A 115,343-nucleotide genomic window follows, 5' to 3' on the forward strand; every position below is an offset into this window, starting at 1 on the left:
CCCCAATACCCTGTCTTTGATTCCCGGCTAACGGACTCACGGTTTCCGACACGGGGTCGCAATCCTGCCGCCTCCCTGGCTTGTAAGACTTGCTTGCAAGCCTTACTCGCTTCTCCCAAGCAATCGTGCAGGGATCGCTATTGAGTCGAGAGCACGGCTCAGGCCGCCCCGCAATGAGCGCATATGACCTGCACGCAGTAGGGGATTGCACGATCACCGCTCCGGATATCGTGCCGCCGGGAGTAGACTCGTCGCTGCATGCTGGGTGATGAGGTCCCGTGCAATCGGGCTCATTTTGGTCTCCGTCGCGGTTTGCTCAGGTCAGAGCTACTTAATGGCATCCTGCAAATGTTGCACATGGGCTGGCTCGACGCATGCTGTGCATTCCGGCCCACCTGGCTGAGCCTCGCTTATCGGGCGCAGTTGCTGTACCTGATCCGAAGCGGGAAACGAATGCAAGGTGCAGCGTGCGCGAGGCAACAGCAGCTACGCGGCATGAGTCCGCTTCCCGGAGTATTACCGCCATTCGAGGTACGGACCGACCCACGCCGATCCGCCGGACGCAGCGCGAATACAAGGCGGTACAGTTCAGCGCGAAGTTAAGGGAAAACGCGGAATGTGCACCGTGAAGGTCGTGCCCCTTTTTGAGGACTCGACCTCGACAGCGAGCGCCCACCACAGTGCAGGGCTTGACGAATCGCGCCGGTTTACTGGGGGTTAATGTGGATCTCCGTCGACTCCATCTCGCCCCAGCCGTACTCCCGACGCAGCGCCAGTACGCGTTCAACGAGGGGGGCGGGCGAGCGTGTGGGGCTGTGATGCGGACGACGCGAGCGGTCGGCCAGAACCGCCGAGCCTTCGTCGCGGTGGCACTCCAGCCACTTGTAGCCGGTCTGGCGGCTGATGTTGAAGCGTCGGCACAACTCACTGAACGGCAGGCTCTGCGCGGCCGCCAGGCTGACGAATTCCTGTCTGAGGCTCATGGTGTCTTTTACGTTCCAGGGCATGGATGGATTCGGGCGTTGGGATGCCCAAAAGTGTCAACCATGTCCCCGTACACCTGTCAGCCATGTCCCCGGTCTGTACACCGCGGCAAAGAAAGTAGGTGCCGCCCCGCACAGGGGCAACGCTAATAAACCGCCGCGAAAACAAGGAAAGGCCAAAACGGCAAACCAAAACCCAAACCATCAATGCAGCGAAGCGCGAACACCACCGCTATCAATTTCCGCACCAACCAGCGGACGTTCACTAAGCAGCAGCGCATCGAGATCCACCAACTGCGAAGCCTCTTGCCCGCTACGCTGCTCGCGAAACATAACAGGCGGCACGCCAAACTGCTTGCGAAATTCGCGTCCAAGATGGGACGCATCCGAAAACCCGCAGCTAGACGCGATGTCCGCCACGGTGCGGTCCGAGCTCGTGAGGAGCCACGCAGCAGTGCGCAGGCGCAGCACATTCGCGAACGCGCGCGGGCTCTTGCCCGTTTCCGCCTTGAAGAGCCGTTCGAGCTGACGCGGCGAAAGATTCAACTTGTCGGCCAGCTCTTCGAGCGGCACGTTGCGGCCCACCTGTTGCTCCATCAGCAGAACGGCGCGCTTGACCTTCGGGTGCGTGGCGGGTTCGAGTCCGGGCGGGTGGGGCTGAGGCGCATTGCCCTTCTGCATTTCGCCCACCAGCAAGATTCGCAGCGCTTTCTGCACGGTCGCATGCTCGAAGTGGCGCAGCAAAATGGCAGCGGCGACGTCGATCGACGCGCGGCCGCCCGAACAGGTAATGCGGCGCCGGTCGATCGCGAACAGGCGGTCGGCGACGATGGCGTCGGCATTGACGTTGGGGAAGCGCTCGATGAAGTCCCAGTAGTGGAACCAGCTGACGCAAATGCGATGTCCGTCGAGCACACCGGCGCGCATGAGCGCGAACACGCCCGTGCAGATGCCGACGACCGTCGTGCTGCCGCTGGCCGCGCGGCGGATGTGCTGCAGCGTGGCTTCGCTTGCCTGGGGGCCGGAGTGCAGCAGCCCGCCGACCACCACGAGATAGTCGACCGGCTCCGCATCGGCGAACGTCTCCCAAGGCGAGACCTGGATGCCGCAACTCGCACGGACCGGCGCGAGCGTCTCGCCGATCACGCACCACGAACAGCGCACCGGCTTGCTGTAGTCGCCATCGTCGGCGGACAGCCGCAGCATGTCGACGAATCCGGAGAACGCGGTCAGCGTGAAGTTCGGCAACAACACGATGCCAAAGCGAATGCGCCCCTTCGCGGAGGCGTCGATGGGGGCGGCGATAGGCAGTGTGTCGGACATGGAAGCACCGGAAGACAGCGAACGAGGTTACAGCCAAGCTTCGCCGGTATGGCCCCCTGGCGCTTGCGGTTTTCCGCCATCGACCATCGCAAAAGCGAAATCGGCGCCCGGTGGGCCGCATGGCGCTACGGTTCCGCCGCGCTGACGCATTCGTTCTAGCAACACCGACTATGCATTTGGTCAACTGGCTGCTTGAGCCGCATGCGTCAGTGGGACATTCGTTCCACGCCGATTCCATCCACGAGGCCTCGTTTCATGCCGCGCGCCAAAACCGTCGAACTCAACCAACGCGCCTGTCACGGCGATGCCGCCGCCGCGCTCGCGCTGCTGGAGCAGAGCATGGCGCGCGGGCACGGGCGCATCGGCCTGCTTCGCTATCTGCAGGCCCGCTGCGTGGGCGCCGCGCTCGCGCGGCAGCATCACGACTACGCGCGCCAGGTGGCCGGCAACATGAGCGACGACGCACTCGCGGCGCTAGCGGCGCAGGCGCAGCGCCGTCACGGCGCCGCGGCGGCCCGCAACGGGCCGCGCGGTCCGTCACAGCACGACGGTGCGCCCGTCGTTGATGAAGACCCGCCGCTCGAGAAACGCCTTGACGGCGCGCGCGAGCGTCACGCATTCGACGTCGCGCCCGACGGCCAGTAGGCGCTCAGGGTCGAATGTATGATCGACCCGCTGCACTTCCTGCTCGATGATCGGCCCTTCGTCGAGATCGTCGGTGACGAAATGCGCGGTCGCGCCAATCAGCTTCACCCCGCGCACGTGCGCCTGGTGATAAGGGCGTGCGCCCTTGAAACCGGGCAGGAAGGAATGGTGGATGTTGATCGCGCGCCCGGCCAGCCGCTGGCTCGTCTCATCGGAGAGTATCTGCATGTAGCGCGCGAGTATCAGCAGCTCCGAACCGGTCGAGGCAAACAGGTCGAGAATGGCGTCCTCCTGTTGACGCCGCGTTTCCGGCGTGACGGGAAGATAGTGGAACGGCAGGTCGTGCTGCCGCGCGAGCGGCTCGAAATCGCGGTGATTCGAGGCAATGCCCGCAATGTCCATTTGCAGCTCGCCCATGCGCCAGCGAAACAGCAGGTCGGCAAGGCAGTGCTCGAGCTTCGAGACCATGATGAGCACTTTGGGGCGCACGCGCAGGTCGTGAATCGCCCACGTCATGTCGTGCCGGCTCGCGACGGACGCGAACTCGTCCCTCAGCCCCGCCAGGTCGAAGCGCTCGGCCGCGCCCGGCTGCAAGACCTCGTGAAAGACACAGCGCAGAAAGAAGCGCGTGCTGATGTCGTCGTCGAAAACCGTCAGCTCGTCGATATAGCCGCGATGAGCGTCGAGAAAGCTTGCGACCGCGGCGACCTGGCCGGCGGCGCTGGGGCATGCGAGCGTGAGCACATAGCGGTGCTGCGGTTCTGCGGTGGACATGCGGTTCTCCTCGTGTCGTGATGCGCCAGGTGCAACGCGTCATGCGCGGTGCGAGCCAGGCGCTGGCGTGATGGCGAAAGTAAGCCATCAATCGGCACGCGGCACATAGAATCCACACGCTGTATCGCGAGTACGAAACCGCCAACATGGACGTAGGCGCCGAACGCATTGCGCCGCACTGGCTTGCGATTCATTCGCGAGGGCGACGCGAGGTCCCCCTGAACGCTAGCGCGCGAGCGCCCACATCAGCGAAACGGAGAACGCCGCCACGACCACCGAAGCGCAGCGCTGGAACAGCGCGGGACGAACGAACGGCAGGCGCCCGCTGCGAGGCGCCGCGCCAATGGCGATCCAGGCTAGGCCGATCGGTATCAGCAGGCACGTGAAGATCGCCATGGCTTCGAGCCACGCTGCGAAACGCGCAAAGGCCGCAGGCGGAAAGATCGAGCCCGCGAACAAAATGGCCTTGGGGTTGAGCACCGTCGCGCTGAACAGCGTGCGCGCGGTGACGACGCTCGCCGCCGAGGTCTCGATCGAGTTCGCCGTGAGCCACAGGCGGATGGCGAGCCACGCAAGATAGAGGCTGCTGGCAAGGCGCAGGATCTTCGGCAGCCAGCTCAGGGACTGCGAGGCGTGCGCGAAGCAAATGCCCCAGAGGGAAATCGACACCAGATAGCCGGCCAGCTCGGCGCCGGTGAGATGCACGGAGCGTCGAAGTCCCTGCCTCAGCCCGGCGGCGGCGAGCAGGGTGTTGGTGGGCCCCGGCATGAGCAGCACGATCGCGCAGCCCGAAACCATCAGCGCGGCGGTGGAAAGGGAAAGCATGAAATGACGACCGGAAGAATGCTGCCTCGGATTATCGGAAATTCGAGCCGGGGCGCGATTAGGGCCAATGGCGGAGCGCTCCAGCGGGGTGCGCATATTTTACGGCGTAGTCGGGTGCGCGCCTGATTTGAGTTTGCCAAAGCGGCGATCCCACGAATTGGCGACACCGATCGCCTAAAGCCAGCCCCGTAATGCGCCATGCATTAAGAGCACCTGATTTTTGTGTGTGTATTGATGTGTAACAAGATGCTTCAAATTAATTCAGGAACCACCCTACAGAATTCGCGTTTCGCGCCGTTAAAGTACGCACGAGAACTCCGCCCTGGAAATTGACGGGCCGAGGAAGAATAAACAAACGCCGTTCGGGGTCGCTAGCCCGCACGCTGCGGTCGCTGACACCGTCATCCCGTTATGCCCGATTTGTCGTGGACCTTGCCCGTGGCGCGCTGGTCCTTCTGGTCTCCCACTTCGGAAAGTCCGCCTGAGGTTACGTTCGTCGATCCCATGATGCGGCGCCGTCTGAGTGCGCTTTCGCGGATGGCGCTCAAAGTGGCGGGCGACTGTGTCGACGCGCAGGCGAAAACGCGTGTTGTCTTCGCTTCGCGGCACGGCGAACTGCGCCGCACGACGGACATTCTGGGCGACATCGAGGCAAACAAGCCCGTCTCGCCGAATGCGTTCAGCCTCTCGGTGCTCAACGCGATGACGGGGCTTTTCGGGATCGTGCGCGGGGACCGCTCGCCCGCGACGGCCATTTCGGCCGGTGCGCAAACGCTGGGCTATGCGCTGCTCGAAGCCCATGCGCAGCACGCGGACGAGCCCGCGAGCCCGGTGCTGGTCGTCTATGCCGACGAGCCCGCCGACGCGCGTTACGGCCCGATCGAACAGGAGGTTCAGCACGGCGCGTTCGCATTGCTCGTTGATGCGGGCGAGGCGCACCAGGGCCAGCTCGCGTGCTCCGTCACGCAGTTCCCGCAGGGCGCGAGCGCGCAGGGGCGCAGGTTCGGCACGCAGAGCGAAGCGCTGCATCACTGCTTGAGCGGAGGCGAAAGCGCCGCGTGGGAAGGCAGTGGCGCCACCTGGCAATGGAGCTGGCATGTCGGCGCGGCTTGACTACGGCTGGCGGCTTTTCGCCACTGGCATGAGCTTCGTCGTGTTCGGCTGTTGCGGTCTGCTGTTCTCGCTGATCGTCTTTCCGCTCGCCGTGCTGTGGCCGCATCGCGCTTCGCGGCAGCGCGCAGTCACCACCATCATTCACTGGTTCTTCCGCGCGCTACTGGCGGCATTGGAGCGCGCCGGCGTCATGGAACTGGAAGTGGCGGGTGCGCACGCGCTGCGCTCGGGTGCACCCGCCATCGTCGTCGCGAACCATCCCACTTACCTCGACGTGGTGGCGCTGCTCGCGCTCACGCCATCGGCCTGTTGCGTCGTCAAGAACGCCCACTGGAGCAATCCGTGCTTCTGGGGCATCGTGCGGGCCGCCAGGTACGTGAGCAATGCCGATCCCGTTGGCTTCGTCGAGGACTGCGTGCGCCAGCTCGCGAGCGGCTACAGCATGATCATCTTTCCCGAAGGCTCGCGCAGCCCGGCGCCGAACCGGCTTCACGCGTTCTCGCGCGGCTTCGCGCATACGGCGCTGGAAGCGGGCGTGCCGATCCGTCCCGTGCTCATCCACTGCGATCCGCCGGCCTTCACGAAGCAGATGCGCTGGTACCACGTGCCGGAGCGGCCGTTTCGCATGACCGTGAACGTGCTCGCGCCCATCGGCGTCGATCCGCTCGCGCCGCGCGACATGCCTTCCGCGCTCGCCGCACGCAACGTCACGCGCGCTGTCGAGGCGCAAATCACCCAGTACCTGTTTGACTATGGATACTTTAAAACTGGAAATTAAGCGGCTCCTGATCGAGGCGCTCGATCTCGAGCATCTCACGCCCGCCGATATCGACGACGACGCGCCGCTGTTCGACACCGACGGCGTGGGACTCGATTCGATCGACGCGCTGGAGATCGGCATCGTGCTGCGCCAGCGCTATCAACTGACCATCAATGCCGACGACGAAAACGTGCGCGGCTACTTCCGGTCGATCAACACGCTCGCGGCGCTCGTCGCGGGCCACGCAAACGAAAACGAGGCACTGGAAGCCACTGCAGGGAAGGGGGATTGAATCATGAACGAAGCTGAAATTCTCGACCGTATCCGCGAGATCTTTCACGAGAACTTCGATATCGATCCGGCGCGCGTCACGCCGGAGGCGCACCTGTTCGAGGAACTGGATCTGGACAGCATCGATGCGGTCGATCTGGCCATCAAGCTCCAGGAAATGACGGGCCGGCGCATCAAGCCCGAAGAGTTCAAGCAGGTGCGCACGGTGGGCGACGTGATCGCCGCGGTCGAGTCGCTGCTCGTGACTCAGGCTTGAGGCCGTTCGTGACGGTTCTTCGCGGGCACGGCTCGGCCGAGGCTACCGCGGCAGGCGAAAGCAACGTGGCGGGCGGCCAGGCACGCAGCAAGTGGAGGTTGCTCGCCAGTCTCGCCTACCCGGTCGTGATCCTCTGCGCGTGGCGCTGGGATTCGCCGCGCTTCGTCGGCTTGCTGCTGCTCACGCTGCTCTGGATGCAGCGCGTGGCCGGCAAGGGCGCGCTCGCCGCAACGCTGCGCAAGCTCACGCCGGTGGACTGGGCCGTGGCGGTCATGCTCAACGTCGCCTCGGTGGCGATCGTCCTCACCAATAGCGAACGGCTCATGCGCCTGTATCCTTCGCTCGTCAACCTCGGGCTGCTTTTCGCCTTCGGCGCGACCCTCATGAAGGGGCCGTCGATGGTCGAGAAGTTCGCTCGCCTGACCTATGCCGATCCGCCCGCGCATATCGTGCGCTATACGCGCCGCGTCACCGAGCTCTGGTGTGGGTTTTTCGCGGTGAACGGCGCGTTTTCCGTCTGGACCGCGCTTTGCTGGACGCCCGGCGCCTGGTCGCTCTACAACGGCGCGATCGCATACGGGATCATCGGCGTGCTGCTCGCCAGCGAGTTCGCGTGGCGCAAATGGATCATGCTGCCGCGTGCAGCGCGAGGGGAGGCGGCGTGATCGCGTTGCACGAACTTCTCATGGCGACATGCCGTGAGCCGCGTAGCGTGGTTTGCGTCGATGGCGCGAATGTGACGGATTTCGCTACGTTCCGTGCGCATGCGCTGGGCATTGCGGCGCGCATGCGCACGCAGCCGGACGTGCGCTTCGTGCTATGGAGCGACGATCCGTATCTATTCGCCTGCGCTTTATTCGGACTCCTTGCGGCAGGCAAGGAACCCGTGATTCCAGCGAACGCGGCGCCGGGCTATCTCGCCGAACTGAGCGACGCGTACGACGCAGTGCTCGACGAAAACGAGCTTGCCGCGTGGTGTGCCGATACGGCTGCGGTTCACCCCGACAAACCCGCCATGGCGATCGACGCGAACGCTCCGCTCACGCTCTTCACCTCGGGCAGCAGCGGCACGCCGAAGGCCGTTCACAAGACGCTCGCGCAATTCGACGCCGAAGTGCAAACGCTCGAAGCCGCGTGGGGCGCATTGCTGGCCGATGCCGCCGTGCTCGCGAGCGTTCCGCACCACCATATCTATGGTTTGCTGTTTCGCGTGTTCTGGCCGCTGGCCGCGGGGCGGCCGTTCGATCGCGCGACGTGCGCCGATCCGGCGCAACTGCAGGCGCGCATTGCCTCGTGTTCTGCGCGGCGTGGTGGGACCGTCGTCGTCTCGACGCCCGCGCAACTCTCGCGCTGGCCCGATCTGCCTCGCTTCGCGACGCTCCTTCCACAACCGCTCGCGTTCTTCTCGTCGGGCGGCCCGCTGTCGCTCGATACCGCGCAGCGCTATGCGGCCCAGTTCGGCGCCGCACCGCTGGAGATCTACGGCAGCACGGAGACGGGCGGCATCGCCTGGCGCAGGCAAGACGAAACGCAAGCATGGACGCCCATGCCGGGCCTCGCCGTGCGCGCGGGCGCAGGCCAGCAGGGCGGCGCGCTGGAAGTGCGCTCGCCGCATCTCGGTCACGACGACTGGCATCGCACCGATGACAAGGCCGCGTTCGACGAACACGGCCGCTTCGTGCTGCAAGGGCGTCTCGACCGCGTGGTCAAGCTCGACGGCAAGCGCGTCTCGCTCAGCGAGATCGAAAGCAAACTGCTGCTGCATCCCGGCGTTGTAGAAGCGAGGACCGTGCTGCTCGCAGGGGGCTCTCGCCAGCGCATTGGTGCGCTCGTTGCGCTCACCGCAGAGGGCCGCGAAGCACTGCGCCGCGATGGCCGCGTTCTGCTGCTGAAAGCGTTGCGCCGCCACCTCGCCGCCTGGTTCGATACAGTCGTGCTGCCTCGTCACTGGCGCATCCACCGCGCGCTGCCGGTCGACGCGCGCGGCAAGGTTCAGGCGCAAGCGGTCGCCCGCGCGTTTGCCGCGCGCGAAGAAGGGTTCGAACTGCTCGCGGAGTGGGACGAGGCCGAAGGGCGCGTGTTCGAGTTGCGCGTGCCGCACACGCTCGTTCATTTCGCAGGCCACTTTCCTGGCTTGCCGATTTTGCCCGGCGTCGTGCAGGTGGACTGGGCGATCCGCCTTGCGCATGAATGGGTGCCGGGCGCGCGCACGCTCGCCTCGGTCGAGCAGCTGAAGTTCACGGCGCCGGTGCCGCCAGGCGCGCTGCTCAGGCTCACGCTTGCGCACGATGCCGCGCGCCGGCGCGTGTCGTTCGTCTGGCGTGCTGGCGGGCGCGATTGCGCGTCCGGTGTCATCGGGTACAGGGAGCCCGCATGACCTTCGCGGCCTGCATCGTCATTCCGATCTACAACCACAAGGACGCGATCGGCGGCACCGTGGCGAACCTGATCGTCCACGGGCTGCCGCTCATCGTCGTTGACGACGGCAGCGACGAAGCCACCCAGCAGGTGCTGGCGGATCTCGCGCGCCGCTACGCCGGCAAGCTCACGCTGCGGCGCCTGCCCGTAAACGGCGGCAAGGGCGCGGCGGTGATGGCCGGGCTGCGCGCCGCACGCGATGCGGGCTTTACGCACGCGCTGCAGATCGACGCCGACGGCCAGCACGACGCCGCAGACGTTCCTCGCTTTCTCGCCGCCGCGCAGGCGAATCCGCGCGCGGTCGTGATCGGCCAGCCCGTGTATGACGAGAGCGTGCCCAAAGCGCGGCTCTACGGTCGCTACCTGACGCACGTGTGGGTCTGGATCGAGACGCTCTCGTTCACGATTCGCGATTCGATGTGCGGATTCCGCCTGTATCCGCTCGACCTCGCGTGCGCGCTGATCGACAGCGTGAAGCTGCCCGGGCGCATGGATTTCGACATCGAAATTCTCGTGCGCCTGCACTGGCGGCGCGTGGCGTTCGTCTCCATTCCGACCGCCGTCACCTATGCGGCCGATGGCGTCTCGCACTTCGACGTGCTGTGGGACAACGTGCGTATCAGCCGCAGCCATACGCGGCTCGTCGCCGGCATGCTCGCGCGTTTGCCGCTGCTGCTCGCGCACAGGGTTCTGCCGAGGCGCACGGATGCGATCGACGGCGGCGCCCCCTGGTGGCGCACGGACGAGCGCGGCAGCCGCCTTGGCATGGCGCTGCTTGCCTTGAGCTGCCGCGTATTCGGGCGGCGCTTCACGACGCTCTGGCTGCACCCGATCGTCGCTTACTTCCTGGTCACCGGCCGACCCGCGCGCGACGCCTCGCGCCGCTACTTCGACCGGCTGCGGCAATGCTCGCCGGAAGGTGGGACGCCGCGCGCCGGCTGGCTCACGGCCTACCGCCACATGCTCGCGTTCGCGCAATCGGGCTTCGACAAGCTCGCCGCCTGGACGGGCCGCGTCGATGAGACCGATGTGGAGATCGACGACCCGCGCGCGCTCGACGCGCTGATCGCGAGCGGGCGCGGCGCGCTCGTGATCGGTTCACACCACGGCAATCTCGAGATGGCGCGGGCGCTCGCGGTGCGCGGCGCGCAAACGAAGGTGACGGCCATCGTCTACACGGAGCACGCGAAGCGCTTCAACAGCGTGCTGGCGCGCGCGCATCACGATTTCGCACAGCATCTCGTGCCGGTGAGCGACTTCGGGCCGCAAACGGCGCTCATGATGCAGGCGCGCATCGAGCGTGGCGAGCTGCTCGTGATCGTCGGCGACCGCACGCCGGCGCATGAATCCGGGCGCACGACCGAGGCCCTGTTTCTCGGCGAGACGGCTCCATTTGCTCAGGGCCCCTATGTATTGGCGCATGCGCTCGCGTGTCCCGTTTATCTGTTGTTCTGCCTGAAAGAGCGCACGGGCTACCGGCTCTATTTCGAGCCGTTCGCCGAGCGCATCGATCTGCCGCGGCGCGGCCGCGCCGAGCATATCGCGGCATGGGCGCAGCGCTTTGCCTCGCGCCTCGAACACTATTGCCGCAAGGCGCCTTACCAATGGTTCAACTTCTACGATTTCTGGGCGCGCCCCAGTGGGGGAGCGAATGGCCGAACATGACCTGATCGACGCCGGGGTCGGCACCGCTCCCGTGGTGATCGGCGGCCGCCGCTTGACGATCGAGGACGTCGTGGCGGTCGCGCGCGCAGGCGCTGCCGTGCGGCTCAGCGACGACCCGGCCTGGCGCGCGCGCATCGCGCGCGGCGCGGAGTTTCTTCGCCGTCATCTGGCGGCGGGCGCGACCGTGTACGGCGTCAATACGGGCTACGGCGACGCCTGTGTCGTCGATGTGCCGATGGCGCTCGTCGAGGCCCTGCCGCTGCAACTCACGCGCTATCACGGCTGCGGGATGGGCGAGCATCTCGATGAAGCGTCCACGCTCGCCGTGATCGCCGCACGCCTGAACTCGCTGGCTCATGGTCTTTCGGGCGTGCGGCCGGTGCTGCTCGAACGTCTCGCCGACCTCATCAATCATCGCGTGCTGCCGCGTATTCCCGCCGAAGGCTCGGTGGGCGCGAGCGGCGACCTCACGCCGCTTTCGTACGTCGCGGCGGCGCTGGTCGGCGAGCGCGCCGTGCAGTTTCGCGGCGCGCCGTGCGAGGCACGCGATGCGTGGAGCGCGCTCGGCCGCGAGCCGATCGTGCTCGCGCCCAAGGAAGGGCTCGCGCTGATGAACGGCACGGCGGTGATGACCGGCCTCGCCTGCCTCGCGTTCACGCGCGCGGCGCAGCTCGCGCGCCTGGCCGCACGACTCACCGCGCTCGCCACGGTGGCGCTCGACGGGCGCGCCGCGCACTTCGACGCGTTCATCTTCGAAGCCAAGCCGCACGCGGGGCAGGGCGAGGCGGCGGCCTGGATCCGCGCGGATCTCGCCGGTCGCCCGGACACGCCGGGTCACCGGCTGCAGGACCGCTATTCGATCCGCTGCGCGCCGCACGTGATCGGCGTGGCGAACGACGCACTCGTGTGGATGCGTCGCGACATCGAGAACGAACTGAACAGCGCGAACGACAATCCGCTGATCGATCCCGACGGCGAGCGCGTGCTGCACGGCGGCAACTTCTACGGTGGCCATATCGCGTTCGCCATGGACGGCCTCAAGGCGGCCGTGGCGAATCTTGCCGATCTGATGGACCGGCAACTCGCGTTGCTCGTCGACGACAAGTTCAACAACGGTCTGCCGCGCAACCTCACGGGCGCGACGAGTGCGCGCGCGCCGATCAATCACGGCTTCAAGGCCATGCAGATATCGTCGTCGGCATGGACGGCGGAGGCGCTCAAGCACACGATGCCCGCGAGCGTGTTTTCCCGCTCCACCGAAGCGCACAACCAGGACAAGGTGAGCATGGGGACGATCGCGGCGCGCGACTGTTTGCGCGTGCTGCAACTGACCGAGCAGGTCGCGGCCGCCCATGCGCTCGCCACCGTGCAGGCGGCGCGCCTGCGGCTGCGCGGCAATGTAGAGACCGTGATTCCCGAGCCGCTTGCCGCGTTCATGGAAGACGTGGCCGTGACGTCGCCATTCGTCGACGAGGACCGCGCGCTCGAGCCCGAACTGCGCGCCATGACGGAGCGAATCGCGGCAGGCCATTTCCTCGGACGGAACGCGGGGGGCAGGCCATGAGCGAATCACGCAAGGTTGCGCCGGTATTGAGCGCGAGCGCGAACGTGGAAGTGCCGTTCCACGACGTGGACGCGATGAACGTCTGCTGGCACGGCCATTATCTGAAGTACTTCGAATTTGGCCGCGCGGCGTTGCTGCGCAAGTTCGACTACGACTATCGCGAGATGCAGGTGTCGGGCTACGTGTGGCCCGTGGTCGAAGCGCATTTGAAGTACGTGCGGCCCGCCGTTTACGGGCAGCAGCTCGAGGTGTGCGCGCACCTGATCGAGTATGAAAATCGTCTGAAAATCGGCTACGAAATCTACGATCGCGATTCGCGTACGCGGCTCACCAAGGGCTATACGATCCAGGTCGCCGTGAACGCCGCCACGCAGGTACTGCAGTTCGTCTCGCCGCCTGTCGTGCTCGAAAAGCTGGAGCGCGCATGGGCGCGTTGAAACGATGCGCGACTGTCGCCGCACTGATTGCGCTTCAGTCCATGTGGCTGCCGGCGCGGGCCGCGACGGCGCCCGCAAACCTGAGCACGAGCGCGAATGTCAGCGATGCTGCACTCGTCTCGCAGATCGCCTCGCGTCCCGCAGCCAATGGCGTGCGTGCGCATTTCACGCAAACGCAGACGCTCGCCGCGATGAAAGCCCCGCTCGTCAGCACGGGCTCGCTGCTGTTCTTTCGCGAGCGCGGCGTGATCTGGCAGATCGAGACGCCATACAAGAAGACGTGGATCATGCGCGACAGCGGCGTCACCGTGATCGATGCGGCCGGTCAGCGCATCCAGAACGGCAGTGCGCAAGGCGCGCGCGGTGCGGCCGAGATCGCGAAGATGATGCGGGCGATGCTAGCCGGCGACCTGAGCGCGCTGTACACGCAGTTCGACGTAACGGCGCGTGGCACAGCTTCGCAATGGCAGATGCGCCTCGTGCCGCGCCAGCCGCAAATCGCGCAGGCGCTGCGCGGCATCGAGATGGAAGGCGGCGACTTCCTGCACGGCTTGCGCATCACCTTCGCCAACGGCGACGTCACGCAGTACGACTTTAGCGGCAGCGCGCAGGTCTCCGAACTGACGCCCGCCGACCAGAAGCTTTTCGGAACGCCATAGTGGATTCTCTCGAGCTTCGCACCGCAACGCCGTCATGGCGGCAATGGATGCTGCGCGCAGCGTGGCTGCTGCTTGCCATGAGCGCGGCGCTGTATTGTGCCTGGCGCTTCGCGGGCCCCACGCCCTTGCAGACGAACCTGCTCGCGCTCTTGCCGGCGACCGAGGCCGACCCCGTGGCGGAGGAGGCCGTGGACCAGCTCGCGGGCGCGCTGGGCAACCGCGCCGTGCTGCTCGTCACGAGCAACGATGCGGCACGCGCAAAAGCGGCGGCCACGCAACTGGGCGCGACGTTGAGCGCGAGCCATGCGTTTGCCTCGGTGACGGCGCAAGTCCCGCCGTTCGACCCGGGCCGTATCACGCGCTTCTACTTGCCGTACCGCTTCGGTATGCTAACAAACAATGACCGCACGATCGCTGCCGGGAGCACCGAAACGCTGCGCGGCGCGCTCGCCGAACGCCTTTACGGATTGCCGGACGCGGGCCTCGCGACCTCGCTCGCCGACGATCCCTTCGGCTGGCTTCAGCATTGGCTCGCCGGCTTGCCGCTGGCGGCATCGAATTTGACCGTCGAGGACGGTTTCCTCGTTTCGCACCGTGCTAATACCACGAGTGTGCTCGTGATCGGCACGCTGCCCGGATCGGCTTACGAGTCCAACATTCAGCGCCGCGTGCTGCAAGCGGTCGCAAGCGCAGAGTCGGCGCTGAAGGCGGCGTGGCCCGACGCCACCATCGCGCGCGCAGGCGCCGTGTTCCATGCCGAAGCCGCGCGCCGCGCTTCAGAGCGCGACGTCCATGTGATCGGCATCGTTTCGGCGGTGGGCGTCGCGCTGCTCATGCTGTGGATCTTCCGCTCGCCGAGGCTGATCCTGCTGGGTTTCGTTTCGACCGCACTCGGCATCGTGTGTGCGCTCGCGGCGACGATGCTCGTCTTCGGCAAGCTGCATCTGCTCACGCTCGTGTTCGGCGCCAGCCTGATCGGAGAGGCGGTCGACTATTCGATTCAGTACTTCGTCGTCTACCTGGGCACGCGGCGCGGCTGGGATTCGCGGCGCGGCGCGCGCGAAGTGCTGCCCGCGCTGACAGTCGCGCTCAGCACGAGTCTGCTCGGCTACGCGATTCTGGCGTTCGCACCATTCCCGGCGTTGCGGCAGATCGCCTGCTTTTCCATTGTCGGTATCTTCGTTGCGTTCGCATCGGTCATCGGCTTGCTGCCGAGCCTCCTGACGCGGCCCGCGCGGCGCAGTCCCCGCACGCTCTTCGCAGTGGCCGCGGCCTCGCTCGCGACATGGCAGTCGCTGATCGGCGGCCGTCGCGCATGGGGCGTCGCGCTGGCGCTCGTGGTCGCCGCCGTGCCGGGCTGGCTGCAACTGCGCAGCGACGACGACATTCATATGCTGATCCAGCGGGAACCGGCGCTGGTCGCGCAGGAGCGCATGGTGTCGAGCGCGGTGGGGGCCGACAACAGCGCGCAGTTCTTCGTCGTGCGCGGCGCGTCGCCCGAGGCCGTGCTCGAGCGCACCGAGGCGTTGTGCGTGCGACTCGCCACGCTCACGGGTGCATACGCGCTGAGCGGCTGGCAATCGGTGACGTCGTTCGTGCCGTCCGAAGCGCGGCAGCGCGCCGATCGCGCGTGGCTCGGCGCGCACGTGTTCGCCGATCCCGCCGCCTTGCACTCGCTGCTGGGCGCAGCGGGCTTTCGCGACGACGTGGCGCAAGCGTGGCTCGATGCCTGGGCGCGCTCGGGCGCTTCCGTGCTGCATGTGGACGACTGGCTTGCCGAGCCCTGGTCGCAGCCGTTTCGGCACCTGTGGCTCGGGCGCTCGGTGAGCACGCCCGGTGCCTTCGCGGCGATCGTAGTTCCGCAGGGCGTATCCGCTGCGAACGAGCCCGCGCTGCTCGACGTCGCGCACGCGTTGCCAGGCGTGAGCTTCGTTGACAAGGCCGCGAGCGTATCGCGGCTCTTCGGCGTGTATCGGCAGGACGGCGCGATCTGGCTCGCTGGCGCGCTCACGCTCGTGCTCGCGCTGCTGATGTTCCGCTACGGCTGGCGGGCGGGCATTACGGTCGCGCTGCCCGTATGGCTCGCGATCGGCGTGACGCTCGCCGCTTTCGGTTATGCGCACATGCGCATCAATCTCTTCAACATGCTGGCGCTGATGCTCGTGCTCGGCGTGGGCGCGAACTACGCCGTCTTTCTGCGCGAAGGCGCGATGCGCGCCGCCACCGATCGCGGCGCGGTATGGACCGGTGTCCTGCTTTCCGCCGCGACCACGTTGCTCTCGTTCGGCATGCTCGGCATGAGTTCGATGCCCGCGCTCAAGAGCTTTGGCGCCACACTGTCGCTCGGCATCATGGTGTCCGTCATGCTCGCGCCGATCGGAACAAGCGGCGTGCCCGCGAATCAACGGAGAAAGGCCTGATGGCGCTCCCTGTCTATCTTCACGCGCTCGGCATGGTCAACGCGCTCGGCGACGACGTGCCTGCTATCGTCGCAGCGCTCGCGCGCGGAGAGGCGCCCGGCATGGGGCCGATCGCAACGCGCACCGGTACGGCATTCGCTGGCAGTGTGAAGGCGCCGCTCGACATCGCGCCGCCCGCATCGCTCGCCTGCTACGACTGCCGCAACAACCGGCTTCTGCTCGCCGCGCTGGCGCAGATCCGCACCGCCATCGAAGCCGCGCGCGAACGCTTCGGCGCGGGCCGTATCGGCGTCGTGCTGGGTACGAGCACGTCGGGCATCCGCGCCGTGGAAGCGACGTTCACACAGCCGGTGCAGCAAGACGCCGCTTCGAGGTTCGATTACCGCCAGATGGAGATCGGCACGGCCGCGCCGTTCGCCGCCGCCGCGCTCGACTTGCTCGGTCCCGCGTACACGATTTCCACAGCCTGCACGTCGAGCGCCAAGGCCTTCGTCGCCGCGCGCCGACTGCTGCGCGCGAACCTGTGCGATGCCGTTGTCGTGGGCGGCGTCGATTCGCTATGCGAACTGACGCTGCAAGGCTTTGCCTCGCTGGAATCGACGAGCCCCGTGCGCACCAATCCGATGAGCGCGCAGCGGCGCGGCATCAACATCGGCGAGGGCGCTGCGGTCTTCCTGATGAGCCGCGAGGAAGGGCCGGTCGTGCTCGCGGGCGCGGGCGAATCGAGCGATGCCCACCATATTTCGGCCCCCGATCCCCAGGGCGTGGGCGGCGAACTCGCATTGCGCGGTGCGCTCGCCGACGCGGGCATTGGCGCTTCGGCGATCGGCTATGTCAACCTGCACGCCACCGCGACGATCAAGAACGATCTGATGGAAGCGCAACTCATGGCGCGTGTCTTTCCCGACGGCGTCGCCGCGAGCGGTACGAAGCCGCTCACGGGGCATACGCTCGGTGCGGCGGGTGCGAGCGAGCTGGGCCTGGCGTGGCTCACGCTCGCTCGTGACGACGTCGCGCTGCCGCGCCATCTGTGGGATGGAGAAGCCGACCCGGCGCTGCCCCCGCTCGACCTGGTCGAAGACGCGCGGTATTTGCCGCGCAACGGCGTGCGCCAATACGTGATGAGCAACTCATTCGCGTTCGGCGGCAGCAATGTTTCACTCATACTCGGACGATGATCGAGGCCATGAATCAGCCGCTCTCTCAATCGACAGGCGAGGTCGCGTCCACCTTTCCCCCCATCGAAGCGATCATCCCGCACCGCGGCACCATGTTGTTGCTCGACTCGATTGCCGTCTGCAGCGACGCGTCGCTCACGGCACTGGCGAGCGTGCGTGCCGACGCGTGGTACGCCGACGCCCAGGGCGCGATGCCAGCGTGGATCGGCATTGAACTCATGGCGCAGGCGATCGCGGCCCATGTGGGCCTGCTGTCGATGCGCGCCGGCAAACCCGCGCGCCCTGGCGTGCTGCTCGGCACGCGCCGCTACGAGGCGTCGTGCCCCGCGTTCGCATGCGGCACGCCGCTGCGCGTGAGCGTCAACGAACTGCTGCGCAGTGAAGAAGGCCACGGCGCTTACGGCTGCACCATCGATGAGGATGGCGAAATATTGGCCGAGGCCACCGTGAAGGTGTACCAGCCGCGCGATTTCCAGACTTTTATCGAGGAGAATTCCAGATCATGAGCCGGCGTGTTCTCGTCACCGGCGCGAGCCGCGGCATTGGTCGCGCGATCGCCTACCATCTCGCGGCCGACGGCTTTGCCGTGACCGTGCATTGCCGCACCGGCGTGAACGAAGCGCAAGCCGTCACGGCGGGCATCGCCGCGCAAGGCGGCACGGGCAGCGTGCTGCAGTTCGACGTGCGCGATCGTGCAGCGTGCCGCGCGGCGCTCGAAGCGGATGTCGCGGCGCACGGCCCGTACTACGGCATCGTCTGCTGCGCGGGCGTGACCCGCGACGCCGCGTTCCCCGCACTGACCGACGAAGACTGGGACATCGTGCTTGAAACGGGCCTCGATGCGTTCTACAACGTCGTGCATCCGCTCGTCATGCCCATGGTGCGTGCGCGCAAGGGCGGGCGCATTGTGACGGTGGCGTCGGTCTCGGGCGTGACGGGCAATCGCGGGCAGGTGAACTACAGCGCCGCAAAGGCCGGCTTGATCGGTGCGACGAAGGCGCTCGCGGTGGAACTGGCCACGCGCCATATCACCGTCAACAGCGTCGCGCCCGGGCTCGTGGATACGGGCATGCTCGACGACGTGCCGCTCGACCATGCACTCAAGGCCGTGCCGATGAATCGCGTGGGGCAGCCCGCCGAAGTGGCGGCCGTTGTGGGCTTCCTGATGTCCGATGCGGCTTCGTATGTCACGCGTCAGGTCATCGGCGTCAACGGCGGGATGGTCTGATGAAGCGCGTCGTCATTACCGGCATGGGCGGCGTGACCGCGCTCGGCGATCAATGGGATTGCATCGAAGCCGCGCTGGAGCGTGGCGTCAATGCAGTGCGGCGGGTGCACGAGTGGGACTATATCGAATCCTTGCATACGCGTCTTGCGTGCCCGTTGCCGACGTTCTCCACTCCTGAATATTACCCCCGCAAGAAGACGCGTTCGATGGGCCCCGTTTCGCTTTATGCGGTGCGTGCGAGCGAATTCGCGCTGGAGGACGCCGGCCTGCTGGACGATCCGTCGATCAAGGACGGGCGCATGGGCGTGGCCTACGGCTCCTCGTCGGGCTCGGTCGAGCCCGTTCGCGCATTCGGCAAGATGCTTGACACGGGCTCGATGAGCGACGTGACCTCGAACAGCTACGTCCAGATGATGCCGCACACCACGGCCGTGAACGTGAGTCTCTTCTGGGACCTGAAAGGGCGCATCGTGCCGACCTCGTGCGCGTGCGCTTCGGGCAGCCAGGCAATCGGCTACGCGTACGAGATGATCGCGAACGGCAAGCAGACGCTGATGCTCGCGGGCGGCGCCGAGGAACTCTCAGGGCCCGGCGTGGCCGTGTTCGACATGCTCTATGCCACGAGCACGCGCAACGGCGAGCCGCAGCTCACGCCGCGTCCATTCGATGCCGCGCGCGACGGGCTCGTGGTGGGCGAGGGCGCGGCCACGCTCGTGCTCGAGGAATACGAGCATGCACTTGCGCGCGGCGCGCGCATTCATGCGGAAGTGGTGGGCTTCGGCAGCAATTCGGACGGCGCCCATATCACGCAGCCCACGGCGGCGACGATGGCGGTGGCGATGCGCCAGGCGCTGGCCGATGCGGGACTGCCGCCCGAAGCGATCGCCTACGTGAATGCGCACGGCACGTCGACGGATCGCGGCGACATAGCCGAAAGCCACGCCACGGCCCAGACCTTCGGCGACCGCATGCCGATCAGCTCGCTCAAGAGCTATATCGGCCATACGCTAGGGGCGTGCGGCGCGATCGAAGCGTGGTGGACGATCGAGATGATGAAGCGCAAGCGCTATGCGCCCACGCTCAACCTGACCGACGTCGATCCCGCCTGCGCGCCGCTCGACTACATCATGGGCGAGGCGCGCGACATCGACGCCGAATACGTGATGAGCAACAACTTCGCGTTCGGCGGCGTGAACACATCGCTGATCTTCAGGCGTGCGCGGTGAGCATGCAGGCGTCGGTATGCGCTAATGGCTTGCGGCGTGTCGTCGTGACGGGCATGGGGATCGTCTCGTGCCTCGGCAACACGCTCGACGGCGTCGCAGCGAATCTGCGCGACGGGCGTAGCGGCATCACGCGCGTTCAGGCGTGGCGCGAGCGCGGCTTCGCGAGCCAGGTGGCGGCGGTGGCAACGGTTGCGGATGGAGTGCCGTTCGAGCGCAGGGCCGAGCGCTTCATGGGCGACACGGCGCGCTTCGCCTGTCATGCCGCGCGCAGCGCCATTGCCGACGCGCGGCTCGATGCAAACGTGCTGCGCACGCCGCGCGCGGGCGCGGTGGTGGGCTCCGGCGTCGGCACGATGTCGGCCTACGACGCGGCCATGGCGTGCGCGCATGTGCGCGGTATCGACCGCGTGCCGCCCTATACCGTGCCGCAGGCGATGAGCAGCACGACGTCGGCGAATCTCGCGCACGTGTTCGGGATGGAAGGCGTGACGTATTCGCCGTCCTCGGCCTGCACGACTTCGGCGCTCGCGCTCGGCCAGGCGATGCAGCTCATCCAGACGGGGCGCCAGGACATCGTGCTCGCGGGCGGCAGCGAAGCCTTGCACGACAACATGACGCTGATGTTCGACGCGATGGGCGCACTGTCGCGCGGCTTCAACGAGATGCCGGAACGGGCGTCGAGGCCTTATGACGCCCATCGCGACGGTTTTGTGATCGGTTCGGGTGCCGGGGTACTCGTGCTCGAGTCGCTCGCGCATGCGCAGGCGCGCAACGCGCCCATTCATGCGGAACTGACCGGCTTCGGGCATGGCACCGACGGCGCGCATATGGTCGCGCCGCAGGCGGGCGGCATTGCGCGCGCGATGCGCGCGGCGCTCGAAGAGGCCGGCTGCCGGCCGGACTACATCAATACGCACGCGCCTTCCACGCCATCGGGCGATATCGAGGAATTACTCGCACTGCGCGCCGTGTTCGGCGACGACGTGCCCGCGTTCTCGTCGACGAAAGCGCTCAGCGGCCATCCGCTCGGAGCCTGCGGCGCGCACGAAGCGATCTACACGTTGCTGATGATGCGCGATCGCTTCATCGCGGGCGCCGTGGGCATCGATACGCTCGATTCGCATGCCGCCGGGATGCCGCTCGTGCGCGAAACGCGCGCTGCGTGCATCGAGACGGCGATGTCGGTTTCATTCGGGTTCGGCGGCAGTTGCGCCAGCCTGGTGTTTCGCGCCTGGAACGAGGGCTGATGTTTCAGGCAACCTTGAAGATAATGAGGATTCAAATGAAAAAGACGTACCTCACGCTTGGCTCCGCCGCCATCGTCAGCCTGACGTTGGCCGGTTGCGGAACGCAGCGACTGACGCTGCCGATCCAGCCCGCAGCTTCCCTCTCGACGGCTAAAGCCGCGCCTGGCACGGACCCCGCCGCGAAAATCGCGGTGTATTTCGGCGCGCAGCCGCATCCGGACGTTGTGCGCAGTGTGGGCAACGCGTCGCATTCCTTGCGTGTCGCACGCGCGACCGACGGCGCCGAGGCCACCTGTAACAAGGCGCTCGCCACCGGGCTCGACAAGCTGCGGGCGGATGCCCAGAGCAGGGGCGCGAACGCGGTCATCAACGTGACCACGCGCTTTCACGGCACCGAGACCGCTTCGGCCACCGAATACACCTGCGGCGTGAGCCCGAGCGCGGCGGCCATCGCCGTCACGGGTGAGCTCGCGGTGCTGCAAGGCAATTGAGCAAACGGAGATAAGCAATGAAGAAGCTGTGGATGTTCGCCGCGCTGTGCGCGGCATTTGCGGCGTCGCACGCCCAGGCACGCAATACGGTCGAGAGCTACCCCGTGGATGCAGCGCTCAGGAGCGAGCCAGGCAAGGTCAACGACGACATCGCGCTGTACTTCGCGGGCCAGCCTCATCCGGCGGTGAAGAAAGCATTGGGCCAGTTCTCCACGAACAAGAAGACGAACGCGTTTGGCAAGACCGACGAAGTGGCGTGTCAGCACGTGTTCCTTTCGGCCGTGGCGGAGTTGCAGGAACGCGCGCGCAAGGAAGGCGGCAACGCCGTCATCAACATCAAGAGCAACTACAAGAACGAACTGCGCGCGAGTGACACGGAATTTACGTGTGGCGCTGGCGCAATGATTGCCGGCGTGGCGCTCGTCGGCGAGGTGGTGACGCTCAAGGGCGACAAGTAACCCCAAGCGGGCGGCGGGCGACCCGGCGCACACCGCCTCTACACGCGTTCACGTCGCCTTGACAGCCGCTACGTTGACCAGCGTTTCGCGCCGTTTGCCGGGCTTCGGACGATGCAGACCGAGACGCTCGAAAAGTCCGAAGTCCGCCGCGCGGCTCCACCACAGATAGGGGAGCGAAACGTTACGGTCCGCGAAGCGAAAGCCCGCGTCGCGGATCATCGCGAGGTAGCCTTCGGCGCTCTTCTGCACGTGCATCGGATGGCGGAACAGCAGACGGATCACCCAGGAGCGGATATAGGCTTCGGTCGACTCCGCGAACAGCAAGACGCCGCCCGGCTTGAGCACGCGGTAGAACTCCGCGAGCGCGCGCTCCTGCTCGACCAGGTGATGGAAAGTCTGATGGCAGAACACGATGTCCGCGCTGGCCGTGGGTAGCGGCAGGCGCGCGCAGTCGCCGTGCAGCAACTCGAACTTCGTTCCCGTGTGCGGCGAATTCTGGTGGCTGCGGGGAAAACTGCGCTCGCACGCGCGCGCAGCAAGCGCCGCCTGTTCGAGCGAAGCCTGGTGATAATCGATCCCGATGATGCGGCGCGGGCGGAAGGCCTCGGCCAGCAGCCGCAGCGACTTGCCCTGGCCGCAACCCACGTCGACGATTTCGGGCGCGTCGGGCAGCGGCACGTCGATCAGGCGCGTGAGGTCGTTGATCGCCACGCGCAGCACGTGATGTTCCCACGTATGGGTGCGCAGAAACCAGATGCCGAATGCCGTTTCCGGCACGAACGGCGGCACGCAATTTGATTCGGAAACCGACATATTTTTTACCCGATGCGAGTGCAGTCGTGGACGAGAATCGGCATTGTAAATGCAAGGGCGCCGCGAGGGGTGTCAGAATCACGTTCTCACGCAGCGCCGTACGCTTGCATTGAACCTACAGCGCGTAACAAAACGTAACGGGGCGTTCGGACGCACAGAAAGGATAGAACCTATGGAACAGAGCCTCGCAGAAGCAGTGACAGCCCCTTCCACGCGGCGCGAAGACGTCGATGTGGCGATCATCGGCGCCGGCCCGTCGGGCGCCGTTGCTGCGGCCCTTTTGCGCAAGGCCGGACGATCGGTGCTCGTGCTCGAGCGCCAGCACTTCCCGCGCTTTTCGATTGGCGAGAGCCTGCTGCCGCAAAGCATGGCGTACCTGGAAGAAGCCGGCATGTTGCAGGCGGTGGTGGAGGCCGGCTTTCAATACAAGAATGGGGCGCACTTCGTGTGGCGCGATCAGGCCTCGACGTACGACTTCCGCGACAAGCATTCGGCGGGCTGGGGCACGACGTATCAGGTGGAGCGCGCGAAGTTCGATGAACTGCTGATCGGCTGCGCCGCGCAGCAGGGCGCCGAAGTGCGCTTCGGCCACACCGTGCTCGGCATGAGCACGGGCGCGGCGCCGGTGCTGGACGTCGCCGACGAGAGCGGAGCGCAGTATCGGGTGCATGCCCGTTTCGTGCTCGATGCGAGCGGCTTCGGCCGTGTGCTGCCGCGGCTACTTAACCTGGAGGCGCCGACTGGCCTGCCGACGCGCGCCGCGATCTTCAGCCATGTGCGCGACGGGCTGCCGCTCGACGCCTTCGATCGCAACAAGATCTGCGTGGCGACGCACCCTGAGCGCCGCGATGTCTGGTTCTGGATGATCCCGCTCGCAGGCGGGCGCACGTCGGTAGGGTGCGTTGCCGAAGCGGCTTTCCTCGATGTGCCGGAAGCGGAGCGCGAGACGCGGCTGCGCGCGCTGATTCGCTCGGAACCGACGCTGAATCGGTTGATCGGCGACGCGCCGTTCCTCATGCCGGTGAACCGGATCGGCGGCTATTCGGCCAACGTGGAGCGCCTGCATGGACCGGGCTACGCGCTGCTCGGCAACGCGGGCGAGTTTCTCGACCCGGTGTTTTCATCGGGCGTCACGATCGCGCTGCGTTCGGCGCACCTGGCTGTGAAGGTGCTCGTGCGGGCGCTCGATGGCGCGCAAGTGGATTGGTACGCGGAATACGACGTGCCGTTGCGCAAGGGCATCGACGCGTTCCGCGCTTTCGTCGAGCGCTGGTACACGGGCGAGCTGCAGGACATCATTTACTACCCGCGACAGACGCCCACCATCCGGCGCATGATCAGCGCCGTGCTCGCGGGATACGCGTGGGACGAGAGCAATCCGTTTGTGGCGGACCCTGTGCGCAGGCTCAACACGCTATATGAGGCATGCAAGCCGTAAGCGCACGGCGTTGGTTTCGGGGCGACGCGTGAATTGCCTGCAGTGCGAAAGCCATCTGTCAGTCGCGATTGATAAGCAGACCGATCAGCACGCCGACACCCGCTGCAATCCCGATCGACGCCCACGGACGCTCGTGGACGAAGTCGTCAGTAATGTGCGCAGCCTGCTTGCCCTTTGTGACCACGACGACCTGCACGTCCGCTGCCTTTTTCCTGGCTTCGTGCAGTCGTTGCAGCGCCAGTTCATGCAGCTTTGGAGTCGCTTCGCTGCTGGCGCCTTCAGGCTGCGGGGGCTGATTCCCGAGATCGGCGCGCTCGGCATTGGTATCAGACATCGGTCTCTCCTTTCATTCCTGCGGTGGTTTTCAAACCATTGTTGGCCCGGCCAGCACACGGCGATAGCGCGCAACGAGCTTCTTCAAACGCGCACCAAAGTCAGCGGCCCCTGCAGGCGTGATGGCGGGGCCGGGCCGGCCACGTCAGTACGATCGACATCAGATTTTCAGCCGGGAAATCTTGGCGCCTGACAGCGACACATCGCCCATCAGTCCGGCATTGGTCATCACAATGGCTTGAACCGGAGCGCTAGCCGTTGTCGTATCGATCTGGCCATTCGCGCCGACCTTCAGCAGCGCAACCGATCCTTCGCCGCCGACTGACCAGCCTTTCGAGTTGCGGAAGGAGGTGAGCGCGTCATGCGTCATGAACAGGAAGATGACCGCCTTCGATTGCGCACCTGCCTGCAGGCCAAATGAGCCCGCCGCCGTGCTGTAGTACCCGACCGTCTTGCCGCCTACCCGCAGAGCGCCTTGACCGTATTCTCCGCCCGCGACGAAACCGGCTTTGATCACGGACGGAAATACGAGGACGCCGTTCGCCTTGCTGACGAGCTCTTTCGAGCCTTCGACCGTCGCGTACAACCGCGACAGTGTTTCATTGACCTTTGCATCGATTTCATGACGCTTCGCCGCGTTGGACTCTGCCGCGACCGCTTCATTTATCCCCGACGGGATTCTGGCCAGCGCCAGCCCCACGATCGTTAGCGTTGCGGCACCTGTCCTCAAAAAAGATCTTCTGCGCATGATCACCTCCATCAAGGGTTACGGTCGAATTCACTTCCTTTGGTAACTAGCCGGCACGCGGCCTTGCAATCAATGCGTTCGCTTTGTTGAGGGCATGACATAGTGGGACTGAACGTTATTCGATCGAGCTGATCCAGCCGGGCTCCCGATTCGTCGTCCTGCCAACAATATTTGGCAGGCTCGCGCGTTGCGCAATAGGACTTAGGTCCAATAGGCGGGTCGCAGCTGCTGGCAGAAATGCGTCGGTGCTCCTGCCGCAATCGGCTATCGCCGCGTTCGGTGGCGCGAAGGCTGGCGGCTTACTGAATTACTTCAGACGTTTGAGTGTGCGTGCGACGGGGTTTCGTGTCGGTGACCGTCTATGAATGACGAAAGGCTTTCAACGATGTGGACTCGACCCGGGACCCGATAGCAACCGCTGAGGTTGAAGAAAACCGGCAAGAGAATCTAGCCCGGTCCGCGAACACGGAGCCTCTGAGAAGTTATCAAACTGGGCCGCTCGCGCATAATCGGCGACAAACCGTCGGATGTAAGTTGCTTCGTCTCGATGCAAACAGACACGTCCGCTTCTGCCGAACGTGCCTGTCAGCCTCGAAGCAGGTCGCCCACTAGCCGGGCTGGCTGGCAGCACCCGCAGATCTCACCGCATGCCGCCACTGGCGATGATATGTTCGCCCGTCAACCACTTCGCATCGTCCGACGCGAGGAAAACCGCGATCGACGCTACGTCTTCCGGTCTACCCACGCGTCCGAGTGGCGTCTGACTGACCGCTGAGGTTTCGAAATCCGAACCGATGACCCCGGCGCTTTCTGCGCCCTCAGTCACGATTACGCCCGGATTGATCGTATTCACACGGATCTTGCGCGGCCCGAGTTCGCGCGCGAGCGCGCCGGTGATCGAATCGACTGCGCCCTTCGTGCCGCTGTAGACGGCGGTCGTAGCAGGCGTGATCGTCGAGACGACCGAGCTGACATTGATGATGCTGGCGCCCTCGCCAAGATACCTGGCGGCCGCCTGCGTGGTCAGCAGGACGCCGAGCACGTTGACGTCGAATTGCTTGCGGTATTGCGCTTCCGTGAACGCTTCGATGGGCGCGAACTCGTAGACGCCCGAGTTGTTCACGAGGATGTCGAGACGGCCATACGTTTCGATCGTCGCGTCGACGATGCCTTTTACGTCGGCTGCCTTCGACACGTCGCCGCCCACGGCAATCGCCTTGCCGCCTGCGGTGGTGATGGCGGACACAACGGCGTCCGCGCCGGTCTTGCTGCTCGCGTAGTTCACGACGACCGACGCCCCTTCGGCCGCGAGCGCCTTCGCGATGGCGGCGCCGATACCTTTCGACGCGCCGGTTACGACGGCCACCTTGCCTGTAAGCTTGCTCATGATCTTCACCTCAGTATCAATGAATCCGTTGATGGAAGCCGGCGTCGCGTCGCGCACGATGCGATCGCCAGTGTTTTCTACCAATGCGGTCATTTGTGCCGGTGCTATAACGAAGCGCTGAACGCATGGCGCGGCGCGAGTCGTCTCGCATCGAACCGCAGGATTTTTTCCTTAGCCTGGCCACGGCGAATTACGGATCACGGAGCAGAAATTCCCTCGGTGGAAATGCGGCTCCTTGTCGGCGATGACGTCTGCTTTCACGTTGCCGAAGGTGGTTTCCGGTTTGCGTTTGATGCCGTCATAGAACGCCTGCAGGATGTCTTCCTTGAAATGCGGCGGGCGAGGATGTGCGTGGGTCACCGCCTCGCGTTCTTCGGCGGAGAACTCGTGGTAGGTGAGCCCCAGCACATCCATCTCGACGCCTGCGGTCACGAGAGCGACGATCGGGTGCATATGGCGCGGAATTCCCGGCGTGGTGTGCAACGCGATCGCGGTCCAGACGAGGTCGATGTCGGCCGCCGTGATACCCCGCGCCGACAGGAAGTCGCGGGCGGCATTGGCGCCATCGACTTCGAATCGTTCAGTCGCGCTGCTGTAGCCATCAACAAGTCCCACGTCATGAAACATCGCGCCCGCGTACAGCAGTTCCGGATCGAACTTCAGCCCGCGGCGGTTTCCCTCCAGAGCACCGAACAGGAACACCCGGCTCGAATGATGAAACAGCAGCGAGCTTGAAGTGTCGCGCACGAACTCGGTAATTTCCCGTGCAAGTTGACTGTCGGGCACTTTCACATCCTGAATGAACTGTGACATCGAGCTTTCTCCTTCAAGGTTCGAATGGGTAAGACGCTAGCGCGTTGCTGCCGGTCCACCGAGCTTCGCCAGGGCTTCGCGAATGCCCGCGCCGTATTCCGGGTCGGCTTTCGCACAGTTGGCAATGTGGCGGTCCTGGATATGCGCGTGGACACCGACGATCTGGCGGGCGGTGTTGTCGAACAGCACCTGCTGCTGTTCTTTGCTCATCAGACGGAACAGATCGCCGGGTTGCGCGAAGTGATCCTCGTCCACGCGGTGATCCCAATGCGCCGCATCGCCTTCTATTCGCAGCGCCGGCTCATGCAGGCCGGGCTGAACTTCCCACTCGTGGACACTGTTCGGGTAATAGGACGGCGTGCCGCCGAGGTTGCCGTCGGTGCGCATCGCGCCGTCGCGGTGATAACTGTGAACGGGGCACTTCGGCGCGTTGACGGGGATGTGATTGAAGTTCACGCCGAGCCGATACCGTTGCGTATCGCCATAGGAGAACAGGCGCGCCTGAAGCATCTTGTCGGGCGAGAAGCCGATTCCGGGGACCACGTTCGCCGGCGAGAACGCCGCCTGTTCGACCTCGGCGAAGTAGTTATCGGGGTTGCGGTTCAGTTCGAGAGCGCCGACTTCGATCAGCGGAAAATCGCCCTTTGGCCAGACCTTGGTGAGATCGAACGGGTTGAACGGCAGCGACTTTGCCTGTTCGTCATTCATCACCTGGACATGGAGCGTCCAGCGGGGAAACTCGCCGCGCTCGATGCTCTCGAAAAGATCGCGGCCATGCGTCTCGCGGTCCTTCCCCACGAGGTTTTCGGCTTCGGCGTCGGTGAGGTTCGCGATGCCTTGCTGGGTGCGCAGGTGAAACTTTACCCACGTCCGCTGGTTCTCCGCATCGACAAAGCTGAACGTGTGGCTGCCAAAGCCGTGCATGTGGCGATAGCTGCGCGGAATGCCTCGATCGCTCATGACGATCGTGACCTGGTGCAACGCCTCCGGCAGGAGCGACCAGAAGTCCCAGTTGCTGTTGGCGTTGCGCAATCCCGTACGCGGGTCGCGCTTGATTGCGTGGTTCAGATCGGGAAAGCGCAACGGGTCGCGGAAAAAGAACACAGGCGTGTTGTTGCCCACGATGTCCCAGTTTCCTTCTTCCGTGTAGAACTTCACCGCGAAGCCACGGATGTCGCGTTCGGCGTCGGCGGCGCCACGCTCTCCGGCCACGGTCGAGAACCGCAGGAATACCGGCGTCGTCTTGCCGACCTCGGAAAACAACTTCGCTTTCGTGTAGCGCGTGATGTCATGCGTGACCGTGAACACGCCGTGCGCGCCCGATCCTTTGGCGTGCATGCGCCGCTCGGGAATAACTTCGCGGTCGAAGTGCGCGAGTTTCTCGATCAGCCAGATGTCCTGCAAGAGCGCCGGACCACGCGGTCCAGCCGTTTCGATGTTCAGATTGTCGACAACGGGCGCACCCGTTGCGTGACCAAGACGCTCAGACGTATCGCGATTTGTCATGCGACGACTCCAGGAGGGATGGGCAATGCAGGCGCAGCGCCGTAGCGTTTCGCGAAGGCGCGCGAGCGAAGCGCTACGGACAATCAGCGTGCTATTTCTGCGGGCGTCACGAAGCGACGTGTTTCGTAACGTTGGTCACTCGATCAGCGGGTGATGAGCGGCCGGAGACATCGATTTTTCGATGTGGAGACAGCGTACCTGTTTGGGGCAGGGCCGATCTTGGACAAAACAACGATTCGATGGATAAAGCGCGTGCGGTGCTAGCGTGACCGGTTGTGCAGACGCCATTCCTTCGGCCCACATCCTTCGAGGCGCGAAAACACGCGTGAAAAATGGCTCTGGTCGAAAAAGCCGCAGTCTGACGCAATGGTCGCAAGGCTCGCATCCGATTCGCGCAATTGGGATTTGGCGCGTTCTATGCGGCGCTTTAGCAGCCACTGATGCGGCGTACTTCCGGTGGTTTGCTTGAATGCCTCACTGAAGTGGCTCGTGGAGAAACCGCACTGGCGCGCGAGGTCGATGATCGACGGATTGCCGTGCAGGTGAGCGGCGAAAAAATCCTCAATGCGCCGCATCTGCCAGGGCGCGAGGCTGGCGCGGCGCGTGCGGATCGATGGATCGGCTTTGCCGTAGCGGGTGATGACATGCTCGCAAAAAGCGAGGGCGATGTAATCGACAAATAGCGAACTCGTCAGATCGGGCTGCTGGAGAACGGCCTGTAGCGTGTGCGCAAGACGAAACAGCACCGGGTCGCTTGCACCGAGAGTCGCCTGTACCAGCCCGCCGATGCGCCGCCGCCCTTTCTGATCGGTGAATTCTTCGATCGCGCTCTGGGCGAGAAAGAGCCGCATCGTATCGAACGGCATGTCGAGGCGACGCGTGGGCGCCGAGCGCAGGTCGAGCAGATAGCAGGCACCGGGCCTGCACGACGTTGAAGCATCGAGATTGCCGCTTGAACCGCGTATGCCCGGATCAGGGCTCGAAATGAGTGGCATCTGGAAGACGAACGCTTCCTCCGGTTGCGGCGTCAACGAGCGTCCCGGTTGCGGCCGCATGTTGGTGAGCCGCGTGAACGAGATTGGCTGCCCCTGCGAAAAGACTTCAGCTCGCACGGTGGGCGCTTCCCGCAGTAGAAACCGTTTGGCGAGGGTGTCGTCTGGAGAAGCCTGCCCAGGGTTACTAGAACTCCGGTGGTTCATTCGTCGCGCCTGTGAGTGCCCCCGTGCAAGCGTTGATGCCGTTGCCTGGCGGCTGGATCAAATGAAAGCAGGCCTAATCTAGCGCAGTTTGGTGACTGCCGCGCGACCGATGACTCCGCGCACAACAATGGTGCGCGCTGGGCATTCGAGATCCCACAATGTGCGCAATCGAGGATGGCGCTATAACTGCCGTTTGAATGTCACGGATAGGCAGGCTGCGAACGACGGTTCCTGGAGTAGCGAGCTTGCAAAAGCGGACGGTCAGGAGCAGCCGATGGACCGGTCACTGCTTTGTTTGGGCTTCTGTGGCCTTCTTCCGAAGTTGGGTCATTAGGGACGTCAATTCAGCCGCGCCAAGCTCTTGAACTGTTTTTTGCAAGTCGGTGCTCGCTTGCACCTCGGCCTTTGCCTCTTCTGATTGGCCCTTGCAGTTTGTGAGCCACACCTCCTTTGCCTTAGCCAGGTCGGAGGATGCTCCCGCTTCTTCCAGTACTTCACGCGTCTTCTTATACGGTGGTGTTGGATTAGATATGTAATAAGGCTGTGTTACTAACATCGGCACAAACTTGAACGGATTTTCGACAACTGCAGGCTTGTATGCCCACAAACTCTGCCTCATCGACAAATTCGCGGCGATCCACGGTGTCACGCCCATATCATCCGCGTCGTTGATATGGGCCCTTACAAGGCTGGATGTGAGCAGCGCTGCTACAACGTTTGGGTAGCCCATGTAGGCAGCGGCCGCTAGAGGAGACTGCTTGCCTTTTTCTTTCGCAAGAAGTCCATCGGTCGCCCCCGCCGCTACATACTGGCGGACTTCCTCGGCTGCCTTTGCTTCGGCGGCGATCATATCGTCGACTTTGCCGCTCGTTTCTCCCAGAACGTATATGCGGTCGGCCAGCGAGTTGAGCACGGCCGCAGGATCGCGTTGCGCATCTGCGGCGGTCGCAGCGCACGAAATCAATGTTGAAACCAGCAACACGGCAGCATGTACGGGTAAAACTTTGGCAAGGTTATTCATGATTTTTATTGACCGTACTTTTGACAAATTATTGAACAACAATGGTAGCTCGAGTACTGACCTCAACTTGTCATATGCTCGCAAATCTGAATGTTCGCTGCGACACGGATTTTGGCGCGTTGGCGCGCGATTCGTAGCCATCGCCCAATGGCCGAAAGTGGCCGCCCCCCGGCCTGACGCCATAGCGCGGCGATCACCCCAAGCGCGCTCCCGTGAAGGAGGCACGATCCGCCCCACCGATCCTACGACATTCAGCCCCAGCGGATCGCTCACAACACTGTGGAATGACCGTGCCGCTGCGCGGAAACCGTAAGCCGTGCACAATCACCCTATGCAAGCCCCCGACCTCGAACGCCTCGTCATGCTCACCATGCCCTTCGGCAAATACAAAGGGCGACTCATTGCCGACCTGCCTGGGCATTACCTCAATTGGTTCGCCCGCGAAGGGTTCCCGCGAAACGAACTCGGCAGATTGCTCACGCTGATGCACGAGATCGACCATAACGGCCTGCGGGGTTTGATCGATCCGTTGCGCAAACGCGGATAACGCCAGTCAGGCGCCATGAAACGTCGCGCTCGTTTGGACGATGTCGCGAACGCTTAACTTCGCATCCTTTTTGCCGTAATCACGGACTAAGCGGCGGTCTTGCCAACGCCGTGAGTTCCATTTGCCAGTCAGAACGCGAGCGGGGCCACTCATTGACAAAACGCAGCAGGCCCAGGGTTTGCCCCGATTAAAATATGCAAGATGCATTCCGTAATACAGGATTCCCACCCGGAGGCCAGCCTTTTGCACATGAAACCGCTAACGTTTGCGCAGAGATTATGGAGAGGGGCCACACCCACGCCTCGCCCAAGCACGGCTGAAGAGAACATTCGACGCGAAGACCGCAGGCTCGCTTTCCTTGGCAATGGTGGCCGCGTGACGGTGGCGGCTTTTGTCTGCATCCTCGCAGCATGCGGAAATAACGTTTCCGATTCGGATATCCAGTTCATCACGGCTGGCATGCCGCCGCAGTTCGAGGCGCTCCGCATGTACGGCGCGGTCCCCCATCACGACGGCTCGATCGGCACGTCCTCTCATGGACTCCAACAGGGCTGCGAAGCGACCATACGCGAGCCCGGCGGTCCTTTTCGCGAGTCCGTGATTCTGGATAGCCAGTCGGCCGAATACTTCGAACTCGAAGTTTCCCGCACGCCAGACGGATGGTCCGTCACGACGGACGGCCTCGCCGCACCGAGCGGCAATTCCGTGGGGCTTCGCACCCAGTTCACGAACTGTCTTGCCGCAATCAAGGACAAGTACCGGGCAGAACCGGACAAGGTCAAGTGAGCCTTGAAATCCAGGCTCCTCGTAACGTGCTCAGCGCGCAAACCCGCTCATAGCGCCACGCGCGTGCACTAACGCAGTTCGGACTCCGACGGTTCCAGCACACTGCGCAGTTTGCCGAGGAGCCAGTTGATCAACGCGTTGTTGTGCCGGTAATGATTCCACGTGGGTATCTGACGCGCACCGAGAATGCGTTTGAACTCATAGGACGTCGCGCCCAGCTCGATTTGCGCATAGCCTTCACGAATGCCGAAATCCACCGTGCGAATGAACATGGCGAAGTACAAGCCGTAGTCAAGGCTCCTTGCGTAATCCAGCCCTATGTAGCGGTTGACCAGGTGGCGCCCTTTGCCGATCAACTGCGTGAACCCGATCAGCTCGTCTCCCAGGAAGAACAGCAAATAATGGCTGAGGCTGCGGGTATTGGCGAAATATTCCGGCGTCAGCTTTTCGAATTTCAACTCGGCTTTTTGCCAGGTGTTCAGATATAGCTGATACACCTTGTCGACCAGATGATCGGGTAAACCGGCGCACTCTTCGTAGCGGAGCGCAGCGGCTTTTTTCAGCTTGCGCTTGAGCAGATTTCTGCGGTCGCTCTTCATCGCCGCGTAGTAGTCCGGGCCGATTTCCAGCACGGGAACGGGCAGGCCTTTTGCCGCCACGAAACCCCGCAGCGGCAAGTGCTCTTCGAATCCCTTATAGGCGAGCAAACTGCCTTTTTTCGCGAGCGCCGTGCTGATGGCTGCGAGCGTCTCCTCGGAGACTTCGCCGTGAATGCGGCCCGCGTCCACGGTCGGGTGCCCGATACAGGCCAGCTTGAAGCGGATCCAGCTCAAACTGCGCTTCAGCCAGCCGTTGGGAAGCAGGGTATTGAGGCGGAAATCCATAACGAAGTAGGGAGCCACGGTGACGATCGTGCCTTCGCGGTAGACGGCGAAATAACCGAAGCTGAAATCGTCCAGCCGAGCCGTCTGGAAGGCCTCATAAAACTCGGCCCCTTCCGGCTCGTCGCGCAGGAACCCTTCTGGCGGGGTCGTCAGATCCTCGATGTGCAGCATGCGTGGCCGTCCTCTTTCTGATTGCTTGCTGGCTTGCGCCTCGCAACTTATGTAATGGGAAACGCCGACAGGGTGTGCACCTCGCGGCAATCCCGGTTGCCGGGCACCGATTGTCTGCGATCTTCAGGGCGTTGTCGAATCAGGCGGTCTGGCCGCAAGCCGCCGTGGCGGTCCTGCCTCGGCGGGTACGCAATCGAAGCTTGCGTGCGCCCGCAGCGTCGCGCGAGATCGCGCGGCGGCTATCCTTCGCGCAGAAAGCGCTATGGAATGAGCGTGGACACCTGCGCTGGCTGAACGATCTTGATGACGCCGCCCCACAGGCAAACGAGCGTGGCCTCGGCGTCCAGCGCCGGCATCGCGCCGAGCGTCACGGTCGGCGGGCCGCCGGGAATCCACGGCGACGGTGTGGCCGGCAGGCAGGGCATGGGCGTGAATACACCCAGCTTCGCGGCCGTGGCGGCGATCACAGTCGGGTTCGCTGCGCTCTGGCAGAGGCCGAACGGCGTGACGTTGGCGATGGGAATGGAGTCGGCAATCGTCGCTGCGGGCGCCCCACCAACCAACACGCGATTGACGGGGATGACATTGAGCGCGCCCGGCGCGCCGCCGAAGGAGCACTGCAGCATGGCGCCGGCACAGACTTGCGGACTGGACATGGTGAAGCTCCTTGCTGGTTGCGTGCCCGCTGCGGGTCAAGTGGACGACGGATTGACTAGCGCTTGCCACCATTGCTTCCAGCGCGCCAGCGGTTTGCCGTCGGCCGCGATCGGGCGGCCGTCGTCGGTGTAGCGCTTCGCTGCCTCCATGGGCTTACCCGCACTGAACGGCTGTCGCAGCGAGAGGCACCCATTCGGATGGAAGCGCTGCAAGACACCGTGCAACTTGCCGTTGCGGTAGTGCGCCTCCTCGAGCAGCGTGCCGTCGGGCAGCCAGGTGCGCGAAACGCCGTGCAGCGCGCCGGCCGCGTAGTGCGCTTCGCGCTGGACCTTGCCGTCGGGGAAGTAGAAGAGCGTCTTTCCGTCGAGCTTGCCGTTCACGTACTGCGCTTGCGCCGACGGGTTGCCTTCGGGATAGAAGTAGGTGGCGGGTCCGCTCAGCACACCATTCGCATAACGAAGCGTTGCGATAGCGCGTTGGTCCGATTCGATGCGCACGGGACCATGCAGTGCGCCACCGAGTGTCGCGCCTTCGATACGCGCGCCGTCGCGTTCTATCGTGAGGGGCTGGATGGTCTTCATCGTCTGCATTGTCTCAGTTGATCTGCACGATGCCGCCCTTGACCACGAGCACGCCGCCTCCGTCCACGGTCTGCTGGACGGCGCCCTTGTTCGTCACACTTTGGGCTTCGTTCGAGAGCGTGCCGTCCGACTTGTTCGTCAACGAGGTCCCGGCCTGGTTCGTGAGCGACAGGGCCGCCTGATTCGTGATCGATGCGTCGCTCTTCGCCGTGAGGTTGCCGGTGCTTTGCAGCGTCAGCGTGCCGCTCACCTTGATGGTGAGATTGCCGTCCACGGTGAGCGTCATGTTGCCCGTGATCGTCTGGTCGAGATTGCCGCCCACCGTGCGCGTTTCGTTGCCGCCCGCCTTCACGGTGCGCGCACCCTTGATATCGACGGTTTCGTCGCCGGTCTTCACGGTCGTGCTCCGGTTGCCCTGTTCGATCACCAGTTTGTCGTTGCCCTCCTTGACCGTATGCGCGCGGTCATTCTTGATCGTGCTCGTTTCGTTGTGGTCGATGGTCCATGTGGCGTCGTTGATCACTTTCGCATTCAGGTTCTTTTGTGCCTGCAGGTAAATCTCTTCGTTATCCTGCTTGTCTTCGAAGCGCAGCTCGTTGAAGCCGTTGCCGCCTTTGGATGTATTCGTCTTGATGCCGGACTGCGTCTGGTTGTCGGGAAGCGCATAGGGCGGCAGGTTCGCGCCGTTGTACACGCTCCCCGTGATGAGCGGGCGGTCCGGATCGCCGTCGATAAAGCTCACCACGACCTCGTCGCCCACGCGCGGCATGAACTGCATGCCGAACCGCTTGCTGGCCCAGGGCTGCGCCACGCGAATCCAGCAAGAACTCTGTTCATCGTTCTGGCCCTCGCGGTCCCAGTGAAACTGGACCTTCACGCGGCCATACTGATCGGTCCACACTTCCTCGCCGCGCTTGCCTACCACCGTCGCCGTTTGCGTCGGCATGAAGGGGCGCGGCGTCGTGCGCGCAGGACGCCAGGTCGTCGCGAACGGAAACGCTTCGAAGCGGTTCCGGTAGCGACTGTGATCGGCTTCGTGAATCACGCTGCGCACGACCCATTCAATATTCGCATCGCTGGATTCGTGATCTGCCAGCGTGAAGCGGCAACCCGGCGCGAGCGCGCGGCAGTCGCTTTCGCCCGCCAACATCCGCGTGGGCGCCCGCAGCGCGTCCACGCGGTGCTTGGAGCGCGTGGAGCCGTCGCCGCTATTGGCGTATCGCCCGGGGTATTCGTACACGGTGTGTCCATTCGACGCCGCCTGCGCCTGCGAATAGAGTTGCGCGGCGGGCGTCTCCCAGGCGTAATCGGAATGCGCGAAGCGGCCGGTGGCCGTCTCTTCCACGATCTCGCAGCGCAGAACCTGGGTGGTCTCGCGCGCACCGCTCGTGCCGCCCGTGTAATGCAGCGTCGCGTCGCCGGACAAACGCGTGAAGGCGTCGTTACTGTCGGCGATGACGAGCGTATGGCTGCCCGTTGCGTGCTGGAAGAAGTAGAACCAGCCTTGCTCTTCGCAAAGGCGGCTCACGAACGCGAAGTCGGACTCTGCGTACTGCACGCACCATTCGCGCGCGGCGTCGGCGCCCGTCAGCGAGAACGAATAATCGGTGATGCCGTGGCCCGCGAACACGGCCTCGATGATCGCCTGCGTGGTTTTGCCCTGAAAAATGCGGTTGTTCCGCGATAGCGTGAGCAGCCATAGCCACGAACGCAGTTCCAGCGCGAAGTGGCTGGCATCGACCGTCGAGGGCAACTGGGCGGCGCGCGTGCAGACGCCGTCGATGAGTCGCGGCGACTCGCCCCAGGCGAGCGAGAGCGTCGCGTGATTGCCCGTCATGCCGCTGGGCGCGGGCGGCGGCAATCCGCCATGCGCGTGAAGGGTCAGCGTAGCGGGCGCGTCCAGCGCCTCGCGCGCTTCGAGGCGCGCGGGAAAGAGCGTGCTGAAGGCGGAGCCGGTGAGGCTGAGGCGTGCGTCGGTGTCGGCGGAAACGGGGCGGTTCATTGGGTGGAGAGAATTCGACTCAAAGTGGGTTGAGCGCGAGCCGCGTGGCGGTCCTCGATGAGCATCGTCATTCGAGTGCCCACTGGGCGAGCGTGCCGATCAGCTCGTTCATGAGCACGTTGTCGATCTCGCGCGCGCCGCCCGCGGAGCGGCAGCGTGCGAGCACCGCATCGATGATCCGGCTGTCGAATGCGAACTGCTTGCCGGTGGCGTCGCGGTAGCGGGTGCGCAACTGTTCGAGCTTCTTTTCGATGATCGCGCGCAGCACGCTGTCGTCGAGCGCGGCATAGGGCACGGCAGTCATGCGCGCGAGGAAGGCAGGGCGGAACGCGCGCCGCAGTTCCTCGTGGAGCCGCCGCGTGAAGGCGTCGCTCGCGAGCGACGCGGCAGGCGTATTGAGGAGCAGTTCGGCGCCCACGTTGCTGGTGGCGAGGATCACGGTGTTGCGAAAGTCCACCACCAGTCCGGTGCCGTCCTCCATCACGCCCTTGTCGAAGACGTTGTAGAACGCTTCGAGCACGTCCACATGCGCCTTCTCGATCTCGTCGAGCAGCACCACACTATAAGGACGCCTACGCACTGCTTCCGTGAGCGTGCCGCCGCTCGCATGGCCCACATAGCCCGGTGGCGCACCGCGCAGCTGCGAGACGGCATGCGCTTCCTGATACGCGGCGAGGTCGATGACGATCAGATTGCGTTCGCCGCCATAGAGCGCGTCGGCGAGGGCGTAGGCCGTTTCGGTCTTGCCCACGCCGGTCGGCCCCACGAGCAGAAATACGCCGACCGGGCGCAACGGGTCGGCGAGCCCCGCGCGCCACGCCTGAATGCGCATCGCAATGCGGTCGAGCGCGGCGTCCTGCCCGACGATGCGCTGGGCGAGACGGCCCTTGAGCGTGCGCACGGCGTGGGCTTCGTCGGCGAGCATCTTGCCGACGGGAATGCCGGTCCAGCTCGCGATCACGGCGGCGATGGTCTTCGAGTCCACGCAGACAGGAACCATGGGGTCATCGTCGCGGATCGCTTCGAGCCCGCTCTCGAGGCGCGAGAGTTCGGCCGCCAGGTCTTCGCGCAAGTCGGGCGCATCGGCCGCGTCTGCGGCGTCACCCGGTTCGGCGCCTTCGGGCTCGTCGGCACCGTCACCCGGTTCGGCGCCGTCGGCCTCGTCCGCGCCGTCGCGCGGCTGGGCGTCGAGGGCCGCGAGCCGCGCGCGCAGCGCAAGGATCTCGCGCACGGTGGCCGCCTCGTCGCGCCAGCGGGCCTCCAGCTTTTCGACGAGCGCGGCATTGCGAGCATGCTCGGTCGCAAGCGTGGCGAGCCTGTGCGTATGGTCCGCGCCCATCACCATTTCGGTGCGCAGCCGCAGCAGCTCGTCGTTCAGCGCGCGCTGGCGGTGCCTGGCGGCTTCGAGCTGCGGCGGCGTGTCGTGCTGCGCGAGCGCGACGCGCGCACAGGCGGTGTCCAGCACGGCGATCGCCTTGTCGGGCAACTGGCGCGCCGAGATGTACCGGTGCGAGAGCTTCACCGCATCGACGATCGCGGCATCGTGGATGGTGACGTTGTGATGCGCTTCGAACTTCAGTGCCAGCGCGCGCAGCATGACGATGGCGGTGGGTTCGTCGGGCGCCTCGATCTGCACGAGCTGGAAGCGCCGCGCGAGCGCCGGGTCGCGTTCGAAATACTTCTTGTATTCGAGCCACGTCGTGGCCGCGATCGTGCGCAGTTCGCCCCGCGCAAGGGCGGGCTTCAGCAGGTTTGCCGCGTCGCTGCCGCCTTCCGCGCCGCCGGCGCCGATCATCGTATGGGCCTCGTCGATGAAGAGCACGACCGGCCGCGGCGAGCGGCGTGCTTCGTCGATCACCGCACGCAGACGCCGCTCGAATTCGCCTTTCAATCCCGCGCCCGCCTGCAGCAGTGCGAGATCGAGCATGCGCAGCGTGACGTCGGCGAGCGGGGGCGGCACATCCCCGGCCGCGATGCGCAGCGCGAGACCTTCGACTACGGCCGTCTTGCCCACGCCGGGCGCGCCCACGAGCAAGGGGTTGTTCTGCCGCCGACGCAACAGGATGTCCAAGGTCTGCCTGATCTCCGCATTTCGCCCGATGATCGGGTCGATGCGTCCGGCCCGCGCTTCGGCGGTCAGGTCGAGCGTGTACTGGTCGAGCAGGGCAGGCAAGGGTGCGGCCGCGTCCATGGCGGCAGCGAGTGCGGGAACGCTCGCATGGGGGGCGCCGGTGTCCGCCGGCGACGCATGAGGCGTGACAGGATCGAGCGACGCGCCAGTCTCGACTGGCGCGAGCCAGACCGTGAAGTTCGCGCGCAACGCAGCACTCGCCACGCGCAGCAGCAAGGGCGCGCCATGCACGGCGCGGGCGCGCAGCATGTCGTTTTCGAGCAGCGCGATGAGCAGCGTCGCCGCGCGCACCCGCGGTTGCTGGAGCACGACGGTCGATTGCACGAGCGCGTCCTGGAGCCATACGAGCAGTTCGGGCGCGAACGACGGCATGCCGGTGTTGCCGCGCTTGAGGCGCGCGACGGCCGCACGAATTTCGGCGGCGAGCGCGCCACGATCCACGCCGAAGTGCGGCAGCACGCACGCAAAATCGCCGCCCTCCGTTTCGGCGAGCGCGAGCAGCCAGTGCTCGACTTCGACCACGAAGTGGGTTTCACGCAAACATTGCTGCGCTGCGCGTTCGAGCGCTTCGCGCGGCTCGCGCTCGAGGCGCGCGACGAGCGTCTTGAGATCGAGCGTCACGGCGTGCTGCCGGCACGCGGGCCGGCGGTGTGCCGCAGCATGTCGGCGGGCGCAAGACGCGTCACGCGCGCGGGCGCCGATTGCGCCGCGCCGCTCCAGGCGGTCCAGCCCAGCCGCAGCGGCGCGTGCCGCGAGAGGCGCGCGCACGGCAGCTCGCCCGCCGCAAGCTGCAGTTCGAGATGCACCTGGAGTTCGGCGCCGAACCACGCGGCAGCCAGCGCGTGCAGCGCCTCGTGAGCGGGAGCGCCAGGCAGAAATGCTTCGTACTGCTCACGCCTGAGCGGGCCGAGCCGCACGCGTATGCCCTGATGCTCGTCCCAGATGCGCGTGCCCGCCACGGCATCCTTGCCGAGCCGCCGGTTGCGTCCGCCGGAGCCGATCGCCGTGCGGCTCGACGCGGGGAGCGTGCGCCAGCCGCCCGCGAACGGCGTGGAGCTCACGTGAACGCGGAAGTGATGCAGCACCATGACGTCGAAGCCCGCGAGCGAGCGGCGGCGGTTCGCGAACAGGCCTGCGCGCGCGAGCACGGCGCGCATGTCGAGCGGCTCCTGCGGAGCGGGCGGTGGCGGCGCCGCGCCTTCGGCGTTGCCCGTCAGTGCGCGCAGCACGACGTCGGCGGGGCGCTGGGCCGTTGCGGGCAGCGGCTCGGCGCTGCGGTACTTGCGCTGCGCGCGATAGAGGAGCGCCAGCAAGCGGTGCTGGAAGATGTCCAGAAACGCCGCCGCCGAACCGTCCTTGCGGCGGGCCCGGTCCTGCAGCCATTCCTGCCACGCGCCTGGCAGCGGCCCGTTCGGGCCGCCCAGCGAAAATGCGTTGACCTGCAGCTGCGGCGGGCCGGGGCGTGCATCGCGCCCGGCGAGCGCTTGCGGCGCGAACGCGAGCGAGCGGGGCAAGCTGCGCCGCAGCGGCCCGAGCGCGCTCGCCGGAAAGGCCGGCGAGAGATTGCCGCTCAGCGCCAGCGCTTCCTGCGCCGGATCGAGCCCGGTGCCGAGCGGTTGGGCGTGCGGCTGGAGCAACTCGAGCAGGCGCACCGCCTGCGCGAATTCGAACGCGTGCGGCTCATCGAACAGACGCTGCGTCAGAGAACGAGCGGGCTGCCCATCGTCGGCCGCCATGTGCGGATCTCCCGACCGTCGCGCACGAGCGAGGTCTGTACGAAACGGTTGACGCTCGCATAGAGCGAGAAGAATTGCGCCAGCACGCCCGAGAAGAGCACGGTGCTCGCGCCCACGAAGCTGGCGTCGTCGAGCTCGATGCGCACGCCGAGTCCATTGCGCCAGCCGCGCCAGCGATCGGAGCCGACGTGCGCGACGATGGGCTCGCTCGACACCGAGACGAGCCCCGCGATCTGGCGCTGCGCGGGCGCATGGGCGCCGAGATTGTGGAGCACCAGCATCTCGCGCAGCGCCTGAAGTGCCTGCGGGCCCTCCACGATCGAAGCATGGTTCAGCACGAGTTGCGAGACGAGGCGCCAGCGCGAGGTGCCGTCGAGCGTGGCCACGATCTGCGGCGTGGGCCGGTGCGCGATGCGCACGCTCGCCACCGGTCCCGGAACCTCGAACGAGAGCGCGGCGCCCGGCGCGAGCCGGTGGGCCAGATGGCGACTGGTACAGAGCAGCTCGGCGGTGAGCGTGCGCGCCGCGGGCGCGGCCGGATCGAAGCGCGTGTCGACGAAGGTCAGCATGACGTCGCTGCCCGGACGCGACGGGTGCAGCCCGCTCACGCGCCGCGCGTACCAGTAGACAGCCGACGCTGTGCCGTGCATCGAGCCGTACCACGGCGGCACGTCCGTCACGGTGCGGCCCGCCACTGCGCGCACGTTGCGCACGGCGTAGATCTCCGTGCCCGATTCGCGGTGCGCATCGGGGCTCACGCGCATCTCGCGCGCCGTGCCGTCGGGCCGCAACGGTTCCGAGGTGCGCGCGAAGAGATTGAGCGCGGGTGCGCAGCCCAGCTCGATGTCGCGCGTGTGCAGCGTGAAGCGCCCGCGTGGCGCCGCGGTGAAGCCGATCACGAGGTCGATGCGCTCGCCCGCATCCGCCGGCGGCTTGAACGGCAGGTCGAAGAACGCGAACTTCTCGGGAAACGCGAAGTATTCGACGAGCAGGCGGCACGCCGGATGCGCGCCGTCTTCGAGCGGCAGCAGCGCGTCTTCCTCGTCGAAGCCAACCGGCTGAGGCAAACCTCGTTGCGCGTGCAACGTTCCTCCCGGCGTCTGTAGCCAGGTCACGGCGCTGTGTGCGCCGAGCAGGTCGTAGAGCGCCGCGGCGGTGACGGGCGAGCCCGCGAGCCGCACGCGCAGGCGCTCGATCGGCAACGCGCCGAGTGGGTGCTGGCCGGTACTGCGCAGCGAGAGCCGCAGCGCCGATTGCAGCGTTGCACTACCCGTGAGCGCCTGGGCTTCTTCCGCGTCGAGCAGTTGCGCGTCGGCGATCGCGAGGGGCCACAGCGTCACGTCGGCGCTCGTGCGCCAGTGGATCGTCGCGCCGCTCGCGTCGACGTGCATGAGCGGCGTGTCGCGCGGCACGCGATAGCCGGCGGCGATGCTGCCTTGCGTGGCGTCGGGCTCGAACTGCACGATCGTCATCGAAGGCACCGGGCGCGACGCGTACGGGTAGAACTGCTCGAGCAGGCCGTCGGTGAGCGTGGTGTACTCGTCGTCGAGCGTGCGCTGGATGCGCGCCGTGAGCACCGCGAAGCTCTCGATCAGGCGCTCGACGTGCGGATCGGCGCTTTCCCCCGGGCCGAGTTCGAGCCGCCGCGCGATCTTCGGATAGCGCTGCGCAAAGCCTTCGCTCGCGCGGCGCAGATAACTGAGCTCGCGCTGATAGTAGTCGAGCAGCTGCGCGTCAAGCGAGTCGTTCATCGACGATTCCGATGGCCTGCGTTTCGCCGTGCTGCCCAGCGAGGTAGGTGACGACGTGCTCCACACCGTCGCTGCCGCGCAGCGTGCCCCTGATGCGCAGGCAGAGGCGCCATGGTGCGCCTTCGTCAGGTTCTATCTTCACGCGCGGGTCGCGCAGGCGCGGCTCGAACGCGCGCACGGCTTCGGCCACTTCGCGCTCGATCACGGCGCGGTCTTCGGCGCGCGCCGCGCTTTGGCCGCTCCAGTCGGGCAGGCCGTAAAGCAGCACATCGGGCGCGCGCGGCAGGCGCGGCGTGCCGCGCCGGGTGTTGAGCAGGCGCAGCAGCTCCGCACGCACCGAGGCGCGCAAGCCGGCTGCATCGAGCGTACGAGCCGCGGTTTCGTCGACGGATTCCTGCGCGTCGAAGGGCGCGTCATCGGCCAGCCGCTCGAAGAGCGGCATGGGCGCGATGGCGATAAAGGCGCGGGCGTTCGCCACAGGCGGTGCGTGTTAGTTCGCCGCCTTGACGACCTTGTTCGCGGCCATGTCCCACGTGGAGGCCGCCGTGCCTTCCTTCGAGCCGTCGTCCTTCTGCGAGGTGAGTTCCCACTTGATCTTCGTGAAGTTCAGCGAGAGCGTTTCCACGGGCTTGCCGCCCGCGCCGCCCGACACACTGACGTTGCTCAGCACCACGTTGTTGAGGGTGTAGGTGATGAACGGCATGACCTTGCCGTCGCTTTCGGCGGCATTGCGGCCCACCACGATCGTTGCGCTCGCAATGGCCTTGCCGCCGCAGCAATACTCGTTGAGCGTAGGGGTGGCGACGTCAACGAACTTCGTGACGGTGAACTCGCCGACATGAGGCTTGCCCGACGTGCGCTCGGAGTTGCTGACGTCGTTGGTCACCTGCATCGCTACGTTATGGCTGTACGACATCAACTCGATCTTGTCGGTATAGCCCTCCAAAGTGCACTCGCCTTTGATGTCGCTGCCCAGATCGAGAATGATCGAATCCATGATTTGCTGCTCCCGAAGCAGTAAAGAAGCGCGCGGGCCGCGTACGCCGCGCCGCGCGAGTCCTGGAACCAGTGACGCCTATGCGCCGCCCGGCCGTCGTCTCTTCATCGAATCGCGGTCCACGCTGCGCGAATCAGGCGGCCGCCGGCGGCGGCAGGGTAGCCACGAGCCGGATCGACGCGGTCAGCTCCTCGAGCTGGAAATGCGGCCTGAGGAACACCGTCGCGCGGTACGCGCCCGGCTTGCCCGGCACCTCGGTCACGTCCACGCGCGCCTCGCGCAATGGATATTGCGCCTTGATTTCCTGGGGGGCGTTGTCGTTCACGAGCACGTAGTCGGCGATCCACGTGTTGAGATAGCTGCGCACGTTGTCGCGCGTCATGAAGCTGCCCACCTTGTCGCGCATGATGGCCTTGATGTAGTGCGCGAAGCGCGACGCCGCGAGGATATACGGCAGCATGGCCGAAATACGTGCGTTCGCCGTGGCTTCGGGCGTGTTGTACTGGGCCGGCTTGCACGCGGTCTGGCCGCCGAAGAACACGGCGAGCCCCTCGTTCTTCTTGTGCACGAGCGCGATGAAACCGAGCGCATCGAGTTCCTTCTCGCGGCGATCGGTGATCGCGACTTCCGTGGGGCACTTCATGGCCTTGTCGCCGGAAGCGGTCTGGAAGATGTGGTCGGGCAGGTGCTCCACGGCGCCGCCGCCTTCCACGCCGCGAATCGCGGCGCACCAGCTGTATTGCGCGAACGCGTTGGTGATGCGTTGCGCGAGCGCATAGGCGGAGTTGCCCCATAGATACTTCGAGTGGTCGGTTCCGTCGACATCCTCGAAAAAGTTCATCCCCTCGACCGGATTGCTGTCCGGATGATAAGGACGCCGCATCAAAACATGCGGGAGCGTCAGCGCGACGTAGCGCGAATCTTCGCTCTTGCGGAATTCGCGCCAGCGCGCCATGTCGATCGTCTCGAAGACTTTGGACAGATCGCGCGGCACGCCCAGCTCCGTGAAGCTCGCCATGTCGAAGAGCTGCGGGTGCGCCGCCGAGATGAATGGCGCGTGCGCGGCCGCCGCCACCGAGGCGAGCTTTTCGAGCAGACTCACGTCGGGCGTCTGGCGCGTGAAGTAATAGTCGCCCACCAGCACGCTGAACGGAAAACCGCCGAAGGTGCCGTATTCCTCTTCGTAGATCTTCTTGAAGAGCGCGCTCGTATCGACGTCGATGGCCTTCTCGAGATCGTTCTGCAGATCCTGCTTCGAGGCGTTCAGAAGGCGCAGCTTCAGGCGCGTGCTCGTTTCCGAACCCTTCACCAGAAAGTGCAGACCGCGCCAGGACGACTCCAGCGCCTGCATGTCGGGATGGTGCAGCACCTCGTTGAGCTGCTCGCTGATCAGCTCGTCGATCTTGCGGATGTGATCGTTGATCATCGCCACCGTGTCGCGGCTGATGGTCATGTTCTTGTCGAGCACCTGCAAGGCGAACTCCGCGAGCAGTTCGCGCGCGTGCTGCTGCTGGTCTTCGTATTGCGCCATGCGGCCTTCGTGCACGATGCGATCGAGCAGCGTGACCGTCCCCGCCTGCGCCGTGGCGGCGGCCTGAGTGTCTGACATGATTGTCTCCTCGCGTTGGGCTCAGCTGGCCGGCGTGTCGCCGGAAGCTTCCGGGGCCGCGCCCGGAGCGGCTCCAGGATTGGCCCCCGGAGCTGGCGGCGGCAATTGCGCGGTGGGCGTGTCCTGCGGGTGCGCCGAGCGAATTTCGCTCAACCCCTTCGGGTCATGCACCACTTCCTGGAGGAGCTTGTCCAGTTCGTCGTTGCCGTCGAGTTTGGTGAGGAGGTCGCGCAGCCGCAGCCGTGCGTCGTACAGCTGCTTGAGCGGCGCGATCTGCTGGACGATGCTGACGGGATCGAAGTCGTCGATCTGATCGAACTTCAATTCGACATTGATCTTGCTGCCGTCCGCAGCGAGCGTGTTGTCGACCTGCAGCGCGACACGCGGCCCGATGGACTTCATCACGTCGTTGAAGTTGTCGCGGTCGATATCGACGAAGCGGCGCTCCGTCATCTTCGGCAACGGCTCGACGGGCTTGCCGGACAGGTCGGCGAGGATGCCCACGACGAGCGGCAGCTCGCGCTTTTCGATGGCGTTGCCCGTTTCGACGTCGTACGTGATCTGGACACGCGGCGGTCGGTTCCGTTCGAACCAGTGCTGGGTACTGTCGGCCATGGTCACCTCGGTGGCGGTGGTTCTTCTATTGCATTGTGTGATGGCGGAAGATGCGCGTTTTTCGTCAATCTGTCTTTTTCATGATCCTCTTTCTTTGAAGACAGAAATAGCTCCGCAAATCGTAAATGAACGATTTACGTTTCCATACATGGTCCTTCAGAAAATCCATAGGTAAAGCGTGCCAGCTATTCCTTACACAAGGGAATTCACGGCATCAAGATCGCGCTGATCGCCGCGTGACCTCGCCATCGTCGCGCGATTCGTGAAGATAGACGGTGAGGACTTTAGGACAGGAAACGAAAAAATTCAAAAAATATTTACGGAGCATATAGTCAATCGCTTTCAATCGTATTTACGAATTTTCGAATTGGACGATTGACAAATCGTTATTGCAATGAGGCTGTCGGCGCTTGTAGACTACGCGCAAACCGCATTGCGCGGCAAAACATGCGTCATGACTAGAATTACGAACCAGCATGGGATCTCCTGCGCGCGGGCAGGAGGCATCGCAGACAAGAGGCGACGCACACGATGGGGATAGCGCAGTGACGACCACGTTCTCGCCCGGTGCCGCATGCGCGGGCGCCGGGAAGCCGTGCGCCTGGCGGCTCGCCGGCCTGGTGCTGCTGGCGCTCGCGGGGTGCTCGTCGCTGCCCAAGGTGCAGGTGGATACCCTGGCCATTGCCGTCTCCATGCAAGCGAACCAGGACACGCCCATTGCCGTCGACGCCGTGCTCGTACGCAATCCGCAACTGCTCGACGCCTTGCTCGGTTTGCCATCGGCGAAGTGGTTCGCGCAGCGTGACCAATGGCGGCGCGATCACCCCGAGGACATCACCGTCGTGTCGTTCGAAGTCGTGCCGGGGCAGCAGATCGCGGCGGCGCCGTTTCCGTTTGGCGGCAAACGCGGCGCCGGCGTCGTGGTGTTCGCCGATTATCAGACGCCGGGTGCGCACCGCGTGAGGCTCGATACCGGTCCCGCCCACGCGCTGCTGCTGCTCGGCGACCAGGATCTGAGCGTGCAGGCCGCGCGCTGAATCACGAATCGCTTAGTGAAAGAAAGTCAATAAACATGCGCACTTCGTTTCCCGATGCGGTCTGCTGGTTCGACGGCATGCCGTTGCTGCCGCAGCATTTCCAGACACAGGCCCTGCACGCCGCGGGGCACGCGGCGCTGCTCGCCGGCGCCGCTCGCGCGCTTTACTGGGGCGTGCTCTCGCTCGAACATGACGCCGCGGGGCTCGCGCAGGGGCTCGTGCGCATCAGCGCGCTCGAAGCGATTCTGGCCGACGGTCTCGCCATTCGCCACACGCCGAGCGACCCCGTGCTCGAGATCGACGTGAGCCGCGCGTTCAGCGAGCCTGACAGGGAGGTCACGATCTATCTCGCGGTGCCGCCGCTTTATCGCGGGGGTCAGCTCGATCCTCAGGCCGGGCGATACACGCAGCGCGAAAGCCCGGACGTGCCCGATCTCGTCTCGGGCGGCGAGCCCGCCTCGATCACGACATGGTCGCCGCGCCTGCATTTGATGACCGATCTCGGGCGCCACGAATTCGATCGCTTGCCGCTCCTGCGCGTGAGGCAACAGGGCGGCGGCGTGGCGATTGCGGACTATGCGCCGCCTTGCCCGTTCGTGCGCGCCGATTCGGTGCTCGGCCAGCGCGTGATGCGCCTCGTGATGCGCGTGCGCGAAAAGTGCGTTTTCCTGGCCGGGCGTCTGCAGGCGGCGCAGCGCGCCGAAGAGCGCGACGATGCCGCGCAGATCGAGCGCCAGCTTTGTGCGCTCTGGAGCCGCCTGCCGGAAGTGGAGGCGACGCTCGTCTCCGGCATCGCGCATCCTGCCGAGCTTTATCGCGTCGTCGCGGGCATGACGGGCGCGCTCGCGGCGCTGCGCCCGGCGCGCGGCGTGCCCGTATTCGCGACGTTCGATTACATGGCGCTGCTCGCGTCGTTCGATCCGCTTCTCGCGTGGGCGGACGAAGCGCTTTCGACGATACGTCAGGGCTATCGCGTGCGCGCCTTCACGGAGGAGGGCGGCAGCTTCTGGATCGCGCCGCCGTTCGAAAGCGGCGGCAGCGTGGCGCGTGAACTGGTGATCGGTTTGCGCATGCCCCCCGACGCCGGCGAGCACGACGCCAGCGTGTGGCTCGATCATGCCGTCGTCGCGTCGCGCCCCTACATGCCGACGCTCACGCGCCAGCGCATGCGCGGCCTCGCGCGCCGGCGCCTCGCGCGCGAGGAGCGCGCCGCTTACGCCACGGGCGACGACACGACGCTCTTCGCGGTGGCCGTGGAGGACGCGTGGTTCGATCGCGCGCAGCCGTTATGCATCGAAGTCCGCACGACGGTGCCGGGGCGTGCGCCCTGGGCCGTGCAGCTTTTCACGCCGACCGGCGACGCGGCGGACGACCCTCGCAACGCGGGAGCCGACCATGCTTGACGCCGGCGACAACAGCGACGAGCGCCTGCCCCTCATGCGCGCGTTCGTCGTGGCATTCGCGTTTGCGGAGAACGCGCGCACGCGCGTGGTCGCGCAGGCCGCGAGCGCCGCGAATCCACAGACGCCCGCCGATGCGCAGCGCGAGGCCGATGCGCTCGCCACGCAGTTGCAGTCCGCCACGCGCAAGCTCGCGCGCGATGCGATGGCATGGACCGGCGCGGCCGGCGAAGCCGACGTCGCCGCGGCGCAGTACGCCTACGTCGCGCTGCTCGACGAGCTGTTGCTCTTTTCGGCGTGGACGGGCGCCAGCGCTTGGGAAACGTACCCGCTCGAAGCGCGCATCTTCAGCACGCGCGCGGCGGGCGAGCGCATTCCAGCCGCCATCGAAAGCCTGCTCGCGCGGCGCGATCCTTCGCAACGCGACCTCGCGAACGTCTACCTCGCCTGTCTCACGCTGGGGTTTCGCGGCCGCTTGCGCGGCGAGGCCGGGGCCTTGCGTCACGACCAGTTGCGTCACGCACTGTTTGCGTTCGCCATGCAGCGCGATCCCGAGCCCGACCGCCTTGGCGCTCCGCTCGAACTCGCCGCGCTCGCCCCGCGCGAGACGCGTCCGCTCACGCAGATGTTTCCGGACCGCGCGCGGCTGGCGCTGTTCGTCGGCATCGGCTTCGCCGCGCTGCTGGGGGTATCGCAACTGCTGTGGCTCTACGCGACGGCGCCCGTGCGGCCTTCGCTCACGCAGTTCGAAACGGTGTCGATGGCCGCGGGGCGTCCGGCGAACGTAGGCCATACGAGCACCTCGGGCGTCGTGCTGCCGCGCGCGCGAACGACGCGGCTGCTGCGGCCGCGGACCCCGGCCGCCGACACGCGGCCCGCAACGCAAACGTTGGATGCCGCTACGGCGCAGACCGTATCGGCAACGCCGGGCTCGAACCCGGGCGCCGCGCTCCCCGCCCGGCGCATCGTCATGGTGAGCGCGCAGGACGCCAACGAAGCCGACGCTGCCAACGAAGCCGGCGAGGCTCAGGCGCTACGCGGAGCGCGGCCATGACGACCACGCTCGTAGTTGTCCTTATCGTCCTCATCGCGCTGTTGATCGTGGGGATCGTGGCCGCGCTCGTCGTGCGCTGGGTGCGCGGGCGAGACGAACGCAGGCCGCTGCGCAATTTCACCGCCATGATCCGCACGGCGCACGCCACGATGGGCGTGCGCGATCCGTACTCGGTGCCGCGCGTGCTCGCCACGGGCACACCGGCGGCGCTCGACGCCCTGGCGAAGAGCTGGCGCCTCGCGCCCGTTGGCGAGCCCGGCTGGTTCGGCAGGATCTGGCATGACGCGGAAGGCATCCTGATTGCCGAGCCGGGCGACTCGCTCGGCGTGCGGGCCGCCGCGGAACGCCGCCGCGGCGCGACGGGCGGGCGCTTGTTGCGCGGGCTGCTGCGCAACCGGGCGGGGAGGCCGCTCGACGCACTCGTGTGGGTGATTGCGCTCGATACGCTCATCGATTACGGCGACGCTGGAGACAAGAGCGGCGGCATAAACGGCGACACAAGCGGCGGCACAAGCGGCGACATAAGCGGTGACGTGAGCGGCGAGAAACTGCGCGCGGACATCGACACGGCGCTAGAAGCCTCGCGCACGGTGCTCGCGCTGCAACGCCAGCTGGGGCAGATGCTGCCGCTCTACATCGTGGTGACGGGCTGCGACGCGCTGCCGGGCTTCGATGCGCTCTCGGCGCGGTTGCGCCGCGAGCGCATCGAGACGCCGCTTGGCTGGGCTTCGCCGTATGCGCTGCGGCGCACGTTCGAGCCCGCGTGGGTGGACGAGGCGTTCGCCGACATGAGCCGCGCGCTGGCCGCGACCGTCACCGAGATGGGCACGCTCGACGGTTCGCTGGACAGCGACGTGTTCCTGTTGCCGCGGCGCCTCGACGCCCTGCGCGAGCCGCTGCGCGAACATGTCGAGCCCACCTTGCGCGGCGGCGCCGACGGCACGGCGCCGCTCTTGCGCGGCATCTGGTGCGTGGGCGCGGTGCCGCAAGGCGGGGCGCGCGACGAGCCCGGCATGCCGCCCGCAAAAGAACCGCGCGGCGCGGCGCCGGCCTTCGCGTCGCGTCTTTGGCATGACGTGGTCATGCCGGGGCAGGGCCTTGCCATCGCGATTCCGCGCGTGCTCGCGTTGCGTATGCGGCGTTACCGCTTCGCGACCTATGCCGCCATCGCACTGGGCATTTTCTGGTGCGTGGGTCTCGGCGTGACCACCTGGCACGTGCGCAGCGATGCGCGGGTGCTCGCGGGCAGCTATGACGCGCTCGCGCTCGCGAGCGTCGCATGGCACGAAGCGGGCGCAAGCGACAACGAAGCGGCCGCGGCGCGCGCGCTGGGCAGCGCGGCCGACGCCTTCGTCCGGGTGCCGCGCTGGCAGCTCGCCACGCCGCTCATGCCGCTTTCGTATTTCGGCTTGCGGCGCAGGCTCGACGACGCGCAATACCACGTGCTGAGCGGGCTCGTGTTCACGCCGCTGCGCGCGCGCCTCGTGAGCCGTCTCGCCGACCTGAACTGCGACACGGGCCCGCAGGCATCCGCCGACGACGTCAGCCTCGCTGGGACCGCGCGGCGGCCCCAGGATCTGCCCGCGTACACGCAAGGCACGCAGCTCGTCGCGAACGCGGCGCAGACCGAGCGGCTGATCGCCAATTACAACGAGCTCGTGCTGCGCGACGCGGGCAACACCGTCATGCTGGCGCAGCTCATGCGCGGCGCGGTGGGCGTGAGCTTCTCGCCCGATCATGTGGCCGACCGCGCGGGGCTCGACGAAGCCGTGCGCGAGACGGGCGTGGAAGGCGGTCAGCTGCCGTTCGACGGCACCGAGGCACGCGCGGCGCACGCGCGCGCCAGCGTCTGCTTCGAGGAAACCTTCGACCGCTGGTTCGACGACATTTATCAGGATTCCTCGCTTACGACGAACGCTGCGCAGATCCAGGCGATGCTCGCCGATCTCAAGGCGCCCGGCGCCGTGCCGTCCACCGCGTCCCTCTCCGGGCTGGCCACGCGCATCGATACGCTCGCGACCCAGGTCGACACCGCCGACCACGGCTGGGCGGGCACCCACGGTCAGGAGCTCGTGCCCGGACTCACCGCGACTTTCGATACCGCAAAAGGCCTGCGTCTGATCGGCGCGACGCCGGTTGCCAGTGTGCTCGACCACGAGCAGAACGCGCAGAGCGCGTTCGCGGCGCGCTGGCTCGCGAGTGGCAATCTGCCGGGCGTGCTCGCATCCAGTCCCGCCACGGGGCTGCAACTCGCGCAGGATCTGCTGCCGCTGCGTGACGCGCTGCGCACGCTGCTCGGGCAGCCGTTCGTGGCGGGCGAAGGGGGCGGCAACGCGGAGATCCGCAGCGTGGACGCGGACGCGGTCCAACGCGCGCTCGCGGTTCTCCCCGCGTACAAGCAATACGCGGCCGGACCGCTCGCCCAGGCACCCGAGGCGTGGCGTGGCGCGCTGCTGGCCGCGGCGGGCAATGCGACCGTGCACAGCATGGTGGCCGCGCTCTCGGTGCCGAATCGGGCCGCGGCAACGGCGGATCCCGGCCGCGCGCGCGACATCGCGTACGCGCCGCAAACGCTGGCCGCGCCCTTCGACACGCTGCGCAAGAACGCGCTCGACCTGGTGGAAGCGTTCGATTCGCTCGGCCGGCCGGATCTCGCCCAGGCGGTCGCGCTGCGCGTGAGCGACGCCGCGCTCGACGTGCTGCGCTCGACCGATGTCCAGTTGCAATCGCTCGAACCGTTCCAGCCGATGCGCGGCGACTTCTCGGGCTGGAACGGCAGCCCGGGAGGATCGATGCGTGCGTTCGGGGCCGCAACGCCAGAGGCGCTGCAAACCTACCTCGCGGCGCAGGCGAGCGCGGTGGCGGACACCGCGGCAGGCGCGGCAAGCGCGATCGACTGGCTCACCACGCAGAACCCGCCGCTCTCGACTGCGGACGCGCGACTCGTCGCGCGCTGGAAAGCGCTCTTCGCGGATCTCGCGCAGTATCGCGCGCGCAGCCCGGCGAGCGCGCTGGTGGCCGTGCCTTCGATCATCTCCAACCAGCTCGACAAGATGGACCTCGACACGTGCAGCGCTTCGCTCGCGCAGGTAGAGGTGCCGGGATCGGGCGATATCGTCGCGAGCGCGGGTACGCGGCTCGTTTCGTCCGCGCGCGAGCGGTGCTACCGGCTCCAGATCGGCACCGGCGGCGAGGCATACGAGCAATTGCGCAGCTATTTCGAGCGCTACCTCGCGGGGCGCTTTCCGTTCTCCGCGGATGCGAACGCGCAGGCCGCCGACCTGCGGCAGACGGCGACCTTCGTCGCGCTGCTCGATGCGAAGCTTGCCGACGCGCAACGCGGCATGAGCGCCGCCGCGGCGAGCGGCGGCCCGCACGCCGGCGCGCAGCAGTTTCTCGCGAGACTCGCACGCGCGAAGCCGTGGCTCGATGCCCTGGTGGCGCGCGGCGCCGATGGTGCGCTCGTGGGCGTCGACGTGGCAGTGGACTGGCGCATCGATCGGGCCGACGAAGCCGGGGCGGACCAGGTGATCCAGTGGTCGCTCGCGAGCGGCAGCCAGACGCTTGCGTGGCCGGCGGCGGCCGGTGCGCCGCTGCGCTGGGCGCCGGGCCAGCCGGCCGCGCTGAGCTTGCGGTGGGCAAAGGACGGCCCCTGGCGGCCGATGCAGGACGCTTCGCAGCCCACGCTTTCGGTAGACGGCGAGGCGGCCACGTGGGCGGCCAACGACACATGGGCGCTGTTGCGGCTCGTGCGCTTGCATGCGGTGCCCGAAGACGGGGTGGACGGCAGCGCGGGCAACGCGCGCATGCTGCTGTCCGTGCCGGTTCGCGACCGCAATGGCGCCACGCAGACCGCGCGCATGTTCATGCGCCTCGGCATGACGGGCGCGTCCAAAACCGCGCTCTCATGGCCCGACCTGCCGTACTCGGCGCCGGGCGGCAGCCTGTACTCGCCGCCTGCAGTGACCTACGGACCCTGGCCGTCGAACCCACAGGCGGGGCGTGGATGAAGCCGGCATTCGATATCGAAGCGCTCGTTCAACCGATTCCCGGTGGCGCACCGGCCGGAGTCTCGCTGCTGCACGACCCGGCATTCGACGCCATCAAGGCGGCGCGCCGCGAGGACGATCCGGCACTGCCAGCCGGCATCTGGCAAACCACGCTCAAGGTGGCCGACTGGCCCGCCGTGGAGGCAGGTTGCCGCGAACTCCTGATACGGCGCAGCAAGGATCTCACGCTGGCGGCGTGGCTGGGCGAAAGCTGGCTGCATCGATATGGATGTGCCGCGCTGCCTGCATGCTTCGAACTGCTAAGCGAACTGTGCGAACGCTATTGGGACGACATCCACCCATTGCCTCGTGACGGCGACATGGGCTTTCGTGCCGCGCCGCTCGCATGGGTCGCGGAGCAGTTTCCCGTCCTGCTCCGCGGGCGTATCGCCTTGTGCGCGGGACCGGAAGGATCGGCGTTGACGCTCACGCGCTGGCAAGTCGCGCAGCGCGAAGCGATTGCCTTGAAGGACCGCAAGGATGTTCCGGCCGCGAGGCGGGAGGCGGCCGCGCGCGAGGCGCAGGAACTGGCGCAGGCCGCGCACGCTGCTGCGCCCGCCGAGCTGCGCGACGGGCTGCGCGCGATCGCGGCGGCCCGTGCGCCCATCGCGCAACTCGACGCCTGGTGCACGCCGCGGCTCGGCGCAGAGGCGCCGGGATTCGGCACGCTGATGGAGACGCTCGACCGGTTGGAGAGCGTGTTGCGCGAGTGGCTCACGGGGCACCCGAAGCAGGAGGAGGCGGTGATGGTTGATAGCGCAACGGTTGGGGAGCCAGCGATGATCGATCGCGCACCGCTCGAAGTGACGCCGCCCGGCGACGCAGCCGAGCCGCCCGCCGCGAGGAAGCCGAATGTGCCGCAGTCGCGCGAGGAGGCGTATCGGCTGCTGGCGGTGGTCGCGGATTATCTGATGCGCTATGAACCGCACAGCCCCGTGCCGTACATGCTCAAGCGCGCGCTCGACTGGGGCGGCAAGCCGCTGCCGGAGCTGCTGGCCGAACTCATGGCGGGAGAACGCGGCAGGGCATTGGGAACGGCATTGGGTCTGCTGCCCGAGAGTGGGCCCAAGCAGTAGGGGGGTGTTAAGGACCGCTGCTTCAGGCCCGCAACTTGCGCAGGCAATCCGTACTTTCCAATGGCATGTGCGAGTGGAGTCGTATGATGAATGACGAGCAGAGGACGAGGATCGGAACCGTGGCGGGCAAGCTAGTCCAGGAAATCATGACAACGGGCCTCACCTGGGATGAGGCCGTTGCCGTGTTCGGCCTGGCCGCGAAGGCCACCGCACAGGCTGCCGCACGCATGGGAGCCGGCACGCCGGTACAGTGCGTCACGCTGGCGCGCGTGCGCTTTGAGGACGCCTTCGCACAGGACGTTCGGGTCGTCGTTGCGGTGACCGGCGCCCCGCCGGAAGACGACTCCGCAGACACGTCGCACGCTGCGAGCGCGCACGGACGCCACGCCGCGAACGCGCATTGATCGCCAGCGCGCTTCGATCACTGTTTGCCGGGCTGCGGATGCAACCGACTCGCGTATCGCCGGCCCCGATAGCCTCGGCCCAGGTGGCTTGCGAGGCGACCATCGATACCGCCACGAGACAGGCCTCAACCGGTATGACGAAGCACCTGATATTTACGATTTTCTCCGTGGAAGATAAGGGATGCTAAATGTTCTGCAACTTCGCTGCTCGTGGCGCACGCATCCGCTTTGAAGATAGGCAGGTCGAGTAGCCTTTGCAAGCCTTCACCAAAACTTGGGATCTGCTCCCGGGGCGCGAATCACCTAATCGATACCTGGCTGGCGTGATCGGAATCCGGCGTCTCGACACGCTGCCGAGCACCACGCTGGGGTGCAGAGCGACGCTGAAGGGATGCCGTTGCGCACCACAACCGTGCCGTGCCGCGCCGACGTGCAGCGATATCGACGTCGGCGGCAGGCAAAGCGCAGTGGCATGGCACTTGCATTGTATTGCGCTAAGGCGAATCGATGGCGATTCGCTCTTCGTACTGAGCGACCTGAATACCGAATCGCCCGGCAACGGGCCTGGGCAACGGCGCCCTGCGCAACCGGTTGAGACCGGACGCGCAGGGCGCCGTTCGAGTTTTCATGGACACCCCATGCCAATCAGGGCGACTCGCATCTTTCTCTTCGGTCGGCGCACCGCGCCAGCCGTGCGCTTGAGCGCCGATCACAACGTTCGCGAACCCGCGCGATGGAACGGACAACATGGGCAATAAGTTCACCACCTTCGAATTGAGCTGCATTTGCGCGCTAACCTTAGCTGCGCTTGCGATCGCCGCCCGGACCGTGGTGCTCGTTCACCGGGAAAACGACGACGGCCCTCGCTTCCAGGAAATGCGACTTGCGCTGCACGTCGCTTTGAGCATGGTATTGGCGATGACTGTCGATGTCGGGATCGATCCGGCATTCGTGTGGCTCCAGCAAACACTCCCGCATGACGGTACGCTGGCAAATCGTGTGATTGCTGCGGTGCTTACTGGTTTGGGATGCGTTGTAGTCGTCATTGTCGTTCCATGGGGCATGGTTGCCTTCCAACGGTCGCGGCGCGATGTGTCGACAGCCCGCAGGGCCACCAGCGAATTGATCGATCGCCTCCGCGCCGGATGCAAGGAACCGGCCGTCGATGTGAGGTTCGATCGAACCTGGCATGCCGAATAGTCCGCAATAAGAAGCGGGTCGAGAATCACGGTAGCGTTGCGGTGGGCTGCCCAAAGGGCAACGTCTGCAGCGCAAGACCGAATGAGTCACAGAGCCGTTGCGGACCACACGCCGACGGGCACCGACGACGACTTCCGGGCGACAACGGCCATCGGGCGCGGCGGCCCAGCCAACGCCGGATCGCCGCCTTCTTCGCTCAGGCAGCGAAATCCGTCGACCTGGACAGATCCTTCCACGCTTCCGTCTCCTGCGCTACATAGGCATTTTTCGCAGCGATGGCAGCCAGTGTGTCGGTGCCAAGCGCAAGCCGCAACGGCGGGTTCGACGCGTCGACGAGCGTGATCAATGCGGCTGCAAGCTTCCTGGGGTCGCCGGGCTGGTTGTGGTTCATCTGCACGGCCTTGCGGCGCACCGCGCCCGAGGTCTCGTCATAATCGACGATCACTTCCGGCGCAACGGCCAGCGAAGACGCATCAAGAAAGTCGGTACGAAAATACCCCGGCTCGACAACGGTCGCTTGAATGCCCAGTGGTTTCAGCTCGGCATGCAACGCTTCGGTAATGCCTTCGACAGCGAACTTGGTAGATGAGTACACGCCAAATCCCGCCGCGGCCCGATAGCCGCCGATCGATGAAATATTGACCACGTGGCCCGAGCGATTTGCGCGCATCGTCGGCAGTACGGCGCGCGTAACGTTTAGTAATCCGAATATATTGGTGTCGTACATCCGACGGACGTCCTTGTCGGAAGATTCTTCCACCGCACCCAGCAGACCGAAGCCCGCGTTGTTGACCAGCACGTCGATGCGTCCGAATTTTTCAACCGCCGCTTGCACCGCCGCCTTTGCCTCGGCTTCATTCGCCACGTCCAGCGCAACGGGGAGCAATGCGGATGACTCGCCGAGACGCTCGGCGATGGCGCGGACATTGCGTCCGGCGGCCACGACCGCGTTGCCGTCCGCGAGCGCTGCTTCTGCAATCAATGCGCCGATGCCTCTCGATGCGCCGGTGATGAACCATACGCGCGTGAAGCCGCCTTGTTGAATGTCAGCCATGATCTCTCTCCTGGGGTGATTAGGTGATGCCATGGTACGCATGACGATTGACGCAGAATAGCCGTATATTACTGGCGTGATAATCAACCTTTATTTGCGAATCAGGGGCCCGGAAAATGAACGGAGTTCGCGCGATCACCGTTTTCGTCCGTGCCGCGGCGCTGGGAAGCCTGCGAGCCGCGGCGGTCGATCAAGGCATCTCGCCGCAGGCCGCAAGCCATGCGGTGATGCAACTGGAAAAAGAACTAGGCGTGCGGCTTTTCCATCGGACAACCCGCAAACTGAGCCTCACCGAAGAGGGCCAACGACTACTCGATAGCGTGGAGCCGGCGCTCGCCATGCTCTCGTCTGCGCTCGACGAGGCCCGGCGTTCGAAAGAAGACGTGGCCGGCATGCTGCGCGTCAGCGCCCCGCGCGCACTCGGGCTTCCGGTCTTGTGGCCGTACTTCGAGGAATTCCAGAAGCTTTATCAGAACGTGCAACTCGAAGTGCAATTCGACGATCAATTCACGGATCTCGTGACCGATCGCGCCGACGTCGGATTTCGCGGTGGACCGCCGCCTTCGGGCGGCTCGATCGCACGCCGGCTCGTGCCGATTCAGCTGATCGTTTGCGCATCGCCGGACTATATCGAGCGCAACGGCGCGCCGCGGACCATCGAAGATCTCGCTCGACATCGCTGCACCGGATACCGGCGGGCAAACACGGGCAAGCTCGCGCAGTGGCAGTTCCGTATCGGCGATGAGATCGCTTATCGCGACGTGCCGGCCGCCATCTGCGTGAACGATACGGAGCTGGAGACCCAGGCTGTGCTCTCGGGCCTTGGCATCGGCCAGTTGGGCAGCTTCAACGCCACGACTCATATCAGAAGCGGGCGGCTCGTTCCGCTGCTGTTGCAGCACGTTACTGAATACGGCACGATCTACATCTACTATAAGCACCGAACCGAACAATCGCTGCGCGTGAAGACGTTCATCGACTTTATGGTCGAGCGCATGGCCGGCAACCGACGCTTTTTTCTCGATCCGTCCGAGCTTCGCGCTGCACAGCACCCGCAACGCAGACGTACTTCGAGACGAGCCTGATTCTCCCGGTCTGCCCGGAAGCGAACTGCTGGACACTGCGGAATTGATCGAACGATTTGCCCGGGCCGGGCAGCGCCATCACTGTCGGGGCCATCGGCGTGGCAGCGCAACCGGCGAGCGCGACCATACAAGTTGGCATGTCATTTCGTCCCGGCCGGCTTCGCGGGCACCTCTACCCAACCGCTCGAACATCCCTTGATGTAGGGATAATATTTCTTCGTCGCCGGGCAGTACCACCACGAGCCTGCCGGCGGACTCTCCTGTGCCTTTTCAACATAGGCCGTCGTCTGCGATGGCTGGATCGATTGGACGACGACGGGAGATGGCGCTGCGTAGAACATCGGCGCGGGCGCCATCATGACCGGGGGCGGTACCCCTACCAACACCCCGACGCTCGTATGCGCTCCTGCACTGCCGCACAAGCATGCGGCGATAATTGCCTAAAAAAGTATCACTATCCTCAATCGCACAGCAGTTTTCCTTTCAATGAAGCGGATATAGTCTTGAATCGGCGCACAACGGCTAGTGCTTACACACAGGAACGCGAAGGATCCCTAACTTGATGACGTAATAGCGCCACTGAAGTAAGCACAGCACATCGCCGATGTCCTGCACCCGCGTCGCGTTACGCAAGACGCACCAGGGCTGAAAAGTTTTCCCTATAGCGCACTTCGACGTCCAATCAACCTTCCTGATAAATCGAACGATACGAGGCGAGGCGCGACGCTTTCGTTGCGCCGGAAACCGATGAATCGAATTTCACTGCGTTCGAGCTGCTGAACGCCTGCTGTCGAGCCGCCAGGCTTGCCAAAGTCACGTGGATGTCCGCAGGACTGCGCGAATCGCCATCGATGCGTTCGTAGTCCGCCTGCTGCAGTTTCACGATGGCTTTGCGCGCCAGATCACGCACCAAAGGACCGTTGTCCTCTGCGAATTTGACAGTGGAAAGAGGGAGGACTGACACGACCGTGAAAACGGGCATGAACGCGTTCGCCATGATTATCTTCCAATTTTTGGCGTCGGAAACAATGACGCGGATTATCTGAAAACGACCTGGAGAAACTGTGAATCTCTCTGCCTATGGTCTTGAGGATCGCAATCTTCTTATCCGTGTATTTCAAACCGCTTACATGAATTCATTGTTTCCGGATACGCAACGTCCGTCGCCAGAAAGTGCAGGAGCCGACGTCGCTGTGCCCTGGCGGGAAAGACCTGCGCTACGCCTCGACGCCGCCCGCGGTATCGCGGGCGTTCGCCGATACGCTCGTTGCGCCGGCTAACGAAAGACTGCGACGCGGCGGTCCGCCCGAAGCCGCGCCAAGCCCATTGGGGAGGCCACCCTGCGGTGCATGGACCAGAACCGTTCGTGGGGTCGACAAAGGGATGTCCGCGGCGCGTAGCCGCTTCAGGATGGCGAACAGGAGTTCACTTTTGGTGTCGGCGGCGATCCTGGGACTCCTCACATGCCCCGTGACCGTGAGCGTGATGCCTTCGGGCGTCAACTGACTGAACATGACGGACGGCGCCGGATGCGCGAGAACCGAGGGGTGATCCCTGTACGCATCGAGAAGAATGTCGCGGACCTGCTCCGGGTCGACGTCGAGAGCGAACGTGAGCACAAGCGAGGCGATACCCTGCGTGGTATTTCCCATCGTGACGTTGCGCACGTTCTGCGAGATGAGCTGTGAGTTCGGCACGATCACGGTCGACTTGTCTGCCAGCTGGATCTGGGTGGCACGCACACTAATGCGTCGGATGTCCCCCTCGATGCCGGCGATACTGATCATGTCGCCCACCTTCACCGGCCGCTCAGCGAGCAGGATGAGTCCGGAGATGAAGTTCTTCACGATCTCCTGCAGACCGAAACCGATTCCCACCGACAACGCACTGACTATCCATGCAAGGTTGTGCCATCTGACGCCTAGCACGGACAAGGACTGCAGCACGACGAGCACGTAACCGATGTTCGCAAACAACGTGAGCAATGACGCCCGCATGCCGGGGCTCATTTCCGTCTTGGGCAGCAACTCCCTGTCGAACCATTTGCGAACGGACCGCACCAGATAGATTCCGACGCCGGCTGTAAGCAGCGCGCTGAAGATGTGAGCGGGGACGATATTGAGCGCACGCAGCCGGTCGCCGCCCAGCACCTCGAGAATGCTGGAGATGAGGTCCGCGGGCGTGGTTCCGAGACCGCCCGTTAGCAGCGCAATGACTGCGGCGACGATGAGTGCGCTTCGGAATATCCCGGTAAGCATCGTCGAAATCTGTGCAAGATGAGCATTCCCGAGGCCAAACAGATGCTTGATCGTATTGCCGCTTGCATGCGCCGGAGAAAAGAGGCTTTCGCATACATCGCGCGTAAGCATCACGAGAAAATAGAGGCTGCACAGGACGATGTCGAACCACACGAGTTCGTAGGTCAGGAAACGCGCAACGGAAATGTACCCGAAGACCAATGCCGCCAGGGCGCCCACTACGACCACGCAGACGGCCGCATGAATCAGGCCCGCAAGTGTCGACCGACCTTCTGGCGAATTTCCGGCCGCGGCCAGTGCGGTACGTACCCGGTTGGCATGAAGCAACGAAGCGCCGATGGCCAGCGCGACGATCAGCGCGACGAGACCGCGAGTGAAAATCGTGAGCTGAAGGCTGGTGTCGACGGCTCGGTTGATTTGCTCTATCGCCCCCGAAAACAGCAGCAGCGCGGCCAACGTCCGTGGAAAAGACCTGAGCGCCTGCGCAACCGGATCGGCGATGGCAGGCAGGCGCCAGGTAGGATGCTCCGTACACAGGAACGCCCTGCCAAGCGCAAGGACCAACGCGCAATTGACGATGTGCTTGACAAGCTCGTCAGTGAAGGTCTGAAGGGCGGGCGACAAGCCGTGTTGACTGCCAGTGGCCACGCTGACGAGGTGTATCGCAACCATCGTGGTCGCAAGCGTCGCGAACACCGTCGATATTGCGAAGGCACTGCGCCGCAGCCGTCCTTCCGGCAGACGTCGAATGCAAACCCATCCTGTTGTTCGTTCGAGAAGGCTGGCACCAACCGTTGCGCAGGCCAGCGCGGCCAGCAGAAGGACCGTCGTGGCGAGGAAGCGTCCCGGTCGCCACATCGATTGCATCTGCTTTTCGACCTGCATCCCAAACGCTCGGAGGTTCTGATAGTCAGCCGCTTCCGGGTGAACCATGGGCGCCCAGAACGCAGCGCTCAAAATGCTGTCGGTGCGAAGCGCCAGTTGGTCTTTCAGATGTTCGTGGAGCAGTCGTCCGATCTGTGCGTCGACGTTGGCCAGATCGCCTTTGATGCCTTGCGCCTGCCTGACTTGCGCGTCAAGCCGCGTTTGCTGCGCGGTCAGGACGTCGCGTTGCTGGGCGACCGCGGGTGTTTCCGGCCTTGCACCGGCGACGGGCGCCGCGCCGAGCACATCGAGCTGCGCGTGCGTCCGTTCGAGCTCGGGCTGCAGCGAGGTTGCGACCAGTCTGTCGACGTCGTCGACTATGCGCCGGCTCAGCGAATCCAGTTCGATCAGTTCGGCATCACCGGTTGCCGTTGACGCCCGCTGCCTGATCGCGTCTTCCCTGGCCTGAAGCGCATTGAGTGCTTCCCCGGCGTCGGAACCGACGCCGGCGATGCGCGAAGCGTAGCCACCGTCCGCCCCTGCAGGCGGATTGCCCGCCGAGTATGCAACGGCCGGTACGAGGCCCCACAACGCAAGGACGATGAGGCGGAAAGTGACCAGAAGGACTTGTCGCATGGCTCGGGCAGGGGGGAGACGCGCAAAACGTCATCGCCATCCCTCATGGTGCAGCAGGCGCCATCCACCGATGTGCCTATGCGTGTAGCGGAAGAGACGTTCGCTGTCCGGTCTAGAAAAATGACGACTATATCATAAGTGATAATTAGACATAAATGTGGCAGACGCGCGACAGGTATGCGTCGACGCCGGGCGCAGTAACGGCTCGTCGGTTGGTTGACGAAAGAGTCAACTGCAGGCCGCGAGTGTCGTGAGCATTCGCGCAGGACGTCGCGGCCGCGAGCAGCTTAGATCAGCTCCTATTGGGGGAGTTGCGCAAGCGGTGTCGAGGGACGTGTCGGCAGTTTAGGGAGCTGTGTCGGCAACTGTGATGGAAGCTGGGTCTGAGCTTGAGACCGTTGCGAACCTGCACGCAGCCCATCGTCTCGTTCGTTGGCAAGATGGAAACAAACAATTGCGATCAGCCATTCAAGGTCTGCGGCGCATATACTTTCCGCCGTCACCTCATCCATCAGGTGCCGGATTCTTATTGTTCAGAGAAGGAGTACTTATGGAAAAGCAATTCATCGCGAGGATCGATAAAGCAAGACCAGAAAGCGCTCACCAGATCGTACAGGCCGCGCTTCGCAGTGCTGCTACGGCATCCACGCCCAATGGCGCCATCGACCTGCTTGGCGAGGCCCTGCTGGAACTGGAGCGCCTGCTTGCACTGAATAGCGAGCAGATGCACTGAACCTCATCGGCTGACGTGTCACCGGGAACAGATGCAACACTCCAGTGAGGGATCAATGAGGAAGTCACTTGCCGCGCTGCTCCTGCCGATCATGGTCCATGCCAATGCGGCTACCGATGCGTCAATCGAGACCATAGTCGTGGGCGCTCCGGCCGCTGATTCGAACGGTGGTTTCATGGTACTGGCGTCGGCGGATCAGAAATGTCGCTACTACGGCGACGTTTGGGAAAGGTCGCGGGAACCCCGCGGCCTCGTTGAGCAGATCAAGGCGATGCCGCGTGGCGGGAAGATTTACGAATGGGTGGCTGTCGTCAGGTATTCTGCATGCGTGCAGCCGGACGGTACGGAATTCAGCAAGCCCGTTTCACTGGTTTCACCGGCTGGCAAGCGCTTCCATATCGGGGATAGTGCCGTGCTGCGAGCGGCAACGCACGCCGCGGAAGCGAGTGGAACAGACCATAGTTGACGTTGTAAGCAATAGTGATGTTAATATCACATATGCGGATTGCCGATGTATCGCCGCTGTCCCGATGCGGTGTCCGAAAATGCGGGGTGATGACGGCAGGGTAAAGTCAGCGCATGCGAGTCAAGCCATTTTGCGGCGCCGCTCGCGTGCCAATCAGATCTTTAAACGCCGAAAGGTCATACCTATGACTGTCTACCATCGCCAATCATTGTTCTGGGGAGCCGTTGCGCTATCGGCTGGCGTCCTGCTATGGATCCTGCGTCCCGTCCTTACGCCGTTTCTGCTCGGTGCCATGATTGCGTACGTTTTGCAGCCAGGCGTCGAGTGGCTCGTACGTCATCGCGTACCCCGCGGTCTCGCGGCGTTCGTCATGATTTCCCTGTTCGCGTCGCTTGTTCTGCTGTTTGTTTTGCTGGTATTCGTGGTCATCCAGAGAGAAGGGCCCGAGCTGGCAAGACAGGCGCCTTCGTTGGCGACCAAACTTGACGCGACGCTGAAGCCCCGGCTGGCTTTCCTGGGAATCCACTATTCGCTCGATCTGGCGAGTGTCCGCGACGCATTGACGGCGCGACTGATCTCGGGCGAGCATGGCGCTGCCCTCGCTGTGTGGGAGTACTTGCGCACGAGCGGCAATATGATGATCAGCCTCGTGGGCAATGCGGTGCTGGTGCCGGTCGTTCTTTTCTATCTGCTGTACGACAGGCACGAGGCGCTCGAGCGCATGGAGAGCTTTGTGCCGCGGCGCTGGCTTGGAAAAACTCGCCACTTCGTTGCGGAGATCGACCAGATGCTGGCGCAATATCTCCGCGGGCAACTGCTCGTCGTCGTGATACTTGCGGTGTTTTACCCCATCGCGCTGACGATAGCCGGGCTGGACATCGCGCTGCCCGTCGGCCTTCTCACCGCACTTGCCGTGTTCGTGCCGTATATCGGATTCTCGACCGCGCTGGTTCTTGCGCTGCTCGCCGCGTTTCTGCAATTCGGGAACTGGTACGGCTTCGCAGCGGTGGCCGTCGTATATGGAATCGGACAGATACTCGAGAGTGTCGTTCTGACACCCAGGCTCGTTGGCGAGCGTATCGGCCTGCATCCGCTGGCGGTCATTTTCTCGTTGCTGGCGTTTGGGCAACTGTTCGGTTTCTTCGGCGTGCTGCTCGCGCTGCCTGTCAGTGCCATCGTTGTTTCTGCGTTGCGGGAACTACGGCGGGGCTATCTGGCAAGTGCGCTTTACCAGGACTGATCGTTTCCAGATCAGCGCGGATGAGGCCCGATTGCCTGAGCGGGCCCGTGGCGCCTCGCCCCAGGCCGCCATATCCCTTCAGATGCGCGCGGTTTGAGCGGGCACAGGGAGTGGACGGCGAGCAATCTTTTCGGCCTCCGCGCGCTTGATGCCGAACGCCTGCAACACGATGGCCGCCGTGCTCTCGGCAAACTTTTCGTGCCTGGATCGAAGGGCCTTTCGTGCGCGAACCGCGCGCTTTGAAGAGCCGGAGAGGTGAAGCTCGGCGGCGACTCCCGCGGCGACAGTGCCGATCACGGAAAAGACACACATCAGTTCGTCCGCGACGATGAAGCGTCGTTCCGAAATTCCTCTCTTCGTATCCCGCAGCAGCCGCTGCCCCAGCCCCCTGCTCAGTGCGCGCGTGGACAGCCCTTCGCGGATCAGGAGTTGCCCCCAAACGGGCTCCCGGTAGGCGCGCAAAAGCGTATGACGCACCGACACGGCAACCGCTTCGGCCGGGTCCGGCAACCCCGCGGCGAGGCGATCGAGCGTACTGGCGAATTCCTCGAACAGCCATTCGACAAGCGCGGTGAAGATCCCTTCCTTCGAGTCGAAGTAGTTGTAGAAGGACCCGAATCCCACGTCGGCGGCGTTCGTGATCTCGGTGATCGTGACGCCGTCCATTCCCTTCTGTGCCACCAGTTCGAACGCGGCATCGAGCAGCCGGAGCCGCGTTTCGAGCTTGCGTCTGGCCACGCGCGGCGATCGCGTTGCGACGGGTTCGCGGCCCGGACTCGATGGACTGGACCCCTTCAACGGTTGCCGACGGCTCGCGCGCGAACTCGGGACGTTGGGCATGTTAGCTCCTCCTTTGTATCCTCAGATTGTAGATTCAAATCTCATAGTTGACAACATCATCAGGAATGGGTCTAATGTCACCCGCGCGGCGATGGAAGCGGAAACGGGCGGGACCGAGGGGTAGAGAACGCGTCTCCGGGACGTTGTAGCTGCCCAGCGCCCAAGTCCGCAAACGTCGTGCAGATGTGCGCGCGTGCATCAGCGAATGCGCCTGTCAAATGGTGCGGATCCGCTTTGAGGCGCGTGTTGCTTACCCGATGCGATGGCCTTTCAAAGAAGCATGCGCCGCCGTTCCATCGGGTCATCCTTTTCCACCCGAATTCATCACCTGCCTTGTGTGAACATCGTGAAACATTCCGGTCTTGTCGCGCTGAAACGAGTGCGCTCCCTGTTACCTTCCTTCTTTCCATCCACACGCAAGGCGACCGTCGTCGTCGCCGCGTGCAGCGCCATCGTCCTTAGTGCATGCCACCACCGCGACGTAGCGGTCGCCGAGGTCAAGCCCGTCGTCGCGCTGGCGGTTCATCCGGATGGGCGCGTCGACAGCACCTCGCTGCCCGCGCAGGTGCAGGCGCGTTATTCCACGCCTCTGTCGTTCCGGGTGGGCGGCAAGGTCATCGAGCGGCGAGTGCGTATCGGCGATACGGTCAAGGCGGGACAGACGGTTGCGTTGCTCGACCCGACAGATCTGCAGAACAACCTCGTCAATGCGCGCGCGCAACTCGACGCCGCCGAGCATCGCCTCGTCTTCGCCAAGCAGCAGCTCGACCGCGATGAGGCGCAGGCGCGCGCAAACCTGATTGCGCCTGCGCAGCTGGAGCAAACTCAGGACGCCTACGCTTCCGCACTCGCGCAGCGCACTTCCGCGCTCGCCCAGATGGCGCTCGCGACGGATCACCTGCGCTACGCCACGCTTACCGCGGACCACGACGGCGTCATCACATCGGAGGATGCGGATACCGGCCAGAACGTTCAGGCAACCCAGGCCGTGTATCACCTCGACTGGACCGGCGACGTCGATATCGTTTGCGATGCGCCCGAAAGGACCGTGGCCTCGCTGGCCGTCGGCAGCAAGGCGCGCGTCACCTTGCCCGCGCTGCCAGGCAAGACGTTCGAAGCGCAGGTGCGCGAGGTGTCGGCGGCGGCCGACGCGCAAAGCCGCACGTGGCGTGTGAAGCTCACGCTCACTTCGCCGGGCGCCGACGTGCGTCTTGGCATGACCGCGAATGTCGCATTCAGCGCGGCCGACAATCTCGCTGCCGGCGGCCAGGTCTTTACGCTGCCGGTGACGGCGCTCTTTCACAAGGGTGAGAATCCGGCCGTGTGGGTCGTGCGTAAGGGCAGCGACACGCTCGAGTTGCGCCCCGTCACGATCGAGCGATACGACGAGCGCACGGTCTCGCTCAGTTCGGGACTGCGCGATGGCGACCGCGTGATCCTGCAGGGCGTGCATGCCGTGAGTTCCGGGCAGCAAGTGCAGGTGGTGCCTCCGCTGCATCCGGAGGGCTCGGTATGAACGCGCGCGACGAAGAAAACGCGCTCGAACGCGCGCCGGCGAACGCTTCTGGCGAGGAACGCGCGAGCGGTACGGGCTTCAACCTCTCCGCGTGGGCGCTGGCACACCAGCAGCTCGTGATTTTCCTGATCGGGCTGGCCACGCTTTTCGGCGTAATTGGCTATACGAAGCTTGCGCAGTCGGAAGACCCGCCGTTCACGTTCCGCACGATGGTGATCAAGACGTACTGGCCGGGCGCGACCGCCCGCGAAGTGCAGGAACAGATCACGGACCGGATCGGCCGCCAGCTGCAGGCGGCGCCGTATGTCGACAACATCAAGAGCTACTCGCGTCCCGGCGAGTCGATGATCTTCTTCGCGATGAAGGACTCGGCGCCCGTCAAGGATGTGCCCGAGACCTGGTACCAGGTTCGCAAGAAGGTGGGCGATATCCGCGCGACGCTTCCCGTGGGCACGGCAGGACCGTTCTTCAACGATGAGTTCGGTGACGTCTACACGAACATCTACGCGCTAGAAGGCGACGGCTTCACGCCCGCGCAACTGCACGACTACGCGGACCAGCTGCGTACGGTTCTGCTGCGCGTGCCGGGCGTTGCCAAGGTCGATTACTTCGGCGACCCTGATCAGCATGTCTTCGTCGAGATTTCGAATGCGCAGCTCACGCGTCTTTCGATCACGCCTCAGCAGCTCGCCCAGGCAATCGACGCGCAGAACGCCGTCGCGCCCGTCGGCACCATCACGACGGCGGACGACCGCGTATTCGTGCGTCCGAGCGGCGCCTTCAAGGACGAGCGCGCGCTTGCGGACACGCTGATCACCGTGAACAAGCGCTCGTTCCGTCTTGGCGACATTGCCACCATCAAGCGCGGCTATGACGATCCGCCCGTGACGCAAGTGCGCGTTGGCGGCCAGGCGGTGCTTGGCATCGGCGTGACGATGCAAAAGGGCGGCGATGTCATCGATCTCGGCAAGGCGCTCGACGCGAAGACTGCCGAACTACAGGCAACGCTGCCCGCGGGTCTGAAGCTTGTCGCCGTTTCGAGCATGCCGCACGCGGTCAAGCACTCGGTGGACGATTTCGTCGAGGCGGTTGGTGAAGCGGTGGCGATCGTGCTGGTCGTGAGCCTCGTTTCGCTCGGCCTGCGCACGGGCATGGTGGTTGTGATCACGATCCCGATGGTGCTCGCCGTGACCGCGCTGTGCATGCATATCTTCGGTATCGGGCTGGACAAGGTCTCCCTCGGTACGCTCGTGCTGGCGCTCGGCCTGCTCGTCGACGACGCGATCATTGCCGTCGAGATGATGGCGGTGAAGCTGGAGCAGGGCTGGAGCCGCATGCGCGCGGCGGCGTTTGCGTATTCGAGCACGGCATTTCCGATGCTGACCGGAACGCTTGTGACCGTCTCGGGCTTCCTGCCCATCGCGCTGGCGAAATCGAGCACGGGGGAGTACACGCGCTCGATCTTCGAGGTGTCGGCCATCGCGCTGATCGTCTCGTGGTTCGCGGCGGTCGTACTGGTGCCGCTGCTCGGCTTTCACCTGCTGCCCGAGCGGAAGGTTCACGCTGGAGCCGGACACGACCATGAGCATGCGGTGTACAACACGGGCTTCTACCGACGCCTGTCGGGCTGGGTCACGTGGTGCATCGAGCGGCGCGGGGTGGTGCTTGGCGTGACTTGCGGGCTGTTCGCGCTCGCCATGGTTGCGTTCACGCGCGTGCCGCAGCAGTTCTTCCCGAACTCCGAACGTCCCGAACTGCTGGTCGACATCAGGCTGCCGGAAGGCGCCTCGTTCGAGGCGACGCTGCGTGAATCGAAGCGGCTCGAGAAGGTCCTCGACGGCAAGGCCGGCATCGACCACTACGTCGACTTCGTCGGCACGGGTGCGCCGCGCTTCTATCTCCCGCTCGATCAGCAGCTCCAGCAGCCCAATTTCGCGCAGTTCGTGATCACGGCGAAAGACGTCGAAACGCGCGAGGAACTGATGCACTGGCTCGACGCGAAACTGGAGAAGGACTTTTCCGGTGCCCGCACACGGGTGGCGCGACTCGAAAACGGTCCGCCCGTGGGCTTTCCGATCAAGTTCCGCGTGAGCGGCGACGATATCGCTACGGTGCGATCGATCGCGGATACGGTCGCGGAGAAAGTGCGTGCCGATTCGCGCACGCGCAACGTCCAGTTCGACTGGGACGAGCCGGCCGAACGCTCGATCTCGTTCGAGATCGACCAGAACCGCGCGCGCCAGCTTGGCGTCACCTCAGCGGACGTGTCGAGCTTCCTCGCCATGACGCTGTCCGGCTACACCGTCACGCAGTACCGCGAGCGCGACAAGCTGATCAACGTCGATCTGCGTGCGCCGAAGAGCGAGCGCGTCGATCCCGCCAAGCTCACGAGCCTTGCGATGCCGACACCGAACGGCCCGGTTCCGCTCGGCTCGCTCGGACATGTGCGCGACACGCTCGAGTACGGCGTGATCTGGGAGCGCGATCGCCAGCCGACCATCACCGTGCAGGCCGACGTGCGCGGCGACGCGCAGGGCATCGACGTGACGCACGACATCGAGAACGCACTCACGGCGGTGCGCGCGAAGCTGCCTGTGGGCTACCGGATCGAGGTGGGAGGCGCGGTCGAGGAGAGCGTGAAGGGCCAGACGTCGATCAACGCCGAAATGCCGCTGATGATCATTGCGGTGCTGACGCTGCTGATGATCCAGCTGAAGAACTTCGCGCGCACCTTCATCGTGGTGCTCACCGCACCGCTGGGTCTGATCGGCGTGGTGACGGCGCTCCTGTTGTTCGGCAAGCCGTTTGGCTTCGTCGCGTTGCTTGGCGTGATCGCGATGTTCGGCATCATCATGCGCAATTCCGTGATCCTGGTGGACCAGATCGACCAGGACATCGCGGCGGGGCACGCGCGCTTCGACGCCATCATCGGCGCCACGGTGCGGCGCTTCAGGCCGATCATGCTGACGGCCGCCGCCGCCGTGCTCGCGCTGATTCCGCTGCTGCGCTCGGGCTTCTTCGGGCCGATGGCGACTGCGCTGATGGGCGGCATCACCGTCGCCACGTTGTTGACGGTGTTCTTCCTGCCGGCGCTCTACGCGACCTGCTTCAGGGTCCGCAGTGACGAGCGCGGCGAGCAACCGGTCATCGTCGAGCATACGGAGGGTTGATCATGAGTTTTCCTTACAAAATATCCATGCTTGCGGTGGCTGCGGCGCTCACCATGGCGGCATGCTCGTTCGGGCCCAGCGGCGAGCCGCCTGCGATGCCGTCTCCCGAGCATTACGGTTCGCAGGCGCAGCCTGCGAAGACGGTGGCAGCGGGTGGCGTGGCGCAGACCTTCGATGTCGGCGCCACGGCGGGGCCGCAATGGTGGCAGCTCTACCACTGCGCCGCGCTGGACGCACTCGTCGACGAAGGACTGCGCAACAGCCCGACGCTCGCGGCTACCCAGCGTACGCTCGCATCGGCGCAGGAGCAGTTGCGCGCACAGATCGGCTCATCGACGCTGCCATCGATCGATGGCACCGCGCAGGTCCAGCGCGCCCGCTCACCGGTCGCGCCCCAGCTCGGTCTGCCCGAGCAGGTGCAATACAACTTCTTTGCCGGGCAGCTGCAGGCGCATTACACGTTCGACCTGTTCGGCCAGACGCGCTATGCGAACTCCGCGAGCGCGGCCCGTGTGAACGTGCAGGCGTTCGAACTGGTAGCGTCGCGCCGTGCGCTCGCTGCAAACATCGTGGCCGCCACGATCAACGCGGCGGCCCTCGATCGGGAGATTGCGCTCACCGAGCGGCTCGTCGCCGTGTCGAACGATGCGGCGAACGAAGACGCGCAGCGCTACGCGCTCGGCGCGGTCTCGCGAGCCCAGGCGTTCGAGTCGAAACAGGACGCGGCTTCCATCGCGGCGACGTTGCCCGCGCTGCGTCAGCAACGCGCGACTGCGGTTCATGCACTCGCGGTGCTGATCGGCCGTACACCGGACAATGCCCCGAGCGTGCCGGATCTGGACAGCCTGTCGCTGCCCGAGCACGTGCCCGTCGCCGTGCCTTCGGACCTGTTGCGCTCGCGGCCGGACATCCAGGCAGCGGACGCCGCCGTCAAGGCCGCAGCCGCCGACGTGGGCGAGGCGACGGCGCAGCTCTTCCCGAGCCTCTCGCTGACGGGCGCGATGGGTCGCGGCGGCTTCAGCTGGCCGGCAGTGGTTTCGGGTGCGGGCGGGCTGTGGGCCATCGGGGCCAGCCTCTCGCAGCCGATCTTCCATGGCGGCGCGCTGTTCGCGCAGCGCCGCGCCTCGATCGACGCATACGACGCCGCCGTGCTGCACTACAAGGCGACCGTGCTGTCCGCGTTCCAGGACGTGGCGAATTCGCTCGCCGCGCTGGATAACGACGCACAGACTCTCGCGTCGAGCGAAGTCGCCGCCGATGCCGCGCGTACGGCTTTCGACGACACCGCGTCGCGCCATCGCCTGGGCTCGCTGCCTTCGGCGGCGACGCACGCCAGCGAGTCGCGCTACCTGAACGCACAGATCGCTGAGGCGCGCGCCGCTGGGCAGCGCATGGGCGATACGGCGGCGCTCTTCCAGGCGATGGGAGAACTGCCCGAGGCTCAGCAAGCGAGCGCATCGACCGCAAAAACCGGGCGCTCGTAAAACGCGAGGGCAAATCCGGCAGGACCGCCCTCGCCTTTCAGCAGTGGTTCGAGCCACGTCGATAGCCGTTGGACACACATCGATCGCCGGCCCGGTCCGCGCTCGCACGCGGATCCGGGCCTGCTGCGAGTGTGAATGCCTCCGGATTTTCGCTTCATTTCCGTATGGACTACCAAAGACTTATTGTCTGTCACGAATGCGATCTGCTGTTTCGCAAGCCTACTGCCGTGAAAGGTCGCCGTGCATCCTGCTCGCGATGCGGTGCGGGTCTCGCAGCACTACCGGGGTCAGCATCGTCGCTTGACTGGATCTGCGCGGTGACGCTGGCCGCGTTGATCGTCTTTTGCATCGCGCAGAGTTTCCCGGTGATCGAGATGCGCGCGAACGGCATGACATCCGAGGCGACGCTGTTTGGCGCCGTGCGCTCGCTCTGGTCTGGCGACATGCGTGTCGTCGCGGTGATGGTGTTTTGCTCGGCGGTCCTTTTTCCGTTGATCGAAATGCTCGCATTGCTCTATGTCCTGGTGCCGCTGCGGCTAGGCAAACTGCCACCCCGATTCAATGCGATGGTGCGTCTCGTGCAGCTCGTTCGGCCATGGGGCATGGTCGAGGTGTTCATGCTCGGCGTGCTGGTGACGATCGTGAAAATGGTCAGCATCGCGCAAGTGATCCCGGGACCGGGATTGTTCGCACTGGGCACTTTGACCGTCTTGCTGGGCGTGGTCGCTTCATTCGACGCGAGCGGGCTTTGGCCGATCAGTGACGAAATCAGGCACTCGCGAAGGGCAGACGTTCGCTGGTCGAGGGTGAGCACTGGGCGAGGGCGGTTCATGCGGCCCTCTGGGGGGCGCAAAGCCGGTTTGTCGCCAGCCATCACGGCACGGCGCGCGGGACTTGTCGGCTGTCACGCATGCGGGCTCGTTCAGACGCGTATCGAACGGGAAGCCCACCAGCGCTGCTCCCGATGCCAGCATGTCCTGCACGAACGCAGGCCCGACAGCCTCACGCGAACGGCCAGTCTGTTGCTTGCCGCCGCGATTGCCTATATTCCGGCGAACCTGCTGCCGATCATGCACGCCTCTTCGGTAGGCGGCTCGGAAGACGACACGATCCTGGGCGGTGTCGCGTATTTCTGGACCTCGGGAGACTGGCCCCTGGCTGTCGTCGTTTTTGTCGCCAGCGTTCTGGTGCCGGTTCTCAAGCTCGTAGTGCTCACGCTTCTCACGGTAGCCGCCCGTCGCGGTTCGGGCTGGCGGGCCCGTGAGCGAGCAACGCTGTACCGGATCGTCGAGCGCATTGGCCGATGGTCGATGCTCGACGTATTCGTCGTCGCGCTGACGGTCACGCTCGTGCATTTCGGCTCGCTCGCCGTCATCACAGCGGGACCGGCCGCCCTCGCATTCGGAGCGGTTGTGGTCCTGACCATGCTCGCATCGCATCAGTTCGATCCGAGGCTCATCTGGGACAACGTGGATGCGAGGCGGCGCCGCGCGCCAGCTGCGACCGATGAAGCCCTGGTTGATCCTCTCTCCACCAACCGCATTTCCTGAAGAAGACGATGCATCTTTCCAATCTATCCAGACCTGACATCAAGCCGCGCAAGCGTTGGCTGCCATCCCTCATCTGGTTAGTACCTCTGATCTCGGCATTGATCGGTGTTGCTCTGGTGGTCAAGTCCGTTGCAGACAAAGGGCCCGTCGTGACGGTCACCTTCAATAACGCGGAGGGCATTGAAGCGGGCAAGACGAAGGTCAAGTACAAGGACGTCGAAATCGGTGTCGTTCAGACCATTGCGCTGACCACGGACTTGCGGCATGTCATCGCGAGTATCCAGTTGAGCAAGGACGCCGGGAAATTCGCGACGCAAGGCACGCGGTTCTGGGTGGTACGCCCGCGCGTCGGCGCCAATGGCATTTCAGGCCTCAGTACGCTGCTCTCCGGCGCCTACATCGGCGTGGATATCGGGCGCTCGACCGAAAGGCAAACCGCCTTCCTCGGTCTTGAAAGTCCGCCCATCGTCACCACGGGACAGCCGGGGCATCAGTACACCTTACGAGGCGACTCGCTGGGCTCGATCGATATCGGCGCCCCCATCTTCTACCACCGTATCCAGGCGGGTCAGGTCATTGGCTACTCGCTCGATCCTCACGGCGCGGGCGTCGTCGTGAATGTCTTCGTGAATGCACCGTACGACCAGTACGTCGGCACCAATACGCGGTGGTGGCATGCAAGCGGCGTCGATCTGCGTCTCGATTCCAATGGGCTGAAGCTCAATACGCAATCGCTCGCGACGGTCGTCGTCGGAGGGCTCGCATTCCAGTCTCCGGCCGCGCAGGATGCGGGACGACCGGCAGCGGACAGGGCGGAATTCCGGCTCGCCGCGGACGAATCGGACGCCATGCGCGAGCCCGACGGCCAGCCGCTCAACGTGGTCATGCGTTTCAATCAGTCTTTGCGGGGACTGTCCGTTGGCGCACCCGTCGATCTTCGCGGGATCGCGCTGGGGCAGGTGACCGAGATCGGCATCGAGTACGACGAAAAGCAGAAGAGCTTCAGCATGAAGGTGGCGATGGCGCTTTACCCTGACCGCCTTAGCCGGCGATCCAGCGAGGCGCTGCCGGCGCCGGACACGCCGGGCGGGCACGACATGCTGCAGCACCTCGTGACGGAAGGGCTGCGCGGGCAACTGCGGACCGGCAATCTCCTGACGGGGCAATTGTATGTCGCGCTGGACATGTTCCCGAAAGCGCCGCGCGCGACGGTGGACGTGCACAGCAACCCGATCGAACTGCCGACCGTGCCGAATACGCTCGACGAACTCCAGGTGCAGATCGCGGACATCGCAAGGAAGCTAAACCAGGTGCCGTTCGACCGGATCGGCGCGAATCTCGACGGCGCGCTGGCGAACGCGAGCAAGCTGTTCGGACATATGGACACCGAGGTCGTGCCGCAGGCACGCGACACGCTCGCTGCCGCGCAAAAGACGTTCGCGACCGCCGAATCGACACTGCGGCAGACCGCGCCGATGCAATCGGACGTTCAGGACGCCATGCAGCAGCTCACGCGTACGCTGCAGTCGCTCAATGCGCTATCCGAGTACCTGGAGCGCCATCCGCAGGCGCTGCTATTTGGCAAGAAGGGAGACCAGCAATGATCGCAATGCCATTCCGCTCGTCCCGCACCATGGTGCGGACGCTAGCGACTGTCGCCGGGCTGGCGCTTCTGACGGCGTGCGCAACGCCCGAGACACGCTTCTATACGCTCGGAGCCGACGCACAGCCGGCCGTCGCGAAGACTACGACAAGCCCCGCTTTGCGGATCGATGTACGCCCGGTGCAAGTGCCGGCCGCCGTCGCCAGAAGCCAGCTCGTGGTGCAGGTCAACGCGGCCCAGGTGATGGTGCTGGAAGACGACCGCTGGTCGTCGGCGCTTCCGGACGAGATTCGCTACGCACTCGCGGCTCGCGTGAGCCAGCAGGCCGGCGCATTCGCTGCCAGCGCGGCTGGCCGGGGTGGGGCGGTTCCCGTCTATCAGGTCGGCGTCGATGTTCAGCGCTTCGAATCGTGGCCTGGTTCACACGTGCTGATCGACGCCGTGTGGAGTGTAAGCGGGTCTGCGGGGGAGGAGACCCTGACCTGCCACAGCGCAGTGAGCGAGCCCGTGTCCGGCGGCTATCAGGCGATCGTCGATGGACATCGTCGTGCGATCAACGCGATTGCTGCCCAGATAGCCGAGGTCGTGCGCGCCTTCGCGGCGAGCGCGGCCGATCGGACGTCTCGCCCTGCGGGTGCGTCCAGCGGAAGGGGAATCAAGACGCTGTCGTGCCCGCCAATTTCAGGCGGTGCGCAAACCGAGGTTGAAAGGGCGGCGGCGCCGCGATCCGGCGCATAAATTTGCGGCTCATTGTGGCCAGTTGCCAGTCGGGACAGGGACCGATCGCCAGATGCGGTCCCTTCACGACTGGCCGGCCTCAGGCTGCTTCGTCGGCTGCCTCGACGATGGGCAGTGGGCGCGCGGCAATCTTCTCCGCTTCCGCGCGCTTCAGGCCGAGTATTTGCAGCAGCATGGCTGCCGTGCGCTCCGGAAAGTGCTCGCCGCTGAAACCCAGCTCCTTCAGCATACCCGCGCCGCTCGCGCCCGGCGCGACATAGTTCAACTCCGCCGCGATGGCAGAGAGAACGGTGCCACCCACCGCAAGATAGCCGATAAACGGGTCGGCAACGACAAATCGCTTTGCCGCAATGCCATTTCGAATGTCGCGCAGGAGCCGCTGGGCCAGCCCGCGGCTCAGCGCAGGCGCCGAAAACCCTTCGCGGATCAAAAAGCGTCCCCACACGGGGTCTTGGCGGGCACGCAGGACAGTGTGGCGCACCGAGATGGCCACCACTTCGGCGGGGTCGGAAATGCCCACTGCGAGGCGATCCAGCACTTTCGCAAATTCTTCGAAAACGTTATCGACGAGCGTCGCATAGATCGCTTCCTTCGACTCGAAGTGGTTGTAGAACGAGCCAAAGCCGACATCGGCGGCCTCCGTGATTTCATTGATCGCCACGCCCTCCATACCCCTTTCGGCCATCAGCTTGAGGGCGGCGTCTAGCAGCCGGGCGCGCGTCTCGCGCTTGCGGCGCGCACCGCGAGGCTCTTTTTCTTCGATGACGGGAGCCGGAGAGGCGGCCGCCGCAGGCGAGGAGCGCCTGGCCGCGGCGCGCTTTGTCGGGGTTGTTGTCATGGTGGATCCAGTTCTGGTCATAACCGCAGTATAGATTCGAATGTCTTTATTGACAAAACGATCAGCGATGAGTTTAATGTCATCATCGGCGTCAGGAGCCGGTCTTACTAGAACAGACGGAGTGACTGTGGAGACAGCAATCGCAACCGGCATCGCGCCCAGCGGCCGGCATCACCCTACCCACCCGACCATCCGGGCGTTACGGCCCGCCAGCGATCTCGCGCCGGCAAATTGCCCGTCCGCCGAGGCTGCTTGCGCACGCGCGCTCGCGAGCCGCGGCGCGCCGCATCGCCGTTCCTAACTGCCTGATTACCGTCCACCATGAAACTGACTACTGCACAGCCGGCTCGTCACCCGAATCCCACGGCAAAAGCGACCGCATTGGCCTACCTCATGTTCGATCGGCCGGATCTCGGGCAAGCCGAACGATTTCTCAACGACTTCGGGCTTCAAACGGTCACGCGTGGCGAAGAGCTGCTGCTTCTGCGCGGTACAGGCGCGTCGCACTTCTGTTACGTCGTACGAAAGGCGCCCAAAGCGCAATTTGTCGGGTTCGGCCTGGAGGTGGGCAGCGAAGCCGAACTGAACGCGCTGGCCAGGCTGCCGGGCGCATCGGAGGCGAAACCGTCCGCGCTGCCGGGCGGCGGGTTCGTGGTGCAGTTGGAGGATCCGTCGGGGTTTCGTGTCGATGCGATCTGGGGCCAGGCGCCCGCCACTGCGTTGCCGCACCGGCTGCCATTGGCGTTCAATTCCGTCGATGCCGCGGTTCGCATCAACGGCACGCAGCGTCCCCCCGAGAGCGCCCCTGAGATCATCAGGCTCGGGCACGTGGTGCTGGAACTCGCCGATTATCAGGACACCTGTGCATGGTACACGCGCCATTTTGGTTTCATCCCCAGCGACGTGCAGGTGCTGCCCGATGGCTCGCCGGCTGTCGCGTTCATGCGCCTCGATCTCGGCGACAAGCCCGCCGATCATCACACGCTCGCGCTTGCACAGACGTTTGCGCCGAAGTACAGCCATAGCGCCTACGAGCTCGTCGATGCGGACGCGGTCGGCATGGGCCAGCGCGTTCTGCGCAAGAACGGATGGACGCATGCGTGGGGCATCGGCCGACATATCCTCGGGAGCCAGATTTTCGACTACTGGCAAGACCCGTGGGGGGACAAGCACGAGCACTACTGCGACGGTGATCTGTTCACCAGCGAAGCGCCCACGGGAATCCATGCCGTGAGCCGCGAGGCGATGGCCCAGTGGGGGCCGACGATGCCGAGCAGCTTCACCAAGCCCAAATTGACGCTCGCGAGCATCGCGGCGCTCATCGCAAACCTGCGCCGAAGCCCCGACGTCACGTTGGCGCGGCTTCGCGCCCTGCTGAAGATTTTTGCCTGACGCAACACCCCTTTACCGAATCCGGAGACAGCCAAAATGGCAATTCACGTTCTGCATTATCTGCACGATGGTCGCGCCCAGTGGGGCGTGGTGGCTAACAACGCAATCACGCCGATTCCCGGTGAGTTCAAGACGACCGCGGAGTTTATCCATGCCAATCCGGTCGAACAGTTATTGACGCTGGACGGCCCCACGATCCCCGAAGCGGACGTGCAATGGCTCTCGCCCGTGACTGCCAATCAGCAGTTCATTTGCCAGGGCGCGAATTACCGCCAGCACATGATCGAATCCGGCATGGATCCGGATGCGAAGAAGTTCAACATGATCTTCACGAAGGCCACGAGCTGCATCGTTCCTGCGGACTCGAAGCTCGTGAAGCCCAATTCGGTGCGGTTCCTCGACTACGAAATCGAACTCGGTCTCGTCCTCAAGCGCGACGTCACCTCACGCGCGACGATTACCGACGAGAACCTGCACGACTACGTCGCCGGCGCCGTGATCGTGAACGACTATTCGGCGCGCGACGTGCAGATTCCGCAGATGCAGTTCTACAAGGGCAAGAGCTTCCGTACGTTCGGGCCGGTCGGCCCGTATCTCTGCCTGCTCGAAAAGCAAGACATGCCGAAGCTCAAGGAGCTCGTGCTGACGCTGACTGTCAACGGAACGGTTCGACAGAACGATTCGACTTCGGGTCTTGTCTACGGTCCGGCAGAGACGTTGACCGAACTGTCCGGCGTTCAGGACCTGCACGTCGGCGACCTGCTTGCGACGGGTACGCCGTCCGGTTGCGCGCTGACCATTCCGTCGCCGGAAAAGCAACGCGCCGCGGCACAGCTGCCCGAAGCCGAGAAATGGCGTCTTTTCTTCGCGCTGCAAGCCGAGCGACCGCAGTACCTTCAGGACGGGGATGTGGTCGAAGCCCGTATCGTTAGCCAGGATGGCTCCATCGATCTCGGCACTCAGCGCAACGTCGTCGTCGCAGAGGCCGCATGAAAGCCGTCGCCAACGAGCAGGATGTCCTCGCCATCGAATCGCAGGGGCAACCGGCGGATCTTCCGTCGAGCACCTACGAAATGATCTGCCGGGGCGCTGCGATCGATCCATCGGCACCCGCGCTCTCGTTCTTCGCCACCGCGGACGACTACGCGAGCCCGGAGCGCTGGACTTACAGCGAGCTCGTGCGCGACATCACGCGCACGGCGAACATGTTGTCGCGACTGGGCGTGCAGCGCGATACGGTCGTCGCCTATGTGTTGCCGAATCTGCCTGAAACGCACTTCGTGGTCTGGGGCGGCGAGGCGGTCGGCATTGTCTGCGCGATCAATCCACTGCTCGAAGGCGACGCGATAGGTGAGTTGCTCAATGCTTCTGGCGCCACTGTGCTTGTCACTTTGGCGCCGTTTCCGGGCACGGACCTGTGGCCGAAAGTGCAGGCGGTCTTGCACAAGGTTGCGTCGCTCGAGCACCTCGTGCTCATCAATCTTGCCGACCATGCACCGGACGAACAGCGATTTGCGGCGCGCATGCTTCAGCGCGGCGAATGCTCGAGGTTGCATGGCGAGGAAGGTGTGCGAGGCGCGGTTCCTGCGCAGATCAGCATCCACGATTTCGCAGAAGCCATTGCGCGCGAGCCGGGCGTAGCGCTCACCGCTCCGCACCCGATGAACCGCGACGACGTATCGTCCTGGTTCTGCACGGGCGGCACCACGGGCCTGCCGAAGATTGCGATGCGCCGGCACGGCAACGAAGTGGCCAATGCATGGAGCGCCGGACAATTCCTCGGTGAAAGCGTGGGTCCGGGCAAGACGATCTTCTGCGGATTGCCGCTGTTCCACGTCAACGCCGTCATGGTGACGGGACTGCTGCCGTTCTCGCGCGGCGCGCATGTCGTGATGGGCACCCCGCAAGGCTATCGCGGAGAAGGCGTTGTCCAACGCTTCTGGGATATCGTCGCGCATTACCGCATCAATTTTTTCAGCGGCGTGCCGACGCTCTATGGCTCGCTGCTGGACGTTCCCGTTGGCGAGCGCGATATCGGTTCGCTCGAATACGGGTTGTGCGGCGCGGCGCCGATGCCCGTGGAGTTGCTGCGTGCGTTCCAGGCGCGCACCGGCATCCGGATCCTCGAAGGCTATGGCCTCACGGAAGGTACCTGCATCAGCAGCGTCAATCCGCCGCTCGGCGAACGGCGGGCCGGCTCGATCGGCCTTCGTGTTCCGGGCCAGGCCATGAAAGCCGTGGTGGTCGATGAAGCGGGCCGTTATGTGCGGGATTGCGTTGCTGACGAGGTCGGTCAACTGGTGATCTCGGGTCCGAATGTTTTCATCGGCTATATGCGGCCGGAGCAGAACAACGGCATCTGGCTGGACCTGGCCGATGGCGGCAGATGGCTCAATACAGGCGATCTCGGTCGCCGCGACGCAGACGGTTACTTCTGGCTCACGGGCCGAAAGAAGGAACTGATTATTCGCGGCGGACACAACATCGATCCCGCAGCGATCGAAGAAGCGCTGCATCGTCATCCGGCAGTCCAGATCGCCGCGGCGGTGGGGCGCCCCGACGTGCACGCAGGCGAACTGCCGATCGCCTACGTCCAGCTCAAGCCGGGCACATCGGCGAATGAAGCCGAAATGGCCGCGTTCCTGCGTGACGAGATCAGCGAGCGAGCGGCGTTTCCGAAGGGCATCCGGATCGTCGATGCCATGCCCCTTACCGGTGTCGGCAAGATATTCAAGCCCGCGCTGAAGCGGCTGGAAACGGTGGACGCACTGCGCTCGGCGCTCGTGGAGGCTGGCGTCCAGGGGGCAACCGTCAGCATTGCTGACGATGCCTTGCGTGGGATTTCCGTTCACGTCGAACTTCCCGACACGGAACTCGAATCGTTGGCGGCTTCCGCGCTCGGGCGCTTTCCGTTCGCGTTTTCGATTGCGTCCGCGCAGGGTTCGAGGAGCAGCGGTGACGGCGATGGAGCGTCAGAGACACACAGCGTTTCGTAGTGACAAGGTTTCTCGCAACGACGCAGATGTCCGGTCACTCGCACGCGCGGTGATGGCATGGCGGAATTGCGAATGCCACAGGTTTTGGGTTGGGGAAGAAGATGGGTATGGCATCGGAAAGATCTTTGCGTTCGGTTGTTGAAAAGTGGCTTGCGCCAACCTCCGGCACTCCGGTGCGCGTTACCCGATTAGGCCGTCCGCAGGCGCAGGGGAACTGTGTCCATATTGAGCTGCTTTCGCCGGCCAGGAGGGTCGGGCTGTTTTTCTTCCGGCACCGCGACGGTTCATGGAGTGTGTGCCCGCCGCAGGCCGAGCGCCTCGCGATGCGTATTCACTGACATGCCGCGCCACTGGTGAGCAAACAGAAGTAACAGACGTTCGCAGTCCGGGATTCGATACGACAAAAAGGTGGGAAGCGACGCCGGCGTCGAGATCGATCCTTTCAATGTATTTAGTATGCCTATCTAATGGGGGGAGTTTCATGGATCCGGTCCGAACATACGAGGGCCAATCCAAACGCTACGGACCAATGGGCGGATCGTTGAATCCGCGTGTACGACAAAAAAGATATTTAGCCGACGAGGCAGGAGAAGACGCGTGAGGAATTTCAGGAAAACTGTTCGGCCTGCCGTGATGGCGGGTGTTATCTGTTCGGCTGCACTCGCCGGAAATGCGCATGCGCAATCGGCCGGTAGCTTTACGCTGGCGACAGGGTGGCTTTACGTAGCGCCACAGGGTCATGCCACGCCGCTTACCGTGGAAAGCGTGGGCGGTATGCCGGTCAACCAGCAATTGACAGGGACGGGTGCACACGCGTCGTCGACGAATACGCTCGGCATCACGACCGAGTACTACGTGACCGACCACATCGGCATCGCCACGCTCTTTGGCCTGCCACTGACGGTGAATCTGGATGGCGAAGGGACGCTCGGGAAGTACGGCACCCTGGGCACGACGAGGCCGATGCCGCCCGCCGTCGAAGTTCGATATCACCTGTTCGACGCCCAGGCGAAATTTCGTCCTTACGTCGGTTTGGGTGTGAACTACACGTGGTTCACGCAGGTCCGCGCAACCAACCACCAGTTCATTACGGATAGTGTCGGTCCGGGCGGATCGATACACGCGACCCTCAGTGCATCGTGGAACCCCGTGTTCGAGGTCGGGGCAAGTTACACGTTCGCCAAACACTGGTCGGTCGGAGCGTCGGTTGGCTACATGCCGCTCCAGACGCACATGACCATATACGGACAGACGGCAAACGGAACGCAGATCGTCTCGAAGTCGACGCTCCGGATCGAACCCATCAACGTTTTTGTGAACGTCGCGTACACGTTCTAGCGGGACGTCCAGCGGTCCCTTACATCAATCGTGGCGGCTCGTGCCGCCAACGCTTCAATCGCGAGATTTGCCATGCTCATCGAAGACATCGAATACGTCATTTTCCGCCATCCGGACCTCGCTGCCGTCCGCGACTTCATGGTCGATTACGGTTTGCTGGACCTGCAGCAGGGCGGCGACGCGCTTTATCTGCGCAGCTACGGCGACGCGCCTTTCTCCTACGTTTCGACGCAAGGCGAGGCGGCGTTTGTCGGTGTCGGGTTCCGCGTGGGCTCGCGCGAGGCGCTCGATACGTTGGCGGCCCGCTTCGACTCGCCCGTGACCGATTGCCCGCATCCGGGCGGAGGCCTGTACACGGTGGGCGCCGATCCCGATGGCCGTCGGCTGGAGTTCGTGTTCGGTGCGGAACGTTCGCCGGTGATTCCGTCGGGCGGCGCGCCGATCGTGTGGAATGACGCGCACGCCAAAAACCGGCGGGGCCACTTCCAGCGCCCGGCCTTCGGCCCGTCTCACGTTCAGCGGCTCGGCCATGTGGCCGTCTTCTCGCCGGACCCGCAGGGAACGATCGCATGGTACGGCGAAACGCTCGGCATGAAGGCGTCGGAACTCATTTACCAGGGCGACGAGAAAAACGTCGTGGCCGCCTTCATGCACCTGGAGACTGGCGCGGCATGGACCGATCATCATACGTTGGCCATTGTCGGCGGCAAGGCGGCGGGCCTCGACCACGCCTCTTTCGAATGCCGCGATATCGACGATGTGGGCATCGGCCACATGATCATGGCCGATAAGGGCTACAAGCACCGCTGGGGCATCGGCCGCCATTTCCACGGCAGCCAGATTTTCGACTACTGGACCGATCCCGCCGGCTTCCACGTCGAACATTACGTGGACGGCGACCTCGTCAACAGCGACTCGCCGACGCTGAGCTATCCGTTCGGACGCGAGACATTGTTGCAATGGGGCCCGGCTTTCCCGGGTCTTTGAACCACCACGAAACATGACCGGACCCGCCTGAGCGGCTTGCCCGCTCGGCGGAGCCGGTCCGTCATTCCCTGATGATTGCACCTGCGCAGCCTTCCCATTGGATCAAAAAGTGAAACGACAGATCCTCAAAACCATTCTCTTTGCCCTGCCCAAGGTCCTCGACCTGACGGCACGCCGCTTTCCTGCCTATCGCGATCGGCTGAAGGAACGTGATCTCGTTGCGTGGATCGGGCTCATGGATCAAAGCGTCGGTCGCGTCATCACGCTCAAGAACGGCCGCATCCGGTCGTGTGCGGGCACGCATCCGCAGCCCGACGTCCGCATGATGTTCAAGGACGAGGCCACTGCCCTGAAATTTCTCTCCCCCAGTCCGGACTACCTGGAGATCATCCACGCGGCGAAAAATTTCAAGGTTGTGACCGAAGGCGAAGATGAACTGCTCGTGTGGTTCATGCAAACGCTCAGCATGATGCAAACCATCAGCCTGCCGATGGGTACGCCCATGCGTGACGGCACGCAGCGCTACACCACGTGCACCAACGGCGGCCCTCTGTTCGTGTACGTGAAGGATGGACGCATCGTTCGCGTGACGCCGGTCGATTTCGACAGCAAGGATGCACCGAGTTGGGAAATCGAAGCGCGCGGCCGCCGTTTCACCCCCCCACGACGCGGCCTCGTCGCGCCGCACGCGTTGTCGATCAAGTCGCTCGTCTATTCCGAGAAGCGCATCCTTCACCCGATGAAGCGCGTCGATTTCGACCCTGATGGCGAACGTAATCCGCAAAACCGTGGCAAGTCCGGCTACGTGCCGATCAGCTGGGACGAGGCGCTGGATATCGTCGCGAAGGAGATCAACCGGCAAAAGCGTGTTCACGGCCCGGGCTCCATCACGTTCCCCATGTCGTCGCATCATCAGTGGGGCAATATCGGCTATTACCTCAGTGCGCTCACGCGTTTTGCCAACCTGATCGGCTTCACACGGGTGGCCGCGAATCCGGACAGCTGGGAGGGTTGGTACTGGGGCGCCATGCATCACTTCGGCAACTCGATGCGCGTTGGCGTGCCCTCCGGCTATGGCGGAATCGAGGACTGTCTTAAGGACGCCGAAATGATCGTTTTCTGGTCGAGCGACCCGGAAAGCACGAATGGCGCCTATGCAGGTTTCGAAGGTACGCCGCGGCGTCTGTGGGCAAAGGAACTGGGGATCGAGTTCGTTCATATCGACCCGCACTGCAATCCGACTGCCCAGCTGCTGGGCGGGCGATGGATTCCGGTCCGGCCGCAAACGGACGCGGCCCTCGCCACCGCCATCATGTATGTGTGGCTCAAGGAAGGGCTGTACGACAAGGATTACGTTGCCGACCGGACGACCGGATTCGACGAATGGCGGGCCTACCTCATGGGCGAGACGGATGGCGTGCCCAAGACGCCCGAATGGCAGGAACGGGAAACCGGCGTGCCCGCCAAAGACGTTCGCGCCCTCGCCCGGCGGTGGGGGACGAAGAAGGTGTATCTCGCCGTCGGAATGACGGGTGCGGGATTCGGCGGCGCTGGACGCGGTGCGACGGGCGCTCAATGGGCGCGTTGCATGATCATGATGATGGCGATGCAAGGATGGGGCAAGCCGGGCGTGAATTTCGGCTGCCTCCAGATCGGGGCTCCGCACGACCTCAACTTCTACTTTCCCGGCTACGCGGATGGTGGGATGTCGGGCGAGCTCGCGTGGACCGCGAACGCCGTGAACAACTATCAACGCATGCCGCACATCCTGACCATGAATCCGGTCAAGCAGATGGTGCCGCGGCAGCAGTTGCCCGATGCGATCATCAACGGCCATGCCACAGGCTATCTCTGGGACGGCATGTCCCAGGAAGCGCAATTCGCGCCGTTCACTTACCCGATGCCTGGCTATTCGCCGATTCACATGATCTACCGCTATGGTGGCTCATCCTTCAGCACGGTCACGAAATCGGGGCGCTGGGCCGACGCGTACCGTCACGAGAGCATCGAGTTCGTGGTCAATCAGTCGATCTGGATGGAAGGCGAGGCGCAGTTCGCCGACATCATTCTGCCCGCATGCACATCGCTGGAGCGATGGGACATCGGCGAATGGTCGAATTCCGGCGGCTATGCGCATCACGGCTACAACACGGTCAATCACCGTATGATCACCCTGCAGCACAAGTGCATCGAGCCGCTGGGCGAGTCCCGCTCCGACTATGACATCTTCACCGCTATTCTGACCCGTCTTGGACTCGGCAGCGTGTTCACCGAGGGCTGCAGCGAGCTGGATTGGGTCAAGCGGGTTTTCGAGTCGTCGGATCTGCCCGATCACATTTCGTGGCGCGATTTCTGCCGCAAGGGCTATTTCGTCGTTCCGACCGAAAAGCCGGAATTGCGCTCCCCGGTGGATATGCGCTGGTTCGCGGAAGGCCGGCGCAAGGATTTGCCGGAACCGCATCCGATGCCGTCGCAGTACGCCGAAAAATTCGGCATGGGCCTGCAGACGCCTAGCGGCAAGCTCGAGTTCGTTCCCGAGTTGCTGAAACGGCATACGGCGGACAACCCCGAGCGACCGGCAGTCAACCGGTACATCCCGTCGTGGGAGGGCCTGCGTTCCACACTGGCCCAGCGCTATCCGCTGCAGCTGATCGCCACGCATAGCCGTTACAGTTTCCACACCCATTGCGACGGCAAGAACTCGTCGGTCAACAGCATCGAAGATCATCGCGCGTTGATCGGCGGACATCGCTTCTGGCTGCTGCGACTCGGTGCCGCCGACGCAGCGGCCCGCGGCATTGCGCATCGCGATCTCGTCAAGGTCTACAACGACCGGGGCGCGGTGATCTGCGCGGCCGATGTATCGCCCCTGGTCGCTGCCGGCGTGGTCAAGTCTTACGAAGCGAGCGCCGAATTCCAGTTGATCGAAATAGATGGCGAGCAAGTCGAAATCGGCGGCTGCATGAACCTGCTGACCCCGGATCGTCCCCAGACAACGGGCACGAGCAGCATGAGTCCGAATTCATGTCTCGTGCAGGTGGAAAAGTGGAAAAGCGCGGAGGCTTTCATGATCCGTCGCGCGGCCTGAGGAGCAGACGATGAGCAAATGGAATCTGATTATCAAGGTTGGGCAATGCGAGAATTGCCAGAACTGCGTCATCGCTGCGCGCGATGAGCACGTCGGCAATGACTTTCCTGGCTACGCCGCGCCTGCCGCGGCCAGTGCCGAAAGCCCCATTCGCATCCTGCGCCGCGTGCAGGGCGACTCGCACATGGTCGAAACGACGTATTTGCCGGTGATGTGTAATCACTGCGGCGACGCCCCCTGCATGCGCGTCGCCGGCGATGCGATCCGCAGGCGTTCCGACGGCATCGTCATCATCGATCCGGAAAAGGCGCGAGGGCGCAAGGACATCGTCAAGTCCTGCCCGTACAAGGCGATCGTCTGGAACGAGGAACTGCAACTGCCGCAGACGTGGATCTTCGACGCCCATCTGCTGGACCAGGGCTGGCAGCATCCGCGTTGCGATCAGGCGTGCCCCACTGGCGTCTTCGAGACCGTCAAGCTCGACGACGCCGCCATGGCGGAAAAGGCACGACGCGAAGGGCTCGAGGTTTTGCGGCCGAATCTCGAAACGAAGCCTCGCGTATGGTATAGCGGCTTGAAACGCTGGCAAAGCTGCTTCATAGGCGGAAGCGTCAGTGCGACGGTCGAGGGCGTAGTTGAATGCGTCGCTGGCGCAGCGATTGTCCTGTACGCCGGCGATCAACGCGTCGCTGACACTGTCTCCGACGCATTCGGCGATTTTCGCTTCGACGGTCTCGAGAAAAATAGCGGCATGTACCGGGTCGAGATTCGTCATGCGCTAGGCAATGCATCGCGCGAGTGTGCGGTCGGCGAAAGTGTGTATCTGGGCGAAATCGGCCTCGCGCTCACGGCCAGCGAGGTCGAGGCCAACTGACGCCAACCGACGCGCCCGTCTCACGGCAGTACTTGACTTGGCGGCGTGGTTCAACCGCCGAGGGGCTCGCTCGCGCCCTCAATTTTGATATTGACTAAATAATCAGTTATGATTCTAATGTTGACTATCCGCTGGGCGGCCTGAGCCGGTTTCAGCGGAGTCATCGAGAAACGGCGATTTCACCGGTTCGTTTCTTTGCGCAGACGACCACGTACGGTGAGATCGCCTTTAGCTACGCCATGAAGCCCGAACGCCTGAGCCACGCGCGCAGAAAAGAGCAGACCCGGGAGCGCCTGTACGGCGCCGCAAGGACCATGTTCCTCGGGAAGGGTTTCGCGGCGACGAGCGTCGAGGACATCGTAGAGGCCGCCGGGTACACGAGGGGCGCCTTCTACTCCAATTTCCGGAGCAAACAGGAACTGCTGACCGAACTGCTGCGGCGCGACGCCGAAGCCGCGCATGCGGATCTGCGGGCGATCTTTGAAGAGGCCGGCACGCCAGAGCAAGCGACGGCGCGCGTGATTGCCAGGTTCGTCCGTTCCTGGCGGGAGCGCGAATGCTTTCCGCTCTGGGTCGAGGCGTACCTGCTCGCACGCCACGACAGCGCCTTTCAGGAGCGGATTCACGCATTGCGGCGCGAGAAGCTTTTGCAGGTCGGCGCCCATATTCAAACGCTCCTGACGCAAAACGACAACGCATTGCCGCTGCGGTCGGACGCGCTCGCGCTCGGCTTCGTGAGCCTGTGCGAAGGCATGCAGCTCCTTAGTCTATGCAATTCGCAGAGCGCCAGCGACCACACGAATCAAACAGTGCTAGCGGAATTTGCCTCGTCTGTACTGTGTCGGCAGCCAATGGAAAAAAGCACCGCCGACGCATGTCGCACGAGTGCCGCATGGTGGTGAGTCGCTGAGCGAGGCCGCAATGTATTGCGATAGCAATATATCCAGACACTCGAACACGTAGACCATGGAATATATAGAAAGCTTGCGTCTCTTCCGCACGATCGTCGAAGTGAGAAACTTCCGGCGCGCGGGCGAAATGTTGGACCTGTCACCGTCAGTTGTTTCCCGCTCGATAGCCTCGCTGGAAGAGCGTCTTGGAACACGACTGTTTCACCGCTCGACACGCCAGTTCTCGCTCACCGAAGCCGCGGAGCATTTTTACGAGGGATGCTGTCGCGTTCTCGACGATCTGGACTGTCTGGAGGCGAGCGCCGCAGGTCAAGGACGAATACCGGCGGGTGTATTACGCGTGGTCGCGCACACTACAACTGCGTTGACATGGCTTGCACCGTTGATTGCCTCGTTCAAGCGAAAACATCCGAATATCACTCTGGATATCACCTTGACCGAGCGCTCTGTCGACCTGACGGCCGACGGATACGACCTGGGCATCGTGCTGCCGTTCATGCTGGCGACGGATCTGGCTGTGACGCGCCTTCTCCAGCGGTTGCCACTGGTCGTCGTCACAACGCAGGCATACCTGGCGAGGCGCGCGCCGCCGCGGCATCCAGCCGACCTGGCCGATCATGTGTTTGTCACGGTGCCCCCCTCGATGCACAAGCCGGCGCTTACCTTCCGGATTGAGCGGGAAAACGTCGCAGTGCCAATCAAGTACGAAATTGCCTCGAATAACCCGCTATTCAACCGCGACATCATCCTCGAGGGATTCGGCGTGGGCTTGCTTCCCTTCGCGATCGTGGAACAGGACATCAAGGCTGGCCGGCTCGTGCGTCTGCTGGAAAACTTCGAGATCGTCGACACGGCGGCGGAAGTCCGACTGGCCTATATCGGGCGTGCGCTGTTGCCCGCAAAGGTCCGGGCATTCATCGACCATACCGCGGAGTTTTTCGAACTGGGCATGGGCACTGCCCCCCGCCCGACGACGACTCACGCCGCGTCGGCTGCAGAATCGGCCGGGACGGAAGATGCCGGGGCCAGCTGCGAGGAAGGGGGTTGGTCTTGTTTATGACCCATGTGCTGCCTCCGTTGTCCGGACGTGGGTTAGGGTAAGACCGACGAAGTCTACGGCTTTCGAGAACGGCACGCAGTCGTAGATAGAGCGGTCAAGCGTATGGCGGCACAGCGTGAGTCGGCTCATGCGGACTTGCGGCGGCACACCGGGCAAGTTTCGAGATCGGCCTTCCCCCTGTGTCAGTCCGGCATCATCGATGAATCATGAGATCGCCGTGGCGCCGGCCAATTCGCGGAAAGCCGAAATCACGGCGCTGTTCGACCGGTGCAACGCGGCGTTGGCAACCGGCGACGCCGACACCGTCGCAAAGCGATACCCCCAATGCCGTGGTCGAACCCACGGTCTCAAATCAGCTCCACAGAACGTCTGCCAAATCAAGAGACGGTGCCTTCCGATGAGGGTAAAGTTTCTGACCCGTCTGGCCGATATATCGACGGACGCGTCTTCCAGGTGAGTTGGGTCAAGGCATGTCATTCGCGTGTTCTGCCGTACATCTTCCGGCTTGTCCGGTCTCGTACAATCAAGCGGGCCCGCGCAGACCGAGGCAATAAAGGCCCTGGTCTTTCGCGCCGGGATTTTCCAGGCATTTCGAAGGACCATGATTCGATTTCTAAGCTCGCTTTTTGCCAGGCCGAAGCCGTTTGTCTATGCCGGGATTGGAATCACGCTCGCGACCACGGGAGTGACGGTCGCCTCGCTTTACGAAATGCGGCTCGACGCGATGGCGCAGGCGCGCGATGCTGCCCAGAACCTCGTGATTTCGCTGCAAAAGGAGATCGAGCGCAATCTCGACATGTATCAGCTTGCCATGCGCGACGTTGCGACAAGCACCGAGACCCCTGGCATCGTCCGGCTTCCCCCTGAGGTCCGCCAGCTCGTCGCGTTCAGCTCTTTCACCGATTCGAGGGAATTGGGTGCCATGTTTGCGACGGACGCAACGGGCAATCTCGTACTCGACTCGCGTTCGATTTCGCCGCGAAAGATCAATGTCAGCGCCCGCGATTACTTCCGGATTCAGCGGCAGCAGACGGATGCCGGCCTTTACGTCAGTGCGCCTTTCGTGCCTTACAGCGCGGATTCCGAACAGCCGGTGATCGCGATGAGCCGGCGGCTCGAAGACAAGGACGGCCAATTTTCGGGTATCGTCGCTGGCACGCTGCGACTGAGCTTTTTCCGGCAGCTTTTCGAAGACTCGATCCTTGGTCGGCACGACACGATTACGTTACTGCGTACGGACGGCACGGTCCTCATGCGCCAACCGTTTCACGAGAGTGACATCGGCAAGTCCCTCGCGAGCGGCCACTCGTTCCAGCCGCTCGTGCAATCCGATCACGGTACCTACGTCGATATAGCCGTGCTTGACCATGTCGAGCGCCTCTACACTTTCCGGCGGGTTGGAAGCTATCCGCTCATCGTCGTCGTGGGCCTTGCGACAGACGACATCTTCGCTGGATGGCGCAAACGTGCGATCGCAATCGGTATCGCGAGCATCGTTCTCGATGCGCTTCTCATCCTGCTCTCGCTGATGTTCGGCACACAATTGCGCAAGAGATTGGCCGTGGAGCGCCGCTTGCAGCGACTTGCGTGGTTCGATTCGCTGACGGGCCTGCCCAACCGGGCTCAGCTTCAAAGAGAGGCGCTCCGGATTTTGACGGACACCAGCCGGAACGGATCGACGCTCGCGGTACTATTCATCGATCTTGACCGGTTCAAGCGCGTCAACGACACGCAGGGCCATGCAGTCGGCGATGAGGTATTGAGTGAAATTGCACGGCGCCTGCGAAAGGAGATCCAGCCCGACGATCTGATCGGCCGCCTTGGCGGAGACGAGTTTCTCGCCGTTGTGCAGGACTGCGACGTGCTGAAGGCCAAACATGTTGCGGCGCGAATTCTGCACGCCGTCTCCCAACCCATACTCATCAACTCCGGGCAGGACACCCGCATCACGATCAGCGCCAGCATCGGGATTGCGCTCTGCCCGCACGACGGGGAAGAACCCGATACCCTGCTGCGTAACGCGGACCTGGCGATGTATCAGGCCAAGCGCGCGGGTCGCAACCAGGTGCGGTTCTATGCGCCCGACTACGAGCGTCAGGCGAAGGAGCAACTCGAACTCGAAATTGCGTTGCAGCAGGCATTGCGAAGCAACGCCCTGAGCGTGGCGTATCAGCCCAAGACCGATGCCATAGGGGCGCTATGTGGTGTCGAGGCGCTCGTGCGATGGGACAACGGCGGGCAGGGCGTCATTGCGCCGGATCGCTTCATCGTCATCGCGGAGGAAAGCGGACTGATCGCGGAGATGGATGCCTGGGTGATGGGTGAGGCCTGCAGGCAACTTGCGCAGTGGCGAGCCGAGGGTCTAGACGTACCCAACATCTCGGTGAACGTTTGCGCCGCCGACTTCAAGCGTCCGGACTACCCGGGCTTGGTCAACGCTACGCTTCGGTCTCATGGTCTGGTTGCTTCGGACCTGACGCTCGAAATGACCGAGCGCGTCCTGTTCGATGAATCAGTCGCCGACATTCGCAAATCGCTCGATGCCCTCCATGCCATGGGCATCGCGCTGTCGATCGACGATTTCGGCACCGGCTACTCGTCTCTGAGCTACCTTCACCGGTTCCCTGTGAAAGAACTGAAAATCGACAAAAGCTTCGTTCAAGGCATCGGGCGGGACGCAATGTCGGAATCGCTGGCGCAAACGCTGATCCACATCGGCAAGATCCTGAAGCTGACTGTGACTGCGGAAGGGGTTGAAACACATGCGCAGCGCGACTTTCTGGCCGCGCACGGCTGCCATCTTTATCAAGGGTTTCTGTTCTCGCGGGCGCTCGCGCCTCGCGACTTCGCGCGCTGGGTGCGAGCGCATCGGTCATGCGCATCGGCAGGCGATCCGGAAGCTCGAGCCATACCACTCTGAGCTTCCCCAACCCGGAAGATGACACCAGACAACGACTACCGCGTGTTTCCGGTGTGGCCGAGCGAATAGCGGCCGGGCTGCGGCCACACGGTCAGTCCGTGCGGCTCCATCCCCACGGGAATCGATTTGACGGCACCCGTCGTCGTATCGATCGCATAAACGGCGTCGTCGAAGCGTCCGGACAGCCACAGCGTTTTCCCGTCGGCGCTCACGTTACCCATGTCGGGACTGCCGCCGCCCGGGATCGGCCAGGTGACGAGCACCTTGCGCGTCGCGAAGTCGATCACCGACACGCTGCCCTTGCCATGGCGCGACCCATGAATTTCGTTCGAGCCGCGATTGGCGACATACAGCTTCGTGCCGTCGCGGCTCGTATAGAGCCCGTGCGCGCCGACGCCCGTAGGGATGAACCCGATCTTCTGGAAGCTATCGCCGTCGACGAGAAATACACCGTCGGCCATCATGTCGGCCACATAGAACACCTTACCGTCCGGCGAGATGCGGATGTCCTGCGGCATGCCTTTCTTGTTGAGTTCCAGATAGCCGGCCACCTTGCGATTGACCAGGTCGATCTTGGCGAGCTGGCCGCCGAATTCGCAGGTGAAGATCGCGTATTTTCCGTCGATCGAAAAATCGGCGTGATTGATGCCCTTGCATTGCGGTACATCGAGGCTGGATTTCAGCGCCATCGTGTGCGCATCGCGGAAGTCCAGCCGCGCATGGGCTTCGGCCACCACGATGGCTTCCTTGCCGTCGGGCGTGAAGTACATGTTGTACGGATCGTCCACCATGACTTCCTTACCCGGCTTGCCGGTTTTCGGGTCGATCGGCGTCAGGCTGCCGTTGGTGCGGCCCTCCGCATTGTTCGCGACCCATAGCGTCTGGAGATCCCAGGACGGCACGATGTGTTGTGGACTGTACCCAACGGGGAACCGGTCGACGACTTTGTAGGTGGTCGGGTCGATCACATAGACATCCTTCGAACGCAGGTTCGGCACGTACACACGCGAAAGCGCGCCCGAGACCGCGGGACTCATGTGGCCGGCCGTTGCTTCGCTATACAGATTATCCGGATTGACCACGGGCGGCATGCCCTGCACGGTGGTCACGGCCGGAGCCGCCGACGCGCTTGCGGAGTGACCACCAAGTGCGACGAATATGGCGGACGCGATGCCCGCGAAGTGCCGCAAATTCAATTGCATGACAGGTTTCCTTATTGAATGCTGGATGGCTCGAATGAGCGGATCGGTAGCGGTGGTGATCGCATTCGCTCAATGGGCGGCTAATGGTGCTAATGGGCGCCGGTTTCCTTCCTGATGCTCTCGATGGTGCGCGAGACGATTGCATCGGTGCCGAGCTTGCCCAGCTCGACGCTCGAATGCCGCGGATCGCCGCCATACACACCGTCCGCGGCGCCCGGCTGTGGCGCGTTGCGCAAGCTTTCGCTCCTCACCATCTGAGGTGCGACGGCAAGAAGAAGCGACGTATCCGCAAGGCCGGCGTGCGTGCCGATTTCGTTGTCCGGCACGCCGTGCTGTCGAAGGATTTGCGCGTAGCCATCCGAGCTCGTGCCGTAGTACTCCGACGGCACGAATGCGCGCACGCCCGAGCCTGCCCATGCCGAATTCAACTGGGCGACGACATGACGGATGTCCTTCTCGTAGCCGCCGTGATCGCCGAGAAAAACGATGTTCTTGAAGCCATGAATCTTGAAGCTGTTGGCCGCCGACATCAGCGTCTTCTCGAACACATCGTCGGTCACGGTGATCGTGCCGGGGAATCGCATATGCGAGGTGGGCGGCGCGTAGCTGCCCTCGGGCACATAGGCGATGACGGGCGCGACGATCGCGTTGCCGAGCCCTTGCGCAACGCGCTCGGAGAGCACCTTAACGCGGACGTTGTGCTTCCCGAGCGCGACATAGGGTCCACTCTGCTCGGTGCCGCCGATCGGGATGATGATCGTGGTCTTGCCCGCGTGAATCTGGTCGCGCAGTTCCGTCCATGTCAGATTCTCCAACTCCACCGTTGCCGGTGCTTGCGCGAAAGCAGCGTGACCAAGAGCAAAAAACACAGCTGCTGCGGCAGCTTGTCGCACCATAAGTTTCATCGCAAATCCTCAACGGATATATTGTTACGCCCACGCGAACGGAGCAGAGGCGCGTTCGCGTTGCCGAAAGCAACGGTCATGCGCCGTTCAGGGTTGACCGGGAATCTCGTGCCAACCTGCGGCATTTTGATTCACTATAAGCCCAGTTCTTCTTTCGATGATACGCCCAGCAGCAATCGGCAACGCCCTGTTCAAAGTCCGAATCGTCAATGACGAATCGATGTTTCGCGACCAATTGCCTCGGCATCCCAAAAAGATAATTGCGTTTGCTCAATACAAAACGGATTTGAGGCGATGAGTTGTGTGATTACAACTATGGGTGCAGCGAAGTGGGGATATATTTCGTGCCGTCAGAGCTAGCGCGCTTTAGCTTGCTTTTTGCGCTCTGTAAATGAGTGGATGCCCCAGAAAAGGAACGTGCATGATGAAAGTAAATCTCAACAAGGCCTTGATTGCGGCTGCTGCACTTGGCGCATTCAGCGCCGCGGCACATGCCCAGAGCAGCGTTACCCTCTATGGGTCGCTGGATGCCGGTATCGCGTATGTCAATAACGCTGGCGGCCACAGCGCCTGGCTTCAGTCGAGCAGCCTGATCTCGAACACCTATTTCGGTTTGAAGGGCGCTGAAGACCTCGGCGGCGGCCTGAAGGCGATCTTCAAGCTGGAATCCGGTTTCGATATGTCGAACGGCAAATTCAACAGCACCGGCTCGATGTTCAACCGTCAGGCTTATGTCGGCGTCCAGAGCGACAAATACGGTACGGTTACCCTCGGCAAGCAATATGATTCCGTAGTTGATTACCTCTCGCCGCTTTCGCTGGCTGGTCAGGCAGGGGTGGTCAATCTCGCAGCTCACCCGCTGAACAACGACAATATCGGCGCGCAATACTCGATCAACAATACGGTCAAGTATGAAAGCGCGAACTATGCCGGCTTCCACTTCGGCGGCCTGTACGGCTTCAGCAACGCGCCGGGGCAGTTCGCCAATGGCCGTGCCTGGAGCGTTGGCGCCGGCTACGCGGCGGGACCGCTGACGGTCGCCGCGGCCTATGACCAGACGAATACCGACACCAACGCCGCTGCCAATGCAAGCGCCGCGGCCACGGTGCCGTTGGGCGGCAACGTCAAGCGTACGTTCGGCGTCGGCGCGAACTACGCGTTCGGTCCGGGCACCGCAGGCGTGCTCTGGACGCATACCCGCATTCAGGGCGCCACGGAGGGCGGCATTAACGGCCTGAACGCGCGCTTCGACAACATCGAAGTCAATGGCACGTATGGCCTCACGCCGGCGCTGGCTGTCATCGGCACCTATACCTACACCTACGGCAAGACGACGGGCGCGGGAACGTCTTCGAGCGATCCGAAGTGGCACTCGGCGGTCCTCGCCGCGGACTACTCGCTTAGCAAGCGGTCGGACGTCTACCTGGCAGGGGCCTATCAGCACGCTTCGGGCGATGTCTTCAATAACGGTACTGTCGCCATTGCAAACACGGCCAGCATCGCTGGGCTGCTGCCCGCATCGACAACGCAGAGCCAGGTCGCTGTAACGGTCGGCATGCGCCATCGGTTCTAAGGTCGTTTCCGGAGGGGCGGAAAATACGAATCAAGACAGACGTCCACTGGCGTCGACGTGATTTTCCAAACCTCCCGTGTGCTTGCAGGGTGGCCTTATCGAGCGCGCCGGTTTATCCACCGGCGCGCTTTTTTTGTTTGCTCGAAAAGTGCGCCACTTCCGCGGGAAGGCATAACCGCAACCTGCTAAAGAAACCTAGGCAGCGGCCGTTAAATACGGAATGTCGACCCTCTGGTTCGCGGGTCGGCGAGGCGCCGTCACTGGCATTATCGGCCGGATAGAAGGCGGTTCCTCACGAACCGAACCGGGACCAGCGATCCGAAAAAGATCGGCAAAGCGATTGACGATCCCGTTGATCCAGACAGTTTGCGCGGCATGATGAGCGGCAAAGATCCAGGGAGACCGGCGAAGTGGAGTTGACGCTGCTGGCGTTGCAGGACGTCATGCTGACTGCCATGACGGGCAACCTACCGCTCGCCGACACGATGTACGCGCTGTGCAGCGAAGTGCAGCGCATCGCGCCTGAGCTTGTCGTCTCCGCACTGAGGCTGGACGGCACGCGGTGCCGTCCGCTGGCGGCGCCGGGCTTGCCGCTCAGCTACGACGAAGCCGTAAACGGCGTGCCGATCGGACCCGACGTCGGAAGCTGCGGGTCGGCCATGTTCTATGGCGACGCAGTCCTGACACGCGACATTGAAGAGGACCCGAAGTGGCGCACCCTGAAGCACCTGGTGAAACCACTGGGTTTGCGGGCATGCTGGTCCCACCCGATCAAACATCGAAACGGACGCGTACTCGGTAGCCTCGCATTCTATTTCCGCGAGCCCTGCGAGCCGAACGGCTTCCATGCGAAGCTCGCTGAAGTGTGTCTGCGCCTGTGTACGCTGGCGTTCGAATACGAGGAAACCCACGACAGCCTGCAACGTCTCGCTAATTTCGACACGCTGACCACGCTGCCGAACCGTGGCATGCTCGAACGCGAGGCGTCGCGCATCGTCGCCGAGGCCAGGATGGCGGGTTCGAGCGTCGCCGTTCTGATGCTCGACGTCGACCACTTCAAACAGTACAACGACACCCACGGACATCCGGTCGGCGACCGGGCGTTGCGCCTGATCGCGAGCCACATAGCCGAGGGTGTGGCGAGGCCCGGAGATATTGCCGGTCGCTATGGCGGCGAGGAATTCTGCGTGGTGCTCCAGGGGGCCGGTCACGTGGAGGCCATCGAGGTCGCGGAATCGATCCGGCAGGCCGTCGAAAGCGGGCAATCCGACGATCTTGCGCACCCGTGGGATGGCTTGACCATCAGTGTCGGCATAGCGGTCTTCGACGGCCATCCCGACGATTCTTTCGAGAAGCTGATCGAGCGGGCGGATCGGTGCCTCTATGAGGCCAAGCGCACGGGACGAAACCGGGTGGTAGGCCCGCGGCAGACCGATGGTCCACAGGGGTCACCGGCCTCGACACCGCGAACCGTGAATCCGGAAGTCGCTGGCGCCGGCGAACCCGAGGACGTCTCCCATCTCTATGGCGACGACCTGGCGCCGCTCATGACGGCGCTCACCGTTGCGCTGAAACCCGGCATTGGCACGCTCGTCGAGGCATTCCACGAGCATCTCTGTACGCTCGCCGACGCAGGGGAGACGATGCGAAGTCTGTCCGGGCAGGAGCGGTCTCGCCTGAAGCAGCAGCACATCGGGAACCTGGTGATGCTGGTTTCGCCGAATCTGCGTCTCGCCCGGCATCGCGCCGCCTGCCTGAAGCTGGGGCGCATCCACGCCGTCTTCGGGCTGAGCCGACGGGATCTGTCGCACAGTCATGAGGTGCTGCTTTCGCTGCTCATGCGGCGTGTCGACGCGGCCGCGCATCAAGCGTCGCTGGCGACGCTCTCCAGACGGTTGAGCCGCGATCTGACCTGGCAGATCGAAGCGTCGCGCATGGTGTGGGAAACCTCGCAGGACGTGCTGCGCCGTATTACCGAGCTGGCGTGGAGCGCGAGGAGCCACGCCGAACTGATCGGCAAGGCCGCGTCCATCATCGGTGCGCTGGATGGCTGCGTCGGCTGTTCGTTTGGACGTCCGGACATCGGCGGCCACTTCCGCTTCGAAGCCGTTTGCGGCGTGCCGCTGCAGGCCTATCTCGCGGATCTGGAGGCTTCGGCTTCCAGCCAGATCACGAACGGCGGCATCGCGCTCGGCCAGGGACCGACGGGGCGGGCGTGGACGACCGGGCGGGTCGAACGCTGCATCAACTTCGAAACGGATCAGCGCGTGGAGCCTTGGCGTGCTGCCGCGAAGCGCTACTCGATCCGTTCGAGCGTGGCGATTCCGCTGTGTCCGCCGAATCAAACGCCGGGCACGATTCTGACCTTGTACAGCGAATTGCCCGGCGGCTATTCATCGCCCGAGCAGACCGCCTTCGTGAGGCAGCTTCAGGCACTGCTGACATTTGCCGTCGTGCGCCTGGAAGGCTGGCGGCCGCGCGTCGAACAGGCGCTTCCCTGGTCGACACGCCAGCGCTGGGCGAGCCTGATCGGGACGTCTGCGCTCGAAATGCACTATCAGCCGATCAGGGATCTGGTTTCGGGCAGCGTCGCTCGGGCCGAAGCGCTGGTCCGCTTGCGCGACGGGGGCGAACTCCTTGCCCCGGGCAGTTTTTTTCCGAGCCTTTCGCGTGAAGATTTCGTTGTGGTCTACGCTCAGGGGCTGCATCAGGTCCTGGACCAGCAGAATCGCTGGTTGCGCGAAGGGATCGACGTTCAGGTGTCCGTCAACCTGCCGGCCGATGCGCTCAGCGATTCGCGCTATTACGAAATTACCCGCGAGGCGCTGCGCCAACAGGGTTGCCACCCGCAGCGCCTGATGCTGGAGGTGCTGGAGACATCGGATGCCGTTCCGGACGATGGAGGCCAGCGGGGCCTGGAGAAGTTCCGCGCGCTGGGCGTCAGACTTGCCGAAGACGATCTGGGGTCGGGCCACAGCGGGCTGGACCGTCTGTGCAAGTTGCCGTTCGATGTGATCAAGCTTGACCGCAGTCTGTTGCTGGGCATCGAGCGAACGCCCGTCGACGTGCTGAGTTCGATCTATCAGTTGACCAACCTGTGTCATGCGCTCGGCAAGAGCGTGGTGGTGGAAGGCGTCGAATCGGCGGACCTGATCGATGCCGTTGCACTGCTGGGGGCCGACGCCGTTCAGGGCTATGCGATTGCACGCCCGATGCCGGCGGCACAGTTCACGGACTGGATGCGAATCCATGCCGATGCCTACCGGCCGGCCGGCCCGGCAGATCCCTCAGGGCGTTTCGCGAGGCTGGCGAAGCTGCTGATCTGGGATTCCCATTTGCATTTGCTGTTTGGGCCCGCTCAATCGCGTGTCTATGAATTTGCGACGACTCGCCGGCCGGTTTTGCCATTCAGTTCAATCAGTGCAGCGTTGCAGACATCGCTTCTGGACGCGGCAATGCGCCACGGTATAAGCGGACCGGAATATCGGGCCGCACGAGAGAGGCTGATCGCCGCGTTGAGCGGCGAGTGATTGATGGCGGCCCGCGTGCTCGCCACGCCTGACCTCCACAGGCAGCGAAGTCCGCACCCTGTCGACTGCACGACATCGCAGATCCGATACCGAATCCAGCTTGCGCGCACCTTTCTATAATTTGCATACCGAAATATCACCAGCCGGAGCGAGCGCTGCGAGACGGACGCCGCGCTGATATCTCCTGCGTGCGTGCCCCATTTTCCTGCTCATTAGAACGGGCTCGCATTTCCCATACTGCGTCGAAGCGACGCGGGTGCGGTCGTTAATCTTTTTTTCATCGTCATCGCCATATAATTCCTCCATGGTCATAATGACTAAATGGTCGGAATGACATGCGGCACTTGCATGGTGCCGCGGCATCAGGCGTTCCTTCCTGCGCTTCACGCAATGGCGAGCGCACGGCCCCAGGTTACATCGCTTCCTTTAAGGAGATCCGCAGATGGATCCGGTGACACAGCTGACCCGAAACAACGAGATTGCGTTGAAGATTTTCGAACTGCTTCGAAAGCGCCTGAGCGAGGGGCAGGAACGTTTCGGGGCGAGAGCGCGCGAAGCGATAAGCGGTGACAGTGGACCCGTTCTGCACCCTGAGCAGTTCGATGCCTCGACTGCGTGGCGCTACGCAGTCGATGTCGCGCAGCGCTCGGTCTTGTTCTGGGACACCTTGCGCCAACGCGGCAACGAGTTCATCGAGCGCAGCGGCCAGGGATTCAAGCCGGCATTGCACTTCGACTACGACGTGGTGCTCGACGCGAGGCAGTTCGAGCGTCCGGTCAATTACGTGCTGTTGGCGATCAAGGCACCGGAAGGTGTCGAGATCGACGTGAAGAAGCGCCCTTATCTGATCATCGATCCGCGGGCCGGGCACGGTCCGGGCATCGGCGGCTTCAAGGACGATTCGCAGGTCGGCGTTGCGCTGCGCGGAGGACACCCCGTCTATTTCGTCGCGTTCTTCCGCGAGCCCGAACCCGGGCAGACGCTGCTCGACGTGTGCGCAGCCGAGCAGCAGTTCGTGCGCAAGGTGCGCGAACTGCATCCGGACAGCCCGAAGCCCGCGGTGGTCGGCAACTGCCAGGGCGGCTGGGCCGCGATGATGCTCGCCAGTTCCTCCCCCGAAGATACCGGCCCCGTCGTCGTCAACGGCGCTCCGATGTCTTACTGGAGCGGGGCATGGAACGAGGGCGAGGCGCCCAATCCGATGCGTTACGCGGGGGGGATGCTGGGCGGCACCTGGCTTTCCTCTTTAGCTGCGGATCTCGGCAACGGCAAGTTCGATGGCGCGAACCTCGTCAGCAACTTCGAGTATCTGAACCCCGCGAACACGTGGTGGGACAAGTACTATCACGTGTTCGCCAATATCGAAACGGAGCCGGCGCGTTTTATCGAGTTCGAGCGGTGGTGGGGCAGCTACTACCTGATGAACCGGGAAGAGATCGAGTGGATCACCCATAACCTCTTCGTCGGCAACCGGTTGTGGTCGGGGCAGGTGCGGGGTCCGTCCGGCAAGTCGTTCGACCTGCGCGACATCCGCGTCCCCATCATCCTGTTTGCTTCGATGGGCGACAACATCACGCCGGTACAGCAGGCGTTCAACTGGGTCGCCGATCTCTACGGCAGCACGGAAGAGATCAAGGCGCGCGGTCAGGTGATCGTCGCGTTGACGCACGGCGATGTCGGCCATCTCGGCGTCTTCGTTTCGGGCAAGGTGGCGAAGAAGGAATACACGCAGATATTCAACGTGCTGGAGACGATCGAGACGCTCGCGCCGGGCCTCTACGGCATGTCGATCAAGGACGTGAAGGGCCCGGACGGCAAGATCGAATACGACGTCTCGCTCAAGGAGTATCGGCTCGAGGAAGCCGTCGAGCATTTCAATCCGTCTTTTCAACGCCAGGACGAAAAGCCGTTCGAAGCCGTGGCCGCGGTGTCGGAGTTCAATCAGCGGGCCTATGAACTGTTCGCCCAACCGTTTGTTCAGTGGGCCTCGAACGAGGCGACCGCACGGCTCCTGCGCGATTTCCATCCGCTGCGTTTCGAGCGCTGGGCATTCTCGGACCTGAATCCGTGGCTCGCCGCGCTGGCTCCTTTCGCCGACGCGGTCAGGGCGAGCCGTGCGCAAGCGGACGACATCGAACCGTGGCGCGAGGTCGAGCGGCGCGGCTCCGAGCTGCTCAGTGCTTCGCTCGATCACTACCGAGCGGTACGCGATGCGGGCGTCGAGGCGCTGTTTTTCTCGGTGTACGCGAATCTTCTCGGGCTGCACCACTTCGGTCATCCGCAGGAGCACGGCGAAGCTGCCGCGACGAGCGCCGACCCGCGCAGCCTGCCGTTCGTTCGGGAAGCGCTGGCCACGATCAGCCAGGGCGGCTACGACGAGGCAGTCGCACGCACCGCGTTTCTGCTTGCGCCCAAGGGGCAGCCGCTGCCGCTCTCGCGCATCGAGACGGTTCGCGAACTGGCGGAGGAATATGCCGATTACCTGCCCGTGCTGCCGCCCGCGGAGTGGCGCCGCATTCGCGGCGAGCAGGAGCTCATTGCGACGTTCGAGCCGCAGCGCGCAATGGAAACGCTGCCCGACCTGCTCGCGATTCCCGAAGACCGCGACCGGTTGCTGACCTTGCTCGACAAGCTGCTGGCCGACCGGCGCGTGCTTGCCATCGAGCCGACGGAGCAGCAGCAACAGGCGATGCAGGCGATCCGTGCGGTGCTCGGCGCGCCTGCGGCGGTGGCAACGCCCTCCCGCAAGCCGCGCACGCCGCGCGTCAAGGCCTCGGCGGCCTGAGCGCCTACCAACCGTTCGCGAGCAGAGCTTCCATGGAATCCACCCACATCAAATACCGCCGTCTCATCGCTGAATGCCAGGCGCTGCCACCGCTGCCCGTCGCGGTGGCCCACCCCTGCGATGCCAGTTCGCTAGAGAGCGCGATAGACGCTGCGCGGCAGGGGCTCATCGCGCCCACGCTCGTCGGTCCGCGCGAGCGCATCCTGTCGGTCGCATCGGAATGCGGCCTCTCCATCGCCGACTATCCGATCGTCGATGCGCCGTTCAGTGAAGCATCTGCGGCCCAGGCCGTTCAGCTCGTGCGCGAAGGCAAGGCGCAGGCGCTCATGAAGGGCAGCCTCCATACGGACGAACTGATGGCAGCGGTCGTGCGCCGCGACGCCGGGCTGCGTACCGCCCGCCGTATCAGTCACTGCTTCGTGATGGACGTGCCGTCCCACGCCGATCCGCTCATCATCACCGACGCGGCCGTCAACATCGCGCCGACGCTCGAAGAGAAGATCGACATCCTACAGAACGCGATCGATCTGGGTCATGCGCTCGGGTTTCCGGAGGTGCGGGTGGCCATCCTTTCGGCCATGGAGACCGTGAACCCGAAAGTGCCCTCGACGCTCGAAGCCGCTGCGCTGTGCAAGATGGTGGATCGCAGGCAGGTGACGGGCGCGCTCGTCGATGGTCCGCTCGCGCTCGATAACGCCATCGATCCCGAGGCCGCACGCATCAAGCACCTCGATTCGCCGGTGGCGGGCCGCGCCAACGTGCTCATGGTCCCCGACCTCGAGGCGGGCAACATGCTGGCCAAAAGCCTGTCGTTCCTCGCGGGCGCCGACGCGGCGGGCATCGTGCTGGGCGCACGCGTGCCCGTGATCCTCACGAGCCGGGCCGATTCGGTCATGACCCGCCTCGCCTCGTGCGCGGTGGCGATGCTCGTCGCGCGTGCGCGGCTGGCGGCCGGACATATCGAGGGTTGATGCCATGGCAGACGTGATTCTCGTCGTGAATGCCGGTTCATCGAGTATCAAGTTCTCCACGTTCGAAGAGCGTGGGGCGGCGCTTGATCTCGTCGTACACGGTCAGGTGGATGGGTTGTATACCGACCATGCCCGGTTCGAGGCACTGGACCACCACGGCGTGCGCTACAAGAAAGAGTGGACCGCGAGCGAGGAACTGGACCATCGCCACGGGCTGGAGCAGATCGCCGTATTCCTGAGCGAGCACCGCGAAGGGCACACGCTCGCGGCCGTCGGTCACCGTGTGGTCCACGGCGGGCAGCGTTTCGACGGTCCCGTCCTCGTGACGCCCGGTGTCATCGACGAACTGGAAAAGCTGGCACCGCTAGCGCCGTTGCATCAGCCGCACAATCTCAAGCCGGTACGCCTGATCGAACAGATGCATCCGGAAGTGCCGCAGGTCGTCTGCTTCGACACGGCGTTTCATCGTACCCAGCCCGACGTGGCGCAGGCATTTGCACTGCCGGCCGCCATTACGGACCTGGGCGTGCGCCGCTATGGCTTCCACGGGCTGTCGTACGAATACATCGCGAGCGTGCTGCCCGACGTTGCGCCGGCGGCAGCGGCCGGGCGCACCGTGGTGGCGCACCTCGGCAACGGCGCGAGCATGTGCGCGCTCGTGGCGGGCAAGAGCGTGGCCAGCACGATGGGCTTCACGGCCGTCGACGGACTGCCCATGGGCACGCGCTGCGGCAATCTCGATCCCGGTGTCCTGCTGTACCTGATGGAAGAGCGCGGCATGGATGCGCGCGCCGTCGAAGACCTTCTTTATCACCATTCCGGACTGCTCGGCGTATCGGGCATTTCCGGGGACATGCGCACGCTGCTGCAAAGCGCCGATCCTCGGGCCCGCTTCGCGATCGACCTCTACGTGTACCGAATCTGCCGCGAACTCGGCTCCCTTGCTGCGGCAATGGAAGGGCTGGACGCGGTGGTCTTTACCGGTGGCATCGGTGAGCACGCAGCGGCCATCCGCGAGGGCGTGGTGCGGCGCGCGCAGTGGCTTGGCACCGAGCTGAATGCGACCGCGAATCTCGATGGTGGTCCGCTCGTGAGCGCCGCATCGAGCCGCGTGCCGGTGTGGGTCATTCCGACCAATGAAGAACTGATGATCGCGCGGCATACGCGCGCTGTCCTGGAGTAAGCCGATGTCAACCGAACAGAGCGGACTGCTCAAGGGCATGAAGGCGCTGATCACCGGCATTGCCAACGAGCATTCGATCGCGTATGGCTGCGCGAAGGCGTTCCGCGAACTCGGCGCGGACCTCGCTATCACGTACGCCACGGAGAAGAGCCGGCCGTGGGTCGAGCCGCTCGCGCAGGAATTGCAGGCCGAACTCTTGCTGCCGCTGGACGTCGCCGATGCGAACCAGTTGGAGAGCGTGTTCTCGCGCATAGGGCAGCAGTGGGGACGTCTTGACATCGTCCTGCACTCGATTGCGTGGGCGCCGAAAGACGATCTTCAGGGCGGCCTGCTGCGCTGCTCCAGCGAGGGATTTTCGCGGGCCATGGATATTTCGTGCCACTCGTTCGTGCGTATGGCGGCGCTGGCCGCGCCGCTCATGGACAAGGGCGGCACGCTGCTCACCATGAGTTATCACGGCGCGAGCAAGGTGGTGCCGAACTACAGCGTCATGGGGCCGGTCAAGGCGGCGCTCGAGGCATGCGCGCGCTACCTCGCCTACGAACTGGGCCCGCAAGGTATTCGCGTACACGCCATATCGCCGGGTCCGCTGATGACGCGCGCCGCTTCCGGGCTCAAGGACTTCGGGCTGCTGCTCAACGAGGCGGCTCACCGCGCACCGCTTGGCGAACTCGTCGACATCATGGACGTCGGCTATACCTGCGCGTTCCTCGCCACGCCGTATGCACGCAGGGTGTCGGGCGAGACGCTGTATGTCGACGGCGGCGTGAACATCATGGCCTGACGTTATACGGGAGAAGTGACATCGTGACTCAGCTTTTGCTGCAACCCATCGAGGATGCGGTATCCGACGAAGATATCGCGGGCTTTTTGAGCCACTATGGCTTTCCGCCATTTGCGGCAATCGAGCGAATTGCAGGGACGGGAGCCCGGCCGGCTGTGCTGCTCGCGTTCAATGACCTTCAGCCCGAAGCACTGCGAATCCTGCAGGCGAGGATCCATCGAGTTTTCTGGAACGAACGCACCGTCGAAGCCGTCATCATGACGGCCCGTACAGAATGAGCGGCATGGCCCGGCGCGACGCGGAACAACGATCACTCGGCGGCGCGGTCCGGACCCCGTTGTAAAGGGTCGCGCACCAAGGCACTGCCTTTTGCGCGGGCCAGCAGCGAATCTGGCGGAACGCTCAATTGGGGCAGGGGGAAAGCCATCAATCTGGCGGCGTCCTGCGGCGTCACGCCGAGCGCACACATGACTAGTCCGACCACTTGCTCCGGGTAACGACGAGACGTCCCGCCCGCGACCATGCGATGAACCGCCATCAAGCCGGCGCCGGTAACGACATCGATCATCGTCCCCACCGCGCCGCCATTGAACTGACCTCGTTTTTGCCCCGCCCTGAGGTGGCGAGGGAGGTAGTCGTACAACCCGCTGTCGCGGTTCACCAACTGCAAGCCCGCACCGGCGACGAACTGCGCAACCAGCGCGTGAGACCGTATCAGGTGCAGATAGCATCGGAATGCGGTGGCGACCTTGAGACTGGGATCGTCCTCGATGTTGGATATCGCCGCTTCTATCATCTTCACGATGTCCCGGCTCAACTCGGCAGCAAGGGCTTGAAAGAGCGCCTCGTTGGTGCGGAAGTAGTTGTAGAACGACCCCTTGGATACCTCGGCTGCTGCGACGACGTCGGCGATGACGCTTGCACCCACGCCTTTCTGTGCAAACACGATCATGGCGCTTTCGAGCAACCGCATGCGCATGCGCCGGCGACGCTCGGCCGCTACCCGGGGGCGATGATCATCGTGCGATCCTGGCATACGCAATCCTGACGAGAAGTGGCGTTTTGGCTATCGATTTTACGCGTGCTCTCGTATGAAGACGTATGCCGCGCGAACGACTCGAGTTTCGCACGCGAATTCTGCCATGGCCTACCCGCGTGAGAGAAACGGCTTGACGCCGCATGCCTGTCAGCGCATCGCGGTGAAACTTCCGTCGCGAGCAGGTCAGTTGCCGATCTGCAACCGCACATGCGCGGGGTTAGCGAGAAACGAAGGCGTGAGGCCGAAGTAACGCTTGAATGTCCGGCTCAAGTGCGCGAGATCGGAGAAGCCGGTGTCATGGGCTATTTCGGTGAGTGTCGACCCTGCGCAGAAGCGCTCTGCCGCTTTGCGCATTTTCACCCAGAGCAGATATTCGCGAATCGAACTCCCTGTCGCAGACGCGAACAGATGCGCCAGGCGGCTCTCCGACAATCCGCAGTCGCGGGCCAGTTGCGGCGGATTCGTGCGCACCGGAACGTGCGTCGAAAGCCAGGAGGCGACCGCGTCGACGCGCGCATCGATCGCGTGCGTTCTTGCGGCCAGAGGAAACAGCGCGCTCAGAATCTGCTCCGAGCCGGCGCGCATGCGTTCGCAGTCTTGTGGCTGACCCAGCGCCGCTTCGGCGGTTCCGATCACGAGATCGTCGGCCAGCCCCGATAAATCGACGACTTGCCTTCCCTTCAATACGTGCTTGAGCAGGTGGTGGGAAAAAGCGTTCGTCAATTCCAGCTGAATAGTGTAAAGCCCTGCATTGCATGCATCGATCGAGCGACTGACGTTAGGTGCAACGAGGAGGATCCGTCCCGTATGGCACTCCTGCGCCGTCGCAAGCCGCAGCGCGTCCCGGGTACACACTGCCAGAACCATGACAGGGCGCGACGTCGCCTTTGCCGCGAAGTCGGGTGAAGCGTAAATGATGCGATCCGACAAGATCGAAAGAGACGCAACTGTATTGTCCATAAACCGATTCGCTCAATCCGCCGACGCCCGAAGCCGGACACGCGGCATGGAGTGCGTCGTTAGTATTTCGAAAGAGTTTTTCGAGCTTGCCGAACCCGCGTGGCCGAGTCGTTCATGCATTTTGCACCGCGCGGGCGCGGAATTCTATCAGGCCATCGCAGAAATAAAAAAGCAATACCTCGCTTTCGAGAAAGAAGGGTTTCCCCTATGTGAAAGCAGCAGTTTCGTTCAAGTTGTTTCGTCCTTCGGGCACCCACAATGCAGGCGAGCCGCCGGAGATGCGACTCGTTCTGGCGGCCGGGCTCACACCGGAGAATGGTTGGATATCACTCGCGTCACATCCGCGATAGCAGGGAGAGAGAAGAACTCGATCATGCGTGACAACGGTCTGGTTACACAGCGCGAGTACGCACTCGCGGAGGATATGACGCTGATGTCGGTTACCGACATTCAGAGCCACATTCGCTATGCCAATGCAAGTTTCATTGCCGTCAGCGGCTTCGAAAAAAGCGAATTGATCGGCGAGCCGCACAACATCCTGCGGCATCCCGACATGCCGCCCGAAGCGTTTGCGGACATGTGGGCGACGCTGCGCGCGGGGATGTCGTGGAGCGCGCTGGTCAAGAACCGGCGCAAGAACGGCGACCATTACTGGGTGCGCGCCAACGCCACGCCGGTCGTGCGCCACGGCAAGCTCGCCGGGTACCTGTCTGTTCGCACGCCGCCGGATCGCAAGGATGTCGAAGTCGCGGACCACTGGTACAGGCGTTTTCGTGAGGGGAAAGCCGGAAGCCGCAAATTCTATCGCGGCCTCATCGTGCGAAGCGGGCTGTGCGGCTGGGCATCGGCACTGCAAACGGTGCAGTTGCGTTCGCGAATGAATATCGCATTGCTCGCTGCGGGGTCGATGCTCGCGTTGAGCGGCTATGGGCTCGGGCTTCGCGGCGGCGCGCTCGCCGGCCTGGGCGCGTCAACCCTGGTCATTCTGTCGCTCGCAGCGTGGTGGCTGGAGGCGCAGGTGTCGCGCCCAATCGAAAAGGTGCTGCGACAGGCACTTAGAGTCGCAGCGGGGCAGCCCAGCGAGGACTTGAGACTCAATCGTGTCGACGAGATCGGGATGTTGGCCCGCGCCGTCGCGCAAGCGGGTTTGAACCTGCGTTCTCTCACCGATGACATCGGCGAGCAGATAGCGGGCTTGCAGACGACGAGCGACGAAATGGTGCAAGGCAGCCTCGATTTGAGCGCACGCAGCGAGAAGGCCGCCGCGAGTCTTCAGCAGACGGCGGCGGCGATGGAGCAGATGACGGCCACAGTCGACAACAACGCGCAAACGGCCAGTCAAGCAAGCACGATCGCCGGCGCGACGAGTCATTCGGCGACGCGCGGCGGGGAGACGATGCGTCACGTCATCGACACCATGGCGACGATCATGTCGTCGGGGCGCAGAATCGGCGAGATCGTGGGCGTGATCGACACCATCGCCTTTCAGACCAACATCCTCGCCTTGAATGCAGCAGTCGAGGCTGCCCGCGCCGGTGAGGCCGGTCGTGGCTTCGCGGTGGTCGCCGGCGAGGTCCGCACGCTCGCTCAGCGCTGCGCCCAGTCCGCGAAGGAGATCAAGGCGTTGATCGGCGAAAGCGTCGAGAAAATCGAAGCAGGCAGCGGGCTGGTCGATCGCGCGGGTGTTGCGATCGACGGAATCACTGCCGACGTTGCGCGTGTTGCGTCGATGATCGACGAAATCAGCTCCGCTACCCGCGAGCAGTCCAGTTCGATCGGCGAGGTCAATCTCGCCATAGCGCAGCTCGACCAGACGACGCAGCACAATGCGGCGCTGGTCGGGCAATCGGCCGCCGCCGCGGAGAGCCTGCGGGACCGCGCTCAGCGCTTGCGTGAGGCGATGGCTGCGTTCGTATAGTCGCTCGCCTGTCGCGTCGCTCGCGGACCGGCGTCCGGGGCGATGTGAGGATCCATGGCCGACATCAGGCCGCTTATCTGAAAGCTGGTGCTTCGTGCCGCAGCAGGCATTGCTGGTGCGCACGCCAATCTCCCTTCTTTCGATGCGTGCCCGCAAGCGTACGGGCACGCATCGACGCTCTGCACACTCTCACGAAACGTTCGCATGTGCCGCCATCAGAGCCGCCTGAATTAACGCTGTAAACGTGAAATCATTAAATAATGATTTTGTAATTAATGGATATTTGCACCATTACGATGATCGACCGGGAAGCGCTTGAACCACGTTGGTGCCGGCATTCTCAATAAGAGAGCGAATACCTAAACATGATATTGCTCCATCAAAAAAAGTTTTCTCACCGGCATTTTTTTTTGCTATCTTCGATCCGCTTCAACAAAACTGACACATAGATCTGGCGGTCCGAGACCCCTGATGGCGTCCAGGCGGAAGGCAAATGACGGATAGTCGGCCGTGCTGATGGCGACGTGAAATGTATTGAGTTAGTACAACTATCGATTATAGATAAGCAAAGAAGCATTGCGGATTCATGAGCGGCCAGGAATTGCCGTGTGGGCTACTTTTTGTAATTCGTAGTGCGAATGTAATTTCGCATAAAGTCGGTTTCTGTCACGAGCGACTTGTGGTCATGGCGTGACGAGGGTTTTCTGCGGCAGGATTGGGCGTACTGCGCCGAGGGAGCGAAGGTGGTGATGAAAGTGCAAGTGGAAGCGCCAGTTCAAGGCGCGCGGTCGGGCGGAGCAGGCCGCCCGCGCGAATTCGGGCGTACGCAGCAGAATCCTGTGCGCCGCTACGGCGGAATTGGCGCAGTAATCGTTTTGCACATCGTGCTCATCTACGCGTTGGTCAATGGTCTTGCGAACAAGGTCGTGCAGGTCATCCAGCATCCGATCGAAACGAAGATCATTAAGCCCGTCGCACCGCCGCCGCCGCCCCCGCTGCCTACCGTGCAACTGCCGCCGCCGAAGTTCGCGCCGCCGCCGCCGCCTTTCGTGCCGCCTCCCGAAGTGCCGGTGCAGGCGCCGCCGCAGCAAGCGATCGCGCATACGGCCGCACCTGTGGTGAGCGCGCCTGTCACCGCGCCGCCCGCACCGCCTGCGCCGCCCGCACCCGCGCAGAAGCCGGTGAGCCACGAAGTGGGCGTCGTGTGTCCCAACTCGGATGAGATCCGTTCGTCGATCCGCTATCCGAAGGAGGCACAGGACAACGGCGTGACCGGCGACGTGCTCATTGAATTCGTGGTGGATCCGCAAGGTCACGTTACGAACGAGCGAGTGGCGCAGTCGGCCAACGACGACAGCCTCGATGCCGCTGCATTCAACGCGGTCAAGAAGTTCAACTGTATTTCGCAAGGCCAGCCGGTACGCGTTCAGGTTCCGTTCTCGTTCAGTCTCAACTGACGCCGGACTGCAGTCATCGGGTGGCGAGTCAATACCCGGATTTTTAGTTGTTCAACGGATGATTTGGAGCAGGCATGAAAAAGCGTTCCTACGCCGCACTCGCGGCAAGCATGTTGATCGCCGTAGCCACGGTCGATACCTTTGTCGCCCCGCGGCTTGCCAACGCGCAGGCTAGCGCCCCCGTGGCCGCTGCGTCGGCGCCCGCCACTGCGGCCGTCGCCGCGCCGGCACCGGCTGCGAGCGCGGACCAGCCGGCGCCGCCCCCGGCACCTGCCACCTCGGAGACGGTCACGAACCCGTACGGTCTCGGCGCGCTCTGGAAGAACGGCGACTTCGTCGCGCGCTTCGTGCTGTTGCTGCTCGTGGTGATGTCGATGGGCAGCTGGTACATCATGATCACCAAGTTCTTCGAGCAGTTCCGCGCCAACCGCCGTGCGAAGAGCGCCGACGAGCAGCTCTGGAGCGCGCCGTCGCTCGCTGAAGGCGCAAAGCAGCTCGAGGAGTCCTCGCCGTTCCGTTTCATCGCGGAAACCGCGATCGAGGCCGGCGAGCATCACGACGAAGCGCTGCTCGAAGCCGTCGACCGCAACACGTGGATCGACGTTTCGGTCGAGCGCGCGATCACCAACGTGTCCAACCGCCTGCAGGACGGTCTGGCCTTCCTCGGCACCGTGGGCTCGACCGCGCCGTTCGTCGGCCTGTTCGGTACGGTGTGGGGCATCTATCACGCGCTGACCGCCATCGGCATTGCAGGTCAGGCTTCGATCGACAAGGTCGCGGGCCCCGTCGGTGAGGCGCTCATCATGACCGCCATCGGTCTGGGCGTGGCTGTGCCGGCGGTGCTCGGCTACAACTTCCTCGTGCGACGCAACAAGGCGGTGATGGAGCGTGTCCGCGGCTTCGGCGCGCAACTGCATACGGTGCTGCTGGCTGGCGGCAAGCGCGTCGCGCGCAGCGCGCCGCGCGCCGCCGTCATGGCCGACTGAGGAGCACGCCATGGCCATGAGCGTGGGAGGCGAGGGCGACGACGAGGTCATCTCGGCGATCAACACGACGCCGCTCGTCGATGTGATGCTGGTGTTGCTGATCATCTTTCTGATCACGATTCCGGTGGTGACGCATACGGTGCAGCTCCAGTTGCCGAAGCAGACGGTCACGCCGCTGCAGACGCAGCCGAAGAGCATCGAGATCGCGGTGAATCGCGATGGTGACTTCTTCTGGTACGAGCAACACGTCGATGCACCGACGCTGCTGGCACGTCTGAAGACAGCGTCCGTCCAGACGCCGCAGCCGGAAGTGCATATCCGCGGCGACCAGGCGACGCGCTATGAGGCCATCGGGCGCGTGATCACTTCGTGCGAGCGGGCGGGAATCGCGAAAGTGTCATTCATTACGGAGCCGCCGGCGCGCGGCGGTTAAGGGGCGGTTATGGGCATGAACGTATCGTCGGGCGGCGGCAGCAGCGAACCCGAAGTGATGGTGGACATCAACACCACGCCGCTGATCGACGTGATGCTGGTGTTGCTGATCATGCTGATCATCACCATTCCGATCCAGATGCACGCGGTGAAGATGAACCTGCCGGTGGGCAATCCGCCGCCGCCGGCCGTGCAGCCGCAGGTGGTGCAGATCGACATCGACTTCGACGGCACCCTGACCTGGAACGGCACCCCGGTGCCCGATCAGGCGACGCTGGAGCGCAAGTTCGCGCAGGTCGCGGCCGAACCGGAGCAGGCGGAGATTCACCTGCGTCCGAACCGGCTGGCGCCGTACAAGGACGTGGCGGAAGTGATGGCGGCGGCGCAGCGCGAAGGCGCGACAAAGATCGGCTTGATCGGCAACGAACAGTACATGCAGTGAGGCATTCGAGAGCCATGAGCATTCCCTATCGATTCAGGCAGGCGGCGCTTGCGCTCGCAGTGAGCGGCTTGTCGACGCTAAGCATGGTTCCGACAGCGGCGCGGGCCGCCGACACGCTGCGTCCCGATGTGGCGAAGCCGCTGAACGACGCGCAGAACCTGTACCGCGCGCACCACTACGAGGACGCGCTCAACAAGATTGCGCAGGCCGCGGCCGTACCTAACAAGTCGCCGTACGAAACGTACATGGTCGAAGAGATGCGCGGCGCAGCGGCCATGGCGGCGGGCCAGAACGGCGTGGCTGCCCAGGCGTACGAATCGCTGCTCGCGAACGGGCAGCTCAAGGGCGAGGACGCACAGCGCACCACGGCGGCGCTCGCGGGCATCTACTTCCAGCAGAAGAACTATGCCCAGGCGATCAAGGTCGCGCAGCGCTACCAAAAGGCGGGCGGCAGCGACTCGCAGATGGCCACGCTGCTGATCGAGTCGTACTATCTCTCGGGCGACTACGCCAGCACGACGCGCCTGCTCAATGCGAGCGTCGAAGCCCAGGTACGCAGCGGCCATGCGCCGGACGAGGCGCAACTGCAACTGCTAGGCACCTGCGCTCAGCATGCGAACGACCAGGAAGCTTATCGCGGCGCGCTCGAAAAGCTCGTGGCTTATCACCCGAAGCAGTCGTACTGGGATGACCTGCTGCACGCGATTCGCAGCAAGCCCGGCTATCTCGGCGCACTCGATCTGGACGCGTATCGCCTGCGTCGCGCGACGGGTTCGCTCACGAGCGCCGACGACTACATGGAGATGACGCAACTGGCGATCGTTGCGGGCTCCACGGCCGAAGGCAAGCAGATCATCGATCAGGGTTTCGCCTCCGGCGTGCTCGGCCGCGATGCCGGGGCCGATCGCGAACGTCGCCTGCAGGCACTGGCCGCGAAGCGCGCCAATGCCGCGCCCGACCCGGCCAATCCCGTCGCACCGTTCGATGCGGCGTTCAATCAGGTGTATGCGGGGCAGGCGAAGCAAGGTCTCGCGACCATGGAATCGCTCATAGCGAAGGGTGGCCTCGATCACCAGGATTTGGCACGACTGCGCCTTGGCGAGGCTTACTTTGCCTCGGGGCAGAAAGCGCGAGCCGTGCAGGCTTTCAAGGCGGTGCAAGGCAACGATGGCAGCGCTGATCTGGCGCAGCTCTGGGTGGTGGTGGCGTCGAAGCCGTGAGCGCGTGAGTGAACCTCGAAAACGCGTAAAAGTTCGACAGGTGCTTAGGTATGCGTATTAAAAAGTGGCGCGGTCTGGCTCGACAGAGGTGGATGTAACGGAAGTGAAGCAGCATGAAGTTGTGGGGGCAAGTGGTCGGCTGTAAATGGAATAGCCCTGGGGAGGGCGAATCCAGGTAAAAAAGTGGCGCGATGCGACAGCGTCGTCAAATCTAATGCGGGGGTTCACGAGACCTTGCTTCGCATAACGAAGTAGACGTGACCGACGAGAGAGAAGGGGAAACTGTGAAACAAAGAGCATTGGCGGTTGCCATTCGAAGAATAATCTGGGCGGAACTGGCGTTTTCAGCGGCGTTTGCGGTACCGGCGTTCGCGCAGAGCCAGCCCGTGACCAACGGCGGCGCGGCGATCGCAGCGGATAATGCAACGGCGCCAGCGTCCGCGCAGCAGTCGGGCGCGAGCGCGCAGACGGGTGCGGACAGCACGGGCGGCGCAGCCGCCACGACGGGTGACAAAGCCACCGTCAAGCAGCTGAAGAAGTTCGAAGTGACCGGTTCGCTGATCCGGCAATCGGACAAGACGGGCTTCCAGCAGGTGCAAACGATCACCACGAAAGACATTCAGAATAGCGGCGCGACGACCGTGGCCGACTATCTGCGCACAGTCTCGGCCAACTCCGCCAATAGCTGGAGCGAAGGCCAGGCGGGCAACTTCGCAGCCGGCGCGGCGGGTATCGCGCTGCGCGGCTTGAGCGAGAAGTACACCCTCGTGCTCGTCGACGGTCAGCGCGTTGCGCCGTTCGCCTTCTATTCGAACAGCACCGACAGCTTCTTCGACCTCAATACCATCCCGCTCAACGCCATCGATCGTATCGAGATCGTGAAAACCGGCGCCGTCTCGCAGTACGGCTCGGACGCCATTGCGGGCGTGGTCAACATCATCACGAAGCATGATTTCCGCGGCCTTCAACTCGACGGCAGCTACGGCAGTTCGGTGAGCGACGGTGGCGGCAACGGCACCACGAAGTTCGGCGTTCTGGCGGGCTTCGGCGACCTCAATGCGGACCGCTTCAACGTCACGGCATCGGCGAGCGTCTATCACTCGGCGGGCTCGACGCTGGCCGACCGCGATTCCACGGCGGCGCAGGACTTCACGAACAAGCCGGGCGGCCTCTCGCTGCTCGCGCCGTCCTATTGGCAAACGGGGCCCAACACCGCACAGGCGTTGAGCGGGTGCCCATACGGCGGCTCCGTCCATCCGGCCGGCAGCAATTTCCTGGGCGCGGCTGCTGGGCTGGGCGGCACGGTGTGCGCGTTCAACACCGCCAACGGCATGTCGATCGCGCCGGAGACGACGCGCGCGAGCGCAAAGGTCCACGCCGACTTCAAAGTCGACGACACGACCACTGCCTTTGCCGATCTGTGGGAAAGCTACACCCAGACGACCACGAACGACGGTCTCTGGAACAACATCGTCGGCAGCCCGCAAACCCCGACGCTCACCTATACTCCGGGCGTCGGTCTGACGCCGTTCAACAACGTCGTTCCCGCAAGCAACCCGTACAATCCGTATGGCGTGGACACGCCGCTCACCTATTCGTTCCCGCGTACCGTGGCAGAAGAGACGTACGCGAACTTCTGGCGGGCGTCCACGGGCATTCGCGGTTCGTTCACGGTGCCGAAGTATGGGGACTGGGACTGGTCGACTGCTTATAGCCACTCGCAGAGCAACGTTTCGAACACCTACACGAACCAGCTCAATGCTGCGACGCTCAATAACATCTACCAGAACGGCACGTTCAACTTCGCCAATCCGTCGTCGACGCCGAACGGCCTGAACGGCCTGTACATGGATGCGAACAACCAGGGCATCTCGAAGCTCGATACGGTTGACGCAACGCTGGCCACGCCGAATCTGTACCATCTGCCAACGGGCGATATCGGTGTCGGCTTCGGCGCCCAGTTCCTGCACCAGAGCGAAGTCATCAACCCGGGCGCGGAGTTTTCCCAGGGCCTCGTGGCGAACCCGATGCTGCAGACCGTCAACGGCCAGCGCAACGTCGCGGCGGTGTACTACCAGATCGACGTGCCCATCATCCACAACCTGACGTTCAGTCAGTCGGGCCGGTACGACCACTACAGCGACTTCGGGGGTGCGTTCTCGCCGCGCTTCGCCCTGCGCTATCAGCCCGTCAAGGAGCTGACGATGTACGGCTCGTATAACCGCGGCTTCCGCGCGCCGACGTTCGTCGAGAACAGCACCTCGCAGACGCTCGGTATCCAGCAGTCGGCCACCGGCACGGTCACCACGATCACCGAGGGCAATCCGAACCTGCAGCCGGAACGCACGCGCAACATCAACCTCGGCTTCCAGACGTCGCCGACGCGCACGACCGATTTCGGCTTCGACT

Annotated in this window: 95 protein-coding genes (1 of these 95 running past the window's edge); 63 read left to right on the forward strand and 32 right to left on the reverse strand. The window is 64.1% G+C overall.

The genetic code is table 11. The features are described 5' to 3' along the window. Window positions 1-707: 707 nt before the first annotated feature. On the reverse strand, window positions 708-1,007 hold the full coding sequence (locus tag BMI01S_RS12280; RefSeq protein ID WP_042289344.1) for a helix-turn-helix domain-containing protein: 300 nt from the start codon (window positions 1,005-1,007) through the stop codon (window positions 708-710). Window positions 1,008-1,187: 180 nt separating this feature from the next. Continuing rightward, on the reverse strand, window positions 1,188-2,306 hold the full coding sequence (locus BMI01S_RS12285) for a GlxA family transcriptional regulator (RefSeq protein WP_042289348.1): 1,119 nt from the start codon (window positions 2,304-2,306) through the stop codon (window positions 1,188-1,190). Window positions 2,307-2,561: 255 nt separating this feature from the next. Here BMI01S_RS12285 and BMI01S_RS43840 point away from each other — a divergent pair, with 255 nt between their 5' ends. Continuing rightward, window positions 2,562-2,951, forward strand: a complete 390-nt coding sequence (locus BMI01S_RS43840; protein WP_028230784.1) for a hypothetical protein — start codon at window positions 2,562-2,564, stop codon at window positions 2,949-2,951. Here BMI01S_RS43840 and purU read toward each other — a convergent pair. Continuing rightward, window positions 2,844-3,725 (reverse strand): formyltetrahydrofolate deformylase, encoded by an 882-nt coding sequence (gene purU / locus BMI01S_RS12295; protein WP_028212559.1) that lies wholly within the window; start codon window positions 3,723-3,725, stop codon window positions 2,844-2,846. The genes BMI01S_RS43840 and purU overlap by 108 nt on opposite strands. A 225-nt stretch (window positions 3,726-3,950) precedes the next feature. Beyond that, entirely contained in the window at window positions 3,951-4,550 is a 600-nt protein-coding gene (locus tag BMI01S_RS12300) for a LysE family translocator (RefSeq protein WP_028230785.1), read from the reverse strand. A 411-nt stretch (window positions 4,551-4,961) separates the two neighbouring features. Between BMI01S_RS12300 and BMI01S_RS12305 the strand changes: the two genes are divergently transcribed. From BMI01S_RS12305 to BMI01S_RS12390, 18 genes are read left to right on the forward strand one after another with little or no spacing between them, the layout of a single operon-like run. Further along, the gene (locus tag BMI01S_RS12305; protein ID WP_028230786.1) at window positions 4,962-5,663 is read left to right on the forward strand and encodes a beta-ketoacyl synthase chain length factor; all 702 of its coding nucleotides are present in this window, start codon (window positions 4,962-4,964) and stop codon (window positions 5,661-5,663) included. Continuing rightward, window positions 5,647-6,441, forward strand: a complete 795-nt coding sequence (locus tag BMI01S_RS12310; protein ID WP_028230787.1) for a lysophospholipid acyltransferase family protein — start codon at window positions 5,647-5,649, stop codon at window positions 6,439-6,441. Before BMI01S_RS12305 ends, BMI01S_RS12310 begins: the two co-directional genes overlap by 17 nt. Continuing rightward, the gene (locus BMI01S_RS12315) at window positions 6,416-6,715 is read left to right on the forward strand and encodes a phosphopantetheine-binding protein (protein WP_028212563.1); all 300 of its coding nucleotides are present in this window, start codon (window positions 6,416-6,418) and stop codon (window positions 6,713-6,715) included. The genes BMI01S_RS12310 and BMI01S_RS12315 overlap by 26 nt, the downstream gene beginning before the upstream one ends. Window positions 6,716-6,718: 3 nt before the next feature. Further along, window positions 6,719-6,970 (forward strand): acyl carrier protein, encoded by a 252-nt coding sequence (locus BMI01S_RS12320; RefSeq protein ID WP_028208535.1) that lies wholly within the window; start codon window positions 6,719-6,721, stop codon window positions 6,968-6,970. Window positions 6,971-6,978: 8 nt separating this feature from the next. Beyond that, on the forward strand, window positions 6,979-7,635 hold the full coding sequence (locus BMI01S_RS12325) for a COG4648 family protein (protein ID WP_028230788.1): 657 nt from the start codon (window positions 6,979-6,981) through the stop codon (window positions 7,633-7,635). After that, the gene (locus BMI01S_RS12330; protein WP_028212565.1) at window positions 7,632-9,347 is read left to right on the forward strand and encodes an AMP-binding protein; all 1,716 of its coding nucleotides are present in this window, start codon (window positions 7,632-7,634) and stop codon (window positions 9,345-9,347) included. Before BMI01S_RS12325 ends, BMI01S_RS12330 begins: the two co-directional genes overlap by 4 nt. Further along, complete coding sequence (locus tag BMI01S_RS12335; protein ID WP_028212566.1) at window positions 9,344-11,053, forward strand: glycosyltransferase family 2 protein; 1,710 nt, start codon at window positions 9,344-9,346, stop codon at window positions 11,051-11,053. The genes BMI01S_RS12330 and BMI01S_RS12335 overlap by 4 nt, the downstream gene beginning before the upstream one ends. Further along, window positions 11,040-12,617: an HAL/PAL/TAL family ammonia-lyase gene (locus BMI01S_RS12340; RefSeq protein ID WP_028230789.1), complete on the forward strand. Its 1,578-nt coding sequence runs from the start codon at window positions 11,040-11,042 to the stop codon at window positions 12,615-12,617. The genes BMI01S_RS12335 and BMI01S_RS12340 overlap by 14 nt, the downstream gene beginning before the upstream one ends. Then, window positions 12,614-13,054, forward strand: coding sequence for an acyl-CoA thioesterase (locus BMI01S_RS12345; RefSeq protein WP_028230790.1), 441 nt, complete (start codon window positions 12,614-12,616; stop codon window positions 13,052-13,054). Before BMI01S_RS12340 ends, BMI01S_RS12345 begins: the two co-directional genes overlap by 4 nt. Beyond that, on the forward strand, window positions 13,042-13,713 hold the full coding sequence (locus tag BMI01S_RS12350; RefSeq protein ID WP_028230791.1) for an outer membrane lipoprotein carrier protein LolA: 672 nt from the start codon (window positions 13,042-13,044) through the stop codon (window positions 13,711-13,713). Before BMI01S_RS12345 ends, BMI01S_RS12350 begins: the two co-directional genes overlap by 13 nt. Further along, window positions 13,713-16,133 (forward strand): MMPL family transporter, encoded by a 2,421-nt coding sequence (locus tag BMI01S_RS12355; protein WP_028230792.1) that lies wholly within the window; start codon window positions 13,713-13,715, stop codon window positions 16,131-16,133. Before BMI01S_RS12350 ends, BMI01S_RS12355 begins: the two co-directional genes overlap by 1 nt. Then, the gene (locus tag BMI01S_RS12360) at window positions 16,130-17,311 is read left to right on the forward strand and encodes a beta-ketoacyl-[acyl-carrier-protein] synthase family protein (protein ID WP_028212571.1); all 1,182 of its coding nucleotides are present in this window, start codon (window positions 16,130-16,132) and stop codon (window positions 17,309-17,311) included. The genes BMI01S_RS12355 and BMI01S_RS12360 overlap by 4 nt, the downstream gene beginning before the upstream one ends. An 8-nt stretch (window positions 17,312-17,319) precedes the next feature. Continuing rightward, complete coding sequence (locus BMI01S_RS12365) at window positions 17,320-17,817, forward strand: hotdog family protein (protein ID WP_028212572.1); 498 nt, start codon at window positions 17,320-17,322, stop codon at window positions 17,815-17,817. Continuing rightward, complete coding sequence (locus BMI01S_RS12370; RefSeq protein WP_028212573.1) at window positions 17,814-18,539, forward strand: 3-ketoacyl-ACP reductase FabG2; 726 nt, start codon at window positions 17,814-17,816, stop codon at window positions 18,537-18,539. Before BMI01S_RS12365 ends, BMI01S_RS12370 begins: the two co-directional genes overlap by 4 nt. Then, window positions 18,539-19,765 carry a beta-ketoacyl-ACP synthase gene (locus BMI01S_RS12375; protein WP_028230793.1) on the forward strand — a complete coding sequence of 409 codons (1,227 nt, stop codon included), beginning with the start codon at window positions 18,539-18,541 and terminating at the stop codon, window positions 19,763-19,765. The genes BMI01S_RS12370 and BMI01S_RS12375 overlap by 1 nt, the downstream gene beginning before the upstream one ends. Window positions 19,766-19,767: 2 nt before the next feature. Beyond that, on the forward strand, window positions 19,768-21,012 hold the full coding sequence (locus BMI01S_RS12380) for a beta-ketoacyl synthase N-terminal-like domain-containing protein (protein ID WP_036044844.1): 1,245 nt from the start codon (window positions 19,768-19,770) through the stop codon (window positions 21,010-21,012). A 35-nt stretch (window positions 21,013-21,047) separates the two neighbouring features. Next, window positions 21,048-21,503 carry a hypothetical protein gene (locus BMI01S_RS12385; protein ID WP_028212575.1) on the forward strand — a complete coding sequence of 152 codons (456 nt, stop codon included), beginning with the start codon at window positions 21,048-21,050 and terminating at the stop codon, window positions 21,501-21,503. Window positions 21,504-21,520: 17 nt separating this feature from the next. Beyond that, the gene (locus tag BMI01S_RS12390) at window positions 21,521-21,961 is read left to right on the forward strand and encodes an excinuclease ABC subunit A (protein ID WP_028230795.1); all 441 of its coding nucleotides are present in this window, start codon (window positions 21,521-21,523) and stop codon (window positions 21,959-21,961) included. Window positions 21,962-22,009: 48 nt separating this feature from the next. Here BMI01S_RS12390 and BMI01S_RS12395 read toward each other — a convergent pair whose 3' ends face one another. Continuing rightward, window positions 22,010-22,774, reverse strand: coding sequence for a class I SAM-dependent methyltransferase (locus tag BMI01S_RS12395; protein ID WP_028230796.1), 765 nt, complete (start codon window positions 22,772-22,774; stop codon window positions 22,010-22,012). A 172-nt stretch (window positions 22,775-22,946) separates the two neighbouring features. Between BMI01S_RS12395 and BMI01S_RS12400 the strand changes: the two genes are divergently transcribed. Beyond that, window positions 22,947-24,212, forward strand: coding sequence for an NAD(P)/FAD-dependent oxidoreductase (locus tag BMI01S_RS12400; RefSeq protein ID WP_042289359.1), 1,266 nt, complete (start codon window positions 22,947-22,949; stop codon window positions 24,210-24,212). 58 nt (window positions 24,213-24,270) lie between these two features. Here BMI01S_RS12400 and BMI01S_RS12405 read toward each other — a convergent pair whose 3' ends face one another. The 7 genes from BMI01S_RS12405 to BMI01S_RS12435 all read right to left on the reverse strand — a co-directional run bounded on the left by BMI01S_RS12405 (window position 24,271) and on the right by BMI01S_RS12435 (window position 31,219). Next, on the reverse strand, window positions 24,271-24,546 hold the full coding sequence (locus BMI01S_RS12405; protein WP_028212579.1) for a glycine zipper domain-containing protein: 276 nt from the start codon (window positions 24,544-24,546) through the stop codon (window positions 24,271-24,273). 159 nt (window positions 24,547-24,705) lie between these two features. After that, window positions 24,706-25,293 carry a BPSL1445 family SYLF domain-containing lipoprotein gene (locus BMI01S_RS12410; RefSeq protein ID WP_028212580.1) on the reverse strand — a complete coding sequence of 196 codons (588 nt, stop codon included), beginning with the start codon at window positions 25,291-25,293 and terminating at the stop codon, window positions 24,706-24,708. A gap of 640 nt (window positions 25,294-25,933) precedes the next feature. After that, a complete protein-coding gene (locus BMI01S_RS12415; RefSeq protein ID WP_028230797.1) occupies window positions 25,934-26,680 on the reverse strand; it encodes an SDR family NAD(P)-dependent oxidoreductase in 747 nt (248 codons plus the stop codon). A gap of 171 nt (window positions 26,681-26,851) precedes the next feature. Beyond that, the gene (locus BMI01S_RS12420; RefSeq protein ID WP_028212582.1) at window positions 26,852-27,493 is read right to left on the reverse strand and encodes an HD domain-containing protein; all 642 of its coding nucleotides are present in this window, start codon (window positions 27,491-27,493) and stop codon (window positions 26,852-26,854) included. Window positions 27,494-27,529: 36 nt separating this feature from the next. Beyond that, window positions 27,530-28,999: a catalase gene (locus tag BMI01S_RS12425; RefSeq protein WP_028212583.1), complete on the reverse strand. Its 1,470-nt coding sequence runs from the start codon at window positions 28,997-28,999 to the stop codon at window positions 27,530-27,532. A 260-nt stretch (window positions 29,000-29,259) separates the two neighbouring features. Continuing rightward, window positions 29,260-30,111, reverse strand: a complete 852-nt coding sequence (locus BMI01S_RS12430) for a helix-turn-helix transcriptional regulator (protein WP_051381397.1) — start codon at window positions 30,109-30,111, stop codon at window positions 29,260-29,262. Between the two features lie 370 nt (window positions 30,112-30,481). Then, on the reverse strand, window positions 30,482-31,219 hold the full coding sequence (locus BMI01S_RS12435; RefSeq protein WP_244145331.1) for a hypothetical protein: 738 nt from the start codon (window positions 31,217-31,219) through the stop codon (window positions 30,482-30,484). 331 nt (window positions 31,220-31,550) lie between these two features. On the opposite strand from BMI01S_RS12435, the gene BMI01S_RS12440 reads away from it, so the two are divergent. Both BMI01S_RS12440 and BMI01S_RS12445 read left to right on the forward strand, forming a co-directional pair. Then, the gene (locus BMI01S_RS12440; RefSeq protein ID WP_028230799.1) at window positions 31,551-31,766 is read left to right on the forward strand and encodes a DUF3820 family protein; all 216 of its coding nucleotides are present in this window, start codon (window positions 31,551-31,553) and stop codon (window positions 31,764-31,766) included. Between the two features lie 375 nt (window positions 31,767-32,141). After that, window positions 32,142-32,552 carry a hypothetical protein gene (locus tag BMI01S_RS12445; RefSeq protein WP_028212590.1) on the forward strand — a complete coding sequence of 137 codons (411 nt, stop codon included), beginning with the start codon at window positions 32,142-32,144 and terminating at the stop codon, window positions 32,550-32,552. 68 nt (window positions 32,553-32,620) lie between these two features. Here BMI01S_RS12445 and BMI01S_RS12450 read toward each other — a convergent pair whose 3' ends face one another. The 11 genes from BMI01S_RS12450 to tssB form a co-directional block, all read right to left on the reverse strand. Further along, a complete protein-coding gene (locus BMI01S_RS12450) occupies window positions 32,621-33,607 on the reverse strand; it encodes a GNAT family N-acetyltransferase (protein ID WP_028212591.1) in 987 nt (328 codons plus the stop codon). Between the two features lie 260 nt (window positions 33,608-33,867). After that, on the reverse strand, window positions 33,868-34,263 hold the full coding sequence (locus tag BMI01S_RS12455; protein ID WP_028230800.1) for a DUF4280 domain-containing protein: 396 nt from the start codon (window positions 34,261-34,263) through the stop codon (window positions 33,868-33,870). 36 nt (window positions 34,264-34,299) lie between these two features. Continuing rightward, entirely contained in the window at window positions 34,300-34,845 is a 546-nt protein-coding gene (locus BMI01S_RS12460; protein ID WP_028230801.1) for a toxin-antitoxin system YwqK family antitoxin, read from the reverse strand. A 13-nt stretch (window positions 34,846-34,858) separates the two neighbouring features. Then, window positions 34,859-36,847, reverse strand: coding sequence for a type VI secretion system Vgr family protein (locus BMI01S_RS12465; RefSeq protein WP_028230802.1), 1,989 nt, complete (start codon window positions 36,845-36,847; stop codon window positions 34,859-34,861). Between the two features lie 67 nt (window positions 36,848-36,914). After that, complete coding sequence (gene tssH, locus BMI01S_RS12470; RefSeq protein ID WP_028230803.1) at window positions 36,915-39,599, reverse strand: type VI secretion system ATPase TssH; 2,685 nt, start codon at window positions 39,597-39,599, stop codon at window positions 36,915-36,917. Then, window positions 39,596-40,714 (reverse strand): type VI secretion system baseplate subunit TssG, encoded by a 1,119-nt coding sequence (tssG, locus tag BMI01S_RS12475; protein WP_042289365.1) that lies wholly within the window; start codon window positions 40,712-40,714, stop codon window positions 39,596-39,598. The genes tssH and tssG overlap by 4 nt, the downstream gene beginning before the upstream one ends. Beyond that, window positions 40,678-42,465, reverse strand: coding sequence for a type VI secretion system baseplate subunit TssF (gene tssF, locus BMI01S_RS12480; RefSeq protein WP_028230804.1), 1,788 nt, complete (start codon window positions 42,463-42,465; stop codon window positions 40,678-40,680). Before tssF ends, tssG begins: the two co-directional genes overlap by 37 nt. Next, window positions 42,449-42,943, reverse strand: coding sequence for a type VI secretion system baseplate subunit TssE (gene tssE / locus BMI01S_RS12485; protein WP_051381399.1), 495 nt, complete (start codon window positions 42,941-42,943; stop codon window positions 42,449-42,451). The genes tssF and tssE overlap by 17 nt, the downstream gene beginning before the upstream one ends. A 12-nt stretch (window positions 42,944-42,955) precedes the next feature. Then, window positions 42,956-43,462: an Hcp family type VI secretion system effector gene (locus tag BMI01S_RS12490; RefSeq protein WP_028212597.1), complete on the reverse strand. Its 507-nt coding sequence runs from the start codon at window positions 43,460-43,462 to the stop codon at window positions 42,956-42,958. 133 nt (window positions 43,463-43,595) lie between these two features. Continuing rightward, complete coding sequence (gene tssC, locus BMI01S_RS12495) at window positions 43,596-45,071, reverse strand: type VI secretion system contractile sheath large subunit (protein ID WP_028212598.1); 1,476 nt, start codon at window positions 45,069-45,071, stop codon at window positions 43,596-43,598. A gap of 21 nt (window positions 45,072-45,092) precedes the next feature. Further along, complete coding sequence (gene tssB / locus BMI01S_RS12500; RefSeq protein WP_028230805.1) at window positions 45,093-45,686, reverse strand: type VI secretion system contractile sheath small subunit; 594 nt, start codon at window positions 45,684-45,686, stop codon at window positions 45,093-45,095. A gap of 545 nt (window positions 45,687-46,231) precedes the next feature. On the opposite strand from tssB, the gene BMI01S_RS41910 reads away from it, so the two are divergent. From BMI01S_RS41910 to BMI01S_RS12535, 7 genes are all read left to right on the forward strand, one after another. Further along, window positions 46,232-46,723 (forward strand): hypothetical protein, encoded by a 492-nt coding sequence (locus BMI01S_RS41910; RefSeq protein WP_051381400.1) that lies wholly within the window; start codon window positions 46,232-46,234, stop codon window positions 46,721-46,723. Between the two features lie 35 nt (window positions 46,724-46,758). Then, complete coding sequence (gene tssK / locus BMI01S_RS12510) at window positions 46,759-48,126, forward strand: type VI secretion system baseplate subunit TssK (RefSeq protein ID WP_042289368.1); 1,368 nt, start codon at window positions 46,759-46,761, stop codon at window positions 48,124-48,126. Continuing rightward, on the forward strand, window positions 48,119-49,177 hold the full coding sequence (locus tag BMI01S_RS38080) for a DotU family type IV/VI secretion system protein (protein ID WP_051381401.1): 1,059 nt from the start codon (window positions 48,119-48,121) through the stop codon (window positions 49,175-49,177). Before tssK ends, BMI01S_RS38080 begins: the two co-directional genes overlap by 8 nt. After that, window positions 49,174-53,187 (forward strand): type VI secretion system protein, encoded by a 4,014-nt coding sequence (locus BMI01S_RS12520; RefSeq protein WP_028230806.1) that lies wholly within the window; start codon window positions 49,174-49,176, stop codon window positions 53,185-53,187. The genes BMI01S_RS38080 and BMI01S_RS12520 overlap by 4 nt, the downstream gene beginning before the upstream one ends. Beyond that, window positions 53,184-54,302: a type VI secretion system protein TssA gene (gene tssA / locus BMI01S_RS12525; protein WP_028230807.1), complete on the forward strand. Its 1,119-nt coding sequence runs from the start codon at window positions 53,184-53,186 to the stop codon at window positions 54,300-54,302. The genes BMI01S_RS12520 and tssA overlap by 4 nt, the downstream gene beginning before the upstream one ends. 119 nt (window positions 54,303-54,421) lie before the next feature. Next, entirely contained in the window at window positions 54,422-54,706 is a 285-nt protein-coding gene (locus BMI01S_RS12530; protein ID WP_154671226.1) for a hypothetical protein, read from the forward strand. A 747-nt stretch (window positions 54,707-55,453) separates the two neighbouring features. Next, window positions 55,454-55,906: a hypothetical protein gene (locus tag BMI01S_RS12535; RefSeq protein ID WP_028212603.1), complete on the forward strand. Its 453-nt coding sequence runs from the start codon at window positions 55,454-55,456 to the stop codon at window positions 55,904-55,906. 196 nt (window positions 55,907-56,102) lie between these two features. On the opposite strand, the gene BMI01S_RS12540 is transcribed toward BMI01S_RS12535, so the two are convergent. Beyond that, window positions 56,103-56,960 (reverse strand): oxidoreductase, encoded by an 858-nt coding sequence (locus BMI01S_RS12540; protein ID WP_036044848.1) that lies wholly within the window; start codon window positions 56,958-56,960, stop codon window positions 56,103-56,105. A 116-nt stretch (window positions 56,961-57,076) separates the two neighbouring features. Between BMI01S_RS12540 and BMI01S_RS12545 the strand changes: the two genes are divergently transcribed. After that, window positions 57,077-58,045 (forward strand): LysR family transcriptional regulator, encoded by a 969-nt coding sequence (locus BMI01S_RS12545; protein WP_028230808.1) that lies wholly within the window; start codon window positions 57,077-57,079, stop codon window positions 58,043-58,045. Between the two features lie 682 nt (window positions 58,046-58,727). Here the strand turns inward: BMI01S_RS12545 and BMI01S_RS12550 are convergent. Next, on the reverse strand, window positions 58,728-59,042 hold the full coding sequence (locus BMI01S_RS12550) for a hypothetical protein (RefSeq protein ID WP_036019321.1): 315 nt from the start codon (window positions 59,040-59,042) through the stop codon (window positions 58,728-58,730). 220 nt (window positions 59,043-59,262) lie between these two features. Continuing rightward, window positions 59,263-61,473 carry a DUF3772 domain-containing protein gene (locus BMI01S_RS12555; protein WP_409372314.1) on the reverse strand — a complete coding sequence of 737 codons (2,211 nt, stop codon included), beginning with the start codon at window positions 61,471-61,473 and terminating at the stop codon, window positions 59,263-59,265. Between the two features lie 880 nt (window positions 61,474-62,353). On the opposite strand from BMI01S_RS12555, the gene BMI01S_RS12560 reads away from it, so the two are divergent. The 3 genes from BMI01S_RS12560 to BMI01S_RS12570 all read left to right on the forward strand — a co-directional run bounded on the left by BMI01S_RS12560 (window position 62,354) and on the right by BMI01S_RS12570 (window position 64,242). Continuing rightward, window positions 62,354-62,536: a hypothetical protein gene (locus BMI01S_RS12560; RefSeq protein WP_028212606.1), complete on the forward strand. Its 183-nt coding sequence runs from the start codon at window positions 62,354-62,356 to the stop codon at window positions 62,534-62,536. Window positions 62,537-62,591: 55 nt separating this feature from the next. Further along, window positions 62,592-63,002, forward strand: a complete 411-nt coding sequence (locus BMI01S_RS12565; protein WP_028230810.1) for a hypothetical protein — start codon at window positions 62,592-62,594, stop codon at window positions 63,000-63,002. Window positions 63,003-63,186: 184 nt separating this feature from the next. Further along, window positions 63,187-64,242, forward strand: coding sequence for an AI-2E family transporter (locus tag BMI01S_RS12570; protein ID WP_028230811.1), 1,056 nt, complete (start codon window positions 63,187-63,189; stop codon window positions 64,240-64,242). 78 nt (window positions 64,243-64,320) lie between these two features. Here the strand turns inward: BMI01S_RS12570 and BMI01S_RS12575 are convergent, their stop codons facing one another. Then, on the reverse strand, window positions 64,321-65,082 hold the full coding sequence (locus tag BMI01S_RS12575; RefSeq protein WP_028230812.1) for a TetR/AcrR family transcriptional regulator: 762 nt from the start codon (window positions 65,080-65,082) through the stop codon (window positions 64,321-64,323). A 379-nt stretch (window positions 65,083-65,461) separates the two neighbouring features. On the opposite strand from BMI01S_RS12575, the gene BMI01S_RS12580 reads away from it, so the two are divergent. The 6 genes from BMI01S_RS12580 (at window position 65,462) to BMI01S_RS12605 (ending at window position 75,143) form a co-directional block, all read left to right on the forward strand. Further along, complete coding sequence (locus BMI01S_RS12580; RefSeq protein WP_028230813.1) at window positions 65,462-66,598, forward strand: efflux RND transporter periplasmic adaptor subunit; 1,137 nt, start codon at window positions 65,462-65,464, stop codon at window positions 66,596-66,598. Continuing rightward, a complete protein-coding gene (locus tag BMI01S_RS12585) occupies window positions 66,595-69,768 on the forward strand; it encodes an efflux RND transporter permease subunit (RefSeq protein ID WP_028230814.1) in 3,174 nt (1,057 codons plus the stop codon). The genes BMI01S_RS12580 and BMI01S_RS12585 overlap by 4 nt, the downstream gene beginning before the upstream one ends. 2 nt (window positions 69,769-69,770) lie before the next feature. Next, window positions 69,771-71,252 carry an efflux transporter outer membrane subunit gene (locus BMI01S_RS12590; RefSeq protein ID WP_028230815.1) on the forward strand — a complete coding sequence of 494 codons (1,482 nt, stop codon included), beginning with the start codon at window positions 69,771-69,773 and terminating at the stop codon, window positions 71,250-71,252. Window positions 71,253-71,416: 164 nt separating this feature from the next. After that, window positions 71,417-72,802 carry a paraquat-inducible protein A gene (locus BMI01S_RS12595; protein WP_081723397.1) on the forward strand — a complete coding sequence of 462 codons (1,386 nt, stop codon included), beginning with the start codon at window positions 71,417-71,419 and terminating at the stop codon, window positions 72,800-72,802. Window positions 72,803-72,810: 8 nt separating this feature from the next. Continuing rightward, complete coding sequence (locus BMI01S_RS12600) at window positions 72,811-74,406, forward strand: PqiB family protein (RefSeq protein ID WP_028230816.1); 1,596 nt, start codon at window positions 72,811-72,813, stop codon at window positions 74,404-74,406. Beyond that, complete coding sequence (locus BMI01S_RS12605) at window positions 74,403-75,143, forward strand: PqiC family protein (RefSeq protein WP_028230817.1); 741 nt, start codon at window positions 74,403-74,405, stop codon at window positions 75,141-75,143. The genes BMI01S_RS12600 and BMI01S_RS12605 overlap by 4 nt, the downstream gene beginning before the upstream one ends. A gap of 79 nt (window positions 75,144-75,222) precedes the next feature. Here the strand turns inward: BMI01S_RS12605 and BMI01S_RS12610 are convergent, their stop codons facing one another. Next, complete coding sequence (locus tag BMI01S_RS12610; RefSeq protein WP_028212615.1) at window positions 75,223-75,981, reverse strand: TetR/AcrR family transcriptional regulator; 759 nt, start codon at window positions 75,979-75,981, stop codon at window positions 75,223-75,225. A 321-nt stretch (window positions 75,982-76,302) separates the two neighbouring features. On the opposite strand from BMI01S_RS12610, the gene BMI01S_RS12615 reads away from it, so the two are divergent. From BMI01S_RS12615 to BMI01S_RS38085, 10 genes are all read left to right on the forward strand, one after another. After that, complete coding sequence (locus tag BMI01S_RS12615) at window positions 76,303-77,373, forward strand: VOC family protein (protein ID WP_028230818.1); 1,071 nt, start codon at window positions 76,303-76,305, stop codon at window positions 77,371-77,373. Between the two features lie 36 nt (window positions 77,374-77,409). After that, a complete protein-coding gene (locus BMI01S_RS12620; RefSeq protein WP_028230819.1) occupies window positions 77,410-78,366 on the forward strand; it encodes a fumarylacetoacetate hydrolase family protein in 957 nt (318 codons plus the stop codon). Continuing rightward, window positions 78,363-80,369 carry an acyl-CoA synthetase gene (locus BMI01S_RS12625; protein ID WP_028230820.1) on the forward strand — a complete coding sequence of 669 codons (2,007 nt, stop codon included), beginning with the start codon at window positions 78,363-78,365 and terminating at the stop codon, window positions 80,367-80,369. The genes BMI01S_RS12620 and BMI01S_RS12625 overlap by 4 nt, the downstream gene beginning before the upstream one ends. A 633-nt stretch (window positions 80,370-81,002) precedes the next feature. Beyond that, the gene (locus tag BMI01S_RS12630; RefSeq protein WP_036020609.1) at window positions 81,003-81,707 is read left to right on the forward strand and encodes an OmpW/AlkL family protein; all 705 of its coding nucleotides are present in this window, start codon (window positions 81,003-81,005) and stop codon (window positions 81,705-81,707) included. Window positions 81,708-81,779: 72 nt separating this feature from the next. Beyond that, a complete protein-coding gene (locus BMI01S_RS12635; protein ID WP_028230821.1) occupies window positions 81,780-82,694 on the forward strand; it encodes a VOC family protein in 915 nt (304 codons plus the stop codon). 109 nt (window positions 82,695-82,803) lie between these two features. After that, window positions 82,804-85,782 (forward strand): molybdopterin-dependent oxidoreductase, encoded by a 2,979-nt coding sequence (locus tag BMI01S_RS12640; protein ID WP_028214218.1) that lies wholly within the window; start codon window positions 82,804-82,806, stop codon window positions 85,780-85,782. 10 nt (window positions 85,783-85,792) lie between these two features. Next, on the forward strand, window positions 85,793-86,656 hold the full coding sequence (locus BMI01S_RS12645; RefSeq protein ID WP_028230822.1) for a 4Fe-4S dicluster domain-containing protein: 864 nt from the start codon (window positions 85,793-85,795) through the stop codon (window positions 86,654-86,656). Between the two features lie 239 nt (window positions 86,657-86,895). Then, window positions 86,896-87,558 (forward strand): TetR/AcrR family transcriptional regulator, encoded by a 663-nt coding sequence (locus tag BMI01S_RS12650; RefSeq protein WP_036020613.1) that lies wholly within the window; start codon window positions 86,896-86,898, stop codon window positions 87,556-87,558. Window positions 87,559-87,622: 64 nt separating this feature from the next. Further along, window positions 87,623-88,627 carry a LysR family transcriptional regulator gene (locus tag BMI01S_RS12655; RefSeq protein WP_042289376.1) on the forward strand — a complete coding sequence of 335 codons (1,005 nt, stop codon included), beginning with the start codon at window positions 87,623-87,625 and terminating at the stop codon, window positions 88,625-88,627. Window positions 88,628-89,132: 505 nt separating this feature from the next. Next, entirely contained in the window at window positions 89,133-91,547 is a 2,415-nt protein-coding gene (locus BMI01S_RS38085) for a putative bifunctional diguanylate cyclase/phosphodiesterase (protein WP_154671227.1), read from the forward strand. A gap of 35 nt (window positions 91,548-91,582) precedes the next feature. Here the strand turns inward: BMI01S_RS38085 and BMI01S_RS12665 are convergent, their stop codons facing one another. After that, the gene (locus tag BMI01S_RS12665; protein WP_028230823.1) at window positions 91,583-92,749 is read right to left on the reverse strand and encodes a YncE family protein; all 1,167 of its coding nucleotides are present in this window, start codon (window positions 92,747-92,749) and stop codon (window positions 91,583-91,585) included. Window positions 92,750-92,838: 89 nt separating this feature from the next. Next, window positions 92,839-93,645, reverse strand: coding sequence for a creatininase family protein (locus BMI01S_RS12670; protein WP_407668999.1), 807 nt, complete (start codon window positions 93,643-93,645; stop codon window positions 92,839-92,841). Between the two features lie 430 nt (window positions 93,646-94,075). On the opposite strand from BMI01S_RS12670, the gene BMI01S_RS12675 reads away from it, so the two are divergent. The 7 genes from BMI01S_RS12675 (at window position 94,076) to BMI01S_RS12705 (ending at window position 104,758) form a co-directional block, all read left to right on the forward strand. Beyond that, a complete protein-coding gene (locus BMI01S_RS12675; RefSeq protein ID WP_407668998.1) occupies window positions 94,076-95,227 on the forward strand; it encodes a porin in 1,152 nt (383 codons plus the stop codon). 416 nt (window positions 95,228-95,643) lie between these two features. Then, the gene (locus tag BMI01S_RS12680; RefSeq protein WP_156123875.1) at window positions 95,644-98,757 is read left to right on the forward strand and encodes a diguanylate cyclase; all 3,114 of its coding nucleotides are present in this window, start codon (window positions 95,644-95,646) and stop codon (window positions 98,755-98,757) included. A 442-nt stretch (window positions 98,758-99,199) separates the two neighbouring features. Next, entirely contained in the window at window positions 99,200-101,542 is a 2,343-nt protein-coding gene (locus BMI01S_RS12685; protein WP_028230827.1) for a DUF3141 domain-containing protein, read from the forward strand. Window positions 101,543-101,574: 32 nt separating this feature from the next. Next, the gene (locus tag BMI01S_RS12690) at window positions 101,575-102,513 is read left to right on the forward strand and encodes a phosphate acetyltransferase (protein ID WP_028230828.1); all 939 of its coding nucleotides are present in this window, start codon (window positions 101,575-101,577) and stop codon (window positions 102,511-102,513) included. Between the two features lie 4 nt (window positions 102,514-102,517). After that, on the forward strand, window positions 102,518-103,696 hold the full coding sequence (locus tag BMI01S_RS12695; protein ID WP_028230829.1) for an acetate/propionate family kinase: 1,179 nt from the start codon (window positions 102,518-102,520) through the stop codon (window positions 103,694-103,696). Between the two features lie 4 nt (window positions 103,697-103,700). After that, window positions 103,701-104,480 (forward strand): enoyl-ACP reductase FabI, encoded by a 780-nt coding sequence (gene fabI / locus BMI01S_RS12700; RefSeq protein WP_028230830.1) that lies wholly within the window; start codon window positions 103,701-103,703, stop codon window positions 104,478-104,480. Window positions 104,481-104,503: 23 nt separating this feature from the next. Next, window positions 104,504-104,758: a hypothetical protein gene (locus BMI01S_RS12705; protein WP_028230831.1), complete on the forward strand. Its 255-nt coding sequence runs from the start codon at window positions 104,504-104,506 to the stop codon at window positions 104,756-104,758. A gap of 32 nt (window positions 104,759-104,790) precedes the next feature. On the opposite strand, the gene BMI01S_RS12710 is transcribed toward BMI01S_RS12705, so the two are convergent. Continuing rightward, the gene (locus tag BMI01S_RS12710) at window positions 104,791-105,453 is read right to left on the reverse strand and encodes a TetR/AcrR family transcriptional regulator (protein ID WP_244145329.1); all 663 of its coding nucleotides are present in this window, start codon (window positions 105,451-105,453) and stop codon (window positions 104,791-104,793) included. Between the two features lie 249 nt (window positions 105,454-105,702). Beyond that, window positions 105,703-106,449, reverse strand: coding sequence for a helix-turn-helix transcriptional regulator (locus tag BMI01S_RS12715; RefSeq protein ID WP_169745486.1), 747 nt, complete (start codon window positions 106,447-106,449; stop codon window positions 105,703-105,705). Window positions 106,450-106,852: 403 nt separating this feature from the next. Here BMI01S_RS12715 and BMI01S_RS12720 point away from each other — a divergent pair, with 403 nt between their 5' ends. The 7 genes from BMI01S_RS12720 to BMI01S_RS12750 form a co-directional block, all read left to right on the forward strand. After that, window positions 106,853-108,397 carry a methyl-accepting chemotaxis protein gene (locus tag BMI01S_RS12720; protein ID WP_036044855.1) on the forward strand — a complete coding sequence of 515 codons (1,545 nt, stop codon included), beginning with the start codon at window positions 106,853-106,855 and terminating at the stop codon, window positions 108,395-108,397. A 749-nt stretch (window positions 108,398-109,146) separates the two neighbouring features. Next, window positions 109,147-109,854 (forward strand): energy transducer TonB, encoded by a 708-nt coding sequence (locus BMI01S_RS12725; RefSeq protein WP_042289379.1) that lies wholly within the window; start codon window positions 109,147-109,149, stop codon window positions 109,852-109,854. A gap of 74 nt (window positions 109,855-109,928) precedes the next feature. Next, entirely contained in the window at window positions 109,929-110,840 is a 912-nt protein-coding gene (locus BMI01S_RS12730; RefSeq protein WP_028230834.1) for a MotA/TolQ/ExbB proton channel family protein, read from the forward strand. A gap of 10 nt (window positions 110,841-110,850) precedes the next feature. Continuing rightward, on the forward strand, window positions 110,851-111,273 hold the full coding sequence (locus tag BMI01S_RS12735) for an ExbD/TolR family protein (RefSeq protein ID WP_028214230.1): 423 nt from the start codon (window positions 110,851-110,853) through the stop codon (window positions 111,271-111,273). Between the two features lie 9 nt (window positions 111,274-111,282). Continuing rightward, window positions 111,283-111,714 (forward strand): ExbD/TolR family protein, encoded by a 432-nt coding sequence (locus tag BMI01S_RS12740; RefSeq protein ID WP_028214231.1) that lies wholly within the window; start codon window positions 111,283-111,285, stop codon window positions 111,712-111,714. Between the two features lie 14 nt (window positions 111,715-111,728). Beyond that, on the forward strand, window positions 111,729-112,934 hold the full coding sequence (locus BMI01S_RS12745) for a tetratricopeptide repeat protein (RefSeq protein ID WP_036044857.1): 1,206 nt from the start codon (window positions 111,729-111,731) through the stop codon (window positions 112,932-112,934). Between the two features lie 284 nt (window positions 112,935-113,218). Next, window positions 113,219-115,343: the 5' portion of a TonB-dependent receptor plug domain-containing protein gene (locus BMI01S_RS12750; protein WP_028230836.1), read on the forward strand. Its footprint extends 632 nt past the window's final position; only the first 2,125 of its 2,757 coding nucleotides appear in the window; its start codon is at window positions 113,219-113,221; the stop codon falls past the right edge of the window.

The sequence above is a fragment of the Paraburkholderia mimosarum LMG 23256 = NBRC 106338 genome (assembly GCF_000739815.1).
In the GTDB taxonomy this organism is placed as follows: domain Bacteria; phylum Pseudomonadota; class Gammaproteobacteria; order Burkholderiales; family Burkholderiaceae; genus Paraburkholderia; species Paraburkholderia mimosarum.

Excerpts from the sequence above, each read along its gene's own strand:
- BMI01S_RS12280 (WP_042289344.1), bottom strand. The coding sequence starts at position 1,007 with ATGCCCTGGAACGTAAAAGACACCATGAGCCTCAGACAGGAATTCGTC.
- BMI01S_RS12285 (WP_042289348.1), bottom strand. The coding sequence starts at position 2,306 with ATGTCCGACACACTGCCTATCGCCGCCCCCATCGACGCCTCCGCGAAG.
- BMI01S_RS43840 (WP_028230784.1), top strand. The coding sequence starts at position 2,562 with ATGCCGCGCGCCAAAACCGTCGAACTCAACCAACGCGCCTGTCACGGC.
- purU (WP_028212559.1), bottom strand. The coding sequence starts at position 3,725 with ATGTCCACCGCAGAACCGCAGCACCGCTATGTGCTCACGCTCGCATGC.
- BMI01S_RS12300 (WP_028230785.1), bottom strand. The coding sequence starts at position 4,550 with ATGCTTTCCCTTTCCACCGCCGCGCTGATGGTTTCGGGCTGCGCGATC.
- BMI01S_RS12305 (WP_028230786.1), top strand. The coding sequence starts at position 4,962 with ATGCCCGATTTGTCGTGGACCTTGCCCGTGGCGCGCTGGTCCTTCTGG.
- BMI01S_RS12310 (WP_028230787.1), top strand. The coding sequence starts at position 5,647 with ATGTCGGCGCGGCTTGACTACGGCTGGCGGCTTTTCGCCACTGGCATG.
- BMI01S_RS12315 (WP_028212563.1), top strand. The coding sequence starts at position 6,416 with ATGGATACTTTAAAACTGGAAATTAAGCGGCTCCTGATCGAGGCGCTC.
- BMI01S_RS12320 (WP_028208535.1), top strand. The coding sequence starts at position 6,719 with ATGAACGAAGCTGAAATTCTCGACCGTATCCGCGAGATCTTTCACGAG.
- BMI01S_RS12335 (WP_028212566.1), top strand. The coding sequence starts at position 9,344 with ATGACCTTCGCGGCCTGCATCGTCATTCCGATCTACAACCACAAGGAC.
- BMI01S_RS12340 (WP_028230789.1), top strand. The coding sequence starts at position 11,040 with ATGGCCGAACATGACCTGATCGACGCCGGGGTCGGCACCGCTCCCGTG.
- BMI01S_RS12345 (WP_028230790.1), top strand. The coding sequence starts at position 12,614 with ATGAGCGAATCACGCAAGGTTGCGCCGGTATTGAGCGCGAGCGCGAAC.
- BMI01S_RS12350 (WP_028230791.1), top strand. The coding sequence starts at position 13,042 with ATGGGCGCGTTGAAACGATGCGCGACTGTCGCCGCACTGATTGCGCTT.
- BMI01S_RS12365 (WP_028212572.1), top strand. The coding sequence starts at position 17,320 with ATGAATCAGCCGCTCTCTCAATCGACAGGCGAGGTCGCGTCCACCTTT.
- BMI01S_RS12370 (WP_028212573.1), top strand. The coding sequence starts at position 17,814 with ATGAGCCGGCGTGTTCTCGTCACCGGCGCGAGCCGCGGCATTGGTCGC.
- BMI01S_RS12375 (WP_028230793.1), top strand. The coding sequence starts at position 18,539 with ATGAAGCGCGTCGTCATTACCGGCATGGGCGGCGTGACCGCGCTCGGC.
- BMI01S_RS12380 (WP_036044844.1), top strand. The coding sequence starts at position 19,768 with ATGCAGGCGTCGGTATGCGCTAATGGCTTGCGGCGTGTCGTCGTGACG.
- BMI01S_RS12385 (WP_028212575.1), top strand. The coding sequence starts at position 21,048 with ATGAAAAAGACGTACCTCACGCTTGGCTCCGCCGCCATCGTCAGCCTG.
- BMI01S_RS12390 (WP_028230795.1), top strand. The coding sequence starts at position 21,521 with ATGAAGAAGCTGTGGATGTTCGCCGCGCTGTGCGCGGCATTTGCGGCG.
- BMI01S_RS12395 (WP_028230796.1), bottom strand. The coding sequence starts at position 22,774 with ATGTCGGTTTCCGAATCAAATTGCGTGCCGCCGTTCGTGCCGGAAACG.
- BMI01S_RS12400 (WP_042289359.1), top strand. The coding sequence starts at position 22,947 with ATGGAACAGAGCCTCGCAGAAGCAGTGACAGCCCCTTCCACGCGGCGC.
- BMI01S_RS12405 (WP_028212579.1), bottom strand. The coding sequence starts at position 24,546 with ATGTCTGATACCAATGCCGAGCGCGCCGATCTCGGGAATCAGCCCCCG.
- BMI01S_RS12410 (WP_028212580.1), bottom strand. The coding sequence starts at position 25,293 with ATGCGCAGAAGATCTTTTTTGAGGACAGGTGCCGCAACGCTAACGATC.
- BMI01S_RS12415 (WP_028230797.1), bottom strand. The coding sequence starts at position 26,680 with ATGAGCAAGCTTACAGGCAAGGTGGCCGTCGTAACCGGCGCGTCGAAA.
- BMI01S_RS12420 (WP_028212582.1), bottom strand. The coding sequence starts at position 27,493 with ATGTCACAGTTCATTCAGGATGTGAAAGTGCCCGACAGTCAACTTGCA.
- BMI01S_RS12425 (WP_028212583.1), bottom strand. The coding sequence starts at position 28,999 with ATGACAAATCGCGATACGTCTGAGCGTCTTGGTCACGCAACGGGTGCG.
- BMI01S_RS12435 (WP_244145331.1), bottom strand. The coding sequence starts at position 31,219 with ATGAATAACCTTGCCAAAGTTTTACCCGTACATGCTGCCGTGTTGCTG.
- BMI01S_RS12440 (WP_028230799.1), top strand. The coding sequence starts at position 31,551 with ATGCAAGCCCCCGACCTCGAACGCCTCGTCATGCTCACCATGCCCTTC.
- BMI01S_RS12450 (WP_028212591.1), bottom strand. The coding sequence starts at position 33,607 with ATGCTGCACATCGAGGATCTGACGACCCCGCCAGAAGGGTTCCTGCGC.
- BMI01S_RS12455 (WP_028230800.1), bottom strand. The coding sequence starts at position 34,263 with ATGTCCAGTCCGCAAGTCTGTGCCGGCGCCATGCTGCAGTGCTCCTTC.
- BMI01S_RS12460 (WP_028230801.1), bottom strand. The coding sequence starts at position 34,845 with ATGAAGACCATCCAGCCCCTCACGATAGAACGCGACGGCGCGCGTATC.
- BMI01S_RS12465 (WP_028230802.1), bottom strand. The coding sequence starts at position 36,847 with ATGAACCGCCCCGTTTCCGCCGACACCGACGCACGCCTCAGCCTCACC.
- tssG (WP_042289365.1), bottom strand. The coding sequence starts at position 40,714 with ATGGCGGCCGACGATGGGCAGCCCGCTCGTTCTCTGACGCAGCGTCTG.
- tssF (WP_028230804.1), bottom strand. The coding sequence starts at position 42,465 with ATGAACGACTCGCTTGACGCGCAGCTGCTCGACTACTATCAGCGCGAG.
- BMI01S_RS12490 (WP_028212597.1), bottom strand. The coding sequence starts at position 43,462 with ATGGATTCGATCATTCTCGATCTGGGCAGCGACATCAAAGGCGAGTGC.
- tssC (WP_028212598.1), bottom strand. The coding sequence starts at position 45,071 with ATGTCAGACACTCAGGCCGCCGCCACGGCGCAGGCGGGGACGGTCACG.
- tssB (WP_028230805.1), bottom strand. The coding sequence starts at position 45,686 with ATGGCCGACAGTACCCAGCACTGGTTCGAACGGAACCGACCGCCGCGT.
- tssK (WP_042289368.1), top strand. The coding sequence starts at position 46,759 with ATGCGCACTTCGTTTCCCGATGCGGTCTGCTGGTTCGACGGCATGCCG.
- BMI01S_RS38080 (WP_051381401.1), top strand. The coding sequence starts at position 48,119 with ATGCTTGACGCCGGCGACAACAGCGACGAGCGCCTGCCCCTCATGCGC.
- BMI01S_RS12520 (WP_028230806.1), top strand. The coding sequence starts at position 49,174 with ATGACGACCACGCTCGTAGTTGTCCTTATCGTCCTCATCGCGCTGTTG.
- tssA (WP_028230807.1), top strand. The coding sequence starts at position 53,184 with ATGAAGCCGGCATTCGATATCGAAGCGCTCGTTCAACCGATTCCCGGT.
- BMI01S_RS12535 (WP_028212603.1), top strand. The coding sequence starts at position 55,454 with ATGGGCAATAAGTTCACCACCTTCGAATTGAGCTGCATTTGCGCGCTA.
- BMI01S_RS12540 (WP_036044848.1), bottom strand. The coding sequence starts at position 56,960 with ATGGCTGACATTCAACAAGGCGGCTTCACGCGCGTATGGTTCATCACC.
- BMI01S_RS12545 (WP_028230808.1), top strand. The coding sequence starts at position 57,077 with ATGAACGGAGTTCGCGCGATCACCGTTTTCGTCCGTGCCGCGGCGCTG.
- BMI01S_RS12550 (WP_036019321.1), bottom strand. The coding sequence starts at position 59,042 with ATGGCGAACGCGTTCATGCCCGTTTTCACGGTCGTGTCAGTCCTCCCT.
- BMI01S_RS12560 (WP_028212606.1), top strand. The coding sequence starts at position 62,354 with ATGGAAAAGCAATTCATCGCGAGGATCGATAAAGCAAGACCAGAAAGC.
- BMI01S_RS12565 (WP_028230810.1), top strand. The coding sequence starts at position 62,592 with ATGAGGAAGTCACTTGCCGCGCTGCTCCTGCCGATCATGGTCCATGCC.
- BMI01S_RS12570 (WP_028230811.1), top strand. The coding sequence starts at position 63,187 with ATGACTGTCTACCATCGCCAATCATTGTTCTGGGGAGCCGTTGCGCTA.
- BMI01S_RS12575 (WP_028230812.1), bottom strand. The coding sequence starts at position 65,082 with ATGCCCAACGTCCCGAGTTCGCGCGCGAGCCGTCGGCAACCGTTGAAG.
- BMI01S_RS12585 (WP_028230814.1), top strand. The coding sequence starts at position 66,595 with ATGAACGCGCGCGACGAAGAAAACGCGCTCGAACGCGCGCCGGCGAAC.
- BMI01S_RS12590 (WP_028230815.1), top strand. The coding sequence starts at position 69,771 with ATGAGTTTTCCTTACAAAATATCCATGCTTGCGGTGGCTGCGGCGCTC.
- BMI01S_RS12595 (WP_081723397.1), top strand. The coding sequence starts at position 71,417 with ATGGACTACCAAAGACTTATTGTCTGTCACGAATGCGATCTGCTGTTT.
- BMI01S_RS12600 (WP_028230816.1), top strand. The coding sequence starts at position 72,811 with ATGCATCTTTCCAATCTATCCAGACCTGACATCAAGCCGCGCAAGCGT.
- BMI01S_RS12605 (WP_028230817.1), top strand. The coding sequence starts at position 74,403 with ATGATCGCAATGCCATTCCGCTCGTCCCGCACCATGGTGCGGACGCTA.
- BMI01S_RS12610 (WP_028212615.1), bottom strand. The coding sequence starts at position 75,981 with ATGACAACAACCCCGACAAAGCGCGCCGCGGCCAGGCGCTCCTCGCCT.
- BMI01S_RS12615 (WP_028230818.1), top strand. The coding sequence starts at position 76,303 with ATGAAACTGACTACTGCACAGCCGGCTCGTCACCCGAATCCCACGGCA.
- BMI01S_RS12620 (WP_028230819.1), top strand. The coding sequence starts at position 77,410 with ATGGCAATTCACGTTCTGCATTATCTGCACGATGGTCGCGCCCAGTGG.
- BMI01S_RS12625 (WP_028230820.1), top strand. The coding sequence starts at position 78,363 with ATGAAAGCCGTCGCCAACGAGCAGGATGTCCTCGCCATCGAATCGCAG.
- BMI01S_RS12630 (WP_036020609.1), top strand. The coding sequence starts at position 81,003 with ATGGCGGGTGTTATCTGTTCGGCTGCACTCGCCGGAAATGCGCATGCG.
- BMI01S_RS12635 (WP_028230821.1), top strand. The coding sequence starts at position 81,780 with ATGCTCATCGAAGACATCGAATACGTCATTTTCCGCCATCCGGACCTC.
- BMI01S_RS12645 (WP_028230822.1), top strand. The coding sequence starts at position 85,793 with ATGAGCAAATGGAATCTGATTATCAAGGTTGGGCAATGCGAGAATTGC.
- BMI01S_RS12650 (WP_036020613.1), top strand. The coding sequence starts at position 86,896 with ATGAAGCCCGAACGCCTGAGCCACGCGCGCAGAAAAGAGCAGACCCGG.
- BMI01S_RS12655 (WP_042289376.1), top strand. The coding sequence starts at position 87,623 with ATGGAATATATAGAAAGCTTGCGTCTCTTCCGCACGATCGTCGAAGTG.
- BMI01S_RS12665 (WP_028230823.1), bottom strand. The coding sequence starts at position 92,749 with ATGCAATTGAATTTGCGGCACTTCGCGGGCATCGCGTCCGCCATATTC.
- BMI01S_RS12670 (WP_407668999.1), bottom strand. The coding sequence starts at position 93,645 with ATGGTGCGACAAGCTGCCGCAGCAGCTGTGTTTTTTGCTCTTGGTCAC.
- BMI01S_RS12675 (WP_407668998.1), top strand. The coding sequence starts at position 94,076 with ATGATGAAAGTAAATCTCAACAAGGCCTTGATTGCGGCTGCTGCACTT.
- BMI01S_RS12685 (WP_028230827.1), top strand. The coding sequence starts at position 99,200 with ATGGATCCGGTGACACAGCTGACCCGAAACAACGAGATTGCGTTGAAG.
- BMI01S_RS12690 (WP_028230828.1), top strand. The coding sequence starts at position 101,575 with ATGGAATCCACCCACATCAAATACCGCCGTCTCATCGCTGAATGCCAG.
- BMI01S_RS12695 (WP_028230829.1), top strand. The coding sequence starts at position 102,518 with ATGGCAGACGTGATTCTCGTCGTGAATGCCGGTTCATCGAGTATCAAG.
- fabI (WP_028230830.1), top strand. The coding sequence starts at position 103,701 with ATGTCAACCGAACAGAGCGGACTGCTCAAGGGCATGAAGGCGCTGATC.
- BMI01S_RS12710 (WP_244145329.1), bottom strand. The coding sequence starts at position 105,453 with ATGCGGTTGCTCGAAAGCGCCATGATCGTGTTTGCACAGAAAGGCGTG.
- BMI01S_RS12720 (WP_036044855.1), top strand. The coding sequence starts at position 106,853 with ATGCGTGACAACGGTCTGGTTACACAGCGCGAGTACGCACTCGCGGAG.
- BMI01S_RS12725 (WP_042289379.1), top strand. The coding sequence starts at position 109,147 with ATGAAAGTGCAAGTGGAAGCGCCAGTTCAAGGCGCGCGGTCGGGCGGA.
- BMI01S_RS12730 (WP_028230834.1), top strand. The coding sequence starts at position 109,929 with ATGAAAAAGCGTTCCTACGCCGCACTCGCGGCAAGCATGTTGATCGCC.
- BMI01S_RS12735 (WP_028214230.1), top strand. The coding sequence starts at position 110,851 with ATGGCCATGAGCGTGGGAGGCGAGGGCGACGACGAGGTCATCTCGGCG.
- BMI01S_RS12740 (WP_028214231.1), top strand. The coding sequence starts at position 111,283 with ATGGGCATGAACGTATCGTCGGGCGGCGGCAGCAGCGAACCCGAAGTG.
- BMI01S_RS12745 (WP_036044857.1), top strand. The coding sequence starts at position 111,729 with ATGAGCATTCCCTATCGATTCAGGCAGGCGGCGCTTGCGCTCGCAGTG.